The 114,112-nt window shown below is 68.6% G+C and carries 96 protein-coding genes, 3 pseudogenes and 1 riboswitch (2 of these 100 running past the window's edge); of the genes and pseudogenes, 47 read left to right on the top strand and 52 right to left on the bottom strand.

Annotated elements, in window-relative coordinates:
* A protein-coding gene (locus ACIUM1_RS09485) for a pentapeptide repeat-containing protein (RefSeq protein WP_406816920.1) crosses the window boundary here: on the top strand, positions 1–205 show its 3' portion. 353 nt of this gene lie to the left of the window's left edge; only the last 205 of its 558 coding nucleotides appear in the window; its start codon lies beyond the left edge, outside the window; the stop codon is at positions 203–205.
* Positions 206–209: 4 nt separating this feature from the next.
* On the opposite strand, the gene ACIUM1_RS09480 is transcribed toward ACIUM1_RS09485, so the two are convergent.
* Genes ACIUM1_RS09480 through ACIUM1_RS09470 form a run of 3 tightly spaced genes read right to left on the bottom strand, consistent with a single transcriptional unit; the run spans position 210 to position 6,699 of the window.
* On the bottom strand, positions 210–2,780 hold the full coding sequence (locus tag ACIUM1_RS09480; RefSeq protein WP_406816919.1) for an ATP-binding cassette domain-containing protein: 2,571 nt from the start codon (positions 2,778–2,780) through the stop codon (positions 210–212).
* Positions 2,781–2,817: 37 nt separating this feature from the next.
* Complete coding sequence (locus ACIUM1_RS09475; protein WP_406816918.1) at positions 2,818–5,463, bottom strand: FHA domain-containing protein; 2,646 nt, start codon at positions 5,461–5,463, stop codon at positions 2,818–2,820.
* A gap of 30 nt (positions 5,464–5,493) precedes the next feature.
* A complete protein-coding gene (locus ACIUM1_RS09470; protein WP_406816917.1) occupies positions 5,494–6,699 on the bottom strand; it encodes an NADH:flavin oxidoreductase in 1,206 nt (401 codons plus the stop codon).
* Between the two features lie 194 nt (positions 6,700–6,893).
* Here ACIUM1_RS09470 and ACIUM1_RS09465 point away from each other — a divergent pair, with 194 nt between their 5' ends.
* Both ACIUM1_RS09465 and ACIUM1_RS09460 read left to right on the top strand, forming a co-directional pair.
* Positions 6,894–7,739 (top strand): bifunctional methylenetetrahydrofolate dehydrogenase/methenyltetrahydrofolate cyclohydrolase, encoded by an 846-nt coding sequence (locus ACIUM1_RS09465; RefSeq protein WP_406816916.1) that lies wholly within the window; start codon positions 6,894–6,896, stop codon positions 7,737–7,739.
* A complete protein-coding gene (locus ACIUM1_RS09460; RefSeq protein ID WP_406816915.1) occupies positions 7,736–8,017 on the top strand; it encodes a DUF3017 domain-containing protein in 282 nt (93 codons plus the stop codon). Before ACIUM1_RS09465 ends, ACIUM1_RS09460 begins: the two co-directional genes overlap by 4 nt.
* 40 nt (positions 8,018–8,057) lie before the next feature.
* On the opposite strand, the gene ACIUM1_RS09455 is transcribed toward ACIUM1_RS09460, so the two are convergent.
* Entirely contained in the window at positions 8,058–8,570 is a 513-nt protein-coding gene (locus ACIUM1_RS09455; RefSeq protein ID WP_406816914.1) for a DUF732 domain-containing protein, read from the bottom strand.
* A gap of 260 nt (positions 8,571–8,830) precedes the next feature.
* Here ACIUM1_RS09455 and ACIUM1_RS09450 point away from each other — a divergent pair, with 260 nt between their 5' ends.
* Together ACIUM1_RS09450 and ACIUM1_RS09445 are read left to right on the top strand one after the other, a co-directional pair.
* Positions 8,831–10,279 (top strand): FAD-binding protein, encoded by a 1,449-nt coding sequence (locus ACIUM1_RS09450; protein ID WP_406816913.1) that lies wholly within the window; start codon positions 8,831–8,833, stop codon positions 10,277–10,279.
* Between the two features lie 78 nt (positions 10,280–10,357).
* Complete coding sequence (locus ACIUM1_RS09445; protein ID WP_406816912.1) at positions 10,358–11,719, top strand: HNH endonuclease signature motif containing protein; 1,362 nt, start codon at positions 10,358–10,360, stop codon at positions 11,717–11,719.
* A gap of 186 nt (positions 11,720–11,905) precedes the next feature.
* On the opposite strand, the gene ACIUM1_RS09440 is transcribed toward ACIUM1_RS09445, so the two are convergent.
* Positions 11,906–13,687 (bottom strand): NAD-binding protein, encoded by a 1,782-nt coding sequence (locus tag ACIUM1_RS09440; protein ID WP_406816911.1) that lies wholly within the window; start codon positions 13,685–13,687, stop codon positions 11,906–11,908.
* 721 nt (positions 13,688–14,408) lie between these two features.
* Here ACIUM1_RS09440 and ACIUM1_RS09435 point away from each other — a divergent pair.
* Positions 14,409–16,367, top strand: coding sequence for an APC family permease (locus tag ACIUM1_RS09435; RefSeq protein ID WP_406816910.1), 1,959 nt, complete (start codon positions 14,409–14,411; stop codon positions 16,365–16,367).
* 78 nt (positions 16,368–16,445) lie between these two features.
* On the top strand, positions 16,446–18,449 hold the full coding sequence (locus tag ACIUM1_RS09430) for an APC family permease (RefSeq protein ID WP_406816909.1): 2,004 nt from the start codon (positions 16,446–16,448) through the stop codon (positions 18,447–18,449).
* 12 nt (positions 18,450–18,461) lie between these two features.
* Here the strand turns inward: ACIUM1_RS09430 and ACIUM1_RS09425 are convergent, their stop codons facing one another.
* Genes ACIUM1_RS09425 through ACIUM1_RS09415 form a run of 3 tightly spaced genes read right to left on the bottom strand, consistent with a single transcriptional unit; the run spans position 18,462 to position 21,745 of the window.
* On the bottom strand, positions 18,462–19,196 hold the full coding sequence (locus ACIUM1_RS09425; RefSeq protein ID WP_406816908.1) for a class I SAM-dependent methyltransferase: 735 nt from the start codon (positions 19,194–19,196) through the stop codon (positions 18,462–18,464).
* A 3-nt stretch (positions 19,197–19,199) separates the two neighbouring features.
* Positions 19,200–20,351, bottom strand: a complete 1,152-nt coding sequence (locus tag ACIUM1_RS09420) for a homoserine O-acetyltransferase (RefSeq protein ID WP_406816907.1) — start codon at positions 20,349–20,351, stop codon at positions 19,200–19,202.
* A gap of 11 nt (positions 20,352–20,362) precedes the next feature.
* Positions 20,363–21,745: a bifunctional o-acetylhomoserine/o-acetylserine sulfhydrylase gene (locus ACIUM1_RS09415; protein WP_406816906.1), complete on the bottom strand. Its 1,383-nt coding sequence runs from the start codon at positions 21,743–21,745 to the stop codon at positions 20,363–20,365.
* 162 nt (positions 21,746–21,907) lie between these two features.
* Positions 21,908–22,030, bottom strand: a riboswitch (SAM riboswitch).
* A 152-nt stretch (positions 22,031–22,182) separates the two neighbouring features.
* Between ACIUM1_RS09415 and ACIUM1_RS09410 the strand changes: the two genes are divergently transcribed.
* Both ACIUM1_RS09410 and ACIUM1_RS09405 read left to right on the top strand, forming a co-directional pair.
* Complete coding sequence (locus ACIUM1_RS09410) at positions 22,183–24,417, top strand: NADP-dependent isocitrate dehydrogenase (RefSeq protein ID WP_406816905.1); 2,235 nt, start codon at positions 22,183–22,185, stop codon at positions 24,415–24,417.
* A 28-nt stretch (positions 24,418–24,445) separates the two neighbouring features.
* Positions 24,446–25,675, top strand: a complete 1,230-nt coding sequence (locus ACIUM1_RS09405) for an NADP-dependent isocitrate dehydrogenase (RefSeq protein WP_406816904.1) — start codon at positions 24,446–24,448, stop codon at positions 25,673–25,675.
* On the opposite strand, the gene ACIUM1_RS09400 is transcribed toward ACIUM1_RS09405, so the two are convergent.
* Positions 25,668–26,465, bottom strand: coding sequence for an alpha/beta fold hydrolase (locus tag ACIUM1_RS09400; protein ID WP_406817614.1), 798 nt, complete (start codon positions 26,463–26,465; stop codon positions 25,668–25,670). The genes ACIUM1_RS09405 and ACIUM1_RS09400 overlap by 8 nt on opposite strands.
* Before the next feature lie 211 nt (positions 26,466–26,676).
* Between ACIUM1_RS09400 and trpS the strand changes: the two genes are divergently transcribed.
* Together trpS and yhjD are read left to right on the top strand one after the other, a co-directional pair.
* Positions 26,677–27,708, top strand: coding sequence for a tryptophan--tRNA ligase (gene trpS / locus ACIUM1_RS09395; RefSeq protein WP_406816903.1), 1,032 nt, complete (start codon positions 26,677–26,679; stop codon positions 27,706–27,708).
* A 25-nt stretch (positions 27,709–27,733) separates the two neighbouring features.
* Positions 27,734–28,762, top strand: a complete 1,029-nt coding sequence (gene yhjD, locus ACIUM1_RS09390; RefSeq protein WP_406816902.1) for an inner membrane protein YhjD — start codon at positions 27,734–27,736, stop codon at positions 28,760–28,762.
* Here yhjD and nagA read toward each other — a convergent pair.
* The 3 genes from nagA to ACIUM1_RS09375 are packed head-to-tail and all read right to left on the bottom strand — an operon-like array spanning position 28,759 to position 32,389.
* Positions 28,759–29,871, bottom strand: coding sequence for an N-acetylglucosamine-6-phosphate deacetylase (gene nagA, locus ACIUM1_RS09385; RefSeq protein WP_406816901.1), 1,113 nt, complete (start codon positions 29,869–29,871; stop codon positions 28,759–28,761). The two genes, yhjD and nagA, sit on opposite strands and share 4 nt — an antisense overlap.
* Positions 29,862–31,214, bottom strand: a complete 1,353-nt coding sequence (locus tag ACIUM1_RS09380) for a sugar porter family MFS transporter (RefSeq protein WP_406816900.1) — start codon at positions 31,212–31,214, stop codon at positions 29,862–29,864. Before ACIUM1_RS09380 ends, nagA begins: the two co-directional genes overlap by 10 nt.
* Before the next feature lie 5 nt (positions 31,215–31,219).
* Complete coding sequence (locus tag ACIUM1_RS09375; RefSeq protein ID WP_406817613.1) at positions 31,220–32,389, bottom strand: D-alanyl-D-alanine carboxypeptidase family protein; 1,170 nt, start codon at positions 32,387–32,389, stop codon at positions 31,220–31,222.
* Between the two features lie 339 nt (positions 32,390–32,728).
* Here ACIUM1_RS09375 and ACIUM1_RS09370 point away from each other — a divergent pair, with 339 nt between their 5' ends.
* A complete protein-coding gene (locus tag ACIUM1_RS09370) occupies positions 32,729–32,953 on the top strand; it encodes a hypothetical protein (RefSeq protein ID WP_406817612.1) in 225 nt (74 codons plus the stop codon).
* On the opposite strand, the gene ACIUM1_RS09365 is transcribed toward ACIUM1_RS09370, so the two are convergent.
* The gene (locus ACIUM1_RS09365) at positions 32,950–34,281 is read right to left on the bottom strand and encodes an aspartate aminotransferase family protein (protein WP_406816899.1); all 1,332 of its coding nucleotides are present in this window, start codon (positions 34,279–34,281) and stop codon (positions 32,950–32,952) included. The genes ACIUM1_RS09370 and ACIUM1_RS09365 overlap by 4 nt on opposite strands.
* Positions 34,282–34,375: 94 nt before the next feature.
* Here ACIUM1_RS09365 and ACIUM1_RS09360 point away from each other — a divergent pair, with 94 nt between their 5' ends.
* Positions 34,376–35,287, top strand: coding sequence for a sigma-70 family RNA polymerase sigma factor (locus tag ACIUM1_RS09360; RefSeq protein ID WP_406816898.1), 912 nt, complete (start codon positions 34,376–34,378; stop codon positions 35,285–35,287).
* Between the two features lie 4 nt (positions 35,288–35,291).
* On the opposite strand, the pseudogene ACIUM1_RS09355 reads toward ACIUM1_RS09360, so the two are convergent.
* Positions 35,292–35,912, bottom strand: a pseudogene (locus tag ACIUM1_RS09355) (carboxymuconolactone decarboxylase family protein); the annotation flags it as partial.
* A gap of 143 nt (positions 35,913–36,055) precedes the next feature.
* On the opposite strand from ACIUM1_RS09355, the gene ACIUM1_RS09350 reads away from it, so the two are divergent.
* Complete coding sequence (locus ACIUM1_RS09350) at positions 36,056–36,421, top strand: hypothetical protein (RefSeq protein WP_406816897.1); 366 nt, start codon at positions 36,056–36,058, stop codon at positions 36,419–36,421.
* On the opposite strand, the gene ACIUM1_RS09345 is transcribed toward ACIUM1_RS09350, so the two are convergent.
* The 4 genes from ACIUM1_RS09345 to sdhC are packed head-to-tail and all read right to left on the bottom strand — an operon-like array spanning position 36,418 to position 39,793.
* Positions 36,418–37,230: a succinate dehydrogenase iron-sulfur subunit gene (locus ACIUM1_RS09345; protein ID WP_406816896.1), complete on the bottom strand. Its 813-nt coding sequence runs from the start codon at positions 37,228–37,230 to the stop codon at positions 36,418–36,420. The genes ACIUM1_RS09350 and ACIUM1_RS09345 overlap by 4 nt on opposite strands.
* The gene (sdhA, locus tag ACIUM1_RS09340; protein WP_406816895.1) at positions 37,230–38,984 is read right to left on the bottom strand and encodes a succinate dehydrogenase flavoprotein subunit; all 1,755 of its coding nucleotides are present in this window, start codon (positions 38,982–38,984) and stop codon (positions 37,230–37,232) included. The genes ACIUM1_RS09345 and sdhA overlap by 1 nt, the downstream gene beginning before the upstream one ends.
* A gap of 3 nt (positions 38,985–38,987) precedes the next feature.
* A complete protein-coding gene (locus ACIUM1_RS09335) occupies positions 38,988–39,458 on the bottom strand; it encodes a succinate dehydrogenase hydrophobic membrane anchor subunit (protein ID WP_406816894.1) in 471 nt (156 codons plus the stop codon).
* A complete protein-coding gene (gene sdhC, locus ACIUM1_RS09330) occupies positions 39,455–39,793 on the bottom strand; it encodes a succinate dehydrogenase, cytochrome b556 subunit (RefSeq protein ID WP_406817611.1) in 339 nt (112 codons plus the stop codon). The genes ACIUM1_RS09335 and sdhC overlap by 4 nt, the downstream gene beginning before the upstream one ends.
* A gap of 259 nt (positions 39,794–40,052) precedes the next feature.
* Here sdhC and ACIUM1_RS09325 point away from each other — a divergent pair, with 259 nt between their 5' ends.
* The 3 genes from ACIUM1_RS09325 to ACIUM1_RS09315 are packed head-to-tail and all read left to right on the top strand — an operon-like array spanning position 40,053 to position 42,822.
* A complete protein-coding gene (locus ACIUM1_RS09325; RefSeq protein WP_406816893.1) occupies positions 40,053–40,454 on the top strand; it encodes a cytidine deaminase in 402 nt (133 codons plus the stop codon).
* A complete protein-coding gene (locus ACIUM1_RS09320) occupies positions 40,454–41,737 on the top strand; it encodes a thymidine phosphorylase (protein WP_406816892.1) in 1,284 nt (427 codons plus the stop codon). Before ACIUM1_RS09325 ends, ACIUM1_RS09320 begins: the two co-directional genes overlap by 1 nt.
* A complete protein-coding gene (locus tag ACIUM1_RS09315; RefSeq protein ID WP_406816891.1) occupies positions 41,734–42,822 on the top strand; it encodes an adenosine deaminase in 1,089 nt (362 codons plus the stop codon). Before ACIUM1_RS09320 ends, ACIUM1_RS09315 begins: the two co-directional genes overlap by 4 nt.
* 67 nt (positions 42,823–42,889) lie before the next feature.
* Here ACIUM1_RS09315 and ACIUM1_RS09310 read toward each other — a convergent pair whose 3' ends face one another.
* Complete coding sequence (locus ACIUM1_RS09310) at positions 42,890–43,600, bottom strand: GntR family transcriptional regulator (RefSeq protein ID WP_406816890.1); 711 nt, start codon at positions 43,598–43,600, stop codon at positions 42,890–42,892.
* Between the two features lie 143 nt (positions 43,601–43,743).
* Between ACIUM1_RS09310 and ACIUM1_RS09305 the strand changes: the two genes are divergently transcribed.
* The gene (locus tag ACIUM1_RS09305; RefSeq protein WP_406816889.1) at positions 43,744–44,766 is read left to right on the top strand and encodes a cupin; all 1,023 of its coding nucleotides are present in this window, start codon (positions 43,744–43,746) and stop codon (positions 44,764–44,766) included.
* Between the two features lie 54 nt (positions 44,767–44,820).
* Positions 44,821–45,828: a VWA domain-containing protein gene (locus ACIUM1_RS09300; RefSeq protein ID WP_406816888.1), complete on the top strand. Its 1,008-nt coding sequence runs from the start codon at positions 44,821–44,823 to the stop codon at positions 45,826–45,828.
* A gap of 4 nt (positions 45,829–45,832) precedes the next feature.
* Here ACIUM1_RS09300 and ACIUM1_RS09295 read toward each other — a convergent pair whose 3' ends face one another.
* From ACIUM1_RS09295 to ACIUM1_RS09285, 3 genes are all read right to left on the bottom strand, one after another.
* Positions 45,833–46,816, bottom strand: a complete 984-nt coding sequence (locus tag ACIUM1_RS09295; protein ID WP_406816887.1) for a VWA domain-containing protein — start codon at positions 46,814–46,816, stop codon at positions 45,833–45,835.
* A gap of 44 nt (positions 46,817–46,860) precedes the next feature.
* A complete protein-coding gene (locus ACIUM1_RS09290; RefSeq protein WP_406816886.1) occupies positions 46,861–48,162 on the bottom strand; it encodes a primosomal protein in 1,302 nt (433 codons plus the stop codon).
* Positions 48,163–48,235: 73 nt separating this feature from the next.
* Positions 48,236–49,087 (bottom strand): alkaline phosphatase family protein, encoded by an 852-nt coding sequence (locus ACIUM1_RS09285; protein WP_406817610.1) that lies wholly within the window; start codon positions 49,085–49,087, stop codon positions 48,236–48,238.
* A gap of 143 nt (positions 49,088–49,230) precedes the next feature.
* Between ACIUM1_RS09285 and upp the strand changes: the two are divergent.
* Positions 49,231–49,848: pseudogene (gene upp / locus ACIUM1_RS09280) on the top strand (uracil phosphoribosyltransferase); the annotation flags it as partial.
* 7 nt (positions 49,849–49,855) lie between these two features.
* Here the strand turns inward: upp and ACIUM1_RS09275 are convergent.
* The gene (locus tag ACIUM1_RS09275; RefSeq protein ID WP_406816885.1) at positions 49,856–51,436 is read right to left on the bottom strand and encodes a phospho-sugar mutase; all 1,581 of its coding nucleotides are present in this window, start codon (positions 51,434–51,436) and stop codon (positions 49,856–49,858) included.
* A 2-nt stretch (positions 51,437–51,438) separates the two neighbouring features.
* Positions 51,439–52,254: a purine-nucleoside phosphorylase gene (locus ACIUM1_RS09270; RefSeq protein WP_406816884.1), complete on the bottom strand. Its 816-nt coding sequence runs from the start codon at positions 52,252–52,254 to the stop codon at positions 51,439–51,441.
* Positions 52,255–52,368: 114 nt separating this feature from the next.
* Here ACIUM1_RS09270 and ACIUM1_RS09265 point away from each other — a divergent pair, with 114 nt between their 5' ends.
* From ACIUM1_RS09265 to ACIUM1_RS09255, 3 genes are read left to right on the top strand one after another with little or no spacing between them, the layout of a single operon-like run.
* Complete coding sequence (locus ACIUM1_RS09265; protein ID WP_406817609.1) at positions 52,369–52,983, top strand: cutinase family protein; 615 nt, start codon at positions 52,369–52,371, stop codon at positions 52,981–52,983.
* Positions 52,984–53,030: 47 nt separating this feature from the next.
* Positions 53,031–54,233 (top strand): M20 family metallopeptidase, encoded by a 1,203-nt coding sequence (locus tag ACIUM1_RS09260; RefSeq protein ID WP_406816883.1) that lies wholly within the window; start codon positions 53,031–53,033, stop codon positions 54,231–54,233.
* The gene (locus ACIUM1_RS09255) at positions 54,230–55,408 is read left to right on the top strand and encodes a M20 family metallopeptidase (RefSeq protein ID WP_406816882.1); all 1,179 of its coding nucleotides are present in this window, start codon (positions 54,230–54,232) and stop codon (positions 55,406–55,408) included. The genes ACIUM1_RS09260 and ACIUM1_RS09255 overlap by 4 nt, the downstream gene beginning before the upstream one ends.
* On the opposite strand, the gene ACIUM1_RS09250 is transcribed toward ACIUM1_RS09255, so the two are convergent.
* Together ACIUM1_RS09250 and ACIUM1_RS09245 are read right to left on the bottom strand one after the other, a co-directional pair.
* Complete coding sequence (locus ACIUM1_RS09250; protein ID WP_406817608.1) at positions 55,395–56,222, bottom strand: alpha/beta hydrolase; 828 nt, start codon at positions 56,220–56,222, stop codon at positions 55,395–55,397. The two genes, ACIUM1_RS09255 and ACIUM1_RS09250, sit on opposite strands and share 14 nt — an antisense overlap.
* Before the next feature lie 115 nt (positions 56,223–56,337).
* The gene (locus ACIUM1_RS09245; protein ID WP_406816881.1) at positions 56,338–56,817 is read right to left on the bottom strand and encodes a gamma-glutamylcyclotransferase; all 480 of its coding nucleotides are present in this window, start codon (positions 56,815–56,817) and stop codon (positions 56,338–56,340) included.
* Positions 56,818–56,899: 82 nt separating this feature from the next.
* On the opposite strand from ACIUM1_RS09245, the gene ACIUM1_RS09240 reads away from it, so the two are divergent.
* The 3 genes from ACIUM1_RS09240 (at position 56,900) to ACIUM1_RS09230 (ending at position 60,995) form a co-directional block, all read left to right on the top strand.
* Positions 56,900–58,315 carry an NAD(P)H-quinone dehydrogenase gene (locus ACIUM1_RS09240; RefSeq protein ID WP_406816880.1) on the top strand — a complete coding sequence of 472 codons (1,416 nt, stop codon included), beginning with the start codon at positions 56,900–56,902 and terminating at the stop codon, positions 58,313–58,315.
* Positions 58,316–58,395: 80 nt separating this feature from the next.
* Positions 58,396–60,138, top strand: a complete 1,743-nt coding sequence (locus ACIUM1_RS09235; RefSeq protein ID WP_406816879.1) for a glycerol-3-phosphate dehydrogenase/oxidase — start codon at positions 58,396–58,398, stop codon at positions 60,136–60,138.
* Positions 60,135–60,995, top strand: coding sequence for a pseudouridine synthase (locus ACIUM1_RS09230; RefSeq protein ID WP_406816878.1), 861 nt, complete (start codon positions 60,135–60,137; stop codon positions 60,993–60,995). Before ACIUM1_RS09235 ends, ACIUM1_RS09230 begins: the two co-directional genes overlap by 4 nt.
* Positions 60,996–61,098: 103 nt before the next feature.
* Here ACIUM1_RS09230 and ACIUM1_RS09225 read toward each other — a convergent pair whose 3' ends face one another.
* Complete coding sequence (locus ACIUM1_RS09225) at positions 61,099–62,316, bottom strand: IS110 family transposase (protein ID WP_406816877.1); 1,218 nt, start codon at positions 62,314–62,316, stop codon at positions 61,099–61,101.
* A gap of 297 nt (positions 62,317–62,613) precedes the next feature.
* Here ACIUM1_RS09225 and ACIUM1_RS09220 point away from each other — a divergent pair, with 297 nt between their 5' ends.
* Both ACIUM1_RS09220 and ACIUM1_RS09215 read left to right on the top strand, forming a co-directional pair.
* Positions 62,614–64,179, top strand: a complete 1,566-nt coding sequence (locus ACIUM1_RS09220; protein ID WP_406817607.1) for an HNH endonuclease signature motif containing protein — start codon at positions 62,614–62,616, stop codon at positions 64,177–64,179.
* 36 nt (positions 64,180–64,215) lie between these two features.
* Positions 64,216–65,022, top strand: coding sequence for an MBL fold metallo-hydrolase (locus tag ACIUM1_RS09215; protein ID WP_406816876.1), 807 nt, complete (start codon positions 64,216–64,218; stop codon positions 65,020–65,022).
* A gap of 29 nt (positions 65,023–65,051) precedes the next feature.
* On the opposite strand, the gene ACIUM1_RS09210 is transcribed toward ACIUM1_RS09215, so the two are convergent.
* The 4 genes from ACIUM1_RS09210 to ACIUM1_RS09195 all read right to left on the bottom strand — a co-directional run bounded on the left by ACIUM1_RS09210 (position 65,052) and on the right by ACIUM1_RS09195 (position 69,139).
* Positions 65,052–65,387, bottom strand: a complete 336-nt coding sequence (locus ACIUM1_RS09210; protein WP_406816875.1) for a DUF732 domain-containing protein — start codon at positions 65,385–65,387, stop codon at positions 65,052–65,054.
* Positions 65,388–65,402: 15 nt separating this feature from the next.
* Positions 65,403–66,608 (bottom strand): PPE family protein, encoded by a 1,206-nt coding sequence (locus ACIUM1_RS09205; protein WP_406816874.1) that lies wholly within the window; start codon positions 66,606–66,608, stop codon positions 65,403–65,405.
* A gap of 20 nt (positions 66,609–66,628) precedes the next feature.
* Complete coding sequence (locus ACIUM1_RS09200) at positions 66,629–67,846, bottom strand: PPE family protein (RefSeq protein WP_406816873.1); 1,218 nt, start codon at positions 67,844–67,846, stop codon at positions 66,629–66,631.
* Positions 67,847–68,431: 585 nt separating this feature from the next.
* On the bottom strand, positions 68,432–69,139 hold the full coding sequence (locus ACIUM1_RS09195; RefSeq protein WP_406816872.1) for a DUF5994 family protein: 708 nt from the start codon (positions 69,137–69,139) through the stop codon (positions 68,432–68,434).
* A gap of 145 nt (positions 69,140–69,284) precedes the next feature.
* Between ACIUM1_RS09195 and ACIUM1_RS09190 the strand changes: the two genes are divergently transcribed.
* Positions 69,285–70,283, top strand: a complete 999-nt coding sequence (locus tag ACIUM1_RS09190; protein WP_406816871.1) for a magnesium transporter CorA family protein — start codon at positions 69,285–69,287, stop codon at positions 70,281–70,283.
* A gap of 159 nt (positions 70,284–70,442) precedes the next feature.
* The gene (locus ACIUM1_RS09185; protein WP_406816870.1) at positions 70,443–71,366 is read left to right on the top strand and encodes an alpha/beta hydrolase family esterase; all 924 of its coding nucleotides are present in this window, start codon (positions 70,443–70,445) and stop codon (positions 71,364–71,366) included.
* Positions 71,367–71,394: 28 nt separating this feature from the next.
* Here ACIUM1_RS09185 and nei2 read toward each other — a convergent pair whose 3' ends face one another.
* The 5 genes from nei2 to ACIUM1_RS09160 are packed head-to-tail and all read right to left on the bottom strand — an operon-like array spanning position 71,395 to position 80,316.
* Complete coding sequence (nei2, locus tag ACIUM1_RS09180) at positions 71,395–72,150, bottom strand: endonuclease VIII Nei2 (protein ID WP_406816869.1); 756 nt, start codon at positions 72,148–72,150, stop codon at positions 71,395–71,397.
* Position 72,151: 1 nt separating this feature from the next.
* Positions 72,152–76,780, bottom strand: coding sequence for an ATP-dependent helicase (locus ACIUM1_RS09175; protein ID WP_406816868.1), 4,629 nt, complete (start codon positions 76,778–76,780; stop codon positions 72,152–72,154).
* A gap of 38 nt (positions 76,781–76,818) precedes the next feature.
* Positions 76,819–77,490 carry a TetR/AcrR family transcriptional regulator gene (locus ACIUM1_RS09170; protein WP_406816867.1) on the bottom strand — a complete coding sequence of 224 codons (672 nt, stop codon included), beginning with the start codon at positions 77,488–77,490 and terminating at the stop codon, positions 76,819–76,821.
* 46 nt (positions 77,491–77,536) lie between these two features.
* Positions 77,537–79,066 (bottom strand): aldehyde dehydrogenase family protein, encoded by a 1,530-nt coding sequence (locus ACIUM1_RS09165; RefSeq protein WP_406816866.1) that lies wholly within the window; start codon positions 79,064–79,066, stop codon positions 77,537–77,539.
* Positions 79,063–80,316, bottom strand: coding sequence for a 2-oxoadipate dioxygenase/decarboxylase family protein (locus tag ACIUM1_RS09160; RefSeq protein ID WP_406816865.1), 1,254 nt, complete (start codon positions 80,314–80,316; stop codon positions 79,063–79,065). The genes ACIUM1_RS09165 and ACIUM1_RS09160 overlap by 4 nt, the downstream gene beginning before the upstream one ends.
* A gap of 30 nt (positions 80,317–80,346) precedes the next feature.
* Here ACIUM1_RS09160 and ACIUM1_RS09155 point away from each other — a divergent pair, with 30 nt between their 5' ends.
* The 6 genes from ACIUM1_RS09155 to ACIUM1_RS09130 all read left to right on the top strand — a co-directional run bounded on the left by ACIUM1_RS09155 (position 80,347) and on the right by ACIUM1_RS09130 (position 84,774).
* Positions 80,347–80,799: an Lrp/AsnC family transcriptional regulator gene (locus tag ACIUM1_RS09155; protein ID WP_406816864.1), complete on the top strand. Its 453-nt coding sequence runs from the start codon at positions 80,347–80,349 to the stop codon at positions 80,797–80,799.
* A 51-nt stretch (positions 80,800–80,850) separates the two neighbouring features.
* Positions 80,851–82,194, top strand: coding sequence for an L-lysine 6-transaminase (lat, locus tag ACIUM1_RS09150; RefSeq protein WP_406816863.1), 1,344 nt, complete (start codon positions 80,851–80,853; stop codon positions 82,192–82,194).
* 178 nt (positions 82,195–82,372) lie between these two features.
* On the top strand, positions 82,373–82,756 hold the full coding sequence (locus tag ACIUM1_RS09145; RefSeq protein WP_406816862.1) for a hypothetical protein: 384 nt from the start codon (positions 82,373–82,375) through the stop codon (positions 82,754–82,756).
* A gap of 48 nt (positions 82,757–82,804) precedes the next feature.
* The gene (usfY, locus tag ACIUM1_RS09140; protein WP_406816861.1) at positions 82,805–83,116 is read left to right on the top strand and encodes a protein UsfY; all 312 of its coding nucleotides are present in this window, start codon (positions 82,805–82,807) and stop codon (positions 83,114–83,116) included.
* 435 nt (positions 83,117–83,551) lie between these two features.
* Entirely contained in the window at positions 83,552–83,989 is a 438-nt protein-coding gene (locus ACIUM1_RS09135) for an ATP-binding protein (protein WP_406816860.1), read from the top strand.
* Entirely contained in the window at positions 83,986–84,774 is a 789-nt protein-coding gene (locus tag ACIUM1_RS09130) for an RNA polymerase sigma factor SigF (RefSeq protein ID WP_406816859.1), read from the top strand. Before ACIUM1_RS09135 ends, ACIUM1_RS09130 begins: the two co-directional genes overlap by 4 nt.
* Here the strand turns inward: ACIUM1_RS09130 and ACIUM1_RS09125 are convergent.
* The 7 genes from ACIUM1_RS09125 to ACIUM1_RS09095 all read right to left on the bottom strand — a co-directional run bounded on the left by ACIUM1_RS09125 (position 84,745) and on the right by ACIUM1_RS09095 (position 91,146).
* The gene (locus ACIUM1_RS09125) at positions 84,745–85,161 is read right to left on the bottom strand and encodes an STAS domain-containing protein (protein ID WP_406816858.1); all 417 of its coding nucleotides are present in this window, start codon (positions 85,159–85,161) and stop codon (positions 84,745–84,747) included. The two genes, ACIUM1_RS09130 and ACIUM1_RS09125, sit on opposite strands and share 30 nt — an antisense overlap.
* Positions 85,162–85,356: 195 nt before the next feature.
* Complete coding sequence (locus ACIUM1_RS09120; protein ID WP_406816857.1) at positions 85,357–87,153, bottom strand: acetyl/propionyl/methylcrotonyl-CoA carboxylase subunit alpha; 1,797 nt, start codon at positions 87,151–87,153, stop codon at positions 85,357–85,359.
* A 133-nt stretch (positions 87,154–87,286) separates the two neighbouring features.
* A complete protein-coding gene (locus tag ACIUM1_RS09115; protein ID WP_406816856.1) occupies positions 87,287–87,706 on the bottom strand; it encodes a SufE family protein in 420 nt (139 codons plus the stop codon).
* Positions 87,707–87,716: 10 nt separating this feature from the next.
* On the bottom strand, positions 87,717–88,607 hold the full coding sequence (locus ACIUM1_RS09110) for a sulfurtransferase (RefSeq protein WP_406816855.1): 891 nt from the start codon (positions 88,605–88,607) through the stop codon (positions 87,717–87,719).
* 21 nt (positions 88,608–88,628) lie between these two features.
* Positions 88,629–89,261 (bottom strand): Maf family protein, encoded by a 633-nt coding sequence (locus ACIUM1_RS09105; protein WP_406816854.1) that lies wholly within the window; start codon positions 89,259–89,261, stop codon positions 88,629–88,631.
* On the bottom strand, positions 89,258–89,509 hold the full coding sequence (locus ACIUM1_RS09100) for an acyl-CoA carboxylase subunit epsilon (protein ID WP_406816853.1): 252 nt from the start codon (positions 89,507–89,509) through the stop codon (positions 89,258–89,260). The genes ACIUM1_RS09105 and ACIUM1_RS09100 overlap by 4 nt, the downstream gene beginning before the upstream one ends.
* The gene (locus ACIUM1_RS09095) at positions 89,506–91,146 is read right to left on the bottom strand and encodes an acyl-CoA carboxylase subunit beta (RefSeq protein WP_406816852.1); all 1,641 of its coding nucleotides are present in this window, start codon (positions 91,144–91,146) and stop codon (positions 89,506–89,508) included. Before ACIUM1_RS09095 ends, ACIUM1_RS09100 begins: the two co-directional genes overlap by 4 nt.
* A 35-nt stretch (positions 91,147–91,181) precedes the next feature.
* Here ACIUM1_RS09095 and ACIUM1_RS09090 point away from each other — a divergent pair, with 35 nt between their 5' ends.
* From ACIUM1_RS09090 to ACIUM1_RS09080, 3 genes are read left to right on the top strand one after another with little or no spacing between them, the layout of a single operon-like run.
* The gene (locus ACIUM1_RS09090) at positions 91,182–92,750 is read left to right on the top strand and encodes an FAD-binding protein (protein ID WP_406816851.1); all 1,569 of its coding nucleotides are present in this window, start codon (positions 91,182–91,184) and stop codon (positions 92,748–92,750) included.
* A gap of 17 nt (positions 92,751–92,767) precedes the next feature.
* Positions 92,768–93,592: a biotin--[acetyl-CoA-carboxylase] ligase gene (locus ACIUM1_RS09085; protein ID WP_406816850.1), complete on the top strand. Its 825-nt coding sequence runs from the start codon at positions 92,768–92,770 to the stop codon at positions 93,590–93,592.
* Between the two features lie 33 nt (positions 93,593–93,625).
* On the top strand, positions 93,626–94,144 hold the full coding sequence (locus tag ACIUM1_RS09080; protein WP_406816849.1) for a PH domain-containing protein: 519 nt from the start codon (positions 93,626–93,628) through the stop codon (positions 94,142–94,144).
* Here the strand turns inward: ACIUM1_RS09080 and ACIUM1_RS09075 are convergent.
* Positions 94,099–94,770, bottom strand: coding sequence for a GtrA family protein (locus tag ACIUM1_RS09075; RefSeq protein ID WP_406816848.1), 672 nt, complete (start codon positions 94,768–94,770; stop codon positions 94,099–94,101). The two genes, ACIUM1_RS09080 and ACIUM1_RS09075, sit on opposite strands and share 46 nt — an antisense overlap.
* Before the next feature lie 110 nt (positions 94,771–94,880).
* Here ACIUM1_RS09075 and ACIUM1_RS09070 point away from each other — a divergent pair.
* The 6 genes and pseudogenes from ACIUM1_RS09070 to ACIUM1_RS09045 all read left to right on the top strand — a co-directional run bounded on the left by ACIUM1_RS09070 (position 94,881) and on the right by ACIUM1_RS09045 (position 101,430).
* A pseudogene (locus ACIUM1_RS09070) lies at positions 94,881–96,228 on the top strand (5-(carboxyamino)imidazole ribonucleotide synthase).
* Positions 96,164–96,733, top strand: a complete 570-nt coding sequence (gene purE, locus ACIUM1_RS09065) for a 5-(carboxyamino)imidazole ribonucleotide mutase (protein ID WP_406816847.1) — start codon at positions 96,164–96,166, stop codon at positions 96,731–96,733. Before ACIUM1_RS09070 ends, purE begins: the two are co-directional and overlap by 65 nt.
* A 73-nt stretch (positions 96,734–96,806) precedes the next feature.
* Positions 96,807–97,976 carry an acyl-CoA dehydrogenase gene (locus ACIUM1_RS09060; protein WP_406816846.1) on the top strand — a complete coding sequence of 390 codons (1,170 nt, stop codon included), beginning with the start codon at positions 96,807–96,809 and terminating at the stop codon, positions 97,974–97,976.
* A 219-nt stretch (positions 97,977–98,195) separates the two neighbouring features.
* Entirely contained in the window at positions 98,196–99,386 is a 1,191-nt protein-coding gene (locus ACIUM1_RS09055; protein ID WP_406816845.1) for a PP2C family protein-serine/threonine phosphatase, read from the top strand.
* A gap of 68 nt (positions 99,387–99,454) precedes the next feature.
* Complete coding sequence (locus ACIUM1_RS09050) at positions 99,455–100,984, top strand: CHASE3 domain-containing protein (protein WP_406817606.1); 1,530 nt, start codon at positions 99,455–99,457, stop codon at positions 100,982–100,984.
* Positions 100,981–101,430, top strand: coding sequence for a response regulator (locus ACIUM1_RS09045; RefSeq protein WP_406816844.1), 450 nt, complete (start codon positions 100,981–100,983; stop codon positions 101,428–101,430). Before ACIUM1_RS09050 ends, ACIUM1_RS09045 begins: the two co-directional genes overlap by 4 nt.
* Before the next feature lie 13 nt (positions 101,431–101,443).
* Here ACIUM1_RS09045 and pstA read toward each other — a convergent pair whose 3' ends face one another.
* From pstA to ACIUM1_RS09020, 5 genes are read right to left on the bottom strand one after another with little or no spacing between them, the layout of a single operon-like run.
* Positions 101,444–102,292 (bottom strand): phosphate ABC transporter permease PstA, encoded by an 849-nt coding sequence (gene pstA, locus ACIUM1_RS09040; protein ID WP_406816843.1) that lies wholly within the window; start codon positions 102,290–102,292, stop codon positions 101,444–101,446.
* A gap of 1 nt (position 102,293) precedes the next feature.
* A complete protein-coding gene (gene pstC, locus ACIUM1_RS09035; RefSeq protein WP_406817605.1) occupies positions 102,294–103,307 on the bottom strand; it encodes a phosphate ABC transporter permease subunit PstC in 1,014 nt (337 codons plus the stop codon).
* 33 nt (positions 103,308–103,340) lie between these two features.
* Positions 103,341–104,453, bottom strand: coding sequence for a phosphate ABC transporter substrate-binding protein PstS (gene pstS, locus ACIUM1_RS09030; protein ID WP_406817604.1), 1,113 nt, complete (start codon positions 104,451–104,453; stop codon positions 103,341–103,343).
* A gap of 58 nt (positions 104,454–104,511) precedes the next feature.
* Complete coding sequence (gene pstS / locus ACIUM1_RS09025; protein ID WP_406816842.1) at positions 104,512–105,636, bottom strand: phosphate ABC transporter substrate-binding protein PstS; 1,125 nt, start codon at positions 105,634–105,636, stop codon at positions 104,512–104,514.
* A gap of 36 nt (positions 105,637–105,672) precedes the next feature.
* On the bottom strand, positions 105,673–106,455 hold the full coding sequence (locus tag ACIUM1_RS09020; RefSeq protein ID WP_406816841.1) for an ATP-binding cassette domain-containing protein: 783 nt from the start codon (positions 106,453–106,455) through the stop codon (positions 105,673–105,675).
* Positions 106,456–106,642: 187 nt separating this feature from the next.
* On the opposite strand from ACIUM1_RS09020, the gene pstS (ACIUM1_RS09015) reads away from it, so the two are divergent.
* Positions 106,643–107,740 (top strand): phosphate ABC transporter substrate-binding protein PstS, encoded by a 1,098-nt coding sequence (gene pstS / locus ACIUM1_RS09015; protein ID WP_406816840.1) that lies wholly within the window; start codon positions 106,643–106,645, stop codon positions 107,738–107,740.
* A 32-nt stretch (positions 107,741–107,772) separates the two neighbouring features.
* On the top strand, positions 107,773–109,764 hold the full coding sequence (locus ACIUM1_RS09010) for a serine/threonine-protein kinase PknD (RefSeq protein ID WP_406816839.1): 1,992 nt from the start codon (positions 107,773–107,775) through the stop codon (positions 109,762–109,764).
* Positions 109,765–109,767: 3 nt separating this feature from the next.
* Here the strand turns inward: ACIUM1_RS09010 and ACIUM1_RS09005 are convergent, their stop codons facing one another.
* From ACIUM1_RS09005 to ctpC, 3 genes are all read right to left on the bottom strand, one after another.
* Positions 109,768–110,973: a CaiB/BaiF CoA transferase family protein gene (locus ACIUM1_RS09005; protein WP_406816838.1), complete on the bottom strand. Its 1,206-nt coding sequence runs from the start codon at positions 110,971–110,973 to the stop codon at positions 109,768–109,770.
* A 4-nt stretch (positions 110,974–110,977) separates the two neighbouring features.
* The gene (locus ACIUM1_RS09000; protein ID WP_406816837.1) at positions 110,978–111,901 is read right to left on the bottom strand and encodes a class I SAM-dependent methyltransferase; all 924 of its coding nucleotides are present in this window, start codon (positions 111,899–111,901) and stop codon (positions 110,978–110,980) included.
* A 158-nt stretch (positions 111,902–112,059) separates the two neighbouring features.
* On the bottom strand, positions 112,060–114,112 hold the 3' portion of the coding sequence (ctpC, locus tag ACIUM1_RS08995; RefSeq protein ID WP_406816836.1) for a manganese-exporting P-type ATPase CtpC. Its footprint extends 131 nt past the window's final position; the window shows 2,053 of its 2,184 coding nt (coding positions 132–2,184); the start codon falls outside the window, past its right edge; it ends in the stop codon at positions 112,060–112,062.

Below are 114,112 nucleotides of genomic sequence, written 5' to 3'. Positions count from 1 at the left end.
CGACCTGCGCAAGGCCGTGCTGCGCGGCGCGGACCTGCGGGGCGCGCGGACCGCCGGCACCCGGCTGGACGGGGCCGACCTGCGTGGCGCGGGCGTGGATCCGACGCTGTGGACGACGGCCTCGCTGGCCGGCGCCCGCGTCGACGTCGACCAGGCCGTCGCCTTCGCGCTCGCCCACGGGCTGCGGCTGGACGGCGAGCGCTGATCGCTCAGCGGGTGAGCCGGATGCGCCACCGCACCAGCGCCGCGTAGCCGACCGTCAGCGCCGCGAGCATGCCCATGTCGAACAGCCAGGCCGTCGCCGTGTGCTGGAAGTGGCTGTCCCGCGGGCTCTGCGGGCCGGGCGACACCGTCCACAGGTCGACCGTCGACCCCTGCGCCGCGTACCCCCATCGCGAGGGCACCAGCCAGGACAGCTGGTCGAGGAAGATCCGGTCGGTGACCGGCACCATGCCGCCGGACAGCACCATCTGCATCATCAGCGACACCACCAGCAGTGGCATGATCTGCTCGTTGGACCGCGCCAGCGCCGAGAGCAACAGGCCCAGCATCGCCGCGGCCACACACGTCGCCGCGACCCCGACGAACAGCTCCAGGGTGGAGTTACCGAGCAGCACCGCAGGCCGCGTCGGCGGCCCCTTGCCCAGCACCACGATGGCCGTGGCGATGGCCGCCTGAATGACGGCGAACGTGCAGAACACCGCGACCTTGGCCAGCAGGTAGGCCGTGCTGGACAGGCCGACGGCCTGTTCGCGCCGGAAGATCGGGCGCTCGCCGATCAGGTCGCGGATGGTCAGCGCGGTGCCCATGAACGCGGCGGCCATGGTCAGCAGGGTGAGGATCATCCCGGCCTCCCCGGCCGACTCGCTGCCCGGATCGGCATAGCCGAAACCGACCCGGCCCGGCACGGTCAGCGACAGCGCACCCATCACGAACGGCAGCACCGCCAGGAACAGGAAGTAGGCGCGGTCGGCGACCACCAACCGAACCTGGCGGCGGGCGATCGTGGAGAACTGGCGGCGCTTGCTGGTGCGGGCCGGGACGTCCAGCTCGGCCGGCGCCTGGGTCGGTGTCGGCGGCGGCGGCCGGTTCTGCGCCAGGAAGCGGCGATTGGCCTCTTGCGGGTCGGCGCCCACCTTGGCGAAGATGTGCGCCCAGTTGGTGGTCCCCATGGCCGCACCGATCTCGCCGGGCGGACCGAGGTACGCCGTCTTGCCGCCCGGCGCCATCAGCAGCACCTGGTCGCAGACGTCGAGGTAGGTCAGCGAGTGGGTGACCACCAGCACGACGCGGCCGGCGTCGGCGAGTTGCCGCAGCATGGTCATGACCTGCAGGTCCAGCGCCGGGTCCAGGCCGGAGGTGGGCTCGTCGAGGATCAGCAGCGACGGCCCGGTCAGCAGTTCCAAAGCCACCGACGCGCGTTTGCGCTGCCCCCCGGAAAGGTTGTCGACCCGGGTATGGGCGTGCTCGGTCAGGCCCAACTCGTCGAGCACCTGGGCGATCACCTGCTCGCGATCGGACTTGCTGGTGTCCGGCGGCAGGCGCAGCTCGGCCGCATATCCGAGCGCCTGGCTCACCGTGAGCTGGCGGTGCACGACGTCGTCCTGCGGGACCATGCCGATCCTGGTGCGCAGCGAGGCGTACTCGGTGTGGATGTCGTGACCCTCGAAGGTCACCGAGCCCGACGACGGGGTGGCATACCCGGCGATCAGCCGGGACAGCGTGGTCTTGCCCGCCCCCGACCCGCCGATCAGCGCGGTCAGCGTGCCGGGCCGGGCGACCAGGGAGATCCGTTCCAGCAGGTTTTTCCCATCGACGGCGAAGTTGACCTCCCGCACCTCCAGGCCGCCGGCCCGGGTCGCCGCCTCCTGGCGCCGGACCAGCATGCCGCCCGAGAACACCAGGTCGACGTTGCCGATCGTCACCACGTCGCCGTCTGCCAGCGCGGCGGACCCGACCCTGACACCGTTGACGAAGGTGCCGTTGCTGCTGTTCGCGTCGCGGATCTCGGTACCGGTCGGGGTCGGGTTCAGGAAGGCGTGATGGCGTGAGGCCAGCACGTCGTGCACGATGACGTCGTTGTTGAGCGCCCGCCCGATCCAGACGGCGCGGCCGGCCTGCGGCCGGCGCTCGGATTCGGTCCCCGGGACGCCGACCCATGTGGTCGGGAATTCCTCGGCGTCGCCGCCGCGGCCGGCCTGGGTGGGTGGGTTCAGCGCGGCGGGGTGCGGCCCGGACTGCGGTGCGGCGCGGGCCGGCGTATCGGGCGGGACGGTCGGGCCGGCCGACCTCCGCTTGGGGTCGGGCCAGGCGATGGGGCGCGGCGGAGCGGGCGGCCGGGGCTGACGCGCGAGCGGCCGGCGCGGGGCCGGCGCCGGGCGCGGGCCGCTGGGGGGCGCCGGCGGGCCGGGCCGCGGCGCGAGGATGGGAATCGACTTCGTGGTCGGTGGAAGCAGGCCGACGTTGCCCGTGTGCTGGCCCACCTCGAAGGTGATCCGCGGGCCGTCCGGCTTGCCGATGTTGATGGTCTGGCCGTCGTGGATGTCGACGACCGGCACCCGCTTGCCGTCCAGATAGACACCGTTCAGCGAGTTGTTGTCGACCGCCAGCCAGCGCCCCTGATCGAAGCGCAGCAACACGTGCGCGCGGGCGATCAGTGGGTGCGCCACCCGCAGATCGGCACGCAGGTCGCTGCCCACCACCACGTCGCGGCCGGCGGCGAAGCTGCCTTCGGAGCGGTCAGACCGAGCCGTCAGTACGGGCTGCTCAGGTCGAGTCATCACATCCAGGTCAGGGGTCGCGGGCGGGGGCGCCGGCCTAGCGTTTCAGCCGGATATGCCAGCGGACGAAGCCGGTGTAGCCGATCGACAGCGCGGCGAGCATGAACATGTCGAACACGAAAATGTGCTTCGAGTGCTGCCAGATCGGGTCGTTGGTGGGGATCTGCTTCACCTTGACCAGCGACGGGAAGTCGATCGAGGACGCGCCCGCCGCGTAGCCCCACCGGGCGGGCGTCAGCCAGGCCATCTCTTCGAGGCCGAACCGCTGGTACACCGGGATCATGCCGCTGGAGAACACCAGCTGGGACATGATCGAGACCACCAGCAACGGCATGATCTGCTCGTTGGACTGCGCCAGGGCCGACAGCAGCAGGCCCAGCATGGCCGAGGCCACACAGGTGCCCGCCACGGTGACGAACAGCGAGAAGGTGGAGTTGCCGAAGAACTGCGGATGCGCCGTCGGCGCGCCCTTGCCCAGCCGCACGATAATCGTCGCGATCGCCGCCTGGCCGGTGGCGAACACGCAGAACACCGCAATCTTGGCCAGCAGGTAGGCAGTGGTGGACAGGCCGACGGCCTGCTCTCGCCGGAAGATAGGGCGCTCGCCGATCAGGTCGCGGATGGTCAGCGCGGTGCCCATGAAGACGGCACCGATGTTCAGCAGCACCATGATGTACTGCGGCTGCGTCGGCGCGGGGCCCATCGGGTCGGCCGGGCCGAGGCCCGGGTGTGGGCCCTTCACCGTGAGCGACAGCGCGCCGATCAGGAACGGCAGCACCGCCAGGAAGATGGTGTAGCCGCGGTCGGACACGACGAGCCGAACCTGGCGCCGGGCGATCGTGGACAGCTGCCGGAGCAGGTCGGTTTGGGGTGGTTCGCCCAGATCGGCCGGACTCTGCGGGGTCGGTGGCTGCGACGACTGCTGGTTGCGCTCCTTGAAGCGGCGGTTGGCCTCGTCCGGGTCGGCGCCCACCTTGGCGAAGATGTCGGCCCAGTTGCGCGTCCCCATGGCGGCCTCGACCTGGTCGGGCGGCCCGCAGAACGCGGTCTTGCCGCCGGGCGCGACCAGCAGGATCTGATCGCACACGTCCAGGTAGGACACGGAGTGGGTCACCACCAGGACCGTGCGGCCGGCGTCGGCGAGCTGGCGCAGCATCAGCATCACCTGACGGTCCAGCGCCGGGTCCAGACCCGACGTCGGCTCGTCCAGCAACAGCAGCGACGGCTGGGTGAGCAGCTCGAGCGCGACCGAGGCGCGCTTGCGCTGGCCGCCCGAGAGCTTGTCGACCCTCGTGTCGGCGTGCTGGGTCATGTCGAGTTCCTCGAGCACCTGCGCGACGACGCGGGCCCGCTCCTCTTTGCTGGTGTCCGGCGGCAGCCGCAGCTCGGCGGCGTAGTTCAGCGCCTGGTTGACCGTCAGCTGGCGGTGCACCACGTCGTCCTGCGGGACCATGCCGATCCTGCTGCGCATCGAGGCGTACTCGGTGTGAATGTTGTGGCCCTCGAAGGTGACCGTGCCCGAGGTTGGGCTGGTGTAACCGACGATCAGCCGCGACAGCGTGGTCTTGCCGGCGCCGGACCCACCGATGATGGCGGTCAGCGTCCCGGGCCGCGCGGTCAGCGAGATGTGGTCCAGCAACTGCTTGCCGTGGTCGACGGTATAGCAGACCGAGTTGACCTCCAGCCCGCCGGTGCGCGTGGCCGCCTCGGTGCGCCGGACCAGGCTGTCGCCGGTGAAGACCAGGTCGACGTTGCCGATGGTGACCACGTCGCCCTCGGTCAGCACCGCGGAGCCGACCCGGACGCCATTGACGAAGGTCCCGTTCACGCTGTGCGCGTCGCGGATCTCGGTGCCCAGCGGCGTCTGGAGCAGGAAGGCGTGGTGGCGCGAGGCCAGAACGTCCTGGATGACGATGTCGTTGTCGGTGGCCCGGCCGATGGTCTGCGACCCGGCCGGCTTTTGAATCGCGCCGGACCGCGACGGCATCAGCGCCTGGAACATCTTGGTGGCCAGGTTCGCCACCTCGGGCGGCTTGGCTGCGACCGGGGCCATCTGGGTGTGCGGACTCCCCGAGGCGGCCGGCATCGGCCCGTGGGCCGGGGCGCTGTGCGGTGGGGGCGGCGCGGCGGGCGGGAAGGCGGGTGGGCGTCCGCCGCCGCCGTACATGGTGTGACCCGGCGGGGCTTGCCGCTGCACGGGCGCGGGCTGCGGTCGCCGCGGCGGCGCGGCCCAGTTGGGCGTGCGCCCGGGTGGTGGCGGCGGGGCGGCGACGGGCGGGCCCGGCTGCGCCGACCACGCCGCGGCCTGCGGCGGAGCTGCCGCCACCGGGATGCCCATCGATTCGGTCCGGGGCGGACGCCCGGCCATGCCCTGGTGCCGGCCGACGTCGAAGGTCAGCAACGGTCCGTCCGGGTTTCCGATGTTGATGGTCTGCCCGTCGTGGATCTCGACCACCGGCACCCGCCGGCCGTTGACGAAAGTTCCGTTGAGCGAGCCGTTGTCGATCGCCAGCCACTTGCCCTGATCGAAACGCAGCAGCAGGTGGGCACGCGAAATCAGCGGGTGGGTGATACGCATGTCCGCTCGCAGATCGCGCCCGACTACTACATCGTGGCCCGCTGCGAAGGTGCGTTCCGATCCTTCGTGATGGACGGTTAGCGCTGGCGGGGCTGGTGCTGACATCGCCACAACTGTAGCTTGCGGCGCTGTGGTTTAACTTGCGACATCAGGCGCGCCGGTGACCACGCAGTGTGTTCGGGTGTAGATCGTGGGCATGCACTGGTTGCAGTGGGTGCATGCCGAATGCACCTGGTGCCGGGCGCCATCAGCGGCGATTCGGTTGATCAGATCCGGTTCGGCCAGCAGCGCGCGGGCCATCGCGACGAAATCGAATCCCTCCGCCATCGCCAGGTCCATCGTCTCCCGGTTGGTGATGCCGCCGAGCAGGATCAACGGCATCTTCAACTCGTTGCGGAACAGCTTGGCGTCGCGCAATAGGTAGGCCTCGCGGTAGGGGTACTCGCGCAGGAATTTCTTGCCCGTCATGCGCATGCCCCAGCGCAGCGGCGGCTTGAACGCCCCGGCGAACTCCTTGAGCGGCGCATCGCCACGGAACAGGTACATCGGGTTGACCAGCGAGCTGCCCGCGGTGAGTTCGATCGCGTCCAGGCCGCCGTCTTCCTCCAGCCACTTGGCGGTGGTCAGCGATTCCTCCGTGCTGATGCCGCCGCGAACCCCGTCGGCCATGTTCAGCTTGGCGGTCACCGCGATGGGCGTGCCTTCCTTCTCCACCGCGCGCCGGACGGCCATCACCATGCCCCGGGCGACCTTGGCCCGGTTCTGCAGCGATCCGCCGAACTCGTCGTCGCGCCGGTTGATCAGCGGGGACAGGAATGAACTCGCCAAGTAGTTGTGGCCCAGGTGGATTTCGACGGCGTCGAAGCCCGCTTCGATGGCCAGGCGGGCGGCGTTGGCGTGCCCGGCGATGACCTCGTCGATGTCCTCGCGGGTCGCCTTCTTGGCGAACCGCATCCCGATCGGGTTGAAGAACCGGACCGGCGCCAGGGCCTTCGCCTTGTTGGACTTGGCGTTGGCCACCGGGCCGGCGTGGCCGATCTGCGCGCTGACCGCGGCGCCCTCGGCGTGGATCGCGTCGGTGAGCCGCCGGAACCCGGGCACCGCCTCCGGCCGCATCCAGATCCCGTTGCCCTCGGTGCGCCCGCCGGGGGAGACGGCGCAGTAGGCGACGGTGGTCATGCCGACCCCGCCGGCGGCCGGCAGGCGGTGGTATTCGATGAGGTCGTCGGTCACCAGGGCCTCGGGCGTGCGGGCCTCGAAGGTGGCGGACTTGATGGTGCGGTTACGCAGCGTTATCGGACCGAGCTTCGCGGGGCTGAACACGTCCGGAGGGGTAGACATACCGGGAGCCTAATGGCGATCGCAAGCGCGGCGAAGCCGGGCGCGGCGGGTCGCCATCATTGGGTGCCGCGGCGATCGCAAGCGCGGCGAAGCCGGGCGCGGCGGGTCGCCATCATTGGGTGCCGCGGCGATCGCAAGCGCGGCGAAGCCGGGCGCGGCGGGTCGCCACCGTCGATGTCTGCCAGACTGTCAGCGTGGGAGCAATCACGCTGGACGGCAAGGCCACCCGCGACGAGATCTTCGTCGACCTCAAACAGCGGGTGTCCGCGTTGACCGCCTCCGGGCGCACCCCGGGCCTGGGCACCATCCTGGTGGGCGACGACCCCGGCTCCCAGGCGTATGTGCGGGGCAAGCACGCCGACTGCGCCAAGGTCGGCATCACCTCGATCCGCCGCGACCTGCCCGCCGACACCGACACCGACACGCTTAACGCGACGATCGACGAGCTCAACGCCAATCCCGAATGCACGGGCTACATCGTGCAATTGCCGCTGCCCAAACATCTCGACGAGAACGCGGCGCTGGAGCGGGTCGATCCCGACAAGGACGCCGACGGGTTGCACCCGACCAACCTGGGCCGGCTGGTGCTGATGGACCCGGCCCCGCTGCCGTGCACGCCGCGCGGCATCGTGCATCTGTTGCGGCGCTACGACGTCGAGATTGCCGGCGCGCATGTCGTCGTCATCGGCCGCGGTGTCACCGTCGGCCGCCCGCTGGGCCTGTTGCTGACCCGACGCTCCGAAAACGCTACGGTAACGTTGTGCCACACCGGAACTCGTGATCTGCCGGCGCTGACCAGACAGGCGGACATCATTGTGGCCGGCGTGGGCGTGCCGCATCTGCTGACCGCCGACATGGTGCGCCCCGGCGCCGCGGTCGTCGACGTCGGTGTCAGCCGGGTGGACGGCCAGCTCACCGGCGACGTGCACCCCGGCGTGTGGGATGTGGCCGGCCACGTGTCGCCCAACCCCGGTGGGGTGGGCCCGTTGACCCGTGCGTTCCTGCTGACCAACGTGGTCGAGCGGGCCGAGCGTCAATGACCGCGCGCACCATGCTGCGGGCCCAGTGGCCAATTGTGTTGGTGGGCTTGATCTTTGCGACGGCGCTGGCCCTGGTGGGAGCCAACTTCTGGCGTCGCGGTTCGCTGCTGATCGGCATCGGTGTCGGGGTGGCGGCGCTGCTGCGGCTGGTGCTCTCAGAGGACCGGGCCGGGCTGCTGGTGGTGCGCGGCAAGGGAATCGACTTCATCACCACCGCGACGGTCGGCGCGGCGATGTTCTATATCGCGTGGACCATCGACCCGCTGGGCACCCGCTGAAGCGTCAGACTTCCACTAGCGCCGCAACCTGCCCGGGAAGTTACCCGGGCATGCCCGGGAACTGTCCGGCCATTCCCGGGATTTGCCCCGGCATGCCGGGAATCTGTCCGGCCATGCCGGGAATCTGCCCCGTCATGCCCGGCAGCTGCCCGGCCATTCCCGGCGGCATGGCGCCGGACAAGTTGCCGCTGGCGATGTTCGCCATCTCTTCGGGGCAGTACGTTTGAATCGCGATCGTGGTGAACATCCGCGCCATCATCGGTGACATGCCCCGGCCGGCGACGCTGGATGCGGCCGCGGCGAAATTGCCGCCCGGCTGCGACAGCATCGGGCAGATCGACTCGCCGACCGACATCGCGTTTCCGGGCTCGCCGAAGTCGATGCCGGCGTGGTTGAGCGCGTCGATGAAGTCGTCGCCGTGGTCCGCCTCGGCCGGCGCGGCGAACGCGGACGCGATGGTCAGCAGGCCGGCGGCCGCGGCCAGCAGGCGAATGGTGAAGGGCTGATGACGGAAACCCCAGATCCATTGATGAGTTCGTGCAAGTGCCTTCACGCCAGCCTCCCCGTCCGCCATGGAGTGCGTCTGAGGCACTCGAATCACGCCTACGAACTCTGATCCATCACTGTCACGTTTGCAACACGGTGGGGTAAAGGTTCGCACAATAAGCGTTTCGGGAGGCCGCCGCTTCCGCGGCGTCGGTTATTACCCGGCCCGATTGCGCAAGACCGGGCGGCGGATCGACGCCACACTGTGATGTCAACACGGGCGCCGGCACCGCAGATCGGGGCGGGAGATGAACCAGAATCCGGCCCATGACGAGACGTCCGCCCAACCATGAGATCTCGCGTCAGACGTTTCTTCGCGGCGCCGTAACCTTGGCCACCGGGGCGGTGTTCGGCGCCGCGCCCGCGGCCGCGGATCCCGCCGCCGGCTGGGGCGGCCTGGCCTCGTCGATCGGTGGCAGCGTGCTGTTGCCGGCCAACGGCGCCCAATTCGCCACTGGCAAACAGGTTTTCAACTCCTTCTACAACAATTCGAATCCCGCTGCGGTGGTGCGGGTTTCGTCACAAGCCGACGTGCAGAAGGCGGTCGCGTTCGCCAAGGCCAATAACCTCAAGATCGCACCGCGCGGCGGTGGACATTCGTATGTCGGCGCGTCCAGCTCCAACGGCACCATGGTGCTCGACCTGCGCGGCCTGCCCGGCGGGGCGAACTTCGACGGCAACAACGTCACGGTGACCCCTGCGACCAATCTGTATGCGGTGCACCAGGCCCTGGCCGGCGCCGGCCGCGCGGTTCCTGTCGGTACCTGCCCGACGGTCGGCATGGCGGGACTCGCACTGGGCGGCGGCGTGGGGCCCGACGCCCGACGCGGCGGGCTCACCTGCGATGCGCTGCAGTCCGCGACCGTGGTGCTGCCCAGCGGCGATGTGGTCACCGCGTCGGCCAACGACAACCCGGATCTGTTCTGGGCGTTGCGCGGTGGCGGGGGAGGCAATTTCGGGGTGACAACGTCGATGACGTTCGCGACCTTCGCCACCGCCGACAGCGACCTGGTGCGGCTGGATTTCCCGCCGGCCTCGGCCGTGCAGGTGCTCACCGGCTGGCAGTCGTGGCTGGCGGGCGCCGACCGGAACACGTGGGGGATGGTCGATCTGTCGGTCGGCTCGGCGCAGGCGAATTGCCATGTGCTGGCGATCTCCCCGGCCGGTACCGGATCTGGGGTGGCCGACGCCCTCAAGTCGGCGGTCGGGCTGGCGCCCAGCACCGTGACCAACAAGACGCTGCACCACATGGATCTGGTCAATTATCTGGCCGGGGGCGGCTCGACCAGCCCGGCGCGTGGTTTTGTGGCCGGCTCCGATGTGATTGGGCCGATGACTTCGGCTGCGGCCCATGCCATTGCGACCGCGGCCGGGCAGTGGCCGGCTTCCGGTGCCGGGCAGGCCTCGGTGCTGATCGATCCGCTGGGTGGCGCGGTGGCCGACGTGGCCCCGGGCGACACCGCGTTTCCGTGGCGCAATCAGTCGGCGGTGGTGCAGTGGTATGTCGAGCCCGCCGCCGGCCAGGTGGCCGCGGCCGGCACCTGGCTGGGCGCCGCACACCAGGCGGTGCAACAGTTCTCGGTCGGCGGCTACGTCAATTACCTGGAGGCCAACACGGCGCCCGCGCGCTACTACGGCTCGAACCTGTCGCGGTTGACCACCATCCGGCAGAAGTACGACCCCAACCGGACCATGTTCTCGGGGCTGAATTTTTAGCGAAATCAATTGCGCGAGTGTGAATCTATGGCGGTTCGTACGCCGATATTTGTCGGCTGGTGCGGCTAGTTTCGGGGTGTGAGTTCACGTGATCAGCAAGATGTCGATGCGGTGTTCGACGCGCTCGATGCCGCGTGGGATCGAGCCTGCGCGCTGAACTTCGACGCGCTCAACCCGCAGCAACAGCTGGCGGTGTTGCGGCGCTGCGAAAGGCAGCGCCGGCGCATCCCGGCCGTCGAACATCCGCTGATCAATTCCCTTGCCCGCCAAGCTCCCTCCCTAGAACTGGGCGGTTCACTGGTCCATGCCATCACCGAGGCCACACTGATCAGCCGCACCGAAGCCGCCCGGCGCATCAACGAGGCACGCGACCTGGGCCCGCGCCACGGCCTGACCGGCGAACCGCTGCCACCGCTGCTGACCGCCACCGCCGCCGCCCAACGCGACGGCGCACTGGGGCCTGGCCAGGTGGCGGTGATCCGCAAGTTCTACCACCAGCTGCCCGGTTGGGTCGACGCCGCGAGCCGCGAGCAGGCCGAAGCCCGGTTAGTCAAGGAGGGCAGCCGGTTTCGGCCCGAGCAACTCGACAAGCTGGCCGCCACCCTGGCCGACTGCCTCAACCCCGACGGCACCTACCGCGACGAGGACCGGGCCCGCCGTCGCGGCCTGACGCTGGGCAACCAACAGGCCGACGGCATGTCGGCGCTGCGCGGCTGGCTGACGCCCGAAGCACGTGCCACGCTGGAAGCCGTCTTGGCCAAACTCGCCGCCCCCGGCATGTGCAACCCTCTCGACGACACCCCGTGCGTGGACGGTGCACCCACCCAGGACGCCATCGAGCACGACCCGAGGTCGGCCAGCCAACGCAACCACGACGGACTCAACGCTGCTCTGCGCGCGATGTTGGCCTCCGGAAAGCTGGGTCAGCACAACGGGTTACCGGCCTCCATCGTCGTCACCACGCTGGCCGAGCTGGAAGCGGCCGCCGGGCGCGGGCTAACCGGTGGCGGCACCCTCCTGCCGATGAGCGACGTGATCCGCCTGGCCCGCCACGCCCGTCACTACCTGGCCATCTTCGACCAAGGCAAAGCGCTGGCGCTATACCACACCAAGCGCCTGGCCTCACCAGGGCAGCGAATCGTGTTGTACGGCAAGGACCGTGGTTGTAGCGCCCCTGGCTGCACCGTGCCCGGCTACTACTGCGAAGTCCATCATGTCACCGACTACGCCACCTGCCACACCACCGACGTCAACGACCTCACCTTCGCCTGCGGCCCGCATCATCGCCTGCTGCGACCCGGCGGCTGGACCACCCGCAAAAACACCCGAGCCGACACCGAATGGCAACCGCCCCAACACCTCGACCGTGGCCAACCCCGCACCAACACCTTCCACCACCCGGAAAAACTGCTGAACGACGGGGATGACGATGAGTGGTAACTCGCCGCTATAGCCCAAGCAGACGGTTGCGCTGTTCGATGTATTGCTCGTCGGATATCAACCCCTCGTCACGCAGCCTGGCGAACTCGCGGATCTCGGCGGCAATCCCCGTCACCCCGGTAACCCCCGGTTTCCGAATCACGTTGTGGTGCAGCGGATCGTCCCTTGGGTCTCAGGCACGCTGCTTCATGCCGACTTTACCGTCCGGCCTCCGCCGAGGCGCTCGTCAGCGGGAGGCGCCTCATCGGCCACCGGCTCCCCGGACGGCCGCCCCTTGCGCAGGGTGGCCAGCAGTTCTCGGTATGGACCTACGAGATAGACGGTGTCGCCGGCGCAGAGCCGGGCGTCGCGGCGTGGGTGCAGCTGGACGGGCGCGTCCTCCCGCGTTATTGCGATGACACGGGTTTGTGTCGACACCTCGAACATCTGCATGCCGTCGAGTTCACTGCCCGGCTGCACATGCATTCCGCCGACCAAAAAATATCGGTTGCCGACCGAAAACGTACCCAGCACCTGCAGGCCCAGCGCGGCTCCGACGAACCACGGCGCGGCCAGCGCCACGGTGGACCGGACATTTTCAAATCCGAAACGGTGGGCAACCGCGGATCCCAAGTCGTGGTCGTACACCCGCATCACCAGCGGGACCTCGCTCCAGCGGCTGTTGCCGACGGCTTCGACGGCTTGCGAACCCAACATTTCGCGAAGCACGATCCCGGTTTCGATGTTGATCATGTCGTCGCTGGTCAGCACGGCTACCGCGCGGGCTTTGTCCACCCGGGCCGCTTCCAGCGTCGGGCGCAACGTCGCGTCCCCGAAGATCACCGGTACGTCGAGCTCAGCCGTGGTCGAGAGGAAGGGGTTGCCCTGGTCGCGTTCGATCACCGCGACGTCATATCCGGCTTTGGCCAGGTCGGTGACGACCCGCACGCCGAGCGCGCTCAACCCGACGACGATGATGTGGTTGCGCAGGTGACGAGCCCGCGGTCGCGCGGACAAAAGCAGGAACCGCCGCGACAGCAGCACGTCGGCGATGAAGGCGACCAGCAGGGCGGTGGTGGTGACGCCACCCACCATCAGGACCGCGGCATACAGCCGCAACCACGTCGGCTGCTTGGCAAAGCTGAAGTCGCCGTAGCCGGTCGTCGTGATGGTCTCCATGGTGAAGTAGAACGCGTCGGTCCAAGACATCCCCGGGTGCGTGTACGCGAGGTGCAGCAACATTGTCGAGGCGACGATCAGGCAAGCCAGGGCGGTGAGCAATGGATAGAACGCAGGACTGACTTCCCTCGGCAGGGCGCGCACGGCGTAGGAGATGCGGCGCAATCGGGACTGCCGCGCGCGCATTCTGTCCAGACGCGGCAGGCTGACGCCGTGGGTAGCCGATTCCTCGGTGGTGCCGATCATCGTGGTCCAGTCCCCGGCGCTCACCCACACATCGCGTCCTGGACATGCCACTACCTCGTCGGGATTGCGGGTGTTCCCACCCTTGACCATCGCTACCGGCGCAAGGTCGCCATAAACCTCGCGTAACGTGCCGTCGAACGGCGCCTCGGCGCCGAACACCACGAACTCGATGCCGGCCGCCTCGAAAGGGTGGGTGGTGCGGGCCAAACACGCCTCGACGATCGACGGCGCTGCAAGCTCGGCGACGCCGAGGACCGTACTGGGTCCGTCATCGTCGGCAACCGCCTCCCGCAGCACGTCATTGGCAATCCGGGCCACGATGCGGATATCGGGGTTGGACTTACGCGCGATCAGAGCGATTTCGAGGTTGACCGCGTCGTCAACGCCGGCGCAGACGACGGCCGCGGCGCGGGCGAGCCCGGCCTTGGCCAGTTCGGTCTTGAGGCGGGTGCCGGCGAGGTCAGAATCGAAGAGTCTGGCGACGTTGGCGCCCGCTTGTTTCAACTCGTCGACGATCGTCGTCGCCAGCGCGTCATCACCACTGACGATGATGCACTGGCTCATCGAAGCTACTCCTCATCTGGAAAATGCAGTGATTGCTGGTGGAGAGCTCTGCGCTCGAGTCGGTACCTTCCGACCCCTGGGCGCCGCGAAATCGCCTCTGGCATAACCACACACCTTGCCGACACTGCCGTCACTCGAATACCGCTCGCTACTTCATGGGAAATGAGATGGCGACGGTCTTTACGGAATACTAACAGCAGATTCGCCGCTATCGCCAAGGCTCGAGGTGTGTCCTACCGCTTTAGCTGCGGTTTCGTCGACGGCAGCCATGCTGGAACCTCTTGGGGCAAAGCATAACTCGAATATTTACAACCTCTATTTGTGTTAAATATCAGCGGCGCTGAATTCGTCGTGGTCCAGGCTGTTGTGGGCAAGCGGGCGTTGGGAACGACTAAAGATATTGCGCCGCAGTAAACTAGGACACCTTGAATTATTGCTAGGCCGCTTAGGCCCGTTCATGGCGCCGCTGAGGGCATATGCCCAGCATAGCGACCAGATAAGAGGTGCTAAGTGGCTTCTGTCACAACAACATTGGAGTGCTCTGGCCGTTGCGGGCACTGCACATTGTTACGAACAAATCAACTAACCTGGGAATGTCCTGCCAATATTGCTGGCAGTTTGCTGTTTCTGGTAACTCGTGGCGGCATGGGGAAGTTAGCAGCCGCTAGGCTTTCGGCGGACTTCATTCATTGATCTTTTGTACATCCCCAGGGTAAGGAATATGGGCGTGTCTTCTTTGACTGACGCAAAGGCCCACGAGCACAGGGCATGGTCGTCTTTTTCTGACGTATGCAAACGCGGCTTCCTCGGAAAGCCATTGATCTCTTCCCAGCTCGAGCACGAGAAATTGTCGAACCCCGTCGCGCTCGGGGTGCTGTCACCGGACGCGATCTCGTCGACCGCCTACGGCTCCGAGCAGATCATGATCGAACTACTGCCGGCCGCGGGGATGGCAGCGTTCGCATTGTTGCTTCCGATCACCGGGGTCATCCTGCTGATTCTGGTGCTGGTGGCGGCGTCGTATCGCCAGGTCGTCATGGTCTATACGCGCTCCGGTGGATCGTACGTGGTGGCACGGGAGAACTTCGGCCCGCGGGTGGCGCAGGTCGCCGCCGCGGCGCTGCTGATCGACTACGTGGTGACGGTCGCGGTGCAATGTGCGGCCGGAACGGTCGCGGTGGCTTCGGCGGTACCCGTCCTGGGTCCCTACAGCCTGGAGATCACCGTCGGAATGGTGCTGCTGATGTGCTTCGCGAACCTGCGCGGACTGCGGGAAGCCGGGGCGCGTTTCGCGCTGCCCACCTACGCCTTCGTGGTCATGGTTTCGCTGACGATCGTCGTCGGGGTTGTCCGTGAATTGTGCGGCAACCTGCCGAAATACGATCCCGAGCACATCGCCGGAGCGGTTCCTGTCCATCACGGCGGCGGCCTGATCATGGGCGCGACGGTGCTGATTGTGCTGCGCGCCTTCGCCAACGGTGGGTCGTCACTGACCGGCGTGGAGGCTATCTCCAACACGGTCACCGCATTCCGCAAGCCCGAAGGCCTCAACGCGCGCCGGGTCATGACCGTGATGGCCTGCATCCTCGGATTCCTGCTGGCGGGCGTGGCCTGGCTGACTCACGTCACCCACGCCGTACCGTATGCCGACGGATACCCGTCGATGTTGTCCGAGATCGCCCGGGCAGTGTTCGGCCACGGGGTGATCGGCAACATCCTGTACATCCTCGTTCAGGTGTCGACCGCCGCCATCCTCTACACCGGCGGAAACACCAGCTTCAACGGCTTTCCCGCGTTGGCGAGTTTCGTTGCCGGGGACCGCTTTCTGCCGCGCCCACTGATGAAACGGGGCCATCGCCTGGTGTTCTCCAATGGCATCCTCGCCCTGACCGCGTTGTCGGTGGCGCTGCTGGTCATCACCGGGGGCTCGGTCGACGCGCTGGTGCCGTTCTACGCGATTGGTGTGTTCACCGGATTCTCGATGGCCGGCTACGGCATGACCAAGCATTATCTGACCAAACGCGGCCCAGGCTGGCGGCGCAGCGTTGTGATCAACATGTCGGCGGGGATTTTGTCGACGATCGTGGTGGGCATCTTTGCGGTCGCGAAGTTCACCGAAGGTGCCTGGCTGATCGTCGTCGTCTTTCCGCTGCTGGTGCTGGCACTGATGCGGCTCAACCGCCAATACCGCGCCGAGGCTTCGGTTCTGGAGATGTCGCGGACAGAACTTCCCGTTCTGGGCCGCTACACCCAGCACCGGGTCTTTGTCCTGGTTGATTCCATCGACCTCGCCGAGGTCGAGGCGTTGCGGTACGCACACGGGTTACACGCCGACGAACTCACCGTTGTGCATTTCGTGATCGACGCCGACCACGCTGCCCGGTTGCAACAGCGCTGGGACGTCTTCGAACACGACACCCCGCTGCGGCTGGTCGACTGCCCGGATCGTCACCTGAGCAGAGCCGCACACGAGTTGGTGTTGCGGGTGCTCGCCGACCATCCGGATACCAAGGTGACGGTGCTTCTGCCACGCCGAACGTATTCGCCGCTCATCGGCCGGCTGTTGCACGACCGGACGGCGGACAAGATCGCCCGCGCGGTCAGCCGGATTCCGGGTGCGGCCGCGCAGATCGTGCCTTATGACATCGAGTCCCGTATCTCAGAGGTCATGCGCGCCTGACGGCGCGCTCGCGGCCCGAACCGAGATGGGCCGGCCCCTGCAGTCAAATCGATTGAGAGTCTTCGAGGAAGGGCTACTGTGACGCAACCGAACGGGGGAATACCGCTTTCCTTCACGGACAAGTGCAAGCGGCTCTTTCTGGGAAAGCCGCTGACCACCGATCAGCTGGATGCCGAGAAGCTGTCGAATCCTGTTGCGCTCGGGGCACTTGCACCCGACGCGATCTCGTCGACCGCCTACGGTCCCGAGCAGATCATGGTCGAACTGCTGCCGGCGGCGGGGATGGCCGCGTTCGCGTTGTTGCTCCCGATCACCGGAGTGATCCTGGTGGTTCTGGCACTGGTGTCCGTGTCGTACCGGCAGGTGGTGATGGCCTACATGCGGACCGGCGGGTCGTACATGGTGGCGCGGGAGAACTTCGGCCCGCGGATCGCGCAGGTCGCCGCCGCGGCGCTGCTGATCGACTACGTGGTCACTGTGGCGGTGCAGCCCGCCGCCGCGACGGTGGCGGTGGTCTCGGCGATCCCGTCCCTTCGCCCTTATCACCTGGAAATCACGATAGCCGCCGTGTTGTTGATCTGCCTGATGAACCTGCGCGGGCTGCGGCGGTCCGGCCGGATGTTCGCGGTCACGACCTACGCCTTCGTCGGCATGATCACGGCGACGATTCTGACCGGCTTTGTACGTGAAATGTTTTGGGGCCTACCGAAATACGATCCGCAACACATCGTCGGAGCGGTGCCCGTCCATCAAGGCGGCGGACTGGTGATGGGCGCGACCGTCCTGATTGTGTTGCGCGCCTTCGCCAACGGGGGAACCTCGCTGACCGGCATCGAAGCGGTGTCCAACACCATCAGCGTCTTTCAGAAGCCCGAGGGCGTGAACGCCCGCCGAGTGCTCACGGTGATGGCTTGCATGCTCGGGTTCTTACTGGCCGGTGTCGCCTGGCTGGCGCACGTCACCCATGCGGTCCCCTACCTCGATGAATATCCGTCCATGTTGTCGGAGATCACCCGCGCCGTTTTCGGCGACGGGGTGCTCGGCAAAATTCTGTACTTCATGGTGCAGGCTTCGACGGCGGCGATCCTGTTCACCGGTTGCAACACCAGCTTCAATGGTTTTCCCGCGTTGGCCAGTTTCGTTGCGGAGGATCGTTTCCTGCCGCGGCCCCTGACCAAGCGTGGCCACCGTCTGGTGTTCTCCAATGGCATCCTGACTCTCACCGCGCTCGCGGTGACACTGCTGCTCATCACCGAGGCAAAGGTGAGCGCGCTGGTGCCGTTCTTCGCGATCGGTGTGTTCACCGCCTTCGCGATGGCCGGCTACGGCATGGCCAAGCACCATGGGACCCGCCGCGGCCCGGGCTGGCGGCTCAAGGTGGCGGTGAACTTGGCCGCCGGAATCATGTCGACGATCGTGGTCGGCATCTTCGTGGTGGCCAAGTTCACCGAAGGTGCCTGGCTCATCGTCATCATCTTCCCGGTGCTGGTGTTCGCGCTGATGCGACTCAACAAGAAGTACCGGGACGAGGCCTCCGTGCTCGAGCTGTCGCGCACCGAAAAGGTTGACCTGGCCCGGCACCCGCGGCTTCAGGTGCTGGTATTCGTGGACACGATCGACCTCGCAGAGATCGAGGCCGTGCGTCTGGGAAACGGGCTGCATGCCGACGAGCTCACCGCGGTGCACTTTGTGATCGACGCCGACCACGCGATGGAGCTGCGGGAACGCTGGGATCGCTTCGAACACGACACCCCGCTATGGCTGATCAACTGCCCGGATCGTCATCTGAGCCGGGCGGCGCACGAGTTGGTGGTGCGGGTACTCAAAGACCATCCGGACACCAGGGTGACGGTGCTGTTGCCCCGCCGGACGTATTCGCCGTTATTGGGTCGGCTGCTGCACGACCGCACCGCCGACAGGATGTCCCGCGCGGTGAGCCGGATCCGCAACGCCACCGCGATCATCGTGCCCTACGACATCGAATCGCGGATCGCGCGGGTTGCGCCCGACGGGTTTGAGCTCGGGACGGCCCGGGACGTCGAAGAGGTCGAGACGCCTATATCGAGCTTCGTGGGCGACTGACCCGTCAAACCGCTACCCGGTCAGCGTCGCCCTGGTGCACACGGTGACATAGGGCAGCGCCAGGCCCGTCGAATTCGCCAGCGCCGGATGGGTGGCCAGCAATTGGCGCACCTGGTCGAGGGTCTGGGTGAGGACCTCGGCCGGCGAGGTGATGCAGTAGCTGCGCGACGCGACGAGGTCGATCAATGCTTGCGGCGTAAGGTAACTCGTCCACTCGACCCGATGGTGCGCCAGGTCGGTGAACGGCTCGGGCAGCGTCACCTGGGTGCGGCGGCCGTCACCGTCGCTGCCGATGATCTGGCCCAATTCACGCACCCAGCCGAGCCGTTCGTCGCGGGTGTTCCACACCAGGCCCAGCCGCCCACCGGGCCGCAGCACCCGGGCCACTTCCGGCAGGGCGCGCTGCGGGTCGAACCAATGCCAGGCCTGCGCAACCAGCACCACGTCGACACTGTTGTCCTGCAACGGAATCTCTTCCGCGGTGCCCAGCAGCGCCCGGGTCTCCGGCAGCGACGTGCGCAACACCTCCAGCATGTCCTGAATCGGGTCGACGGCCACCACGTCCAGGCCGCGCTCCACCAGCCGGGTGGTCAGCTTGCCGGTGCCGGCACCCAGGTCGAGCACCTGGCGGGCGCCGACGGGCAACAGCCAGTCGATCGCTTCCGGGGGATAGGAGGGGCGCCCACGCTCGTAGGCCGCGGCCGCCGAGCCGAACGAGAGGGAGCGGTCGCGCCGCGAGCGGGTCATGCGTTAAGACGCGCCTTCCCTGGTGTCCGATTCGGCCAGCGCCAGTGTCTTACGGATCATTTCGCCGACGGCGTCGGTCTCCACCAGGAATCCGTCGTGCCCGCACAGGGAGTCCACCACCTGCAGGTCGGTGCAGCCAGGCAGCTGCTCGGCCAGCTCCTGCTGCAGGCGCAGCGGATAAAGCCGGTCGGAGGTGATGCCGCCGACCACCACCGGAACCGGGCAGTCGCCCAACGCTTTACGCACCCCGCCGCGGGCCCGGCCGACGTCGTGACTGTTCAGCGCCTCGGTCAGCACCACGTAGCTGCCCGCGTCGAAACGCTCCAGCAGCTTGTTGCCCTGGTACTCCAGATAGCTCTGCACCGCGTAGCGGCCGCCTCCAAATGGGGGGATCGGATCCTCGCCGGTTTGCCCGTCGTTGCCGAACCGGGTGTCGAGCTCGACCTCACCGCGATAGGTCAGATGCGCGAAGCGGCGGGCGATCGCCAGCCCGGTATCCGGCGCCAGCCCGGTGTCGTGATAGTCGCCGCCCTGCCAGTTCGGGTCGGCCTTGATCGCCGCGATCTGGGTGGACTGCGTGCCGATCTGATCGGCGGTGGCGCGCGCGCCCACCGCGAGCAGCAGCCCGGCCCGGACCCGGTCCGGGTGACCGACGATCCACTCCAAAGCCCTTGCGCCACCCATGGATCCGCCGACCACCGCGGCGACCCGTTCGATCCCCAGCGCGGTCAGCGCGGCGATGTCGGCCTCCACCTGGTCGCGAATCGTAATGCGGGGAAACCTTGAGCCCCAAGGCTTTCCGTCCCGGGTCCGCGAGCTGGGCCCGGTGGAGCCGCGGCAACCGCCCAGCACATTGGTGGCCAGCGCGCACCAGCGGTCGGTGTCGATCGGCGCGCCCGGCCCGACCATCCCGTCCCACCAGCCACCGGTGGGATGCCCGGGCCCGGCGGGCCCGGTGATGTGCGAGTCGCCGGTCAGCGCGTGCAGCACCACCACCACGTTGTCGCGCGTCGGCGACAGCTCGCCCCAGCGCTGGATGGCGATGTGCACGTCGTCGATGACCGCGCCGCTCTCGGTGGTCAGCGAGCCGATGTGGACGAAGCCGATTTCGCCTTCGTCGGGCAGCGTCTGGGTCGGGACGTCGGAGATCGTCATCGCCGGGCTCCTTAGAACGCCGCCACGGCCTGCGGATCGGTGCCGGACGCCCCCGCGGTCGCACCGAATTTGCTGGCCGCCGCGAAGCCGAGCTCCAGGTCGGCCAGGATGTCGTCGATGCCCTCGATGCCCACGGCCAGGCGCACCAGCCCCGGGCTGACCCCGGTGCTCAGCTGTTCCTGCTCGGACAGCTGGGCGTGCGTGGTGGACGCCGGGTGGATCACCAGGGAGCGCACGTCGCCGATGTTGGCGACGTGGCTGTGCAGCTGCAGCGCGTTCACGAACGCCTTGCCGGCCTCCACGCCGCCGGCCAGCTCGAACGCCAGCACAGCCCCGGTTCCCTTGGGCGCCAGCTTCTTTGCCCGCTCATGCCATGGCGAGCCGGGCAGGCCCGCGTAGTTCACCGACAGCACGCCGTCATGGTCGGCCAGGTACTCGGCTACCCGCTGCGCGTTGGCGACGTGGCGCTCCATGCGCAGGCTCAGGGTCTCGATGCCCTGCGCGACCAGGAACGCGTTGAACGGGGACGCGGCCGAACCGAGGTCGCGCAGCAGTTGCACGCGCGCCTTGAGCGCATAGGCCGGCGGGCCGAGCTCGGCGAACACCACGCCGTGGTAGCTCGGGTCGGGGGTGGTGAATCCGGGGAAGCGGCCCTGCGTCCAGTCGAAGGTGCCGCCGTCGACGATGACCCCGGCGATCGCCGAGCCGTGGCCGCCGAGGTACTTGGTGGCCGAGTGCACCACGATGTCGGCGCCGTGGGAGAACGGCTGAATCAGATAGGGCGTGGCGATGGTGTTGTCGACGATCAGCGGGACGCCGTTGGCGTGCGCAACCCCGGCGACCCCGGGGATGTCGAGGATGTCGATCTGCGGGTTGGAGATGGTCTCGCCGAAGAAGGCCTTGGTGTTCGGCCGCACCGCGGCCTGCCACGAATCGAGGTCGTCGGGGTCCGCCACGAAGGTGACGTCGATGCCGAGCTTGGCCAGCGAATAGTGGAACAGGTTGTACGTCCCGCCGTAGAGCCGCGGGCTGGAGACGATGTGATCTCCAGCACATGCCAGGTTCAATATGGCGAAGGTCTCAGCCGCCTGTCCCGAGCTCAGGAACAGCGCGGCCACCCCGCCCTCGAGCGCGGCAACGCGCTGCTCGACCACATCGGTGGTCGGATTGCCGATCCGGGTGTAGATGTTGCCCGGCACTTCCAGCCCGAACAGGGCCGCGGCGTGGGTGGTGTCGTCGAAGGTGTACGACGTGGTCTGGTAGATCGGCAGGGCGCGGGCGTTGGTGGCCGGGTCCGGGCGCTGACCTGCGTGCACCTGCTTGGTCTCGAACGACCAATGTGCGGTCGGATCGGCTTCGTGATCGGTTTCGTGATCGGAATTGGCGGGGCTCACGGGGTTGCTTTCTGCTGGTAGGGGAAGTCTGCCTGGGACGGCCGGGACGCACGACGGGGCGTCAACCGGCGCGGCCGACTAGCAGCGAAACACGATGAGGCGCGGATGGGCGACAAGATGGCACATCACGTTTCCCTGTCTACTCAGGGGCCCGTCATGGCGGACCCGCGCTTGCCGGATAGCCGGTTCGTGTGGCTACTCAACCTGGTCATCACCCGGGGCACCCCACCGCGGTTGGAGGGTTGCCGGCCAGCAAGCCGGGGCTTGATGCTGGCGCTCATGACCAATACAAAGACTATCTTACTGTGCCGAGTCGGTGCCAACTATCGCGGTGCACGTGCAGGTCGACGGCTGTCCAAACTCCCTTGCTACCGTGGCAGTCATAACGCTGAGCCCCCCAAAACTTTCCACCCATCATTGACGCCGGGAGAGGGACCGTGAGCGCCGAACAGCCGACCGTCATCTACACACTGACCGACGAAGCGCCGCTGCTGGCGACTTACGCGTTCCTGCCTATCGTGCGCGCCTTCGCCGAACCGGCGGGCATCGAGATCAAGACCAGTGACATCTCCGTGGCCGCCCGGATTCTGGCCGAGTTCCCCGATGATCTGACCGAAGAGCAGCGGGTTCCGGACAACTTGGGCGAGCTTGGGCGGCTGACCGAGCTGCCCGACACCAACATCATCAAGCTGCCGAACATCAGCGCCTCGGTCCCGCAGCTGATCGCCGCCGTCAAGGAGCTGCAGGGCAAGGGATACAAGATTCCGGACTATCCGCAGAGTCCAAAGACGGACGAGGACAAGCAGATCCGTGCGCGTTACGCCAAATGCCTTGGCAGCGCAGTCAATCCGGTGCTGCGACAGGGCAACTCGGACAGGCGTGCACCCCAGGCCGTCAAGGAGTACGCCCGCAGGCACCCGCACAGCATGGCGGACTGGTCGCCGGCCTCGCGCACACACGTCGCGACCATGCGGCACGGCGACTTCTACCACGGCGAGAAGTCGATGACGCTGGACCACGCCCGCAACGTGAAGATGGTGCTGGAGACCAAGAGCGGCGAGACCCTCGAGCTGAAGCCCAAGGTCGAGCTGCGCGACGGCGACGTCATCGATTCCATGTTCATGAGCAAGAAGGCCCTCGTCGAGTTCTACGAGGAGCAGATGCAGGACGCCTACGAGACCGGCGTGATGTTCTCACTGCACGTCAAGGCGACGATGATGAAGGTGTCGCACCCCATCGTCTTCGGCCACGCGGTCAAGGTCTTCTACAAGGACGCCTTCGCCAAGCACCAGGAGCTCTTCGACGAGCTCGGCGTCGACGTCAACAACGGACTGGTCGATCTGTACAACAAGATCGAGTCGCTGCCCGCGTCCCAGCACGAAGAGATCATCCGCGACCTGCACGCCTGCCACGAGCACCGCCCCGAGCTGGCCATGGTCGATTCGGCCAAGGGCATCACCAACTTTCATTCGCCCAGCGACGTGATCGTGGATGCGTCGATGCCGGCGATGATCCGCGCGGGCGGCAAGATGTGGGGCGCCGACGGGCGGCAGAAGGACACCAAGGCCGTCAACCCGGAGTCCACGTTCTCCCGCATTTATCAAGAGATCATCAACTTCTGCAAGACCCACGGTCAGTTCGACCCGAGGACGATGGGCACTGTGCCCAACGTCGGCCTGATGGCGCAGCAGGCCGAGGAATACGGCTCGCACGACAAGACTTTCGAGATCCCCGAGGGCGGTGTCGCCAACATCGTCGACCTCGACACCGGGGAGGTCCTGCTGACCCAGAACGTGGAGGAGGGCGACATCTGGCGGATGCCCATCGTCACGGACGCGGCGATCCGCGATTGGGTCAAGCTGGCCGTCACCCGCGCGCGAAACTCCGGCATGACCGTGGTGTTCTGGCTGGACACCGAACGCCCGCACGAGGTCGAGCTGCGCAAGAAGGTCAAGGCGTACCTGAAGGAACACGACACCGAGGGCCTGGAGATCCAGATCATGCCGCAGGTGTGGGCCATGCGGTACACGATCGAGCGCGCGATGCGCGGGCAGGACACCATCGCCGCGACCGGAAACATCCTGCGCGACTACCTCACCGACCTGTTCCCCATCCTGGAGCTGGGTACCAGCGCCAAGATGCTGTCCATCGTGCCGCTGATGGCCGGCGGCGGGATGTACGAAACGGGGGCGGGCGGTTCGGCGCCCAAGCATGTGCATCAGCTGGTCGAGGAGAACCATCTGCGCTGGGATTCCCTGGGTGAATTCCTGGCTCTCGGAGCGTGTTTCGAAGACATCGGCATCAAGACGGACAACAAGCGCGCCAAGCTGCTGGGCAAGACGCTGGACGCCGCGATCGGCAAGCTGCTGGAGAACAACAAGAGCCCGTCGCGCAAGACCGGTGAGCTCGACAACCGCGGCAGCCAGTTCTATCTGGCGCTGTACTGGGCGCAGGAACTCGCGCAATCCGACGACGACGAGCTGCGCAAGCACTTCGCGGCGCTGGCCGACGCGTTGGGCGAGAACGAAGAGACCATCGTGTCCGAATTGGCCGAGGCGCAGGGCGAGCCGGTCGACATCGGCGGCTACTACCAGCCGGACACCGAGAAGACCACGGCGATCATGCGGCCGAGCAAGACATTCAATGAGGCGCTAGCGGCTTCGACAGGCTAGGGCCGCAAGCGGGAAAGCCGGACTCGAGATGGCAGGCGAAACCAAGATCAAGGTCAAGGGCCGGGTCGTTGAGCTCGACGGCGACGAAATGACCCGCGTGATCTGGAGGTTTATCAAGGAACTGCTGATCTTGCCGCACCTCGATATCGATCTGGACTACTACGACCTGGGCATCGAGCACCGCGACCGCACCGACGACCAGGTGACCATCGAAGCGGCCTATGCCATCAAGAAACACGGTGTCGGCGTCAAGTGCGCGACCATCACCCCCGACGAGGCGCGCGTCCAGGAGTTCAATCTCAAGAAGATGTGGCTCTCGCCGAACGGGACGATCCGAAACATCTTGGGCGGCACCATCTTCCGCGAGCCCATCGTGATCTCGAACGTGCCGCGGCTGGTGCCGGGCTGGACCAAGCCGATCGTCATCGGCCGCCACGCCTTCGGTGATCAGTACCGGTCGACCAACTTCAAGGTCGACAAACCCGGAACGGTGGCGATCACTTTCACCCCCACCGACGGCAGCGAGCCGATGGTGCACGAGGTGGTGTCCATCCCCGAAGACGGCGGCGTCGTGATGGGGATGTACAACTTCAAGGACTCCATCCGGGACTTCGCCCGCGCATCGCTGAAGTACGGGCTGAACGCCAAATGGCCGGTGTACCTGTCCACCAAGAACACCATCCTCAAGGCCTACGACGGCATGTTCAAAGACGAATTCCAGCGCGTCTACGACGAGGAGTTCGCCGATCAGTTCGAGGCCGAGGGGCTGACCTACGAGCACCGGTTGATCGACGACATGGTCGCGGCCTGCCTGAAGTGGGAGGGCGGCTACGTGTGGGCCTGCAAGAATTACGACGGCGACGTCCAGTCAGACCTTGTCGCGCAGGGCTACGGCTCACTGGGGCTGATGACGTCCGTGCTGATGACCGCCGACGGCAAGACGGTCGAGGCCGAAGCTGCGCACGGCACCGTCACCCGGCACTTCCGTCAGTATCAGGCCGGCAAGCCGACCTCGACCAACCCGATCGCCTCGATCTTCGCCTGGACGCGCGGACTGGCTCACCGCGGCAAGCTGGACAACACCCCCGAGGTGACCGGGTTCGCGCAGACGTTGGAGAACGTGGTGGTGTCCACGGTCGAGAGCGGCAAGATGACCAAGGATCTGGCCATCCTGATCGGGCCCGACCAGAAGTGGCAGCAGAGCGAGGATTTCCTCAACTCGATCGCGGAGAACCTGGAGAAACGGCTGGCTAACTAGCCGGTGGCCGTTGCCGGTCGGCGCCGCCCGCGCACTCGTCGATGAAGTCGGCGATGGCCGCGGTGACCCGCTCGGGCGCCTCGAACATCGGCACGTGCCCGACGCCGTCGAGCTCGGTGATCCTCGTCCCGGGCGGCAGGTAGTCGGTGAAATGCCGGCTGAACCGCCGCGGCGGCACCACCCGGTCCTTCTCGCACAGCACCAGCTGGACCGGCACCGCGGTCTGCGCCAGCTCCAGCAGCCCGGGCTGCAGCAGCGACTTGACCAGCAGCTGGAAGTAGGCCGGGCAGTGCGCGGCGTCGTCGACCACGCCGCACAGCTGTTGCTCGCTGACCCCATCCGGCCTCGCGCTCAGCGGCAGGGTGGCCAGCCGCCGGCTCAGCGGCAGCCGCAGCGTGCGCTGGCCGAACAGCCGGGCCAGCAACAGCACGGGCATGCCGGCGATGAATTTGCTGATGACCTCGAACTTCACCGGGCTCCACCGCGTCCAGCCGCCCGCGGCGCCGATGCCGGTCACACTGCGTGCGCGCCCGCGCCGCTCCAGCTCGAAGGCGACCCAGCCGCCCAGCGAGTTGCCCACCATGTGGGCGGTTTCCCAGCCGAGCTGGTCGAGCTGACGCTCGACGTGGTCGGCCAGCACCGATGAGCTCAGCAGCCAGGTGCCCGCGTACGGCCCGCCGTTGTGGCCGGCCATAGTGGGCGCGAAGACCTCGAAGCGGCCGGTTTCGGCCAGCCGCGGCGCCACCGGCTCCCACACCGTCTGCGACATCAGGAAGCCGTGCAGCATCAAGACCGGCTCTGCCGAGCCATCTGTGGGGCCGAGGTGGATCGGCGAACGAGTCGACGGCGCCGAGTGGGCGGGGCTCACGAGGAAGGAGCCGAGCAGACGAGCTTGCGCATAACCCGACATTAAATGCGGTACCGGCGGTACCGCAACATCGGGTGGCGCGGGCGCCGGTGCGTGCGGGCCCGGCGGCCGCGCGTGAAAAGATCGGTGCATCATGAGCACCGCTACCGGATCCAGCCGGATTTTCTCCGGCGTGCAGCCCACCTCCGATTCGCTTCACCTGGGTAACGCGCTGGGCGCCGTCATGCAGTGGGTCGCGCTGCAGGACGACTGGGGGGACGACTGGGACGCGTTCTTCTGCGTGGTCGACCTGCACGCCATCACCCTCGCGCAGGATCCCGAGGCGCTGCGCCGCCGCACCTTGATCACCGCCGCCCAGTATCTGGCGCTGGGCATCGACCCGGCCCGCAGCACCGTGTTCGTGCAGAGCCACGTACCCGCCCACACCCAGCTGGCCTGGGTGCTGGGCTGCTTCACCGGCTTCGGGCAGGCGTCGCGGATGACGCAGTTCAAGGACAAGTCGCTGCGCCAGGGCTCGGATTCGACCACCGTGGGGCTCTTCACCTACCCGGTGCTGCAGGCCGCCGACGTGCTGGCCTACGACGCCGATCTGGTGCCGGTGGGTGAGGACCAGCGTCAGCACCTCGAGCTGGCGCGCGACATCGCCGAGCGGTTCAACGGCCGCTTTCCGGGGACGTTCGTGGTGCCGGACATGTTCATTCCCAAGGCCACCGCGAAGATTTACGACCTCCAGGATCCGACGTCGAAGATGAGTAAGTCGGCGGGCACCGATGCCGGGTTGATCAACCTGCTCGACGAACCGGCGGTGTCGGCCAAGAAGATTCGCTCCGCGGTCACCGACAGCGAGCGGGAGATCCGCTTCGACACCGAGGCCAAGCCGGGCGTGTCCAACCTGCTGAGCATCCAGTCGGCGGTCACCGGTGTCGGGATCGATGAGCTCGTGGCCGGTTATGCGGGAAGGGGTTACGGCGATTTGAAGAAGGATACCGCCGAGGCGGTCGTCGAGTTCGTCGCTCCGATCAAGGCCCGAGTCGACGAACTCACCGCTGATCTCACCGAATTGGAGGCCGTGCTCGCGGCCGGAGCGGAAAAGGCCAACGATGTGGCCGGGAAAACGGTCCAGCGGGTCTACGATCGGCTTGGGTTTCTTCCGCAACGGAATTAGTACCGTTTCTCCTTGGAGTCGTGCGATGAGCGAGCCGGCCAAGCCGGGCATTGTTGACCGGCTGCGCGCCCGGTATGGGTGGCTCGATCACGTCATCCGGGCCTACCAGCATTTCGACGAGCGCAACGGCGGGTTCTTCGCGGCCGGCCTCACCTACTACACGATCTTCGCGTTGTTCCCTTTGCTCATGGTCGGTTTCGCGATCTTCGGCTTTGTGCTGGCCCGCCGGCCGCAGCTGTTGAGCACCATCGATGACCACATCCGCGCCCAGGTGAGCGGCACGCTGGGCAATCAGCTGCAGGAGTTGATGAACTCGGCCATCGACGCACGTACCTCGGTGGGGGTGATCGGTTTGGCCACCGCGGTGTGGGCGGGACTGGGCTGGATATCGCACCTGCGCCAGGCGCTGACGGAGTTGTGGTGGGACGAACCAATCGACTCTCCGGGCTTCGTGCGCAACAAGTTTTCCGATCTGCTGGCCATGGTGGGAACCTTCGCGGTGATTGTGGCCACCGTCGCGCTGTCCACCTTCGGCCATGCCGCGCCCATGGGCGCGCTGCTGAAATGGCTTGGCATACCGCGGTTTGTGGTGTTCGACTGGCTCTTCTGGCTGTTCTCGATCCTGATCGCGATGTTGGTGTCGTGGCTGCTGTTCACCTGGATGATCGCCCGGCTGCCACGCGCAAAGGTCAGCCTGGCCGATTCGGCGCGGGCCGGGCTGATCGCGGCGATCGGCTTCGAGGTGTTCAAACAGGTGGGGTCCATCTATCTGAGAACGGTGTTGCGCAGCCCGGCCGGCGCGGCCTTCGGCCCGGTGCTGGGGTTGATGGTATTCGCTTACATCACCGCCTATCTCGTGCTGTTCTGCACCGCGTGGGCGGCCACGGCATCCAACGATCCGCGCAGCCAACCGGTCGCCCCGCCGGCGCCGGCGATCATCGCGCCGCGCATTCAGATGGACGAGGGGCTCAACACCCGCCAGACGCTGACCGCGATGGCCCTGGGTGCGGTTGGGGCGCTGGCGGTTTCCCGCTTCACCCGCTGGCTGCGCTAGTGCCAGCCGCCCCGCACCATGACGGCGGTGACCCGAAGATCTGTATCCAGCACAACGAGATTGGCGTCACACCCGGCCCGTAGTGCGCCCACCCGCTGCAGACCGAGTGCCCGCGCCGGCGTCGCGGCGGTCAGCTGCGTCGCGGCGAGCAGGCCGGCATCGGCGTGCGCGGCGCGGAAGAGCCGGTCCATGGTGGCGGTGCTGCCCGCGATCGTCGACGTGCCGTGCACCCGCGCGACACCGGCGACGACGTCGACGCGCACCGCGCCGAGGCGGAACGCGCCGTCGGGGCGGCCGGCCGCGGCGATCGCGTCGGTGATCATCGCCACCCGGCTCGCCCCGGCCGCCGCGATCACCGCCGACACCACGTCGGGGTGCAGGTGCACCCCGTCGGCGATCAACTCGACGATCACCCGCGGATCGCGCAGCAGGGCAAGCGCGGGGCCGGGCTCGCGATGATGCAGCGGCGGCATCGCGTTGAACAGATGCGTGCCCACCGTGGCGCCCAGCGAGATGGCGTGCCGGGTCTGCTGATAGGTGGCATCGGTATGTCCCAGCGCCACAACGACTCCCGCGTCCACGAAACGCCGAATCGCCGCGTCGGCCCCGGGCAGCTCGGGTGCCAGCGTCACCATCCGGATGGTGCCCGCGCCCGCGGCCAGCACCGCGTCGATCTCCGTCGTGTCCGGCTCGCGCATCCGGGTGCGGTCGTGGGCCCCGCAGTGCGTCCGGCTCAGCCACGGTCCCTCCAGGTGGATGCCCGCGACGGTGCCCCGCCGGGTGGCTTCGGCGAGCGCGCGCACCCCGGCCAGCAGCTCGGGCGGCGAGGCGGTCACCAGGCTGGCCAGCGTGGTGGTGGTGCCGTGCCGGCGGTGAAACGCGGCGGCGTCGACGATGCCGTCGGCGTCGGTGTAGGACGCGCCGCCGCCGCCGTGCGCATGCATGTCGATAAAGCCCGGTACCACAGTGCAATCCGGGAAGTCCCGGTCGGGCGGGCGGGGCGGCGGCCCGCCCGCGCAGGCCGCGATCAGCTCACCGGAGGTCTGCAGCCAGCCCGGGCGGCAGACCTGATCCTCGAGCACCAGGGTGCCCGCAGCGATCAGGACCATCGGCCGCCGTTCTCCCAGAAGTGGCGGATGTCCTCGAGCTGGCGGCCCTTGGTCTCCGGCGCGTACCGGTATACGAAGACGAACGCGACCGCGGCCAGCGCCGCGAACAGCGCGAAAGTCCCTGCGCCACCCAGTGAATGGAGCAGGCTCAGGAAGACGGCGGCGATGATGGCGTTAGCCACCAGATTGGAGGTCAACATGGTGCTCGACCCGATCGAGCGTAGCCGGGACGGGAAACTCTCGCTGGCGTACACCCAGCCCAGGGAGCCGAACCCCATGGTGTAGCCGACGATGAACAGCAGGATGCCGGCGAACCCGGCGATCGCGCCGCCGAGACCCTGGCCGAATACGGCCATCAGCCCCACGTCGGCAACGATCATCATGGCGGTGCCGCACAACAGGATCGGCCGCCTGCCCACCCGGTCGACCAGCAGCAGCGCCGCGCCGACGGCCGCCAACCCGGCGACCTGAAGCAGCGCCGGCAGCCCCAGCAACGCGAAATTGCCGGTGAAGCCCATGGCCTGAAAGATCCGCGGACTGTAATAGATGATCGCGTTGATGCCGGTGATCTGGATCAGGAAGCCGAGCACCACCACGAAGGCGGTGGCCCGCAGGTACGGCGGCCGCAGCATCTCGGACAATCCGCCCCTGGCCCCGGGCGCGGCTTCGCTCAACGCGCGGTCGATCTCGGCAAGCTCGTCATCGACCTGCGCGGTCGGTTCCACCAGCAGCAGCGCCCGCCGGGCGTCGTCCATCCGGCCCTTCAACACGTACCAGCGGGCGGTGTCGGGCATCCGGATCACCAAGGGCAGCAACAGCAATGCCGGCACGCAGGCCAGCCCCAGCATCCACCGCCAGCTGTGGGTGTCGGCCAGCAGGTAACCGGTCAGGTAGCCGACGATCAGGCCGCTGACGATCGCCAGCTGGTAGGCCGTCAGCAGCGAGCCGCGCACCGCCGTCGGGGCCGTTTCGGCCACGTAGACCGGGACGACCACCACGGTCACGCCGATGGTCAGGCCCAGCAGCAGCCGCGCCGTCAGCAACATGGGCAGCGACACCGAGAACGCGGCAAGCAGCGCGAAAACGGCGTAGGCCAACAGGATCAGCACCACCGACCGTTTCCGCCCGATCACGTTGGCCAGCACGCCGGCGCCCAGCGCCCCGGCGATCTGGCCGATCACCACCATCGTGGTCAGCAGTTCCTGCTGGCGGGTGGACAGCCCGAAGTCCTCGGTGACGAACAACTGCGCCCCGGCGATGATGGACAGGTCGTAGCCGTAGATGACGCCCACGCTGGCGGCGGTCAGCCCGACCAGCGGCCCCCGCCGCGATCCGCGTGCCACGACGCTCAGCGGTGCAGGGGTCGGCGGTTCATCGAGCGGGCCATCATGATCAGCGCGAACACCACGATGGTGCCGATCACCGCCACACCCACCCGGATCGGCATGGCGTCCGCGGACGGCATGATGCCCCCGGCCGCGGCGTTGTTCGCCAGCGGGTCCGCGGCGGCATCGTGCTTGGCCGGCGCCAGCGACGGGTCGGGCGCGATCAGCGAGCCGACCTGGGTGCCCTGCGGGGTGGAGAAGCCGTAGTCCAGCAGGTGCGCGGCTTGTTCCCACGGCGCGATCGGCACCCGCGTGCCGTGCAGCAGCACCGCCACCAGCCGCCGGCCGTCGTGATTGGCCGCGCCCACGAACGTCTGCCCCGCGTCGTCGGTGTACCCGGTCTTGCCGCCCAGGGCGCCGGGGTACTTGTAGAGCAGCTGGTTGTCGTTCTCCAGCTCATAGCCCGGGTGGTCGCCGTGGCCGGGGAAGTCGAAGGTGCGCGTCGCGACGATGTCGGCGAACGTCGGGTTCTGCCACGCATAGCGGTAGAACAGCCCGATGTCGTAGGCCGAGGTGCTCATGCCGGGCGCGTCCAGCCCCGACGGGGATGCCACCCGGGTGTCCTGGCCGCCCAGCTTGGCGGCCAGCACGTTGATCTTCTCCAGCGCCTGCTGCATCCCGCCCAGCTGCATGGACAGCGCGTGGGCGGCGTCGTTGCCGGAGTGCATCAGCAGCCCGTGCAGCAGCTGGTTGACGGTGAAGACGCCACCCTCCTCGACGCCGACCTTGGTGCCCTCGGCGGCGGCGTCGTCGGCGGTCCCGGGCACCGACTTGTTCAGGTTGAGCGCGTTGATGGAGGCCATCGCGACCAGCACCTTGATGATGCTGGCCGGGCGGTGCCGCCCGTGTGGGTCCTTGGCCGCGATGATCGCGCCGCTGTCCAGGTCCGCCACCAGCCAGGCGTCGGCCGAGACGTCGTTCGGTAGCGGCGGCGTGTTCGGCGAGGCGACGATGCCGCAGCTGCCCAGCGCGTCACCGCCCACCGGCTTGGCCGGCACCGCCAGTGGGATCGGCGGGTCGCCGGCGGTGGGGGCCTCCGACGAATCCACGGCCTTCGGGGTGTTCACCCTGTACGGGCAGTCCGGGGGCGCGGCATTGGGTTCGGCGCCGGGTTCGGCCTTCGCCGGCGGCATCCCCAACGGCAATGTCGCGGGTGCCGCCAACGTGACCGGCGCGGCCATCAGGAAAAGCGCCGCTGCCAGGCAGGATGCGGAACGTAACAGGGTCATCGTCTGTGCACAGTAAGCGATCGGCGGCCCGAATCCGGGGAGCCGCGCTGTGACTGGTGGTACGGAAGTTACTGAGCGATATCGACGGGGCCGCGATACGCTGGGCAGGCGGTCAGCCCGAAAGCCACCCAACCCACCGGATTCGGAGGGTTTGCCATTTCACCCGATCGGTTTTGGTCCGCCTGGCGGAATCGTGGCGGCGCAGGCGGCGCGCCCGGTGCCGGCCCGCGAGCGCTCGACGATCTGCTCCGACAGGTCGAGAAGGCAACGCAGGTGCGGCGTTCCGGGCTCGACCGGGTGCTGGCCGAGCTGAAGCTGCACCGTGACGTCGCATCGGACGCCGAGCTGCGGTCGGCGCTGGCCTGGCTGTGCAATGCCGTGACGCGGTTCGGCCACAACCCGACCGGCACCCACGCCCGCGAGGTGATGATGGCCGCCGACGCGGTCCGGCGGACGCCCGCCGGCTAGAGCCGTTCCGACTCGCGCGTCAGCACCTCGCGCAGCACGGCTTCGATGGTGTCGAATTCGGTCTGGCCGCAGATCAGCGGCGGCGCGAGCTGGATGACGGAGTCGCCACGGTCGTCGGTGCGGCAATACAGCCCGGCCTCGAACAGCGCCGCCCCGACGCGGGCGAGCAGCGGGCGGCGTTCGTCGTCGCTGAAGGTCTGCCTGGTGGCCTGGTCCTTGACCAGTTCCACGCCGTAGAAGAAACCCTCGCCGCGCACGTCGCCGACGATGGGCAGGTCGTAGAGCTTGTCCAGGGTGCCGCGCAGCGCTGGCGCGTGGGCTCTGACGTGGTCGTTGAGGCCCTCGCGCTCGAAGATGTCCAGGTTGGCCAGCGCGACGGCGGCCGAAACCGGGTGTCCGCCAAAGGTATAGCCGTGCGGGAACATGGTCGCGCCGTCGTTGAACGGCTCGAACAGCCGCTCGCTGGCGATCATCGCGCCGATCGGTGAGTAACCCGACGTCATGCCCTTGGCGCAGGTGATCATGTCGGGCACGTAACCGAAGTCGTCGCAGGCGAACATCGACCCGATCCGGCCGAACGCGCAGATCACCTCGTCGGAGACCAGCAACACGTCGTATTCGTCGCAGATCTGGCGCACCCGTTCGAAATAGCCTGGGGGAGGCGGGATGCTGCCACCCGCGTTCTGCACCGGCTCCAGGAACACCGCCGCCACGGTATCCGGGCCCTCGAACTCGATGGCCTCGGCGATTCGGTCGGCGGCCCACCGCCCGAAGGCTTTCGGGTCGGTTTCGAACGGCTCGGGCGCCCGGTAGAAGTTGGTGTTGGGCACCCGGAAGCCGCCGGGCGTCACGGGCTCGAACGGCGCCTTGAAGCGGGGTAGCCCGGTGATCGCCAGGGCGCCCTGGGTGGTGCCGTGGTAGGCGACCGCGCGCGAAATGACCTTGTGCTTACCGGGTTTGCCGGTGAGCTTGAAGTATTGCTTGGCCAGTTTCCACGCCGTCTCGACGGCCTCCGTGCCGCCGGTGGTGAAGAACACCCGGTTCAGGTCGCCCGGGGTGTAGCCGGCAAGGCGTTCGGCGAGCTCGATCGCCGGGGGAGTCGCATATCCCCACAGCGGGAAGAACGCCAGCGTGCCGGCCTGCCGCGCGGCGACCTCGGCGAGTTCGAGGCGGCCGTGGCCGACCTGCACGGTGAACAGTCCGGACAGGCCGTCGAGATAGCTCTTGCCGCGGTCGTCGAAGATGGTGACGCCCTCGCCGCGGGTGATGATCGGCGGCGTGATGTCCGGGCCGTGCCGGGCGAAGTGCAGCCAAAGGTGATCTGTCATGTCGTGTGGAGCCTAACGCCCAGGCTCGGCTCGATGGCGCGGCTCCTTCCTCGCGCCGTTCGGCGCTCGGCGTCGCCGCGCTAGGCTTCTCGGCATGGCCTCGGCGCAGCAGGTCAGCGAGTTCGAGTCGCTACGGCCCCATCTCATGTCGGTCGCCTACCGGCTCACCGGCACGGTGGCCGATGCCGAGGACATCGTCCAGGAGGCCTGGCTGCGCTGGCACCGGCAAGACCCCGGGAGCGGAACGGAGATCATCGACCTGCGGGCCTGGCTGACCACGGTGGTGAGCAGGCTGGGCCTGGACAGGTTGCGCTCGGCCGCGCATCGGCGCGAGACCTACACCGGCAATTGGCTGCCCGAGCCGGTGGTCACCGGCTTCGACGGGGCCGATCCGCTGTCCGCGGTGGTGGCCGGCGAGGACGCGCGGTTCGCGGCGATGGTGGTGCTGGAGCGGTTGTCACCGGATCAGCGCGTCGCCTTCGTGCTGCACGACGGGTTCGCCGTGCCGTTCGCGGAGGTGGCGCAGGTGCTGGGGACCAGCGAGGCCGCCGCCCGGCAACTGGCCTCCCGGGCCCGCAAGGCCGTCGCCGCCCAGCCTGCGCCCAAACCCGATCCATCGCACAACGAGGTGGTCGGAAAGTTGCTGGCCGCCATGGCATCCGGCGATCTGGACGCGGTGGTGGCGCTGCTGCACCCCGACGTGATCCTGACCGGCGACGCGAACGGCAAGGCGCCCACCGCCATCAACGTCATCCACGGCGCGGACAAGGTGGCCCGATTCTTCTTCGGCCTCGCCCGCCGTTACGGCCCGGCGATGTTCACCTCGTATCAGCTGGGGCTGGTCAACGGCGAGCTGGGCGGTTACACACCCGGCTGCCCCGGCGGCGATGGTTATCGCGAGCTGATGCCGCGGATCATGGCGGCGACCGTGCGCGACGGAAAGGTCTGCGCCCTATGGGATGTCGCCAACCCCGACAAGTTCACCGGCTCCCCGCTGCGAAGCTGACCGCTTAGCGCTGTGCCGCGGTGTTGCCCTCGCGCTCGGTCGCCCAGGGAACCCGGCACGCGTCACCGGAATTGAAGCCCTGCTCGGTGATGCCCAGCGCGGTGTTCATCCGCGCGCGCATGTTCTCCACCCCGATCTGGTAGGTCAGCTCGATCACCCCGGCGTCGCCGAAGCGGTTTCGCAGATCGGCGACCTGCTCGTCGGTGACGGTGTGCGGATCGGTGGTCATCGCGTCGGCGTAGGCGATGGCGGCGCGTTCGTCGTCGCTGAATGCCGCCCCGGTGGCGTAGTTGTCGATCTCCTTCAGGCGTGCGATGTCCAGACCGTCGAGGCGCTGCAGCATGGACCCGAAGTCGACGCACCACGAGCAGCCGACCGTGCGAGCGGTCCAGAACACCGCCAGCTCACGCACGCTGACCGGCAGCGTCTTCGACGCCCGGTCCAGCATGGTCTCGTGCAGGGCGCCTGCGATCATCAGCCCGCGATGATGCGCGGCGACGGTGAAGGGTTCGGGAACTTGGCCGTAGCGCCGCCTGGCGATCCGGTACATGGTCCGGGTCAGCAATCCGGCGCGCTTGGGTGCCACGGGCTCGATGCGGGTTTTCTGTGTCATACCGGTCAGACGAGACAGGCCCGCATTGCGTGACGGGCCGTCCGCCAGCCCGCTCTGATCAGGTGTTTCCCCGTGCAGCGTCCGGGTACCCATGTCCTCACCTTCGCCGCGCCAGCCGGCGCGCCAAGGTAACCGAGAGGGTGAGGAGACAGGTTATGACCTCTCAAAAAGATCAACAGTCGGACGATCCGAGACTGGAACATTTCGCCGATCCCAAGCTGGGTAGCGGTGCGCGCGACACCGGCACGGATACTCCCGAGGAAGGCCGCGCCGACCGGCCGGTCGGCACTGTGGACGAGGACGCGAATCCGCCGATGAGCGATCCGACCGCGTCGGACACCTACGGCGGTACGGGTGAATTGCCTCCACAAGACACCGGAAGCGCAATCCCGCCATACGACGGGCGCCGACAGAGTGCGGTGAGTGAGACGGAAGGCGCAGGCGGCGCCACGAGACCGGCGGCGGCCGACCGCGACGATGACCGGGTCGGGCCTGACGACACGCCGCCGCGAAACACCTAGCGCGAGAACATGATCGCGCGCTTGACCTCCTGGATCGCCTTGGTGACCTGGATGCCGCGCGGACAGGCCTCGGTGCAGTTGAAGGTGGTGCGGCAGCGCCACACACCGTCCACCTCGTTGAGGATGTCCAGGCGCTCGGCGGCGGCTTCGTCGCGGCTGTCGAAGATGAACCGGTGCGCGTTGACGATCGCCGCCGGGCCGTAATAGCTGCCCTCGTGCCAGAAGATCGGGCAGCTGGTGGTGCACGCCGCGCACAGGATGCACTTGGTGGTGTCGTCGTAACGGGCGCGGTCGATCGGGCTCTGAATGCGTTCGCGGGTAGGCGGGTTGCCGGTCGTGATCAAATACGGCTTCACCGCCCGGTAGGCGTCGAAGAAGGGCTCCATGTCGACCACCAGGTCCTTTTCCACCGGCAGCCCACGGATCGGCTCGACAGTAATGGTGAGCGCCTTGCCCGGCTTCTTGGGCAGCAGGTCGCGCATCAGCACCTTGCACGCCAGCCGGTTGACACCGTTGATCCGCATCGCGTCCGAGCCGCACACCCCGTGCGCACACGAGCGCCGGAAGGTCAGCGTCCCGTCCAGGTAGCTCTTGATGTAGATCAGCAGGTTGAGCATCCGGTCGCTGGGCAGGCACGGCACCCGAAAGCTTTGCCAGCCACCGGTTTCCGCGTAGGCATCGGGTTGGTCGGGGTTGAACCGGGCGATCTTGACGGTCACCATCACCGCACCGTCGGGGATCGCCGGCAGCGGCGGCTCCAGGCTGGTGTCGACCTCGGTTGCCTCTTCGGTTCCGGCGCTGTCGGCCATCAGTACTTCCGTTCCTTGGGTTCATACCGCGTCTGCACCACGGGCTTGAAGTCCAACGCGATGTCGCTGAGCAGGTCGGTGCCCTGCTTGTATGCCATGGTGTGGCGCATGAAGTTGACGTCGTCGCGGTTGGGGTAGTCCTCGCGGGCGTGGCCGCCGCGAGACTCCTTGCGATTCAGCGCGCCGACCACGGTGACCTCGGCGAGCTCTAGCAGGAAGCCGAGCTCGATGGCCTCCAGCAGATCGCTGTTGAATCGTTTCCCCTTGTCGTGCACGCTGATTCGGGCGTACCGCTCCTTGAGCGCGTGGATGTCGGTGAGGGCCTGTTTGAGCGTCTCCTCGGTGCGGAACACCGCGGCGTTGTTGTCCATCGTCTGCTGCAACGCGTTGCGGATGTCGGCGACGCGCTCGTTGCCGTGCTCGCTCAGGATATCGCCGACCCAGCCGATCACCATCGCCGCGGGCTCCGGCGGCATGTCCACGAAGTCGTGTCCCCGTGCGTAATTGGCCGCGGCGATGCCGGCCCGGCGGCCGAACACGTTGATGTCGAGCAGCGAGTTGGTGCCCAACCGGTTGGCCCCGTGCACCGACACGCACGCGCACTCGCCGGCCGCGTACAGCCCCGGGACCGTGGAAGTGTTGTCCCGCAACACTTGCCCGGTGACGGTGGTGGGGATGCCGCCCATCACGTAGTGACACGTCGGGTAGACCGGCACCAGCTCGTGCACCGGGTCCACCCCCAGATAGGTGCGGGCGAACTCGGTGATGTCGGGCAGCTTGGCCTCCAGCACGTCCTCGCCGAGGTGGCGGACGTCGATGTACACGTAGTCCTTGTGCGGGCCGGCGCCGCGGCCCTCCAGCACCTCCAAAACCATGGAGCGGGCGACGATGTCGCGCGGCGCCAGGTCGACGATCGTCGGGGCGTAGCGCTCCATGAAGCGTTCGCCCTCGCCGTTGAGCAGCCGGCCGCCCTCACCGCGCACCGCCTCGGAGATCAGGATGCCCAGGCCGGCCAGGCCGGTCGGGTGGAACTGGTGAAACTCCATGTCCTCCAACGGAAGTCCCTTGCGGAACACGATGCCGATGCCGTCCCCGGTCAGCGTGTGCGCGTTGGAGGTGGTCTTGTACATCCGGCCCGAACCGCCGGTGGCCAGCACCACCGCCTTGGCGTGGAAGACGTGGATGTCACCGGTGGCCAGCTCGTAGGCGACCACGCCGGTGGCCACCGGCCCACTCGGGGTCTGGGTGAGCACCAGGTCCAGCGCATAGAACTCGTTGAAGAACTGCACGTCGTGCCGGACGCAGTTCTGGTACAGCGTCTGCAGGATCATGTGGCCGGTCCGGTCGGCCGCGTAGCAGGCCCGGCGCACCGGCGCCTTGCCGTGGTCGCGGGTGTGCCCGCCGAAGCGGCGCTGGTCGATGCGGCCCTCGGGGGTGCGGTTGAACGGCATCCCCATCTTTTCCAGGTCGAGGACCGCGTCGATGGCTTCCTTGCACATGATCTCCACGGCGTCCTGGTCGGCGAGGTAGTCCCCGCCCTTGACGGTGTCGAAGGTGTGCCATTCCCAGTTGTCCTCTTCGACGTTGGCCAGCGCCGCGCACATCCCGCCCTGGGCGGCTCCGGTGTGGCTGCGCGTCGGGTAGAGCTTGGTCAGCACCGCGGTGCGCACCCGCGGGCCCGCTTCCACCGCGGCCCGCATGCCGGCACCACCCGCGCCGACGATCACGACGTCGTACCGGTGTTGCTGGATCATCGATCAGCCTCCGATGTTCGAGTCGAATGTCAGCAGCACGTAGGTGCCGAGCACCAGGGTGAACCCCATGGACAACAGCAGCAGGCTGTTCAGCCAGAACCGGGTGCTGTCCTTGCGGCTGTAGTCGTCGATGATGGTGCGCAGCCCGTTGCCGCCGTGCAGTTGCGCCAGCCACAGCAGCGCCAGGTCCCAGAACTGCCAGAACGGCGACGCCCAGCGCTGCGCCACGTAGTTGAAGTCGATGCGGTAAACGCCGTTATCCCACATCAGCATGATGAACAGGTGGCCGATCGCCAGGACGAACAGCGCGATCCCGGAGAACCGCATGAACAGCCAGGCGAACTTCTCGAAGTTGGGGATGCCGGCCCGCCGCCGCGGCGAGCGGGGGTTGTCCAGGCTGGCGGGGCGGTCGTGGCTGCGCTGCCGGACCGGGGCGATCTCGCCGCGGCCCAGCTGAAGGTCGGGGCTGCTCATCGGAAGTGCTCCATCATGTGGATGACGGTCACCACGCCGGCCGGGACCATCAGCAGCAGGAACACGATGCCGACGATCCAGAACATCAGCCGCTGGTAGCGCGGGCCTTCGGACCAGAAGTCGATCAGGATCACCCGGATCCCGTTCAGGCCGTGGAAGAGGACCGCTGCGACCAGGCCGTATTCCATCAGGCCGACGATGGGCATCTGATAGTCGTGGATCACCGCGTTATACGTCTGCGGGCTCACCCGCAGCATCGCCGCGTCCAGGACGTGCACGAACAGGAAAAAGAAGATCGTCGCGCCGCTGATCCGGTGCAGCACCCACGACCACATGCCCGGGTCGCCCCGGTACAGCGTCCGTGGTGGCCTGCGCCTGCGCGACGGAGCCGATACCGGTGCCGCCGGATTCGCGGTTGTCGGTTGCGTAGTCACCCCAGTCCTCACCGCCTTCTTCCGACTTCAACGTCAGCCCCTTCGGGCACTTGAGCTTAGCTCGGACACGGTGTGACTTGGGCCAATGTCCGCCAAGCGAAATGCCGTTTTGCCGCTAGGGTGACTGTCGGAATCGGCGATCGGTGAGCGGGGTTTCGTTATGCCTGAGATCGAATGGGAAACGTTGCGGGACAAGGCAATCGATGCGTCCGCGGGCGCCTATGCACCGTACTCCCGATTCCGGGTCGGGGCGGCCGCGCTGGTCGATGACGGCCGGGTGATCGCCGGGTGCAATGTGGAGAACATCTCATATGGCCTTGGTCTCTGTGCCGAATGCGCCGTGGTATGCGCCCTGCATTCCACCGGCGGCGGCCGGCTGCTGGCGCTGGCGTGCGTGGACGGGCTGGGCGCGGTGCTGATGCCGTGCGGGCGCTGCCGCCAGGTACTGCTGGAACATGGCGGGCCCGAGCTGCTGATCGACCATCCGGGCGGCCCGCGCCGGCTCGGCGACCTGCTGCCCGACGCCTTCGGCCCCGACGACCTGGCCGCGGGGCGCCGCTGATGTGTCCCGCGTTCGACGCGCCCACGGTGATCCGGACCAAGCGCGACGGGGGCCGGCTGTCCGACGCCGCCATCGACTGGGTCGTCGGCGCCTACACCGACGGCCGGGTGGCCGAAGAGCAGATGGCGGCGCTGCTGATGGCGATCCTGCTGCGCGGCATGGACCGCGGCGAGACCGCCCGCTGGACGGCCGCGATGCTGGCATCGGGCGAGCTGCTGGACTTCGGCGAGCTGGGCCTGCGGACGGTCGACAAGCACTCCACCGGCGGGGTGGGGGACAAGATCACCCTGCCCCTGGTGCCCGTCGTCGCCGCCTGCGGGGCCGCGGTGCCGCAGGCGTCCGGTCGCGGGCTCGGCCACACCGGCGGCACCCTGGACAAGCTGGAATCCATCGCCGGATTCACCGCCGGACTGTCTCCCGGGCGGGTGCGTGACCAGCTGCGCGAGGTGGGCGCGGCCATCTTCGCCGCCGGTGACCTGGCCCCGGCCGACGCCAAGCTGTACGCGCTGCGCGACATCACCGCCACGGTCGAGTCGCTGCCGCTGATCGCCAGCTCGGTGATGAGCAAGAAGCTGGCCGAGGGCGCCGGCGCGCTGGTACTGGACGTGAAAGTCGGTTCCGGGGCGCTGCTGGACTCCGAGCGGCAGTGCCGCGAACTGGCGCACACCATGGTCGAACTCGGTGCGGCGCACGGGGTGCCCACCCACGCGCTGCTGACCGACATGAACCGTCCGCTGGGCGCGACCGTCGGCAACGCCCTCGAGGTCGCCGAGGCGCTCGAGGTGCTGGCCGGCGGCGGCCCGCCCGACGTCGTCGAGCTGACCCTGCGGCTGGCCGAAGAGATGCTCGAGCTGGCCGGGATCGATGACCGCGACCCCGCCGACACGCTGCGCGACGGCACCGCGATGGACCGCTTCCGCCGGCTCGTCGCGGCCCAGGGCGGTGATTTATCGGCGCCGCTGCCCATCGGTGGGCATGCCGAGACCGTGACCGCCCCCCGGGGCGGCACAATGGGCGATATCGACGCGATGGCAGTGGGGCTGGGGGCATGGCGACTCGGTGCGGGCAGGTCCCGTCCGGGTGAACGGGTGCAATTGGGCGCGGGCATCCGCATCCATCGCCGCCCCGGCGAGCCGGTCGCGGCCGGTGAGCCGCTGTTCACCCTCTACACCGACACCCCGGAGCGCTTCGGGGCCGCGCTCACCGAGCTGGACGGGGGGTGGAGCGTCGATGCCACACCCCCGGCTTCCCGACCGCTGATCATCGATCGGATCGTCACATGACCACACCACTGGGGTTGGAGCAGATCAGGAAGGCTCCCAAGGCCCTGCTGCACGATCACCTCGACGGCGGGCTGCGCCCGTCGACCGTGCTGGAGATCGCCGGGCAGGTCGGCTACGACGGGCTGCCCGCCACCGACGTCGACGAGCTGGCGACGTGGTTTCGCACCCGTTCACACAGCGGCTCGCTGGAGCGCTACCTGGAGCCGTTCTCGCACACGGTGGCGGTCATGCAGACACCGGAGGCGCTGCATCGGGTCGCCTACGAGTGCGTGGAGGATCTGGCCGCGGACTCGGTGGTCTATGCCGAGATCCGGTTCGCCCCCGAGCTGCACATCGACCGTGGGCTGTCCTTCGATGCGATTGTCGACGCCGTGCTGGCCGGCTTCGCCGACGGCGAAAAGGCCTGCGCCGCCGCGAACCGCCCGATCGTGGTGCGCCTGTTGGTCACCGCGATGCGGCACGCCGCGGTGTCCCGCGAGATCGCCGAGCTGGCAATCCGCTTCCGGGACAAGGGAGTTGTCGGGTTCGACATCGCCGGCGCCGAGGCAGGCAATCCGCCGACCCGGCACCTGGATGCATTCGAGTACATGCGGGATCACAACGCCCGCTTCACCATTCATGCCGGTGAGGCGTTCGGGCTGCCGTCCATCCATGAGGCGATCGCCTTTTGCGGCGCGGACCGGCTGGGTCATGGGGTGCGGATCGTCGACGACATCGAGGTACTGGCCGACGGGACGGTCCGGCTGGGGCAACAGGCAGCCATCTTGCGGGACAAGCGAATTCCGCTGGAATTGTGTCCCAGTTCCAACGTGCAGACCGGTGCGGTCGCGAGCATCGCCGAGCACCCGTTCGATCTGCTGGCCCGCGCCCGCTTCCGGGTGACCGTCAACACCGATAACCGGCTGATGAGTGACACCTTCATGAGCCGTGAAATGCACCGGCTGGTCGAGGCTTTCGGCTATGGGTGGAGTGACCTCGAGCGCTTCACCATCAACGCGATGAAGTCAGCGTTCATCCCGTTCGACGAGCGGCTGGCGATCATCGACGACGTGATCAAGCCCCGCTATGCGGTGCTGATCGGTTGAACCAGCCGGTCGCTAGATGTGGCCGGGCATCCCCGGACCCGGCACGGCTTTCTCCCGAGGTTACCGATCAGTCTGCGCTACGAGCACCAAATCCGGTAGCCCATAACGGGTCCGGTTGGACCGACAGGCCCATGGCGCGCACCGTGCTGGCCAGATGGGTCTGCACCGCCTGCAGTGCGCGCGGTAAGTCGCCGTCGCGCAAGGCTTCCGCGATGTCCAGGTGCTCGGTCATGATCGTGGCCACCCGGTCCGGTTCGCGCAGCGCCGATTCCCCGATCATCCGCATCTGGCGGTCGCGCAGCGTCGAGTAGAAATTCGACAGGATGGCATTGCCCGACTCTTCCAGGGTGATGGCGTGGAAGGCGCGGTCGGATTCCAGGAATTCCCGCCAGTCGGCCGCCGCAGCGGCCTCGCGCTGGCGCCGCAGTTCACCCGACTGCCGTTCGAAGACCGCGGCGCACACCGCCGCACCGCGCCCGATCACCTTGCCGGCGGCGAACTGCTCCAGCACCCGCCGAGCCTCCATGACCGCTTGCACCTCGTCGGGGGAGACCGGAACCACCAGGGCGCCGCGCTGGGGATACAGCCGCAACAGCCCCTCGGCCTCCAGTCGCAGGAACGCCTCGCGCACGGGGGTGCGCGACATCCCCAGTGCGGCGGCGACGTCGCCCTCGCTGATCAGTTCGCCGCCGGGGAATTCCCCGGTGAGGACCTGAGTCTTGACGTAGTCCAGCGCGCGGTCCTTGGCGGTGCCGGGACGGGGATCCTTCGCTGCCACGTGCGCCCTTTTCTGGTAGCTAAGTCGTATCTCACAGCTGTCATGACGCTACACCGGCGCGTCCCAGCCGCCGGGATTGACGCTGAGATACAAGATAGATACTATTCAAATACGAGAACAATCCAAGCAGAGGAGGCTGGCAGATGCCCCAGCAGTTGGTGACGCCGAACCTGGACCCGACGGTTCCCGCGCCGATGATCAACGTGGCCGAATACGGGTTCGAGGGCCGCTTCGAAGAGTGGGCGCAGCAGGCCGAGTACTTCGAGTACTCCAAGGCGGCCAACCCGATCGGGTCCGGCCACGTCCCGGCTGTTCCCATGCAGCGGTTCGATCCCGAGATCTACCTCGACGCGCCGACCGGCGTGATCCCGCTGGACCTGTCCAAGGAGCTGGGTATCGAGACCGGCGCGGCGACCAGCCCGGCGCTGTTGGCCAACTTCATCAGCATCCGCGCCGCCGAGCAGGTCGACACCAGCCCCAACGCCACCTCGCAGCTGTACTACGTGCTCTACGGGCGGGGCTTCGCCGCGGTCAACGGCCGGCTGATCGAGTGGGAGAAGGGCGACTTCGTGACGCTGCCGGCCGGCAGCCACTCGGTGTTCTACGCCGCCACCGACACGGTCATGTACTGGGTGCACGACGAGCCGCTGATGCGCTACCTGGGCGCCGAGGCCACCCAGCCGCGCTTCGCGGCGACCAAGTTTCGCCGCGCCGACGCGGTGGCCAAGCTGGAGGAGATCGCCTCCCGTCCCGGCGCCAACGACAAGAGCCGGGTCAGCGTGCTGCTGGCCAACGCCAATCAGGAGCAGACGTTGACCATCACCCACGTGCTGTGGGCCATGTTCGGCGTGCTGCCGCCCAACCAGGTCCAGCGCCCGCACCGGCACCAGTCGGTCGCGCTCGATCTGATCCTCGACGCGCCGGAGTCCGGCTGCTACACGCTGCTGGGCACCCGGCTCGACGAGCACGGCGACATCGTCAATCCCACCCGGATGGACTGGCGGGCCGGTTGTGCGTTCACCACCCCGCCGGGCATGTGGCACGCCCACTACAACGAGACCGACGAGCCGGCCCACCTGATCCCCATTCAGGACGCCGGACTGCAGACCCACCTGCGCAGCCTGGACATCAAGTTCACCCAACGCCGCGATCTCGTCGCCGGCTGATCCGCGGGCGGCGGCCCATGCACCGCCCACGTTCGACGCATAGTGTGGCTGGACATGAAGGTGCCCCTACTGGGACCGGTGTCGCTGACCGGCTTCCAGAACGCCTGGTTCTTCCTGGTCCTGCTGATCGTGCTGTTGGTGATCGGCCTCTACGTCGTGCAGCAATTCGCTCGTCGGCGCCGGGTGCTGCGCTTCGCGAACATGGAGGTGCTGGAGCGCGTCGCGCCGCCGCGGCCCAGCAAGTGGCGGCACGTGCCGACCATCCTGCTGGCCGCGTCGCTGGTGTTGCTGACCACCGCGATGGCCGGGCCGACGTCGGATGTCCGGATCCCGCTGAACCGCGCCGTCGTGATGCTGGTGATCGACGTCTCGGAATCGATGGCCTCCACCGATGTGCCGCCCAACCGCCTGGACGCGGCCAAGGAGGCCGGTAAGCAATTCGCCGACCAGCTGACCCCGGCGATCAACCTGGGGCTGGTGGAGTTCGCGGCCAACGCCACGCTGCTGGTGCCGCCCACGACCAACCGCGCCGCGGTGAAGGCGGGCATCGACAGCCTGAAGCCGATGCCCAAAACCGCCACGGGGGAAGGCATTTTCACCGCCCTGCAGGCGATCGCGACGGTGGGTTCGGTGATGGGCGGCGGCGACGGTCCGCCGCCGGCGCGGATCGTGCTGGAGTCCGACGGTGCCGAGAACGTGCCGCTGGATCCCAACGCGCCGCAGGGGGCGTTCACCGCGGCCCGGGCCGCCAAGGCCGAGGGCGTGCAGATCTCGACGATCTCGTTCGGCACCCCGTACGGCACCGTCGACTACGAGGGCGCCACCATCCCGGTTCCGGTGGATGACCAGACCCTGCAGAAGATCTGTGAGATCACCGACGGCCAGTCATTCCACGCCGACAGCCTGGAGTCGCTGAAGAACGTGTACTCGACGCTGCAGCGCCAGATCGGCTACGAGACCGTGAAGGGCGACGCCAGCCTGGCCTGGATGCTGCTCGGCGCCTTCGTCATGGCCGGGGCCATCCTGGCCGGCCTGCTGCTGAACCGCAGGCTGCCGGCCTGAGTCCTCAGCTGGGCAGGCGCCGGTTGATCAGTAGCGCGAGCGCCGTCGCGATAAGGGCGGCCAGCACCCCGAGGCGCAGCCAGCCGGCGCTGCCCGGCCCCGGCACCGTGCGGTAGCCGATCTCGTTCTCGATGGCGTTGTAGCTCTTTTGCAGCTCGCCGAGGTTGCCGGCGGTGTAGGACTGCCCGCCGGACAGCTTGGCGACCGTCTTCATCTGGTCGGTCGAGACCGGCACGGCGATGCGACGCCCGTCCATCTCGATCTCGCCGCCCTTGGTGCCGAACGTGATCGTCGAGATGGGCACGCCCTCGTCCTTGGCCAGCCGCGCCGCCGTGTAGACGCCGTCGTGCGGATCGCTGGGATTGGAGGGCTTGTTCTCGGCACCGTCGGAGAGCAGCACGATGCGGGCCGGCGGTGGGGTGTCGCCTCCGGCGACCGCGGTGGCGCTGATCGCGTGCAGGGCGGTGAAGATGGCCTCGCCGGTGGCGGTGCTGTCGGCGAAGTCGAGCTTCTTCAGCGCGTCCATGGTGGCCTGGTGCTGCGGGGTCGGCGGCACCAGCAAGTAGGGCGTGCCGGCGAATCCGACCAGCCCGAGGTTGACGCCGGGCGTGAGCTGTGCGGCGAACTGGGTGGCGGCCTGCTCGGCGGCCTTGAGCCGGTTGGGTTCGACGTCGGTGGCCCGCATGGACTGGGACATGTCGATCACCAGCATGATGACGGCGCGGTTGCGCGGGATGCGCATGTCGTGGGTGGGGGTGGCCAGCGCGATGGTCAACAGCACCAGGGACAGCAGCGACACGGCGATCGGGAGATGCCGCAGCGGCGACTGCGGCACGGGCGTCTCGGTATAGCGGTGCAGCCGTTGTCGGCGCCGCGCCTGGACCAAGACGTAGACGGCCAGCAGTGCCAGCGGCACCACACCGAACAACAACAGGCCGGGACGCTGGAAGCCGTAGAGCGGCAGCGGGCCGATACCGGGAAGCGACACGTCACCCAACCTTCCCGTCTAGGCCCGACTCGTCAAACGGCGCACTATTCGCGGCGGAGCCGCCCGTCGACGAATTGCTCCAATTTCTCCCACTCGCGGACCGCCGCCGCGTACGGCGGCGACGGCTTGGTGACCGAGTCGGGATCGAGCACGGCGGCCACCAACTTACCCAGCGGCCTGCTGGTCTCGAGCGCCTTGTCGACGGTGCTCTCCTCGGAGTAGTCGCCGATGTCGCGCAGCACCTCGACGGCCAGTTCCAACTGTTCGCGATCGACGGCATCCGGCCCGTCGGCCAGGTCGTCGGCCAGCCCGCTGAGCACGTAGATGTTGTCGTCGGTGATCTCGACGGACAGCGAGCCGTCGGTCGCGGCGGTGCGGATGTCGTCGTAGGTGCTCAGGTCGGCCAGGTCGTGGTCGTGCTCGTCGGCCAGGTAGCGGGCCAGCGCGCGCTCGGACGTGAAGACGCTGATGCGTCCGTTGCGGCCCAAGAAGATCGGCTGATCGTCCAGGTAGCAGCGCAGCGTGTAGAAGGTGCCAGAACTCGTCATGATCCGGATCGGATCGATGCCCACCTGCAGCCAGAAGTCCTTGTCGCTGCCCAGCACCACGGCGTCGCCGGTCGCCCGGTCTGCCGCGGCCTCGGCGGTGTCCTCGTCGTCGGCCTCGGCTTCCTCGTCCTCGGAGTCCTCGGCGGTCTCTTCGACGGTGTCCTCGGCGCCGATGTCCTCGTCCGGCTCGCCCTCCTCGCGCTCTTCGGCCAGCTCCTCTTCGGCCTTGGCCGACAGCTTGGCGTCCACCTCGGGGGTGGTGACGATGTCGTCGATCGCGGCGAGCACGTCGTCCCAGCTGCGCCCGATCGCCTCGGCGATCGCGTTCCAGCGTTTGGCGCCGGCCTTGCCGGTGAAGTTTTCGATTCCGCCGGACACGGTGCCAAGGCTGGGGTTGCCGTTGAAGAACTTCGACACCGCCGCCAGCTCGCACACCGATCCGATGGACGACACGATGGCCAGCGTGCCGGCCAGCGCGGACACCGACTCCTCGGTGGGCTTCTCGGCCACCAGCTCCTCGACCGCGACCAGGTCGAACTGCTTGTCCGCGGCGGGCTCGAACGTGTGCGCGTGCGCCGAACGCAGCTCCTTCCACGCCGGGTGGTCGGTCAGGTCGTTGTCGTCGTCCGAACGCACGAACGCGACCAGGTCGGCGACGCTGGCGAACCCGAACAGGTCCTCGTCCTTGCCCAGGAACGCCTCCCACTCGTCGCCGGAGTCCCGCCAGCGGGGTGCCCACACGGTGTAACGGTCACCATCGGACAGGCTCAGGCGGATGGGCACGAGGTCAGCAACCATGCGGCACAGAATAGCGACGGCGGCCCAACGCGCTGTTTGGGCGGGTGGTGATCGCGAGGGCGGCGGAGCCGGACTAGCCCCAGATATCGGTGATGGGCGCGGCGCCGGCGGCGTAGCCCGTCTTGGGCAACCCATACATCTGCTCCACCGTGGAAAGCACGTTGTAGTGGTTGATCTGTTCGCCGTAGTTACCGGGCCGGATGTGGGCGCCGTAGAACACCGTGGGGATCTGGTTGCGGCCGCCTCCCCGGCCAGAACCGTCGTCTTCGTCGAAGGTCACGATCAGCAGGCTGTTGTTGGCCACCGCCCAGTTCGCGTACCCGGACAGCTGGCGGTTCAGCCAGGAGTCGGCCTGCGCGATCGAACCGTCGTGCATGTTGTCGTCGTTGTCGGGGATGACGAACGAGACGGTCGGTAGGCTGCCGTAGTTGCCCATCGGGAACGCCGAGAACGGCAGCGAGTTGGCCGCCGGCACGTTGGTGAAGTCGGCCCAGGGCACATGCTTGCGCGCGTACTTGCCCGCGCTGCAGACCGGCGAGCCGGCCGCGGGCAGGCCCTCGGCGAAGCCGACGAATGTGTAGCCCGCCGCGAGCAATTCGGACCCGAGGTTCGGTGCGGCACCCCCGTTGACCGGGCACTGGTCCTTGGTCAGCCCGAATGTGTTGCCGGCGAACAGCGCCAGGTAATTCGGTTCGCTGGGATGTGTTTCGGCGAACGACTGGGTCATGTTGGCGCCGCCTGAGGCTAGCGCGGTGATGAAGGGCGACGACTTGTTGCCGATGATGCCGTTCTCGGAGCGGTTCTCCTCGACCACGATCACGATGTGCGCGGGTTGCGGAATGGCCGCTGCCGCAAGGCCTATGCGCGGGGTCAATGGGCTGGCCGCCAGTGCCACCAATGCGCACGCGCCCAGTGGCCGAAAAATCCGGTATGCCTTGCCGATCAGCCTTCTCGTACTTGGAATTTCGCGCAGCACGCCAGGAGTATAGGAACGGGGGTAGGCGTTTACCGGGACGGATGCAAGCGTGTCAGAAGGGCTTTGCCCGATCGTTATATACCCTCGACACCATGGAAATCCGCGTCGTCGACCACCCGCTGGCCGCCGCCCGGCTGACGGTGCTGCGAGACGAACGCACCGACACCGCCGGATTTCGCGCCGCGCTGCGCGAGCTGACACTGATGCTGGTCTACGAGGCTAGCCGGAACGCGCCGCGAAAGCCGGTGAAAATCCGCACCCCGGTGGGCCCGGCGGTCGGGACGCGCTTGGTCAAACCGCCGCTGCTGGTGCCGGTGCTGCGGGCCGGGCTGGGCATGGTCGACGCGGCGCACGCCGCCATCCCGGACGCGGAGGTGGGATTCGTCGGCGTCGCGCGCAACGAGGAAACCCACCTGCCGGTGCCGTATCTGGAGGCGCTGCCCGGCAAGCTCGCGGGCAGGCCGGTGATCGTTCTCGATCCCATGCTGGCCACCGGCGGGTCGATGGCGCACGCCATCGGGCTGTTGGCGCGCCGCGGCGCAACGGAGATCACCGTGCTCTGTGTGGTGGCGGCCCCGGAAGGTCTTGCGGCGGTAGAGAAAGCGGCACCGGACGCGCGAGTGTTCACCGCTGCGGTCGACAAGGGCCTGAACAAGGCGGCCTATATCGTGCCGGGCCTCGGCGATGCCGGTGACCGCCAATTCGGGCCCAACGCGTTCACCAGCTCCGCACCGCAGCGGCCAGCTCCTCGCGCAGGACAGCGGCGCGCCGCCGCGCAGAGCCCAGGTCGTCGTGCGCCGCGCAGCGAATCTCCAAGTAGCACTTCATCTTCGGCTCGGTCCCGGAAGGCCGGACCACCAGCCTGATCGATGTGTCGTCGTCCCCGCCGGTGAAGATCAGCGCGTCGGTGATGTCGGTGAGGTGCACGGCGTAGCCGGCCAGGGTTTCCGGTGGCGCCGCCCGCCACCGCTGCATCAGGCCGGCCGCCTCGCCCGGGTCGGTGACCCGGCGCGACACCGCGGCCACGTCGTGCGCCCCGTACCGGCGGGCCAGCTCGTCGAGCAGGTTCCGGACCGAACGGCCGCCCTGTTTGGCCGCGGCCACCAGATCGCACACCAGCACCGCGGCGCTGATGCCGTCCTTGTCCCGGACGGCCGCGGGGTCGACGCAGTGCCCGATCGCTTCCTCGTAGGCGTAGATCAGTTCGCCGCCGGGCACTTTCGTGTCGGCGCGGGCCAGCCATTTGAAGCCGGTGAGGGTTTCCACGTGGACCGCGCCGTGGCGTGCCGCGATGGCCGACAGCATCCGCGACGACACCACCGTGCTGGCCACCACCGGCTTGTCGGTCTGAGTCGTGGACAGCAGGTAATCGCCCAGCAGCCAACCGGTTTCGTCGCCGGACAACATCCGCCATCGCCCTTCATCGGGAATGCCGACGGCGCATCGGTCAGCGTCGGGATCCAGCGCGATCGCCACGTCGGCGCCGACATCGGGGGCCAGGGCCAGCAGCGCGTCGGTGGCGCCGGGCTCCTCGGGGTTGGGGAACGCGACCGTGGGAAAGTCGGGGTCCGGTGCGAATTGGCTTCCGACGGAGTGCACTTCGCCGAATCCCGCGCGGTGCAGCGTCTCCACGGCCACCGCGCCGCCCACCCCGTGCAGCGACGTCATCACCACCCGCACCGAACCGGTACCCCGCCGCAACCCGGCGGCCCGGTCGATGTAGCGCTCGACCAGATCGGTCCTCGCGGGTTCGACGCGGGCCCTGTCGATCCGGTCGGCCGGCGGGGCGGCGGCCATAGCGGCCTCGATCTCGCGGTCGGTGGGGGAGACGATCTGGATGCCGCCGTCGAGGTACACCTTGTAACCGTTGTCGCCGGGCGGGTTGTGCGATGCGGTGATCTGGATCCCGGCCGCAGCGCCGGTGTGCCGCACCGCGAACGCCACCACCGGGGTGGGTACCGGACCGGGCAGCATTATCACGGAAAACCCTTGGGCGGCAAATACTTCGGCGGCCACGGTGGCGAATACCGCCGAGCCGTGCCGGGCGTCGCGTCCCACGATCACCGACGAGCCGCGCAAGTCACGCTCGATCAGCACCTGTGCGACGGCCCAGGTGGCCCGCGTCACCACCGCGACATTCATGGCGTCCGGCCCGCCGCGCACCGGGCCGCGCAGGCCGGCAGTGCCGAATTTCAGCGGGCGGGCGAACCGCGCGGCGAGTTCGCCCGGGTCGCACGAGGCGAGCTCGGCCGCGGTCGCCGGGTCGGGATCGTGGGCGATCCACTCCTCGGGCGTCATCTTCAGAACCGCGGGAGCTCAGAAAGGATCAAGGCCAGCAGCGCCCCCATCCGGGTTGCCGCCGCGGCACCGGCGGCGAGCACCTCGGTATGGCTCAGCGGTTCGCCGCTGATGCCGGCGGCCAGGTTGGTCACCAGCGACACCCCCAGCACCTCGGCGCCGGCCGCCCGCGCCGCGATGGTCTCGTGCACGGTCGACATGCCGACCAGGTCGGCGCCCATGGTGCGCAGCATCCGGATTTCGGCTGGCGTCTCGTAATGCGGGCCGGGCAGCCCGGCGTAGACGCCTTCGGCCAGTGTGGGGTCGGCCTGGCGGGCCAGCGCACGCAGCCGCGGGGAGTAGGCGTCGGTCAGGTCCACGAAATGCGGGCCTACCAACGGGGACCGCGCGGTCAGGTTCAGGTGGTCGCTGATCAGCACCGGTTCGCCGACGGCCATGTCCGGGCGCAGCCCGCCCGCAGCGTTGGTGAGCACGACGGCGCGCACGCCGGCTGCGCAGGCGGACCGCACCGAGTGCACGACGTGACACAGGTCGTGGCCCTCGTAGGCGTGGACGCGCCCGACCAGCACCAGCACCCGGTGGGCACCGATGCGCATCGACAGCAGCTCGCCGGTGTGCCCGATCGCGGTGGGCGGCCGGAAACCGGGCAACTCGGCCTGCGGCAGCACGGTGGTCGGGGTGCCGAGCGCCGCGACCGCCGGCGACCACCCCGACCCCAGCACGATGGCGACGTCATGCTCGGCGATTCCGGTGCGCTCGGCGATGACCTCGGCCGCCCGGCGCGCGAGCTCGCCTGGGTTGGACGGGGTTTCGGTCACAGTGGGGAGACTAGCCGTGCGGTGGTGTCGCCGGTATGTGTCAGGATCTGCCGTATGAATCTTCGTAGGTGGCCGGTGGTTGGCCCGGTCATGGGCGTCGCGGTCGCCGTTGTGCTGTCGGTGGTTTCGATCACAGTGGGCCCGGCGCCGTCGGCCAAAGCGGACTGTCCGGACGTGCAGCTCATCTTCGCCCGCGGCACCGCCGAGCCGCCCGGCCTGGGGGCCGTCGGCGACGCCCTGTTCGCCGCGCTGCAACCCGCGCTGGGATCGCGCACGGTCGACTCCTACGCGGTGAACTACCCGGCCAGCTACAACTTTCTGACCACCGCCGACGGCGCCAACGACGCGCGCGACCACATCGCGCAGATGGTCGACCAGTGTCCGTCGACGCGGCTGGTGCTCGGCGGCTTCTCCCAGGGCGCCTCCGCAGTCTCGATGCTCGCGGGGGTGCCGCCGGTCGGCGAACGCATCGGCAACTTCGGATCGGCGCCACCCCTGGATCCCGGACTGGCCGCCAAGATCAGGGCCGTCGCGGTGTTCGGCAATCCCGGCAACCGGTTCAACACGCCGCTGTCGTCGACGGGTGCGTTCGCCGGTCGCGCCATCGACTTGTGCAGCGACGGCGACCCCGTCTGCGTCGTCGGCGGTCGGGACCGGGACGCGCACCACGTCTACGAGGACCCGCCCTACCCCGGCCAGGCGGCGGGATTCATCGCCGGGCTGGTGTAGCCCAGCGGGCCGCGGTGACGTACCCGCCGCGGTGACATACTGCGAGTGTGCCCACCCGCCCATCAGACAACCCGCTCGGTCGCGTCGAGGATGTCGTGCGGCGGCGTGGTGCCGACCTTGTCGAGTTGTCCCACGACATCCATGCTGAGCCGGAGCTGGCCTTCGCCGAGCATCGCAGCTGCGCCAAGGCGCAGGCCCTAGTCGCCGAGCGCGGCTTCGAGATCGCCGCGGCCGCCGGCGGGCTGGACACCGCCTTTCGCGCCGACTTCGGCGGCGGGCCGCTGACCATCGGGATCTGCGCCGAATACGACGCGCTGCCCGAAATCGGCCATGCCTGCGGCCACAACATCATCGCGGCCTCGGCGGTGGGCACCGCGCTGGCGCTGGCCGAGGTGGCCGACGACCTGGGCCTGCGGGTGTCGCTGCTGGGGACCCCGGCCGAGGAGGCGGGCGGCGGTAAGGCGCTGCTACTGAAGGCGGGGGTGTTCGACGACATCGCCGCGGCGGTCATGCTCCATCCCGGGCCGGCCGACATCGCCGGGGCCCGCTCGCTGGCACTGTCCGAGGCGGTCGTGCGCTACCGCGGAAAGGAATCCCACGCGGCCGTCGCGCCGCACCTGGGGATCAATGCCGTCGACGCGGTCACCGTCGCGCAGGTGGCCATCGGGCTGCTGCGCCAGCAGCTGGCGCCGGGGCAACTGGTGCACGGGATCATCACCGACGGCGGACAAGCGGTCAACGTCATCCCCGGGCACGCGGCGCTTCAGTACGCGATGCGCGCCGTCGAATCGGATTCGCTGCGCGAGCTGGAGGGCAGGGTGTACGCCTGCTTCAGCGCGGGCGCACTGGCCACCGGCTGCGAATACGAGATCGACAATCCCGCACCGCCGTACGACGAACTCAAGCCCGACCAATGGCTGGCCGACACGTTCCGCGACGAGATGTGCCGGCTCGGCCGCGAGCCGGTGGCCCGCGAGTACGAGGCGGCGCTGCCCATGGGCAGCACCGACATGGGCAACGTCACGCACGTGCTGCCCGGCATCCACCCGGTGGTCGGGGTCGACGCCGGGGGCGCCATGGTTCACCAGCGCGCCTTCGCCGACGCCGCCGTCGGCCCCAGCGGCGACCGCGCGGTCGTCGAGGGCGCGATCATGCTTGCGCGCACGGTGGTCCAGCTGGCCCAGACGCCCGCCCAGCGCGACCGGGTGATGGACGCGCAGCAGCGCAGGCGCGGCGGGGGGCGGTCATGAGCCTGGCCGACGCCGCCAATTCCTGGCTGGCCACCCATCAGCAAGACCTGGTCGAATGGCGCCGGCACATTCACCGCTATCCCGAGTTGGGCCGCCAGGAGTACGCCACCACCCAGTTCGTCGCCGAGCGGCTGGCCGAAGCCGGGCTCAACCCGAAGGTGCTGCCGGGCGGGACAGGGCTGGTCTGTGACATCGGTCCCGAGCACGAGCCCAGGATCGCGCTGCGCGCCGACATGGACGCCCTGCCGATGGCCGAGCTCACCGGCGTCCCGTACGCGTCGACCATGCCGAACGTCGCGCACGCCTGCGGCCACGACGCCCACACCGCGATCCTGCTGGGCACCGCCCTGGTGCTGGCTTCGGTGCCCGAACTGCCGGTCGGGGTGCGGCTGATCTTTCAGGCCGCCGAGGAGCTGATGCCGGGCGGGGCGATCGACGCCATCGCGGCCGGCGCCATCATCGGCGTGTCGCGGATCTTCGCCCTGCACTGCGACCCCCGGCTGGAGGTCGGCAAGATCGCGGTCCGGCACGGCCCCATCACCTCGGCGGCCGACCAGATCGAGATCACGCTGTATTCACCCGGCGGGCACACGTCGCGCCCGCACCTGACCGCCGACCTGGTGTTCGGCCTGGGCACGCTGATCACCGGGCTGCCCGGGGTGTTGTCCCGGCGCATCGACCCGCGCAACGGCACCGTGCTGGTCTGGGGCGCGGTCAACGCCGGCGTGGCCGCCAACGCCATTCCGCAGACCGGCGTGCTGGCCGGCACCGTGCGCACCGCGAGCCGGCAGACCTGGGTGGGGATGGAGGAGATCATCCGCGAGACGGTGTCCGGGCTGCTGGCGCCGCTGGCCATCGAGCACACGCTGCTTTACCGCCGCGGCGTCCCGCCGGTGGTCAACGAGGACATCTCGACGCGCATCCTCACCCACGCGATCGAAGCGATCGGGCCGGACGCGCTGGCCGACACCCGCCAGTCCGGCGGCGGCGAGGACTTCTCCTGGTACCTGGAGGAGGTTCCGGGTGCGATGGCGCGGTTGGGGGTGTGGCCGGGGGTGGGACCGCAGCTGGACCTGCACCAGCCGACGTTCAACCTCGACGAGCGGGCCCTGCCGATCGGGGTGCGGGTGATGACCAACATCGTCGAGCAGGCGGCCGCGTTCAAGCAGTGCTAGGGCCGCCGGTCGCGCGGGCGACGTGTTCGGCGATATGAGCGTACGCGCGCCGCGTGACGTCGCCGGCGTTGCTCATGATGTTGTAGCCGTGGTCGACGCCGGCCACCTCGTAGTACTCGGCCAACGCCCCGGCGGCCCGGAGTTTCTCCGCGTACCGGCGGGCTTCGTCGCGCAGCCGATCGTGCTCTGCCGTCACCACCAGCGCGGGCGCGATGCCGGCGATGTCGTCGGCGTTGCCGCCCCAGGCGGGCGAGGCCAGCCGGTCGGTTCGCTGCGCCCGGTCGGGTATGTACGCGGTGTCGAAGACCTCGCTCATCCAAGGCTTCATGATCGCCCGGCGGCCCAGGGTGGACGGCTTGTCGCGGCTGGGCGTGACCAGATCCAGCGGCGGATAGTGCAACACCTGCAGCGCGATGTCGGGGCCGCCGTCCTCCAGCGCGAGCCGGGCCGCCGCGGCGCTGAGGTTGCCGCCCGCGCTCTGACCGCCGACGCACAGCCGCGTGCCGTCCCAGTCGCGGTCCGGGCCGGCCGCCCAGCACACGACGTCGTAAATCTGATGCACCGCAGCGGGGAACCGATGACCCGGTGCCAGGGCATAGTCGGGGTTGATCACCAGTACGCCCGCGCTGGCGGCCAGGTAGCGGCACCACGGATCGTCCTGTTCGGGGTGTCCGACCACGAACCCGCCGCCGTGCACGTTGACGTAGACGGGCGGGTTCGTCGCCGCCGGGTGGTAGACGGTCGCGGACGCCGGGCCGTGGCGGGTTCCGATGGCGACCTCAGAAGTCCGGCCGGCAAATTCCGGGAAACGCACCGCGGGTTTGGGGGCGGGATTGATCGCGGCCGCGAACGCGCGCGCCACCGCGTCGGCGATCAGCGGTGTGGACAGGATTGACAGCCGATTTCCCTTCCCCGCGGGAGCGCCCGGATCAGGCGCTGGTGCCCGGGCCGATGTTTCGGGCCGGGCGCGTCCGCAGCCAATGCACGTAATCGCTTGGCGCCCCAGCGATTTCGGCGGCGTCGGCCATGACGCCCAGATACCGGGCGGACGGCATCCCGCCTTCCCACGCGTCCAGAACATACAGCCAGGCCAGGACCGGGTCGGTGTCGGTGTCCGACGAGATGCGCTCCACCCGGCAGCGGATCTTCTTGTGCACGCCGAACTCCGAGCCCTCCCAACGGTCCAGGTTGTTCTCGTCCGCCGGTGTCATGTCGTAGAGGACGACGAACACCTTCGAATCCGGTTCTTCGACGACGCTGGCCAGCGCGCCCTCCCAGCCGATGTCCTCGCCGCCGAAGGTCAGTCGCCAACCGTGCAGCCAGCCGGTTCCGGCCACCGGCGAATGGGGCGCGCGTTTCTGCATCTGCTCGGGATCCATGTTCGATCCGTACGCGGCGTAGAGCGGCACGGGGAAATCTTAGACGTCCGGTGCTGGTCGGTCTTCCCCCGAGCATTCGCAGGCTTCCCGCCGCTTCGTTAGGTTGGGGACTGTGGTGACCCGCATCGTGATCCTCGGTGGAGGCCCGGCCGGTTACGAAGCCGCGCTGGTGGCCGCGGCCTCGCACCCCGACACGACCCGCGTCACGGTGATCGACTCCGAGGGCATCGGCGGGGCGGCCGTGCTGGACGACTGCGTGCCGTCCAAGACGTTCATCGCGTCGACCTGGCTGCGCACCGAATTGCGCCGGGCGCCGCGGCTGGGATTCGAGATCGACATCGACGACGCCAAGATCTCGCTGCCGCAGATCCATGCCCGGGTCAAGCAACTGGCCACCGAGCAGTCCGCCGACATCACCGATCAGCTGCTCAGCATGGGGGTGCACGTGGTGGCCGGCCGCGGCGAGCTGATCGACCCCGCGCCCGGGCTGGCCTGCCACCGCATCAAAGCAACCGCCGCCGATGGAACCACCAGCGAGTACGAGGCCGACGTCGTGCTGATCGCCACGGGCGCCAGCCCCCGGGTGCTGCCGTCGGCGCCGCCCGACGGCGAGCGGATCCTGACGTGGCGCCAGCTCTATGACCTCAAGGCCCTGCCCGAACACCTGATCGTGGTCGGGTCCGGTGTCACCGGCGCCGAATTCGTGCACGCCTACACCGAATTGGGTGTGCCGGTGACCGTGGTCGCCAGCCGCGACCGGGTGCTGCCCTACGAGGACGTCGACGCCGCCTTGGTGCTGGAGGAGGCGTTCTCCGAACGCGGTGTCCAGCTGGTCAAGAACGCCCGCGCGCAATCGGTCACCCGCACGGCAGACGGTGCGCTGGTCACCCTGGCCGACGGGCGCACGGTCGAGGGCAGCCACGCGCTGATGACCATCGGATCCGTTCCCAACACCAGCGGCCTGGGCTTGGATCGGGTCGGCATCGAGCTGGGCCGGGGCGGTTACCTGACCGTGGACCGGGTGTCGCGGACTTCGGTGGCCGGCATTTACGCCGCCGGTGACTGCACGGGGCTGCTGCCGCTGGCCTCGGTCGCCGCCATGCAGGGCCGGATCGCGATGTATCACGCGCTGGGCGAGGGGGTCAGCCCGATCCGGCTGCGCACGGTGGCGGCGACGGTGTTCACCAGGCCCGAGATCGCCGCCGTCGGGGTCCCGCAGAGCATGATCGACAACGGTTCGATACCGGCCCGGGCGGTCATGCTGCCGCTGCGGACCAATGCGCGGGCCAAGATGTCGGGGCTGCGCCAGGGCTTCGTGAAGCTGTTCTGCCGGCAGGCCACCGGCGTGGTCATCGGCGGCGTGGTGGTGGCCCCGATCGCCTCCGAGCTGATCCTGCCGATCGCCGTGGCCGTGACGAACCGGATCACCGTCAACGAATTGGCGCAGACGCTGGCGGTTTACCCGTCGTTGTCCGGCTCGATCACCGAGGCCGCGCGACGACTGATGGCGCACGACGATCTGGACTAACGGTTAGCCTTGGTGCAACACGTCCTACTGACGAGTAACCAGGAGGAGTTTTCCAGTGCGGAGCCCAGTGAGAAGTGGTCGTGACTGATCCCATCCTGCGCAGCTCACCGGTTTCCGTGCTGGGTCCGCGGCAGCGCGAGGCGGCCTGGGAACAATTGGGCGCCGAGCAGTTCGACGTGGTGGTGATCGGCGGCGGCGTGGTGGGCTCGGGCTGCGCCCTGGACGCCGCGACCCGCGGGCTCAAGGTGGCGCTGGTGGAAGCGCGCGACTTCGCCTCGGGCACCTCGAGCCGATCGTCGAAGATGTTCCACGGCGGCCTGCGCTACCTCGAACAGCTGGAGTTCGGGCTGGTGCGCGAGGCGCTCTACGAGCGCGAGCTGTCGCTGACCACGCTGGCGCCGCACCTGGTCAAGCCGATGCCGTTCCTGTTCCCGTTGACCAATCGCATTTGGGAACGTCCCTACATCGCCGCCGGAATCTTTCTCTACGACCGGTTGGGCGGCGCGAAATCCGTTCCGGCACAAAAACATTTGACCCGTGCCGGCGCATTGCGATTGAGCCCCGGCCTAAAGCGCAGCTCGCTGATCGGTGGAATCCGTTACTACGACACGGTTGTCGACGACGCCCGGCACACCATGACCGTCGCGCGCACGGCCGCGCACTACGGCGCGGTGGTGCGCAGCTCCACCCAGGTTGTCGCCATGCTGCGCGAAGGCGATCGGGTGACCGGCGTGCGCGTCCGCGACTCCGAGGACGGCTCGATCACTCAAGTCCGCGGACACGTGGTGGTCAACGCGACCGGCGTGTGGACCGACGAGATCCAGGCACTATCCAAGCAGCGCGGGCGATTTCAGGTCCGGGCGTCCAAGGGCGTGCACGTGGTGGTGCCACGTGACCGCATCGTCAGCGACGTCGCCATCATCCTGCGCACCGAAAAGTCGGTGATGTTCGTCATCCCGTGGGGCAGCCACTGGATCATCGGAACCACGGACACTGACTGGAATCTCGACCTGGCACACCCCGCGGCCACCAAGGCCGACATCGACTACATCTTGCACACCGTCAACACGGTGCTGGCGATCCCGCTGACGCACGCCGATATCGACGGCGTGTATGCGGGGTTGCGCCCGCTACTCGCCGGCGAGAGTGAGGAAACCTCCAAGTTGTCCCGCGAGCACGCCGTGGCGGTGCCCGCGCCGGGCCTGGTGTCCATCGCCGGTGGCAAGTACACCACCTATCGGGTGATGGGCGCCGACGCGATTGATGCTGCGGCCCAATTCATTCCGGCCCGGGTGGCGCCGTCGATTACCGAGAAGGTCAGCCTGCTGGGCGCCGACGGTTACTTCGCACTGGTCAATCAGGCCGAACACGTCGCCGAGCTGCAGGGCCTGCATCCCTACCGGGTGCGTCATCTGCTGGACCGCTACGGCTCGCTGATCGGTGACGTGCTGGCGCTGGCGGGACAAAGCCCAGATCTGCTCGACCCGATCCAGGAGGCGCCGGGCTATCTGCGGGTGGAGGCGCTGTATGCGGTAACCGCTGAGGGGGCTTTGCATTTGGAGGACATTCTGGCCCGCCGAATGCGCATCTCGATCGAATACCCGCACCGCGGCGTCGACTGCGCGCGCGAGGTCGCCGACGTGGTCGCGCCGGTGCTGGGCTGGTCGGCCGAGGACATCGAGCGCGAGGTCGCGAACTACACCGCCCGGGTGGAGGCCGAGATCTTGTCCCAGGCCCAGCCGGACGACGTGTCCGCCGACGAGCTGCGTGCCAGCGCGCCCGAGGCGCGCGCCGAGATTCTCGAGCCGGTCCCGCTCAGTTGAGGCCCGCGCCGCTTCCGGTTCGCGATGGCTTGGGGCCTGCGCGGGTGCGGCTGCGCGGCGGCCCGGTGCTAACCGAACTCACCGCCCGGTTCGGCGCGCCGGCCCGCGCCAAGGTGCTGGCCGGTGAGGTCGTCGGCGCCGACGGCACGGTAATCGACAGCGCCACAGTGCTTCCCGCCGGCGCGAGCGTCTATCTCTATCGCGAGCTGCCTGACGAGGTGCCCGTCCCGTTCGACCTCCCGGTGCTGCATCGCGACGCCGATATCGTCGTCGTCGACAAACCGCACTTCCTGGCCACCATGCCGCGCGGACGCCACGTCGCGCAGACCGCGCTGGTGCGGCTGCGCCGGGAACTGGGATTGCCCGAGCTGAGCCCGGCGCACCGGCTCGACCGGCTGACCGCCGGGGTGCTGCTGTTCACCGCGCGGCGCGCGGTGCGGGGCGCCTACCAGACGCTGTTCGCCCGCGGATCGGTGAGTAAGACGTATCTGGCCAGGGCCGCCGTCGACCCTGAACTCGTCTTGCCGCGCGTGGTGAAGGATCGAATCGTCAAGCGCCGCGGCCACTTACAGGCCGTGTGCGAACCCGGCCCGCCAAATTCCGAGACGCTCGTGGAGTTGATCTCACCGGACGGGCTGTACCGGCTCACGCCACGCACCGGACGCACCCACCAATTGCGCCTGCATATGGCCTCGCTGGGGATACCGATCGAAGGTGATCCGCTGTATCCCAACATCGTTGACATTGCGGCCGACGACTTCAGCACGCCGCTGCGACTGCTGGCGCAGCGCATCGAGTTCACCGATCCGCTGACCGGCGTGCGGCGCGAGTTCGTCAGCCGCCGAATCGAGCCATAGCCGTTCGGGAACTGTGCCCGGGTGAGGCCGCGGTCGCCGTACGGGCACCATGGGCGACCAGACGCTGCGCTGACGACTTGATGCTCCTATCTGTGTTACGACGTCAAGCGGCGTCGATGTGGTGGGTGTTGAGCCAGTGGCGGTAGTTGGCGGCGAGGGTGTCGTGGCGTTGGACTCCTCGTTCGAGTCGTGAGATGACGGTGGGCCAGACGCCGAGGTGGTGTGCGGCGCTGGTCAGGGTGATGTTGCGGGCTTGCCGTGCTGGTCTGAGATCGCTGTAGTCATCGATGGGGCAGGGTGCGGTGAGGTGTTTGAACATCTCGCGGGCGATGGCGCGTTTGAGTAGTCGCAGGACGTCTTTTTTGGATCGTCCGGCGGCGAGTTGGCGGGCGGCGTAGTTGCGGGTGCGTTCGTCGTGAGACCAGCGGACCAGTGCGATGCGGTGCAGGGCGTTGTTGGCGGCGCGGTCCCCACCGCGCGAGAGCCGATGGCGGGTGATTTTTCCTGAGGAAGCCGGGATCGGTGCGACACCGGCCAGGCGGGCGAAGGCGGCTTCTGAGCGCAGGCGGTCGGTGTTGGTTCCGGCCGTGATGAGCAGCTGTGTGGCGGTGTCGGGGCCGACGCCAAAGGCGGCTCGCAGCGCAGGGTTCAATGCGCGGGTCAAGGTGTCGAGTTGGGTGGTCAGCTCACCGATTTGGTGGTCGAGGAACTCGATGCGCTGGGCCAGGGCTTTGCAGGCGGTCAGCACCGCCCCGGCGGTGGGGTCGTCGTGGGTGCACGGCTGGGACCGGGCCAAGGCCTCGACTAGGCGCAGGGTGGTGGCGTAGCGGCGGTAGCGCTCCCGCAGCTCTGCTGGCGCGGTGACGAGGAGGTCTTTGATCTGCTGAATGGCCGCGGTGCGGGCCTTAACTGCGCCGCGGCGGGCGATCAGCAGGGCTTTGAGTGCGCCGGTGTTGGGGTCTTTGGGCACGGCCAGGCCGTGGCCGGCCAGCACGGCGCGAGCGGCGCTGTAGGCGTCCAGTGGGTCGGATTTACCCTGGCGACGCCGGGTAGAGCGGTCGGGTCGGTTGACCTCGACAACGTGAATCCCGTTGACCTGCAATGCTTGGGTGAACCCAGCCCCATAGCTGCTCGTGCCCTCGACGCCGGCGATGAACACCTCTCCAAAGCTTTGCGCCCAGCGCCGGGCGACGTAGTAACCGGTCGGGTTGGTGCGAAACTCGGCATCGCCAAGCAGTTGACCGGTGTCGGTGATGGCCGCGAGGTGAATGGTGTCGAGATGAGTATCGACGCCGATGACGACCCGGCGTGGGGATGTCACGATGGTTGGTGTCCTCTCTGTGCAATGAACCGTGCGGTGGGTGACACCCCGGTGGGGCGGGCAGACAAGACATTGACGAGGGAACTGCCAGGCTCCTGATTAGGTCATGCCCGCCGCACTGGGGCTCTCGTGGTGGTGCTTGCCCGCACGGCGCTGGTGAGACAAATCAATTGGAAGACAACCCAGCAGGGCATCAGTCGGTGCGAGGGTCATCACCAGCAGCGAGCGGGCAAGACCATCCTCACCCGAACCGGCTTAACAGAATCAATGTCAGGGGCTTTTGGCATACTCGAACTCATGTTCGAAAAAGAGTCGGGTTATCGGTCACCGCCGGAGGTGATCGCGTACTTCGACGAGTTGTTCGAGCGGCATTATCCGTCGCGAACGCCGGTGTCGGCGGAACTGCTGGAACGGATCGGAGCGGGCGCGCGGGCGGAGAACCGGGCGGCGGCCGCGCAGCTCGCGGCCATCGGCGAGTTATTCGGCTATCGGTTGTCACGCTGCGCGGAGACTGAAAGCTGGGCCGTCGACACCGAGGCGGCGGTCAGTGCCGAGATCGCCGCCGAGCTGAGGATCAGTCAGGGCCTGGCCGGCAGCAAGGTCCGCTACGCCCGGGCGATGCGGGAGCGGTTGCCGAAGGTCGGCGCGGTGTTCGCGGCCGGGGACATCGACTTTCGCCTGTTCGCCACGGTGGTGTACCGCACGGACCTGATCACCGACCCGCAGGTGCTGGCGGCGGTCGATGCCCGGTTGGCGGCCAATGTGGCGCGCTGGCCGTCGATGACGCCGGGACGGCTGGCCGCCCAGGTGGACAAGATCGTCGCGCTGGCCGACGCGGACGCGGTGCGACGCCGCAAGGAGCGGGTGACCGACCGCGAGATCTGGATCGCCGATGCGGGCGATGGCATCTCGCATATTGAAGGCAGCCTGTTGAGCCCGGACGCACATGCGTTGGATAAGCGGCTGAATGCCTTGGCGGCCACGGTGTGTGAGCATGATCCACGCACCCGGGAGCAGCGCCGCGCCGACGCGTTGGGAGCGTTGGCGAGTGGGGCGGACCGGTTGGGATGTCGCTGCGGACGCCGCGATTGCGCGGCCGGTAAACGGGCCGCGGGGCCGGTGGTGATCCACGTGATCGCCGAGCGCGGCAGTCTGGACGGCACCGGCTCGGCGCCGGGCTACGAGCTGGGCGCCGAGGGCTTGATCCCGCCTGAGTTGATCGCCGAGCTGGCCGCGTCGGCCACGCTGGCGCCGCTGATTCACCCGGGTGATGCGCCACCCGAACCGGGTTACGCGCCGTCCAAGGCGCTGGCCGATTTCGTCCGCTGCCGCGACTTGACGTGCCGGTGGCCCGGCTGCGACCGGCCCGCCGTCGACTGCGACGTCGACCATACGATCCCGTACGCCGACGGCGGCCCGACGCACCCGTCCAATCTCAAATGTTATTGCCGCACACACCATTTGGTGAAAACTTTCTGGGGCTGGCAGGAGAAGCAGCTGCCGGACGGGACGCTGATCCTGACGTCACCGGCAGGACGCACCTATGTCACCACGCCGGGCAGTGCACTGCTGTTCCCCAGTGTGTGCCAGGGCGGCGGCGCGATCCCGGCCGCCGAGGTCGATGCGGTGCCCGACTACTGCGGTGAGCGCACGGCGATGATGCCCACCCGGCGCCGCACCCGCGCCCAGAGCCGCGCCGAGCGGATCGCGGCCGAACGCCGGCGCAACCGGGACACCCGCATCGGCCGGCGGGCCGGGAGCCCGGGGGCGGCCGAAAGCTCGGGGACGGCCGGAAACCCCGGCCCGGCCAACAACCTCACCGGACCCGCCCCACCCGGCGCCGACGATCCGCCACCCTTCTAGCGGCATGGACGCCGCTGGACCGGGTAGCCCGCGGCTATGGACATCACCGTCACATTCGTCGGCAACGCCACCACCCTCATCTCCGCGGGCGGACTGACGTTGCTGACCGACCCCAATTTCCTGCACCGGGGGCAACGCGCCTACCTCGGCTATGGATTGGTGTCCAAGCGGCTCAAAGAGCCGGCGATCAGCCCCAGTGAACTTCCGCCGGTCGACGCCATCGTGCTGTCACACATGCACGGCGATCACTGGGACAGGGTGTCGCAGAAGGGCCTCGACCACGAACTGCCGGTCGTGACCACCCCGCACGCCGCCAAACGGCTGCACAGGCGTGGCTTCGCGCAGGCGCGTGGCCTGCGGACGTGGCAGCAGCACACGTTGCGCCGGGGTGGCACCACGCTCACCCTCACGTCACTGCCCGGGCGCCACGCGCCGGGGTGGAGCCAGCGGCTACTCCCGCCGGTGATGGGCACCATGCTGGAGGTCGCCGCCGACGATGGCTCGCCCCCGCGCCGGCTCTACATCTCCGGTGACACCCTACTCATCGAGGAGCTCAAGGAGATTCCCGCGCGGTTCGACCCGATCGACGCGGGCATGCTGCACCTCGGCGGCACCCGACTGCCGGCCGGCGGGCGGCTTCCGTTCGGGCTGACCGTGACGATGGATGGCCGCCAGGGCGCCGAACTGGTCGCGATGCTGGCCCTCCCGAAGGCCATCCCGGTGCACTTCGATGACTACGCGGTCTTCGCGTCGCCGCTGGCGGACTTCACCCGGGAAATGCAGCGCCGGGGCTTGGGAGACCGGGTCATCACGGTGAACCGTGGCGCCTCGGTGACCGTTTGACGGACGCCGGGCGTCACATAAATGGCCGTTCAGTGACTGCTTTGGGGGTTTGTTCCGCCGTCATCGGTGGATAGGCGGTCGGGGCAGTAGATGCTGGCGGCGGCTTGGACGAATCGGGCGGCTTTCGCTATGGTGAATGCGGGGTTGAGTTCGTGGACATCTTTGATGATGTCGAGTTCTGTGGTGCCTGAGTTGGCCAGGTCGCAGACCTTTTGGCCGGCTTTGATGGCGCGGTCGGGGTTTTGGTAGGTGATGCCGGCCTTGGTGAGGGCGGCCAGAAACGCGTCGTCATCGGAGTCGGCGTGCGCGGGTAGCGCCGTGGCGAGGAGGGCAACGGCGCTGGCCAGAACCGGTAGAAACCTCATGGGGTGTGCGCTGTCCTATCCGGCCGCCGGTGGGCGGCCCATGATGCGTGGGCGAAAGCCATACATCGGTTCGGAGAACTCCTCTTCGTGGCCGCCGGGGATGCCGGCCAGCGGCACACCGGGCATGCCCAGGGTGCCGGCTTCTTCCATCACCATCGGGGTGGCCGAGCCAAAGCCGTGGTAGGCGCTCAGGCCGACCTGGGTGGTGGTGGCCAGCGGGGTGATGGCGGCTCCGGTGGCTCCCCAGGCCGGTGGCACTGACAGCGCCCCGACCAGGCTGGCCTGGCCCATTCCGGCCGCCGCGGCGGCTGGGGTGCTCACCGAGGCCAGGTTGGCCGTGCCGCCCAGCCCGGCGGCCAACACCCCCAGTCCGGAGGTCGAGGAGTCCACGGCGTTGAGGGAGTTGATGGAGTTCATCGCGACTTGGGAATCGACGAAGGTGGTCGGGTTCAAGATGCCGTTGGTGGTGAATCCGTTGGACAGCCCCGAGACGGTGTTGTTGTTGAGGAAGGCGCCCAGCAGGTTTTCGTGGGAGTTGCTCAACGTGTTCAACCAGCCGGCCAGTCCGGTGGTCGAATCCCCCGAGCCGGGGGCAAAGATGCTGTTGGGGTCGGCACTGAGCGCATTGGTCCCGGCGGTATCCAGGGACTGGGCGACCGCGGTGGCTTGCTGGGCGGTCCCATCGCTGGTGGTGTCGGCTTGGGGTGGGGTAAACGGGCTCAGTTGCTGGATCGCGGCGTTCGAGGTGGCGCTGTAGCTGGTCATCGCGTGGGTGTTTTGTGCCCACATCTGCGCGTAGTGGGCCTCGGTGGCCGCGATCGCGGCACTGTTTTGCCCCAACAGGTTGCTGGCCACCAGCTGTGCGAGCTGGGCGCGGTTGGCCGCCACCACCGCCGGGGGCACCGTGGCCGCAAAAGCCGCCTCAAACGCCGCCGCGGCCGCGTTGGCCTGCACCCCCGCCAATTCAGCCTGGGCGGCGGTGGCCTCGAGCCACTGCAGATACGGTTGCACCGCGGCCAGCATTTTCTGCGCCGAGGGCCCCGACCAGCTTTGGCTGCCCAGCGCGCTCACCACCGCACCGTAGTGGGTGGCCGCCGAGCGTAACTCCGCTGACACCGCGTTCCACGCCGCGCCCGCAGCCAGCAACGACCCCGACCCAGGACCGGCATACATCCGGGCCGAGGTGATCTCGGGGGCCAACCCCACCTCAACTATCGACATGACATCTACTCCCAGCGTTGTTAGCCCGCAGCCGGCGGACGGGGCATGACCACGGGCCGAAACCCATACTTGGGGATGGCGCGGCGCAACCGCCGACCACTGCCACCCAGCGGCCCGGCCACCCCACCCGGGCCCCCCGCCCCCGAGCCGGTCCCGGGATCGGTCAACCCGCTCACCCCGGTGGCCGGCACCGCGGTGTGCCCCGGGGCGATGTTGGCCGCCGCCGCCCAACCCTGCGGCACCGACACCGACCCCACCAACTGCGCATTGCCCACCCCCGCCGACACACCACCCACACCCGAGCCCAGCGCGGTGCGGGAAGCCAGATCCGCGCTGGCCGCCTCGGCACCGGCCAGCCCATCGGCGTCGGCCGCGAAGTCGCCCAACCCCCCCAACGTGGTGGCATGCTGGGCGGCCAACACCCCTTGCATCGTCCCGATAATGGTCTGCGGATTGAACGGACCACCCGCGATCGACCCGTTGACGATCGAGTTGCTGAAGAAGTTGCTGTTCAAAAAATTGCCCAGCGCGGTGTTGTTGTTCCCGTCCAAAAACTGGGTCCAATACTCATACAACGACCCCGCACCGGTGGCGTTACTGGTCACGTCCGTCGTCGACCCCGAGCCCCCCGACACCAGCGACTGCACATTGCCCGCCGCGGTGTTCGACGCCACGCTGACCGCGTTCGTCTGCTGCACCACCCCATCCGGTGTGGTCGTCGACTGCGGCGAGGCAAACGGCGTCAACTGCGCCGCCGTACTCGACCCCACCGCATAACCATTCATCGCCGCCGCATCCTGGGCCCACATCTCGGCATACTGCGCCTCGGTCGCCGCGATCGCCGGAGTGTTCTGCCCAAACACATTCGTCGCCACCAACAACGCCAACTGCGCACGATTAGCCGCAATCACCGGCGGCGGCACCATGGCCGCAAACGCGGCCTCAAACGCCGTCGCCGCCGCGTGGGCCTGCATAGCGGTCTGCTCGGCCTGCGTGGCCGTGGTGTCCAGCCATGTCACATAGGGTTTGGCCGCGGCCAGCATCGACGCCGACGACGGGCCATACCAGCCTCCGCTGCTCAGCTGCGTCAACACCGAATCGTAATCGGTTGCTGCGGAGCGCATTTCGGTGGCCAGCGTATTCCACGAAGCAGCGGCGGCCAGCATCGGACCCGATCCCGGGCCGGAATAGATCCTCGCCGAGTTGACTTCCGGCGGTAACGCCGCAAAGTCCAGCATGGTCCCCCCTCGCGCCTAACGGGCCGTAGTTACGTTTGCTGCCTCGGCGGCAAGCAAGTTAATACGAGTTTCTAAGTTTGCGACAGATACCTCATCCACCGCGGCGGCCTCGGACTGCTGCGACGCACAAGGTCATCGGGGTTCTCCTCTTGAATCGAGAGCCCGAATCGCAACCCCAGCCCGCGACCAGTCAGAAGCCTCTCGGGCGCACCCGTTAAGCCGAAGAGCGCTCTTCTGACCTGGCCGCTTTCGTGGGACACGATCCGCGCCAGTTGCCATAGCCTCACCTAAGAAAATACGGTCGGCCAATCGTGGCATTTCGATGCAAGGGGAGTCAAGCAGCCCGACCGCCGGGAGCCAGCTAGCTGCGTGGAGTTTGCAGCGGATTCACTCCGCCGCCATTTTGGAGCCAGCGGCCGTGCTACTGCCTCATTAGCTGATTTCTCCATCAGACGTGGGGTCCGCCCGGCTGGCCTACCTTGTTTGTGCGGCCTACGGGCTTGGGTATGGTTCGGTGGCCGTGTCGCAGCGCCGCTCGCGCGCCTCACCAACCGGTCCTGTACGACGTTGATTCGGCATGCCATGTCATCGCGGACAGATTTTCCCGTCAACCCGCTCAGCTATCTCGCCCGGCGACCATGCCGCCCGCGACGGCGCGGAGTTGCCGGCCACCGTGATGCACAGGCCGCCGTCGGCGGGATAACGCTGCGGGCGCGACTCCATCATGCGGTTGCGGACGATGTGTTCGACGAGGATGGGGACGAAGGTCTGCACCGGCGCGTCGATGAATCGCTGCGCCGTCTCCTCGCACCAGCGCCTGATCTGCGCTGTGCGCCGCTCGTCATCGAGCCCCTCGTGCCGGGCCAGCTTGTCGGCCACATCCGCCACCGATCGGCCGACCGTGACCCGGACGGCGGGCGAGACCACCGCGTCGGCGCGCGCCCGCACCGCGTCGAGTGCCCGACGGGCAACGTCCTCGTCGGTGTCCGGCCGGATGACATGCAGGGTGATGTGGCGGCCGTTCTCGCCCATCACGATGACGCTGGACTCCTCGTCGTTGATAAAGCCCAGTAACTCGATTGTGTGTCCGTCGATTTCAATCAGCGTCGGCGTGTCATGCCAGGCGTTGCGCCGGTAGCCCACCATGACGATCTGCCCAAGCCGGTCGGACAACGACGCCACCAGGCCCGGCAGCTCGTCGGCCAGGTTCGTCGACCGCGGCCACCAAGCGCCATCGATGTGCTCGGACACAGTCCGATATTGCTTGAGCTGCAACCGGTTTGATTGCTCCATGTCACCCACCTGCTCGCCGATTCTTCCGGATTGGCCTGACCACCCCGACGTAACGTCAAGACCATCACGGGCAGTCGGCGACCGCTGCGCCAGCGAGTGGCTGGCGGGTTTACCGATCGTGAACAACGGTTGAGAGGATGTCGTGGTGCAGATCGCTTCGAATGTGCAGGGCCAGGTGTGGCGCGGCGGGAAGGCGCAGGACGACTTCGAGTTCGACAAGATCTCGGACTACCTCGCCGAGCCCGGCACCCTGGTGTGGGCCGACCTGTGCCAACCCGACCACGACACGCTGTGCGGGCTGGCCGACGAGCTGGGCCTGAACCGTTGGGCGGTCGAAGACGCCGTGGCGGCCGCCGAGCGGGTCAAGGTCACCGCCTACGAAAGCCACACTTTCTTCACCGTCTATGCCGTCGACGTCGCGACGGATGCCGCCGATGCCTCCCAGCGGATGCTGTCGATGCAACGCATTTCGGGATTCGTGCTGCCGCAGGGGCTGATCACCGTGCGTCTGACGCCCGACTTCGACATGGCGCAGGTGGCCCGCCGCTGGCAGGAGATCGGCGGCCAGCGCTATGGGGTCGGCGCACTGGTGCACGGCCTGCTCGACGTGGTGGTCGACAGCCATTTCACCGCCGTCGAGGCCCTCGACGACTGCATCGAAGCCATCGAGGACGAGCTGTTCGACGGCACGCCCCGCAAGGGCGTCTTTCAGCGCCGCACCTTCCGCTTGCGCAGGGATCTGGTCAACCTGCGCCGGATCGCCCTACCCATGCGCGAGGTCGTCAACGGCATTGCGCATCATCGTGTTTCGGATGGCTCAGATCGGCGGCTGGACCCGCTGTACGCCGACCTGTACGACCACGTGCTACGGGTTTCCGAATGGACGGAATCGTTACGCGACATGATCACAACCATTTTCGAGACCAATCTGTCGCTGCAGGACGCCCGGCTGAACACCGTGATGAAGAAGCTGACGGGATGGGCCGCCGTGATCGCCGTGCCGACGGCGATCACGGGCTTCTACGGACAGAACGTGCCCTACCCAGGCTTCGGTACCCACGCCGGATTCCTGGCCAGTACCGGCGTGATCCTGGTCATGATGGTGGTGCTGTACGTGATGTTCAAGCGTCGCGATTGGCTGTGAGCCGCATGAAGGCGGGGCCGGTTCGAATGCGTGCATGTCGTGGTGTCACTCGGCGCCGGATCACCGATAATGCGTTCTGTGCCACACGTGATTTTGCTCGGCCGTCGGATGCGCGTTACCGGCGATCCCTCATCGACGTGCCGTCGGTGATCTGACGACATGGCAAATGCGCGGTGGCTGTGGCTCGCTGTGGTGGCGATATGCGTGGTCGGCTGCGGTGTGCGGCAGGTGTCGGCGGCCAGCGCCCGAGAGATCTCCGGCACCTTTCGATCCGGCGGGATCGACCGAACCTACCTGTTGCACGTGCCGGCGGGCGCACCCGTCGGGTTGGTGCTCAGCTTGCACGGCGGCGGCGGCACCGGGATCTCCCAGCGCGGCCTGACAGGCTTCGACACCGTTGCCGACGCTCACAACCTGCTGGTGGCCTACCCCGACGGCTACGACAGGAGCTGGGCCGACGGGCGTGGCGCGTCGCCCGCCGATCGCCGCCACATCGACGATGTGGCCTTCCTGGTCGGACTGGTGACCAAGCTGCAGAACGACTACGGCATCGCGGCCGGGCACGTCTTCGTCACCGGAATGTCCAACGGCGGCTTCATGACCAACCGGCTGGCGTGTGAGCGCGCCGACGTTTTCGCCGCGGTCGCGCCGGTGGCCGGCACGCTGGGCGTGGGGGTGGCCTGCAATCCGTCGCAGCCGGTGTCGGTCTGGGAAGCCCACGGGACCGCCGACCCGCTGGTGCCCTTCAAGGGTGGGACGGTGCGCGGACGCGGTGGGGTCAGCCACGCCATACCGGTGGACAGCATGGTGACCAAGTGGCGCTCGGCCGATGGCTGCCGCGGCGAGCCGGCGATGGAGGCCCTGCCCGACGTCCGGGACGGCACCGCCGTGCGCCGCTACGAGTCCACCGGCTGCGCGGCGAACACCGAGGTGGTGTTCTACAAGATCGACAGCGGCGGGCACACCTGGCCGGGCGGCAAGCAATATCTGCCCGCCGCCGTCATCGGCGCCACCACGCGAGCGCTGGACGGGTCCGAGGCCATTGCCCAGTTCTTCCTCGCGCACGCCCGCGACCAGCGGTGATCGCAGACGCACAGTCCAAGTCGGGCGCTCAGCGCTGGCAGGATGGGCACCAGTACGTCACGCGTTCCCCGGTGTCGTCGAAGTTGATCCGGGTGCCGCAGCGGCGGCACGGCTGCCCGGATCGACCGTAGACCCACAGCTGCCGCCCGGTCCGAGTGTCACCGGTGGTGCATCGGTTCCAGCGGAACCGGTTGAGCCACAACATGTTCCGCGCACGCGACACCAGCCGGTGGGCGTCGGCGAGGTCGCGCACCGGCGCGGTGGGCAGATGCCCGGCCAGGAAGCACAATTCGTTGCTGTACACGTTGCCGACCCCGGCCAGCACCCGCTGGTCCAACAGCGCCTCGGCGATCGGCCGGTCCGGGTCGGCCGTCAAGTTGGCGGCGGCGAGCGCGGGGTCCCAGTCCTCGCCCAGCAGATCGGGTCCCAGGTGCGCGACGGCGTCGCCGTCGCGTTCGCGGTCCAGGACCTCCAGCACGCCCAGGTCGACTCCGACGGCCGTGGCGCTGTCGGTCTGCAAGACGATGCGCGCGCGGTGGTCGACCCGCACCGGGCGGTTGCCGACCCGCCAGCTGCCCTCCATTTTCAGGTGCGAGTGAATGCTGGCGGGCCCCACCCGGATGAACAAGTGCTTCCCGCGGCTGAACACCTCGTCGATTACCTGCCCGGTGAGATCGACGGTGGCGAATCGCGGCACCCTTATGTCGCAGCGGGTCAGGGTGCCGCCGAGCAGGTGCTCGCGCAGCGCGGCCGCGGTGTGCCAGACGGTGTCACCTTCGGGCATGTCAGCGCAGCCGCATTCCGCGGGGGGTGCGGGCGAAGCCGGCGTCGGCGAGCGCGTCGGCCGGACCCGGCCCGTCCGCGCGGGGCTGCAGGGCCGGGACCCCGTCGATGCGCTCGACCAGGATCGACGCGACGCGACGGGACGAGACCAGGTCGGCCAGCGCCGTCGCGGCGGCGTGGTGGGCGGCGGGGTCGTCGGTGAAGGTCAGCAGCGACCGCCCGCCGCGCTCGAGGAACCAGGCCAGTGCGCCGTCCACCAGCACCACCAGCGCACCGGCCTTGCGGCCCGGGCGGGCCCCCGGACCCCCCGAGCCCTCGCCGCGGGCGCCGGGCCAGGGCAGCGCCGCGCCGTAGGGGTTGGCCGGATCCGCGGCGGCCAGCACGATCGCCCGGTACTCGGGCCGTTCCGGGTCCACCCCGTCGGAGTAGGCGCGCAGTCGGTCGACGGTCGAGGCGACCGCGAACTGCGCGCCGCCCAGCGACTCGATGAAGTAGCCGCGCTGGCACCGGCCGGCGTCCTCGAAGGTGCTCAACACCTTGTACAGCGTGGCGAACCCGCCGGGCACCCCCTCGGCGGCCACCGCGCCCCTGGTCAGCACGCCGTGACGGCCCAGCAGGAGCTCCGCCTGGTAGTGGGCGCGCAGGGTCGAGTCCGGCTCCGGGGCCGGCAGGATCGACCACCGGCCGGCCACCGTCGGGTCGGCGGGCCGGGACTGCGGGTGCGCGATGCTGTATCGGCTCAGCCGCGGCGGGCGATGCGACCGGTGGGCGGGCGCGGAGCGTCTGCGGGTGCCGGTGCCGCCGAGCAGGGCGCGCACCGGGGCGAACGTGTCGCCGGTGACCCAGCCGGCCCAGATCAGTTCCCACAGCGCGGCTTTGAGCTCGGACTCACTGAACCCGTCCTGCGTCAGCTGGCGGAAGAAGTAGGCGCCCCCGGGTGCGAGCGTGTCCAGGACGGCGCGGTGCGCGTCGCCCAGCTCGATGTCGGCGGGCCCGGGCAGCGTCAGCGTCGCGGATTCGCTGGGGTGCAAGGCGATCCAGCCGTCGCTTGCCGAGATCGAGCCGGCCCCCGACCAGGTGACCTCGCCGGTGGCGAGCAGCTCGTCGAGCAGCGCGGGGGAGTAGTCGCGAACCCGGGGGGCCAGCACCAGCGGCTCGATCGCCGACGCGGGCATCCGTACCCCGGCCAGCTGATCGATCACCGACATCAGCCCGTCCAACCCGGAATGGCTTGGGAAGCCCGACGGTTCGGCCGCCCCCACCCGGTGCCAGGCCGGCAGAAACCGGCCGTAGGCGGCCGTGCTGACCGGCTCGACCTGGGCCCGCAGCGCCGCCAGCGACCGCCGCCGCAGGATGCGCAGCACGTCGGCGTCGCACCACTGCTCACCGCCGGCCGCGGGCGCCCCGGGGACCTCGGCCGCGGCGACGAAGTCGCCGCGCACCAGCCGACCGTCAGCGGCCAGCCGGCCCAGGATGTCGGCGGTCACCCGCAGCCCCAGCCCGAACCTGGCCGCCGCCTCGGCGGTGGTGAACGGGGTGTGGGTGCGCGCGTAGCGGCCCAGCAATTCGCCCAGCGGGTCGGCCACCTCCTCGGTGAAGGCGGCCGGCACGCCGAGCGGGACCGCGATGCCGATGCCGTCGCGGAGCCGGCCGATGTCCTCGATGGCCACCCACCAGCTGCGGCCGGCGAACGACACCGTCAGCGCGCGCCGCGACGCGCGCAACCCTTCCAGCCAGCCGGCAACATTTCTGCCGTCGGTGACGACAGTGCGGGCGGCCACCTCGTCCTCGGTCAGCGGGCCCAGCAGCCGCAGCAGGTCCGCGACGCCCTCGGCGTCACGGGCGGCCCGGTCGGGCGCGAGGTGCTGAAGCTGGCGGCCGGTGGCGGCGATGATCTCCGGATCGAGCAGGTCGCGCAGCTCCACCCGGCCCAGCAGCTCGGCCAGCAGCGTGCTGTCCAGCGACAACGCCGCGGCCCGCCGCTCGGCCAGCGGGCTGTCGCCTTCGTACATGAACGCGCCGACGTAGCCGAACAGCAGCGACGCCGCGAACGGCGACGGCCGCTGCGTCTCGACCTCGAGCACCCGGACCCGCCGCTGGGCGATACCGGTCATCAGCTGGGTCAGGGCCGGGACGTCGTAAACGTCCTGCAGGCATTCGCGGACGGTCTCCAGCACCACCGGGAAGTCCGGGTACTTGCGCGCCACTTCCAGCAATTGGGCCGCGCGCTGGCGTTGCTGCCACAGCGGCGAGCGGCGGCCGGGGTGCCGGCGCGGCAACAGCAGGGCGCGGGCCGCGCACTCCCGGAACCGCGAGGCGAACAGCGCCGAGCCGCCCACCTCGGCGGTGACGATCGGGTCGATCTCCTCGGCGTCGAAGACGAACAGGTCGGCGCCGGGCGGGGCGTCGGTTCCGGCGCCCGGCGCGAAATCGGAAATCGTGTCGGGCAGACGCACCACGACGCCGTCGTCGGAGGCGGTGGGCTTCTCGTCGATGCCGTAGCGCTCGCGCAGCCGGCGGGACACCGCCAGCGCCAGCGGTCCGTTCACACCAAGCCCGTACGGCGAGTGCAGGATCACCCGCCAGTCGCCCAGCTCGTCGCGGAAACGCTCGACCAGCAACGTGGTGTCGGTGGGCACCACACCCGCGGCGCTGCGCTGCTCGTCGAGCAGACCCCACAAGTTGTCGGTGGCGTACGCGTCGAATCCCAGGCCCGCGCAGCGCTTGTCGAAGGCCTCGCGTTTGAGGCCGGCCAGCTCGCCGGTGAACGCGCCCAGCGCGGCGCCCAGCTCGGCCGGGCGGCCCAGGCCGTCGCCGCGCCAGAATGGCAACCGGGCCGGCTGGCCGGGCGCGGGGATCACCAGTACCCGGTCGTGGGTGATCTCGGTGATCCGCCAGCTGGTGGCGCCCAGCGAGATGACGTCGCCGGGGCGCGACTCGTAGACCATCTCCTCTTCGAGTTCGCCTACCCGCGAAGGCTTTTCGGCTTCGGAAGCGAGGTAGACGGTGAACAGGCCGCGATCGGGGATGGCGCCGCCGGAGGTCACGGCCAGTCGCTGCGCGCCGGGGCGCGCGGTCAGCGTGCCGGTGTCGCGGTCGTAGATCAATCGCGGGCGCAGCTCGGCGAATTCGGTGGACGGGTACTTGCCGCTCAACAGGTCCAGGGTGGCCTCGTACACGCTGCGCGGCAGCGTCGCGAACGGGGCGGCCCGGCGGACCGTGTCGAACCAGCGGTCGGCGTCCAGCGGTTCCAGCGCGGCCGCCGCCACGGTCTGCTGTGCCAGGATGTCGAGCGGGTTCGCGGGCACCCGCATGGTTTCGATCTGGCCGGTGAGCATGCGCTGCACGCTGACCGCGCAACCGATCAGGTCGGTGCGGTGCTTGGGGAACAGCACGCCGCGCGAGACCTCGCCGACCTGGTGGCCGGCCCGGCCGATGCGCTGCAGGCCGCTGGCCACCGACGGCGGCGCCTCCACCTGGATCACCAGGTCGACGGCGCCCATGTCGATGCCCAGCTCCAGGCTGGAGGTGGCCACCACCGCCTTGAGCACCCCGCGTTTGAGGTCCTCCTCGACCAGCGCGCGCTGCTCCTTGCTGACCGAACCGTGGTGGGCGCGGGCCAATACCGGTTCGGCGCCGTAGGTCTGGCCGCTGCCCATGAGCTGCGCCGGGGCGCCGCCGGCCACCTTCGGGTTGGCGTCCGAGGAAAGCTCGACTCCGCTGCGTTCGTCGTGAATCTCGTTGAGCCGGGCGGTAAGTCGCTCGGCCAGCCGCCGTGAGTTGGCGAAGACGATGGTGGAACTGTGTGATTCGATCAGGTCGACCAGACGGTTCTCGACGTCGGGCCAGATGGTGTTGTTGGCCAGGTTGGCCATGTCGGGCACCGGCACCTGCACGCTGAGCTCGACCGTCTTGGCCGACGGCGGGGCCACGATGGTGGTGGGCGCCTGGCCGGACAGGAACCGGGCGAGTTCCTCGGGCGGGCGCACCGTCGCGGACAACCCGATACGCTGCGCCGGCTTGTCCTCCCGTAGCGCGTCGAGGCGCTCCAGCGACACCGCCAGGTGCGCGCCGCGCTTGCTGGCGGCGATGGCGTGGATCTCGTCGACGATCACCGTCTGCACACCGGCCAGGGTCTCGCGGGCGGCCGAGGTGAGCATCAGGAACAGCGACTCGGGGGTGGTGATCAGCACGTCGGGTGGGCGGCTGATCAGTTGGCGACGGGCGGCGGGCGGGGTGTCACCGGAACGGACCCCGACGCTGATGTCCGGCGCGGGCAGGCCGCGGCGTTCGGCGATGCGGGTGAGCCCGGCCAGCGGGGTGCGCAGGTTGCGCTCGACGTCGACGGCCAGCGCCTTGAGCGGGGAGACGTAGAGCACGCGGGTGCCGGGCGGGCGTTCCGTCGAGCCCGCGAGGCTGTCCAGCGCCCACAGGAACGCGGCCAGCGTCTTGCCCGATCCGGTGGGCGCTATCACCAGGGTGTTGTGGCCGTCGGCGATGGCGTTCCAGGCGTCGGCCTGGGCGGTGGTCGGGGCGTCGAAGGTGCTGGTGAACCACTCGCGGGTGATCGCGCTGAACCGGCCCAACGGGTCGCGGCGGCCGGACGGCCCGGGATCAGTGCGAGTGCTCACCCCTCCATGGTGCCAACGGCCACCGACAGGTGCGTCGGCTAGCGCGGCTCGATACGCGCGGTCGCCATCGCGTGGGAGAGTTCCTCGGGGATCTCGGGCACCCGGGCGATGGCGTCGAACAGCGAGTGCGCGCAGGCATCGGCGAGGCGATCGGCGCTGGTTGTGGGGTCGATGATGCGCTGCCGGCACAGCTCGAAGGTGAACGCCAGCCAGCCGTGGCAGATCACCCGAAGGTCCCGTTCGACGTCGGGCTCCAGCTTCCGCGCGGGGGTCTTGGCCACCAGGTCGGAGATGCGGCTCATGATGTGTTCGAGCTGACGGTTCTTGGCTTCGTCGTCGACGCCCAGCAGGACCGGGTCGGAACGGCCCAGGCCGACGTAGGCGGCCCACGCGGCTTCCGGGTTCTGCTCGTGGTAGGCCATGTAGGCCATCACCCCGGTCCGGACCTCCTCGTACATGGTCAGGCCGGTGGCGTCGTCCATGTTGGTGTTCTCGTACAGGCGGTCGGCCTCGTCTTTGACCACCGCCGCGAAGAATGCTCGCTTGTCCGGGAAGTAGTGGTACATCAGGGCCCGCGATACCCCGGCGCGTTCTGCGATCTCGTCGATGCGAACTTCGTCGTAGGGCCGCTTCCCAAAGACCTCTGCCCCTAAAGCGAGCAGCTCAGCGCGTCGATCCTCGGGGGATAAGCGCCTGCGGGCTGTCGGCATGTGTCAGATAGTACTCATCGGACATGAGACGTCAGCCAGTTTGGATTCATCCGAACTTCACGCCCTGAGCCAGCGGTAACTCACCGGAATAATTGACGGTATTGGTACTTTGGCGCATGTAGGCCTTCCACGAGTCGGTGCCGGATTCGCGTCCGCCGCCGGTTTCCTTCTCTCCACCGAACGCGCCGCCGATCTCCGCGCCGGACGTGCCGATGTTGACATTGGCGATTCCGCAGTCGGATTCGGCCAGGAACCGCTCGGCCTCCCTCAGATCGAGGGTGAAGATGGCGGACGAAAGACCTTGCGGCACGCGATTGTTGAGTGCAATCGCGTCATCCAATGTGTCGTAGGTCAGCACGTAGAGGATGGGCGCGAACGTCTCGGTGGCCACGATGGCGGTCTGCGCGGGCATCCGCACCAGGGCCGGCGCGACGTAGTAGGAACTCGGGTGTTCGGGACATCCCGGGTGGGCGCGCTCGCCACCGATGACCTCACCGCCGTCGGCGCGGGCCTGTTCCAGCGCCCCCACCATGTCGCGGTAGGCGGTCTCGTGGATCAGCGGCCCGACCAGCGTGCCCGGTGCGGACGGGTCACCGATGCGCAGCTGGGCGAAAGCGGACGCGACGCGCGCGACGACCTCGTCGGCCACCGAGCGGTGCACGATCAGCCGGCGCAGGCTGGTGCAGCGCTGGCCGGCGGTGCCGGCCGCCGCGAACACCACCGCCCGCACCGCGAGGTCCAGGTCGGCCGACGGCGTCACGATGGCGGCGTTGTTGCCGCCCAACTCCAGCAGCACCCGGCCGAACCGGGCGGCGACACGGGGACCGACGGCCCGGCCCATCCGGACCGAACCGGTCGCCGACACCAGCGCCACGCGGGGGTCGTCGACCAGCAGCTCCCCGAGCTCGCGGTCGCCCAGCACCACCGAACTCACCGCGGCCGGGGCGCCGACGTCGGCCGCGGCCCGGGCGATCAGGGACTGGGTGGCCAGCGCCGTCAACGGCGTCAGCTCCGAGGGCTTCCACACCACCGGGTCCCCGCACACCAGGGCCAGCGCGGCGTTCCACGCCCAGACCGCGACCGGAAAGTTGAACGCGGTGATCACCCCGACGACACCGAGCGGGTGCCACGTCTCCAGTAACCGATGGCCGGGGCGTTCCGATGCGATGGTGCGGCCGTAGAGCTGACGCGACAGGCCGACGGCGAACTGGCAGATGTCGATCATCTCCTGCACCTCGCCGGCGGCCTCGGCGGTGATCTTGCCGACCTCCAGCGTCACCAGGGTGGCCAGCTCGTCGCGGTGCGCGGTCAGCAGCTCGCCGAGGCGCGCCACCAGCGCGCCGCGCACCGGGGCGGGGGTGTTGCGCCACACCGAAAACGCCTGGGCGGCTTCGCTGATCGCCCGCTCGGCCTGCTCGGGTGTGCTGGGTGCGACGGTGAACAGCACCTCGCCGGTGATCGGTGTGCTGGCCGGCATCCCGTGGGCGTCGGGCTCGCCGAGTGCGACGTCGGCCCCCATCGTGCGCAGGGCGTCGCGCGCCCGGGCGCGCAGGTCACCGGCGGTGGGCAGATTCATCGAGGTGCCTCCTGGGACAGCGCTTGGTAAAGCGGGTAGGGGTCGTAGATCTCGCGGCCGATGGCCCCGGCCAGCCACGGCGCGTCATAGCCGGAATCGTCGGCGGTGTCGGCGTTTTCGAAACGGGTCGGGGTATCCAGGTTCGACCGGAAGATGCCGGCGGCCGACGCCGGCAGGAAGTCCTCGTAGACGATCGGCGCCGACGGGTCGCCGCCGCGGTAGTAGGCCAGGCCCGCGGCGGCCATCTGGGCGTCGGTACCCGGAAAGTAATCCGCCCAGACCGCGGCCGGGTCGGCCGCGGCCATCGCGGCGTCGTAGCGTTGCCGGCCCTTCGGGGTAAGCGCCACCCCGCGCGCCTCCACCTCGCCGAAGCGCACCCGCAGCGTCCCTTCGGTGATGCGGCCGTCGTCGCCGCGAAAACGGCGGGGCTCGGCCAGGGCCCGAAAAGAGGTCTGGCGCAACAGCACCGCGGGCCCGTCGGTGCGGGGCGGCCCCTGGATGGCGTCGATCATGGTGATGCCGTGCCTGGTCATCCGCCGGTAGAGGTCGTCGATGTCGAGCACCCGCGGCGTCAGGTGGTTGATGTGGGTGCGGCCGACGCCGGCGATGTCGGCGGCCACCGCGGAGACCCGTGCCAATTCTTCGTACCAGGAGCGCTCGATCGGCTCGGCGGACAACGCGAACGCCGCCACCGCCGCCGCGACGAATCCACGCGCCTCGTCGGCGTCGCAGCCGCCGTCGGCGGCGATGATCCGCGCCCGGGCCACCATAGCGGGGTCGAACAGTTGGCGCCGCGCCAGGAAGCTCTCGACGCGGCGGCGCAGGTCGCGGTCGAAGTAGCGCGGATCCCGGGTGGCCAGCATCGAGGTGAACACCCGAAACGGGTTGCGCGCCAACTCGTCTGCGTCGATGGGCCGGAAGGCGGTCGACACCACCGGGACGGGTGCCGCGGCGCAACGCAGGTCGTAGTAGCCCACCGGCAGCATGCCGAAGGCGGCGAAAAGGTCGGCGACGGCGGCCAGTTCGGCCGGGCTGCCCACCCGGATGGCGCCGTGCCGCTCCGCGGTGACCCGCCGCAGTGAGCCGAGACGTTCGGGATCGCGGTGGCGCGCCGCGTAATCGGCGTTGACCCGCTCGCTGACCTCGACCAGCGTGGCGTACGCGGGCACCTCGGCCGCGTACATCGCCGACAGGCCCGTGGCGAACTGCGCCCGCAGCTGCCAGGTTTCCAGCCATTTCGGGCGGGTCACCGCGGGCCGTTCCTGCGATAGTCTCCGGCCATGGGTGAGACGCTCGACGAGGTCGACCGGATTCTGGTGCGCGAGCTGGTCGCCGACGGGCGCGCGACGCTGGCCGAACTGGCCGCCAGCGCCCGGCTGTCGGTCTCGGCGGTGCAGTCGCGGGTGCGCAGGCTCGAGGCGCGCGGCGTGATCTCGGGGTACTCGGCGCGCGTCGACCCGGAGGCGGTCGGGCACCTGCTGTCCGCGTTCGTGGCCATCACTCCCTTGGATCCCTCTCAACCCGATGATGCGCCCGCCCGTCTTGAGCACATCGAGGAGATCGAATCGTGTCACTCGGTGGCCGGCGAGGAGAGCTACGTGCTGTTGGTGCGCGTCCAGTCCGCCCGGGCGCTGGAGGACCTGCTGCAGCGGATCCGGACCACGGCGAACGTCAGCACGCGAAGCACCATCATCTTGAATACTTTTTACGCTGATAGGCAACGAATACCATAAAATATACGGTATAGGCCTCATGATTCCGTAAATTTCGGCTACCATGTCCGGATGACCGCCATCGTGGAACGCTGCACCGGCCCCGACGCCGCGCCCGACCGCGTCCACGAGGTGCTGGCGCGCAGCATCCAGGTCGACGGCTTCGATCTGGTGCTCGACCTGGCCCGCTCGCGGGGTTCCTACCTGTACGACGCCCGCGACGGCCGGCGCTACCTGGACATGTTCACCTTCTTCGCGTCGTCGGCGCTGGGCATGAACCACCCGGCGCTCGCCGAAGACGAGGCGTTTCGCGCCGAGCTGGCGCAGGCCGCGCTGAACAAGCCGAGCAACTCCGACGTGTACTCGGTGCCGATGGCCAGGTTCGTGGCGACGTTCTCCCGGGTCCTGGGGGACCCGGCCCTGCCGCATCTGTTCTTCGTCGACGGCGGCGCGCTCGCGGTGGAGAACGCGCTCAAGGTGGCGTTCGACTGGAAGAGCCGGCTCAACGAGGCCCGCGGGATCGACCCCGCGCTGGGCGCCCGGGTGCTGCACCTGCGCGGCGCGTTCCACGGCCGCAGCGGATACACGTTGTCGCTGACCAACACCAAGCCGGCCGCAGTGGCCCGCTTCCCCAAGTTCGACTGGCCCCGCATCGACGCCCCGTTCATCCGGCCCGGCCTGGACGGGGCGGCCATGGCGGCCCTGGAGGCCGAGTCGCTGCGCCAGGCCCGGGCGGCCTTCGACTCGCACCCGCACGACATCGCCTGCTTCGTGGCCGAACCGATCCAGGGCGAGGGCGGCGACCGGCACTTCCGGCCCGAGTTCTTCGCGGCCATGCGTGAGCTGTGCGACCAGCACGACGCTTTGCTGATCTTCGACGAGGTGCAGACCGGCTGCGGCCTGACCGGAACGCCGTGGGCCTACCAGCAATTGGGCGTCCAGCCGGACGTGGTGGCGTTCGGCAAGAAGACCCAGGTGTGCGGCGTCATGGCGGGCCGCCGGGTCGACGAGGTCACCGACAACGTCTTCGCGGTGTCGTCGCGGATGAACTCGACGTGGGGCGGCAACCTGGCCGACATGGTTCGCGCGCGCCGCATCCTGGAAGTGATCGAGGCCGACGGGCTGTTCGGCCGGGCCGCCGAACAGGGTGCCCACCTACATGACTGCCTGGACGACCTCGCCGGCGAATTCCCCGGCCTGGTGCTCGACCCCCGGGGCCGCGGCCTGATGTGTGCGTTCAGCCTGCCGACCACCGCCGACCGCGATGAGCTGATCCGCCTGCTGTGGCAGCGCGCGGTCATCGTGCTGCCCTCCGGTCACGACGGGGTCCGGTTCCGTCCGGCGCTGACCGTCTCGGGTGCGGAGATCGACGCCGCGGTGCGGGCAGTCCGCGCCGCGCTGCGGGCGCTGCGCTAGGGCCTGACCGCCCCTCCATCCATCCGGTTTACCGCCGTTTGCCGGGGGGTATCTGACCCCGTGCGCCTTCCGCTGTTGCCAGCGCGTGTCTGGTCGGGCCAGATGCCGTAGCGCGGTAACCAATGCGACGTGGCGAGCGATAAAACTGAGCGCGGCACCCGAAAGGGAGGTGACAACGATGCAGAAAGCGGACGCGAGGTCAGGCGGTGACCGCCTGGGCCAGGAGGACCGCGAGGTACACGCCGCGGTTCGGTTTGCGGTGTTATCCACGCTGGCGGCCGTCGGCTTCGTGTTGATCGCCGCGGTGTGGGTGAGCACCTGCCCGGGTGTGGGCGTGGACACGGTGGCGTGCGGTCCGCCGCAGCGCACCCTGTTGGCGGTCGGGGGACCGCTGATCGCGCTGGGCGCCGGGATCTGGGCGTTCGTGCGCACCTATCTGGTGTGGAAGGCCGGAGGAACCTGGTGGGGATGGCACGGCGCGGGCTGGTTCCTCCTGACCGCGATGGCGCTGATGGTCGCCATGGGTGTAGCTCCCATCGCCGGTCCGGTACTGGCCCTTTAGCTTTGCCCGCCCGCGATCTAACGTTGATGGTGCGGGTGAGGAGCAGCTATGGGAGACACCTACCACGACCCCGTCGACCATTTGCGGACGACGCGGCCGCTCGCCGGGGAGTCGCTGATCGACGTCTTGCACTGGCCCGGCTACCTCTTGGTTGTCGCTGGGGTGATCGGAGCCTGCGGCAGCCTGGCGGCCTTCGGCAGCGGACATCACCACGAGGGGATGACGGCGGGTATCGTCGCGATCATCGCCGCGGTGCTGGGGCTGGCCTGGCTGGCCGTGGAGCATCGCAGGATCCGCAGGATCGCGGATCGGTGGTACACCGAACATCCCGAGGTGCGGCGGCAGTGGCCGGCCAGTTAGCGCCGGCCGCCGATTAGTCGAAAGGCCGCACCCCGAGCGCGGCTTTTCCGGCGGTGACCTGCCCCGACGCGGCGCTGTGTGAAATTCCGCAGGAAAGGCCATTGCGCGGTTACGGCCGCGTGCTTGTGGGTATCAGGTTGGCACCATGATGAGTGCCGGAACGGTTGCGTTAGCGTGGTTACCCCATCATGGGGGACGAAATCACGAACACACTGATGTATATGCCTATTGCGACGAGTACCGATATGACCAGCGTGACCCCGGCGATCACCGCGACGGGGCCGTGTCGGCGCGTCCGGATTTTGTCGGTCGTGTCAAGCCCGCTCACGGCGGGACGAAAACCCGGCGGCGACCATGACTAACCGGCTCGAGCGCGAGGTCCACGGCGGACTGCGAAGCAGTAGTAGTGTCAGTCGAACATTGCCGGGAGACCATATGAACGATGCTGGATTGCACGCTAACAAGCGTCCGCGCGGCCACCGCGCCGTCGAACTTCGCGTTGCTGCGCGACTGGAGAACCTCGCGATGCTGCGCACCCTGGTCGGTGCCATCGGCACGTTCGAGGACCTGGATTTCGATGCGGTGGCGGACCTGCGGCTCGCGGTCGACGAAGTGTGCACCCGGTTGATTCGTTCGGCCACTCCCGACGCGACCCTGATCGTCGTGGTCGACCCGCAGGATGACCAGTTGGTGGTGGAAGCCTCCGCGGCGTGCGACACCCACGACGTGGTGGCGCCCGGCAGCTTCAGCTGGCATGTGCTGACGTCGCTGGCCGACGACGTGCAGACTTTCCATGACGGTCGCGAACCCAATGAAACCGGCAGTGTTTTCGGCATCACACTGACGGCGCGACGGGCGGCCTCCAGCAGGTGACAGCGCGAGCTGCCGGCGGTTCGGTGTCGCGTCCGAACGAATACGCCGATGTTCCGGACATGTTCCGCGAGTTGGCGACCGCCCCGCCCGACTCGATGGAATTCCAACGTCAACGGGACAAGATCGTCGAGCGTTGCCTGCCGCTCGCCGACCACATCGCGCGCCGCTTCGAGGGCCGCGGCGAACCGCGCGACGACCTGGTTCAGGTGGCACGCGTCGGGTTGGTCAACGCGGTGGTGCGGTTCGACGTCGACGCCGGCTCGGACTTCGTTTCCTTCGCGGTGCCCACCATCATGGGCGAGGTCCGCCGCCACTTCCGCGACAACAGCTGGTCGGTCAAGGTCCCACGGCGCCTGAAGGAACTCCACCTGCGGCTGGGCACCGCCACCGCCGATCTGTCGCAGCGGCTGGGCCGGGCGCCGACGGCGACCGAACTCGCCGCAGAGCTCGAGATGGACCGGGAAGAGGTCGTCGAGGGGCTGGTGGCGGGCAGCTCGTACAACACCTTGTCCATCGACAGCGGCGGTGGGAGCGAGGAAGAGGAAGCCCGCGCGATCGCGGACACCCTCGGCGATGTCGACACCGGCCTGGACCGGATCGAGGACCAGGAATCGCTGCGTCCGCTGCTCGAGGCGCTGCCCGAGCGGGAACGGACGGTGTTGGTGTTGCGATTCTTCGAGTCGATGACCCAGACGCAGATCGCCGAGCGGGTCGGCATCTCCCAGATGCACGTGTCCCGGTTGCTGGCGAAGTCGCTAACGCGGCTCCGTGATCAGTTGCAGTAGCGGCCGGGGCTCTTCTTCGACCCACAGCGGTTCCAGCAGCGGTTCGGCCTGCTGCGTCGTCACCGGCAGGGTCGCGTCGGGGTCGCAGACCCGCAGCAACCTGGCCACCGCCGGGCTCGGCGCCATGGCCCAGGACACCTGGGCGCCCGAGCACGCCACATTGATCCGGTGCAGGGCCGAAAAACCGGCAGTACCAATGAATTTGAGGCCGCGCAGGTCGAGGATCACCCGCCGAGAGCGTTTGGTGCTCTGCTGCACGTAGGCGAGCAGTTGATCGGCGTTGGCCGCGTCCAGCTCACCGTCCACCGTGATCAGGGTGCCGGTTGGGCCCCATCGGGCGGTGAATTGTGCTGTGCGGCTTTGTTGCCAAGATTGGGCCACAGACATCGCTTACTCCATCCCGTTGCGGGAATTGGTGTTGTGGATGCGTCAGCCACGTGCAAAGAGCTTGGAGAAGGAGGGAATTGCGCCTACCCCCACGTCACCGACGTATCCCGGGCGGCTGTGAACTCAACCTTGTCCGTGACCCTACTCGCGATGGCCGGGCCCGACAACGCTGTCTGGGAAACTCTCAGACAACCGCTACTTGATCTCGGCGAGCACGGTGCCCTGAGTGATGGCGGCGCCGGGCTCGACCGCGAGTCCGGTGATGACACCGTCCTTGTGCGCGGTCACCGGGTTCTCCATCTTCATCGCCTCGAGCACCACCACCAGGTCGCCCGCGGCAACCTCCTGGCCCTCCTCGACCGCGACCTTGACGACGGTGCCCTGCATGGGGGCGGTCACCGCGTCACCGGACGCAGCCGCGCCCGCGTGCGACCCGCGCTTGCGCGGCTTGGGCTTCTTGCGGATGACGCCGGCCGGGTCGGCGGTCCCACCGCCGGACAGCGCCAGGTCGCCGGGCAGTGACACCTCGAGCCGGCGGCCGCCGACCTCCACGACCACCTTCTGGCGCGGCCGGGCGTCCTCTTCGTCCAGCGGCTCGCCGCCGGTGAACGGTTCGATGGTGTTGTCCCACTCGGTCTCGATCCAGCGGGTGTGCACCGAGAAGCCGTCGCCGTCACCGATGAACGCCGGGTCTCTTACCACGGCGCGGTGGAACGGGATGACCGTGGCCAGGCCTTCCACGTGGAATTCGTCCAGGGCCCGGCGGGAGCGGGCGAGCGCCTCTTCTCGGGTGGCGCCGTACACGATCAGCTTGGACAGCATCGAGTCGAACTGGCCGCCGATGACCGAACCGGCCTCGACACCCGAGTCCAGCCGGACACCGGGCCCGGTGGGGATGTCGTAGCGGGTGACCGGGCCGGGCGCGGGCAAAAAGCCCCGTCCGGGGTCCTCGCCGTTGATCCGGAACTCGATGGCGTGCCCGCGCGGCGTGGGGTCCTCGGTGAGGTCCAGCCTCTCGCCGTTGGCGATCTTGAACTGCTGCAGCACCAGGTCGATGCCGGCGGTCTCCTCGGTGACCGGGTGCTCGACCTGCAGACGGGTGTTGACCTCCAGGAAGGAGATCAGGCCGTCCTGGCCGACCAGGTACTCGACCGTCCCGGCGCCGTAGTAGTGCGCCTCCTTGCAGATCCGCTTGGCCGACTCGTGGATCTCCTTGCGCTGCGCGTCGGTGAGGAACGGCGCGGGGGCCTCCTCCACCAGCTTCTGGAACCGGCGCTGCAGCGAGCAGTCGCGGGTGCCGGCGACGATCACGTTGCCGTGCTGGTCGGCGATCACCTGGGCCTCGACGTGGCGCGGCTTGTCCAGGTAGCGCTCGACGAAGCACTCGCCGCGGCCGAACGCCGCCGTCGCCTCGCGGACAGCCGACTCGTATAGCTCGGGAATCTCCTCGATGGTGCGGGCCACCTTCATGCCCTTACCGCCGCCGCCGAAGGCGGCCTTGATGGCGACCGGCACGCCGTATTCCTTGGCGAAGGCCACCACCTCGTCGGCGTCCTTCACCGGGTCGGGGGTGCCGGGCACCAGCGGGGCCTGCGCCCGGGCGGCGATGTGGCGGGCGGTGACCTTGTCGCCGAGGTCGCGGATGGACTGCGGGCTGGGCCCGATCCAGATCAGGTTCGCGTCCAGCACCGCCTGGGCGAAATCGGCGTTCTCCGAAAGGAAGCCGTAGCCGGGGTGGATGGCGTTGGCGCCGGACTTGGCCGCCGCGTCGAGGATTTTGCCGAAGTCCAGGTAGGACTCCGCCGACGTCTGACCGCCCAACGCGAACGCCTCGTCGGCCAGACGCACGTGCGGCGCGTCGGCATCGGGCTCGGCGTACACCGCCACGCTGGACAGGCCCGCGTCGCGGGCCGCGCGGATCACCCGGACAGCGATTTCGCCGCGGTTGGCGACGAGCACTTTGGAGATCCTCGAGCTGGCGTGACTAGCCACTGCGCCTCCTGTTTGGCATATCCGCAGACGTATTTCTGCGGGCTTCTCTAAGAGAATTTCTTACAACGAGTTCTCGGGAAGTCTAAGCGCCGCGCCGTTCGGCCCGACGAGGCGGTCCGGATTTTGGGTTTTTCTAGGCACTCTCGCGCAGCCTGCGCTTGATGCGGGCGAGCATCGCCGACAAGCCGCGCAACCGCAGCGGGCTGATCAGCGCGGCAAGCCCGAGGTCGGCGTAGAAATCCTCGGGCACCGCCAGAATGGCGGCGGCCGGCTGTTCGTCGAGGCCGGCGGCCAGAATCGACGCGAACCCCCGCGTGGTGGGTGATTCGGCGGGCGCGCTGAAGTGCAGCCGCACCCGGTCCGGGTTGCTGGCGTCGACATGCAAGAACAGCGGGGTCTGGCACTCGGGCACCGGCTCCATGGCCGCCTCTTGGAGGTCGGACGGCAGCGCGGGCAGGTCGTTGGCGAACTCCAGCAGCAGCGCCAGCTTGTCCTGGCCCTCGACCTCGGCGAAGTCGGACACCACCTCTGCTAGGGGAGCGGGCATGCTCATCGTGGCGCCATCAGACCGCAACGGTGCCCGGCTCTTCACCCGCCACGATCGGCGTGCGCACGGTGTTGCCCCACTCGGTCCACGATCCGTCGTAGTTGCGCACCCCGGGCTTGCCCAGCAGGTGCGTCAGCACGAACCAGGTGTGGCTGGAGCGCTCGCCGATGCGGCAGTACACCACGGTCTGGTCGTCCGGCTGCAGGAAGCCGTACAGCTCCTCGAGCTCCTCGCGGCTACGGAACCGCCCGCTCTCGTCGACCGCCTTGGCCCACGGAATCGATCGGGCGGTGGGGATGTGGCCGCCGCGCAGCACGCCTTCCTCGGGGTACTCGGGCATGTGGGTGCGCTTGCCGGTGTACTCGTCCGGCGAGCGCACGTCGATCAGCGGCTGGCTGCCCAGAATGCCCAGCACGTCGTCCTTGAAGGCGCGGATGGGTGCGTCGTTGCGGGTGACCACGGGGTAGCCGCTGGACGTCTTGGTGGGCACGTCCAGCGTGGTCTCCCGGCGTTCGGCCAGCCACAGGTCACGGCCGCCGTTCAGCAGCCGCACATCGGGGTGGCCGAACAGCGTGAACACCCACAGCGCATAGGCCGCCCACCAGTTGCTCTTGTCGCCGTAGATCACCACGGTGTCGTCGCGGGCGATGCCCTTGCGGTCCATCAGTTCCGCGAACTGCGCCCCGTCGATGTAGTCGCGGACGTGGGGGTCGTTGAGGTCGGTGTGCCAGTCGACCTTGACCGCGCCGGGGATATGACCGACGTCGTAGAGCAGCACGTCCTCGTCGGATTCGACGATCGCCAGGCCTGGGGTGCCTTGGTTGGCGGACAGCCAGTCGGCGGTGACCAGTCGCTCGGGGTGGGCGTACGCCGACAGCGTCGGGCTTGGATCGGGTGGTAATGCCACGCTGCCGAGCCTACCGCCAGGTCAGTTGGCGGCCCACAGCGCGGACACCGACAGCCCGACCCGCTCCAGCAGCGACCGCAGCAGCGGCAGGCTGACGCCGATCACGTTCGACGGGTCGCCGGCGATGCCGTCGACGAACCAGCCGCCCAGGCCGTCCAGGGTGAAGCCGCCGGCCACCTGCGACGGCTCGCCGTGCGCGACATACGCCCGCAGGTCCGCATCCGTCGGATTGGAGAAATGCACTGTGGTGCTTAGTGATTCGACTTCTCGATGGGTGATGGCGCCATTGCTGAGCCGCAGCAGGCAGTGCCCGGTGTGCAGCTCGCCGGAGCGGCCGCCCATCAGGCGCCACTGACTCGCGGCGGCGTCGGCCGACCCGGGTTTCCCGCACAACCGGCCCTCGATGAACAGCATCGAATCACAGCCGATGACAACACAATTGGCCGCTACGTCGCCGTCGAGTTCGCCGGCCACCCGGTCGGCCTTGGCGCGGGCCAGGGCGCACACCACGTCGGCCGGGGAGGCGTCCGGGCCCAGCGCGGCGGCGACGGCATCCTCGTCGACGCCGGAGACCACGACCAGCGGGTCGACGCCGGCCTGGCGCAGCACCTTGAGCCGGCCGGTAGAGGCCGACGCCAGCACCAGCCGGGTCAATGCCTCATGTGGGTCATTTGCTGGAACGTCAGCCGCTGATAGTTGGTCATCGCGAAACGCAGCCGGTCGACCGGCAGACCCCAGCGGGTCCGCTCGGGCTGCTCGGGCTCCGGCACACCACCGGCGCAGCCCAGCACCGCGACCAGCGCGGCCACCTCCTCGGCGGTGGGTTCACCCTTGAGGATCTGGATGTGCGGCTCGTGCGGCTGCGCAGCGTCCTCGGCCGCGGTGTCGGTCTGCTCGGTCATAGGGGGATGTTCCCGTGCTTCTTGGGGGGCAGGTGGGAGATCTTGCGTTCCAGCAGGCGCAGCGCCGTGGCGATGTACCCGCGGGTGTGCGACGGCGGGATCACCGCGTCGACGTAGCCGCGTTCGGCGGCGACGTAGGGGTTGACCAGGGTGTCCTCGTACTCCTGCTGCAGCTGCAGCCGCAGCGCGTCGACGTCCTTGCCCTCCTTGGCCGCCTCGCTCAGCTGCTTGCGGTAGACGAACCCGACGGCACCGGAGGCGCCCATCACCGCGATCTGCGCCGACGGCCACGCCAGGTTGACGTCACAGCCCATGTCCTTGGACCCCATCACGCAGTAGGCGCCGCCGTAGGCCTTGCGGGTGATCACGGTGATCTTCGGGACGGTGGCCTCGCCGTAGGCGAACAGCAGCTTGGCGCCGCGGCGGATGATGCCGTTGTACTCCTGGCCCGTCCCCGGCAGGAAGCCCGGGACGTCCACCAGCATGATGATCGGGATGTTGAAGCAGTCGCAGGTCCGCACGAACCGCGCCGCCTTCTCCGAGGCGTTGATGTCCAGGCAGCCGGCGAACTGGGTCGGCTGGTTGGCCACGATCCCCACCGGCCGGCCCTCGATGCGGCCGAACCCGACGACGATGTTCTGCGCGTAGCCGCCCTGAATCTCCAGGAACTCGTCGTCGTCGAGGATCCGGGTGATCACCTCGTGCATGTCGTAGGGCTGGTTGGGCGAGTCCGGGATCAGCGTGTCCAGCTCGAGGTCCTCGTCGGTGAGGTTGTCCTCGATGGCGCCCGGGGGATGCGGCTCGGCGTAGCGCGGCGGGTCGGTGGCGTTGTTGGGCGGCAGGTAGCTCAGCAGGTCACGGACCCAGTCGAAGGCGTCCTGCTCGCCGGAGGCGACATAGTGCAGGGTGCCCGACTTGGCCATGTGGGTGTGCGCGCCGCCCAGCTCCTCCATGGTGACGTCCTCACCGGTGACGGTCTTGATGACGTCGGGTCCGGTGATGAACATCTGGCTGGTCTGGTCGACCATCACCACGAAGTCGGTCAGGGCGGGGGAGTAAACGTGCCCACCGGCGGCGGCACCCATGATCAGCGAGATCTGCGGGATGACCCCGGAGGCCAGGATGTTGTTGCGGAAGATCTTGCTGTACAGGCCCAGCGAGACGACGCCCTCCTGGATCCGGGCGCCGGCGCCGTCGTTGATGCCGATCAGCGGGCGGCCCGTCTTGATGGCCAGGTCCTGGATCTTGACGATCTTCTCGCCGTACACCTCGCCCAGGCTGCCGCCGAACACCGTGGCGTCCTGGCTGAAGATGCACACGTCGCGGCCGTCGATGGTGCCGTAGCCGGTGATCACGCCGTCGCCCAGCGGGCGGTTGTTCTCCAGCCCGAAGTTCTTGCTGCGGTGCCTGGCCAGCGCGTCGAGCTCCACGAACGAGTCCTCGTCGAGCAGGGCGAGGATGCGCTCGCGCGCGGTCAGCTTGCCCTTGGCGTGCACCTTCTCGACGGCCTCTTCGCCCACCGGGTGCAGCGACTCTTCGCGGCGCTTGTGCAGCTCGGCCAGCTTGCCCGCGGTGGTGTGGATGTCGATGGTGTGCTCGGCGGCCGGTTCCGCAGTGTGGTCGGTAACGCTCGTCATGGGAGTCGAGCTTAGCGGCGCGGTAGTCTCCGCTGATGGACGCCCGCCCGTTGGGGACCGCGGACTGGACGGCCGAATGCGACGTGCTGGTGGCGGGGTCCGGCGGTGGCGGTATGACCGGCGCCTACACCGCGGCGCGCGAAGGCCTCGAGGTGCTGCTGGTCGAAGCGACCGACAAGTTCGGCGGCACCACCGCGTACTCCGGCGGGGGCGGGGTGTGGTTCCCGTGCAATCCGGTGCTGCTGCGCGCCGGCACCGACGACACCATCGACGACGCGCTCACCTACTACTGCGCCGTGGTCGGTGACCGCACCCCGCGCGAACTGCAGGAAACCTTCGTGCGCGGCGGCGCCGGTCTGATCGAGTACCTGGAGGCCGACGCCAACCTGAAGTTCGTGCCGTTGCCCTGGCCTGACTACTACGGCACCGCGCCGAAGGCGCGCGCCGACGGCCAGCGCCACATCGCGGCCAAGCCGCTGGCGGTGGCCGCCGCACCCGAGTTCCGCGAGGTCATCCGGGGGCCGCTGGACACCGACCGGCTCGGCGCCGAACCCCCGTCGGACTACTACCTGGGTGGCCGCGCCCTGATCGCGCGGTTCCTCAAGGCCATCGGGCAGTACCCGGCGGCCTCGCTGCGCCGCGACACCGCCCTGGTCGAGCTGGTGGTCGACGAGGGCGGGGTGACGGGCGCGATCGTCGAGACCGCCGGCGAGCGCCGCGCCATCCGCGCCCGGCTCGGAGTACTGCTGGCCGCCGGGGGTTTTGAAGCCAACGAGGAGTTGCGCCGGCGCTACGGCGTGCCGGGAACGTCGCGAGACACCATGGGCGGCCCGGGAAGTCGCGGCCTGGCGCTGCTGGCCGGCATCGGCGCGGGCGCCGACACCGACCTGCTGGATCAGGCCTGGTGGTCGCCCGGCCTGACCCATCCCGACGGCCGGTCGGCGTTCGCGCTGTGGTTCACCGGCGGCATCTTCGTGAACCAGGACGGCAACCGGTTCGTCAACGAGTCCCGGGCCTACGACCGGGCCGGCCGCGAGATCATCGCGCAGTTGGCCGACGGGTCGATCACGTTGCCGTACTGGATGATCTACGACGACTCCGAGGGCGAGGTGCCGCCGGTGAAGGCGCCCAACGTCACCATCGTGGAGACCGAGAAGTACGTCGCCGCGGGCCTGTGGCACACCGGTGACACCCTCGAGGAGCTTGCCGCCAAGATCGGCGTGCCGGCCCGCAACCTGGTGGCGACGGTGGCACGGTTCAACGCATTCGCCGCCGCCGGCGTCGACGAGGACTTCGGCCGCGGCGACGAGGCGTTCGACCGGGCCTTCTCGGCGGGCGCGTCACCGCTGGTGCCCATCGACCGGCCGCCGTTTCACGCCGCCGCGTTCGGCATCTCCGACCTGGGCACCAAGGGCGGGCTGCGCACCGACGCCGCGGCCCGGGTGCTGGACCGGTCCGGCCGGCCCATCGCCGGGCTGTACGCGGCGGGCAACACCATGGCCGCGCCCAGCGGCACCGCCTATCCCGGCGGCGGCAATCCGATCGGAACCAGCATGTTGTTCAGCCATCTGGCGGTGCTGGACATGCGCGACCGTCGGCCCTGAGTTCTAGGCTGGGTGCGGTGAGCCAACGAGATCAACTTCGAACACCGTTGGACGAGAGCGCGTTACGCGCCGAGTTGATCGGCACCGGGCTGGGCTGGCGCAAGCTCGACGTCGTGCAGCAGACCGGCTCCACCAACGCCGACCTGCTGGCGCGCGCGGCCTCGGGGGATGACGTCGCCGGTGCGGTGTTGATCGCCGAGCACCAGACCGCCGGGCGGGGCCGGCACGGCCGCGGCTGGTCGGCCACGCCGCGGGCCCAGATCACCATGAGTGTCGGGGTCAGCGTGGTCGACGTCCCGACCACCGGGTGGGGCTGGCTGCCGCTGGCCGCCGGGGTGGCGGTGGTCGACACGGTGGCGCCGTTGCTGGCGGGCACGGACGCGCGGGTGGGTCTGAAATGGCCCAACGACGTGCTGGCCGGCCCGCCGGATTCGCCGGGCAAGCTGGCCGGGATCCTCGCCGAGGTGACCAAGCCCGTCGTGGTTATCGGCCTGGGGCTCAACGTGACTCAGTCCGCCGACGAGATCGACGGGCCGGGCGCGACGTCGCTGCTCGACCTGGGGGTCGCCGCGCCGGACCGCACCGGGCTGGTGTCCGCCTTGCTGCGCGAGCTGGGCCGGCGGATCGTCGCCTGGCGCGCCGCGCGGGGTGCCGACTGGGCGCTGGCCGCCGACTACCGGGCGCGCAGCCTGACCATCGGCACCCGGGTGCGTGCGCACCTGCCCGGCGGCAAGCAGGTCGACGGCACCGCGAGCGCCGTCGACGACCAGGGCAGGCTGTGCTTGGAAAGCGGCGGGCAGACCGTCGTGGTGGCGGCCGGCGACGTGGTGCATTTGCGCTAGTGGCGATCGCAAGCGCGGCTAATGTCGGCTGGCATGGGCTACCCGGATAACGTTCTGGCCGCCGGCGAACACGTCATCGTGCACCGCCATCCGCACTGGAAGCGGTTGATCTGGCCGGTGCTGGTTCTCATCCTGGTGACCGGGCTGGCCGCGTTCGGTTCGGGATATCTCAACTCGACGCACTGGGAGCAGCTCGCCAAGAACATCATCTACGGCGTCATCTGGGGCATCTGGCTGGTGATCGTGGGCTGGCTGACGCTGTGGCCGTTCGGAAGCTGGCTGACCACCCACTTCGTGGTGACCAACCGGCGGGTGATGTTCCGGCACGGGGTGCTGACCCGCACCGGGATCGACATCCCGCTGGCCCGGATCAACAGCGTCGAATTCCGCGACCGGATCACCGAGCGGATGTTCCGCACCGGGACGCTGATCATCGAATCGGCGTCACAAGATCCGTTGGAGTTCTACGACATTCCGCGGCTGCGCGAGGTGCACGCGCTGCTGTATCACGAAGTCTTCGACACCCTGGGTTCCGACGAATCGCCCAGCTGACCCAGTCGGCCGGCGCGGTTGCGCCAGGCGCGCAGCAGCGTGACGTTGTCGTCTTGCAGGCCGCCCTCCATCGCGTCCTCGAAGATTTCGGCGATACCGCCGGCGGTGAGCGCCGATTCCAGCGCCTTCTCGGGGTCGCGCGCGAACTGGTCGGGGAACACCCAGCGGCGGAACGCCCAGAACCGGAACGCCATCTGCAGCAGGTTGCCGATGATGTAGGCCGAGATGAAGTCGGCGACGTTTTCCGCCGCCAGCGACACCGTCGGCTGGCGCAGCTGCAGCACATAACTGGAGAACCACAACGGTGCCATGGAGAGCAGCACCCCGACGCCGCTGAACGCGAAGAACAGCAGCGCCTCGTGGTGGCGTTCGCGCCCGCCGCGATTGCGGAAGCTCCATTCCCGGTTCAGCACGTAGGACGCGATGACCGCGACGATGCCCGCGATCACCTTTGCGGTCACCGGTTTGGATTCAAGAATTGTCAGCTTCAGCGTGTAGAAAATCGCCGAGTCGATGACGAATGTGGTTCCGCCGACGATGGCGAATTTGATCAGTTCGTGGTGGCGCAGCAAATAGGGCTGCATAACCCGAGGCAGACGCGCGATCGTGGCTTCGGCGAAGGACACAACACGTCAGTGTACGGACGGACACAAATTCGACGCAAAATACTACATAACAATTCGGTGTCGGCCCCGGTCAACACGCCTTTAGCGCCGCTTTGTTTCGCCGTGACACCATGATGGCCGTGCCCAGTACACGCCCGCCTGGCGCCGCCCCCGCCGCGGCCCCCCGAGCGGTCCCCCGCGTCGTCCCCGTCGTCGCCATGGTCGGCGGCGGTCAGCTCGCCCGGATGACCCACCAGGCGGCCATCGCGCTGGGGCAGTCGTTGCGGGTGCTCGCCACCGCCGCCGACGAACCGGCCGCGCTGGTGGCGCCCGAGGTCGTCATCGGCACCCACACCGATCTCGACGACCTGCGCCGGGTGGCCGGGGGCGCCGACGTGCTGACCTTCGACCACGAACACGTGCCGAACGAGCTGCTGGAGAAGCTGGTGGCCGAGGGCGTCAACGTGGCGCCGCCGCCGCAGGCCCTGGTGCACGCGCAGGACAAGCTCGTCATGCGCCGCCGGCTGGAGGCGCTCGGCGTCCCGGTGCCCCGCTACGCCGGGATCGGCAGCCTCGACGAACTCGACGACTTCGCGCGGCGCATCGACGGCCCGGTGGTGGTGAAAGCGGTTCGCGGCGGTTACGACGGGCGGGGGGTGCGGATGGCGCGCGACCCGTCGCACGCCCGCGAGATCGCGGCCGCCTTCCTGGCCGACGGCGTGCCGGTGATGGCCGAGGAGCAGGTGAACCTGCGCCGCGAACTGTCGGCCCTGGTGGCGCGGTCGCCGTTCGGGCAGGGCGCGGCGTGGCCGGTCGTCGAGACGGTGCAACGAGACGGCATCTGCGTGCAGGTGATCGCGCCCGCGCCGGAGCTGCCCGACCACCTCGCCGCCGCCGCGCAGCAGCTGGCGTTGCGGTTGGCGGCCGACCTCGGCGTGGTCGGGGTGCTCGCGGTCGAGCTCTTCGAGGCGGAGGGACCGTCCGGCAGCCAGCTGCTGGTCAACGAGCTGGCGATGCGGCCGCACAACTCCGGGCACTGGACCATGGACGGCTCGCGCACCAGCCAGTTCGAGCAGCACCTGCGCGCGGTGCTGGACTACCCGCTCGGCGACACCGACGCCATCGCGCCGGTGACGGTGATGGCCAACGTGCTGGGCGCCCCGGAAGTCCCGCGGATGAGCGTCGACGAGCGGCTGCACCACCTGTTCGCGCGGATGCCCGACGCCCGCGTCCACCTCTACGGCAAACAAGAACGGCCCGGCCGCAAGGTGGGGCACATCAACTTCGTCGGCGCCCGGCCGGCGGACCGGGAAAACGTGGCGAGGCTGCGGGAACGCGCCGAGTTGGCGGCACACTGGTTGTCACACGGTCAGTGGACGGACGGATGGGATCCGCATGGGTAGCGCCGGCGACGATGCAGAGCGAAGCGGTGTGGGGGCACCTCCCGCTTGCGGGGGAGAGGAGCGGCGCCATGAATAATGCTCCCCGCGTCGGGGTGATCATGGGCAGCGACAGCGACTGGTCGGTGATGGCCGACGCCGCGGCGGCGCTGGCCGAGTTCGACGTGCCGGCCGAGGTTCGGGTGGTCTCCGCGCACCGCACGCCGCAGCTGATGTTCGACTATGCGCGGGACGCGGCCGGGCGCGGCATCGAGGTGATCATCGCCGGGGCCGGGGGAGCCGCGCACCTGCCCGGGATGGTGGCGTCCGCGACGCCGCTGCCGGTGATCGGCGTGCCGGTGCCACTGGCGCGCCTGGACGGCCTGGACTCGTTGTTGTCGATCGTGCAGATGCCCGCCGGTGTCCCGGTGGCCACGGTCTCCATCGGCGGAGCCCGCAACGCCGGCCTGCTCGCGGTGCGCATCCTCGGGTCGTCGGATCCGGCGCTGCGCGCGCGGATCATTGAGTTCCAGGAGCAGCTGGCGCGCAGCGTGCGGGCCAAGGATGAGGCCCTGCAGCAACGTCAGGGTAAAGTTACCGGCTAGTAGCCTGGCGACGAGGCGGGGCCGCGCCCGCCGAGGAGCCGGGCATGTCGGCATAGCGCAAGAGGAGGCCGAGATGGCTGGATGGGCCGGAAACCCCGACTTCGATCTGTTCCAACTGCCCGAGGAACACCAGGAGTTGCGCGCGGCGATCCGGGCGCTGGCGGAGAAGGAGATCGCTCCGTACGCCGCCGACGTGGACGAGAACTCCCGTTTCCCCGAGGAGGCGCTGGAGGCGCTGAACTCCTCCGGGTTCAACGCCGTGCACGTGCCCGAGGAGTACGGCGGGCAGGGCGCGGACTCGGTGGCGGCGTGCATCGTGATCGAGGAGGTGGCCCGCGTCGACACGTCGGCGTCGCTGATTCCCGCGGTGAACAAGCTGGGCACCATGGGGCTGATCCTGCGCGGCTCCGACGAGCTGAAGAAGCAGGTGCTGCCGTCGATCGCGGACGGCTCGGCGATGGCGTCCTACGCGCTGAGCGAACGCGAGGCCGGCAGCGACGCGGCGTCGATGCGGACCCGGGCCAAGGCCGACGGCGACGACTGGATTCTGAACGGCGCCAAGTGCTGGATCACCAACGGCGGCAAGTCGAGCTGGTACACCGTGATGGCCGTGACCGATCCGGACAACGGCGCCAACGGCATCTCGTCGTTCATGGTGCACAAGGACGACGAGGGCTTCACTGTCGGGCCCAAGGAGAAAAAACTCGGCATCAAGGGCTCACCGACCACCGAGCTCTATTTCGAGAACTGCCGCATCCCGGGTGACCGGATCATCGGCGAGCCCGGCACCGGCTTCAAGACCGCGCTGGCGACGCTGGACCACACCCGGCCCACCATCGGCGCCCAGGCGGTCGGCATCGCCCAGGGCGCGTTGGACGCCGCGATCGCCTACACCAAGGACCGCAAGCAGTTCGGCCGTCCGGTCAGCGACAACCAGGGTGTGCAGTTCATGCTCGCCGACATGGCCATGAAGGTCGAGTCCGCCCGGCTGATGGTGTACCACGCCGCCGCGCGCGCCGAGCGCGGCGAATCCCACCTGGGCTTCATCTCCGCGGCGTCCAAGTGCCTGGCGTCCGACGTCGCGATGGAAGTCACCACCGACGCGGTGCAGCTCTTCGGCGGCGCCGGCTACACCGTCGACTTCCCGGTCGAGCGGATGATGCGTGACGCCAAGATCACTCAGATCTACGAGGGCACCAATCAGATTCAGCGCGTGGTGATGTCGCGGGCACTACTGCGCTGACCGTTTTCCGGCGGTTCGTTCGCCGAAAGCGCAACGGCAACGAATAAGATGTCCCACGGCAACCATTCGGTGTCCTAACGCCACACGTAGAGTCGGCGTTGGCGCGCCGGAGCTAACCGAGTTGGAACATCGTCACGCCATCAGGGTCTCACCGACGGCCAGGGGGGTCACAGTGCAGAACGCGGCTTCCCCTGCGGGGCACCGGGCGACCGGGATTTGATGCCCGTGCAAGCTCCGGTCACCCCGACGGCGAGTTGGCAGTCGTTGTCGTTGCTGCTGGTCGAGGACGACCGCGCCGACGCGGTACTGGTGGAAGATCTGATCACCGACGCGGTCACCGACATCCGGGTGGTCTGGGCGAAGTCGATGGCACACGCCGAACGCGAGCTGGAGTCCGCCCGGCCCGACTGCGTGCTGCTGGACCTGCACCTGCCCGACGCCAGCGGCATCGACGCGTTGAACCGCATCGCCAACCTCGATGCCACCGTGCCGATCGTGGTGCTGACCGGACTGAACGACGAGTACTTCGGCGCCTCCGCGGTGGCCGCGGGCGCCCAGGACTATCTGGTCAAAGGCCGGGTCGAGCCGGAAATGCTGCGCCGCGCGCTGCTGTACGCCATCGAGCGCAAGCGCGCCGAACTCATCGCCGCCGATCTGCACGCGACGCAACTGCGGGCCCGGGAGAACGCGTTGCTGGAACGCGGCCTGCTGCCCTCGCCGCTGCTGCTGGACAACCCGGGTGTCGACATCGTCGCCAGATACCGGCCCAGCCGCGAAGACGCATTGCTGTGCGGGGACTTCTACGACGTCGTGCAGACGCCCGACCGGGTGGTGCACGTACTGATCGGTGACGTGGCCGGGCACGGTCCGCACGAGGCCGCGCTGGGCGCGGCGCTGCGGATCGCGTTTCGCGCACTCACCTTCGCCGGTGTGCACGGCGTCGAACTGATGCGCCAGCTCGAGCGCGTCCTGTATTCGGAACGCACCGACACCGGAATCTTCGCCACCGTGCTCAGCCTGGAGATCTGGCCCGACAGCCCGCGGGTCAGCGTCACCCGCGCCGGCCACCCGCCGATGCTGGTGCAGGCCGGTGGGACCGTGGAGTGGTTCGAGCCGGCGGGCGGCCCGGCACTGGGCCTGCTCGCCGGCGACTGGCCGTCCGAGGAGCTGGAGCTGCCGGCCGGGCACGCCCTGCTGTTGCTGACCGACGGGCTCTTCGAGGGCTATTCCGGCGAGGGCGCCCAACGCCTCGGCGAGGACGGCCTGCTCGCCCTGGCCCGTGCGCACGCGAATCGGCCCGGCCCCGCGTTCGTCGACGCACTCATCAACGGTGCCCAGGAGCTCGCCCAGCCACGCGGCGGTCTGACCGATGACATCGCCGTCCTGCGCATCGAGAGGACTGCCACGTGATCCCATTCCGTTCGCTTCGGCTCACCGAGCTCACCGTGCGGGGATGGCTGGCGTTGCTGCTGTGGATCATGGGCGCGACGGTGCTCGTCGGAGCGTTGGTCGGCGCCGCGCTGCTGCATCGCACCGACGAGGTGTCGCGCCAGATGGCCCAGGATATTCAGCCGGCCCGGGTCGCGGCGGCGCGCTTGCAGGCGGCGTTGCGCGACCAGGAGACGGGCCTGCGCGGCTACCTGATCTCCGCAGACCGGCAGTTCCTCGCGCCGTATTACGACGGGCAGCACACCGAACAGGCTGCGGCAGAAGAGATTCGGCGTTTGGTGGGCGGGCGCGCGGAGCTGATGGTCGATCTGGACGCGGTGGAAACCGCCGCCGCCGACTGGCGGGCGAACTACGCCGAGCCGCTCATCGCCAACGTGACTCCCAAGACGCCGAGCTACATCAGCCCCCGCACGGCCGACATGGGCAAACTGAAGTTCGACCGTCTCCGTGGGCTTTTCGACACGCAGAACACGGACCTGGCGGCGGCCAAGGCGGCGGCCGCCGACGAGCTCGACGAGATCAACGGCTGGCGCGACTGGGTGCTCGGCGCCACGGTGCTGATCGTGATCGGGACGGCCTTGGTGCTGGGGCTGCTGAGTCGCTCCGCGATCACCCGGCCGATCGCGGCGCTGGCCGCGGCCTGCCGCAGCATCACCGAAGGCAACTTCGAGGCGACGATCTCACCGCCGCGGCGGCCCAAAGACATCCGGAATATGGCGATCGACGTGGAGAACATGCGCAAGCGCATCGTCGACGAGCTCGAGGTGTCGCGGTCGGCGCAGGCGCAGCTGGACGAACAGGCCGCCGAGTTACGCCGCTCCAACACCGAACTCGAGCAGTTCGCCTACGTCGCCTCGCACGATCTGCAGGAACCGCTGCGCAAGGTGGCGTCCTTCTGTCAGCTGCTGGAGAAGCGCTACGGCGACAAGCTCGACGAGCGCGGCATCGAATACATCGGCTTCGCGGTCGACGGCGCCAAGCGGATGCAGGCGCTGATCAACGACCTGCTCACCTTCTCCCGGGTCGGCCGGCTGGGCACCACGGAAACCGAGGTGCAGCTCGACGCGACGCTCGACGCCGGCCTGTCGAATCTGGCCGCGGCGATCGAGGAAACCGACGCCGAGGTCGTCCGCCCCGCGCAGCCACTGCCGCAGATCGTCGGAGATCCGATGCTTTTGACGATGTTGTGGCAGAACCTGATCGGCAACGCGATCAAGTTCCGCCATAAGGATCGCCGGCCCCGTGTCGTCATCGAATGCGCGCCCGGCACCGGCAGCCATGACGGCGAATGGGTGCTGAGCGTGGCGGACAACGGCATCGGCATCCCGGAGGAATTCTCCGACAAGGTGTTCGTGATCTTCCAGCGGCTGCACGGCCGGGATGTGTACGCCGGAACCGGGGTCGGCCTGGCGCTGGTCAAGAAGATCATCGAGCACCACGGCGGCACCGTCCGGATCGACACGTCCTACACCGATGGGACCCGATTCGAATTCACCCTGCCCATCCCCGAACCCGTCGACGAAGCAGACTCGGTCGCTTTGGAAGGAGCGCAGCAATGACGACATTAGAAGGCAGGGCGATCGACATCCTGCTCGTCGAGGACGACCCTGGCGACGAGCTCATCACCCGAGAAGCGTTCGAGCACAACAAGCTCAAGAACAGGCTGCACGTCGCGCACGACGGAGAGGAGGGGCTCAATTACCTCTACCGGCGCGGTGAGTTCGCCGACGCGCCGCGGCCCGACCTGATCCTGCTCGACCTGAATCTGCCCAAATACGACGGCCGTCAGCTGCTGGAGAAGATCAAGTCCGACCCCGACCTGGCCCGCATCCCGGTCGTGGTGCTGACCACCTCCTCGGCGGAGGAAGACATTCTCAAGAGCTACCGGCTGCACGCGAACGCCTATGTCACCAAACCCGTTGACCTGGACCAGTTCATGAAGGCCGTCCGGCAGATCGACGAGTTCTTCGTTCAGGTGGTACGGCTCCCCGGCAACGGGGCCTGAGCGCGGAAAGCGGCTACGCCGATTCCGAGTGCCGCCGGGCGAACCAGGTGATCAGCCGCCCGATGATGATCAGCAGGAACACGAAAACGATCAGCAGAAACGCGGCGTCGTAGGACAGGTCCCGAGCCGTCTTCGACGGCAAGTTATAGAACGTCCAGATCGGGTACGTCAGGTAGCCGACCGGTGAGTCGATGAGCTTTCCGCTCGGGGCCGAATTCGACCAGCCCGCCGTATACAACATCGGCGCCGTCTCGCCGACCGCCAGCGCGAGTGCCACCAGCAGACCGGTGACGATGCCGGGCGTCGCCGACTTGAGCACGATCTTGCGCAGGGTCCAGCCGAGCGGCAACCCGAGCGCCTCCGCCCCCTCCCGGTAGGACGTCGGCACCTGGGAAAGCGCGGACTCGGTGGCCTTGGCGATGTACGGAATGCTCATCGCCGAGAGGGTCAGCACCCCGGCCGCCAGGGAGAACCCCCAGTGAAACTTCACCACCAGCGCCAGATAGCCGACATAGCCGAGCACGATCGACGGGATGCCGGACAGGATTTCGTAGGCGCCGCGCAGCATGGAACGGGTTCTGCCACCGGCGAATTCGGAGAGATAAATCCCGGTCAAGACGCTGACGGTGCCCCCGACCAGCATGACGCCGGCGCCGACGACCACGGTCCCGATGATCGCGTTGCGCAGGCCGCCGCCGTTGCCGCGGGTGTTTTCGGTCAGCACACGCCACGTGAATACCGGTAACGCCCGGCCCACGACCTCGATCAGCATCCACAGCGTCGGCACCACCACCGCCGCCAGGCAGCACACGCACGCAACCCAGAACACAGCGTTGACGACCTTGCGTCGGGTGGCGGTCACGTCAGACACCTCGTCCCACCGGCAGTGCCGTGCCCGACACCCGGCGCACCATCGCGCGGGCCGCGACGTTCGTCAGCAACGTGATCACCATCAACACCAGGGAGACCTCGGCGAGAGTCTTCACCGCGAAGTCGGTGAAGTCAGTCATCGCCGAATCCAATTGCGACACAACAGTGGCGGCGATGGTGGTCATCGTCGAGTAGATGTTGGTCGGCATCGCCCCCAACACAGCACCCGACACCATGGCGACGGCCATCGTCTCTCCCAACGCGCGTCCGAGGCCGAGCACCACGGCACCCACGATGCCACTCGACACCCACGGCAGGGTGACCCTGCGCGCACACTCCCAGTCGGTCATCCCCAGCGCGACGGCGCCCTCGCGCGGCAGCATCGGCACCTGGCGGAGCAGGTCGCGGGTGGTGCTGGCGATGATGGGGATGACCATCACCGCCAGCACCAGGCCGGACACCAACAGCCCCTCGCCGTTACCGGTGTTGCCGCGAAAGTAGTCGAGCACCGGCACGTCGGGAGCGTTGCGGGCGATCACCGGAGCCACGTAGTGGGCGATGAACGGGCCGAATGTCATTGCGCCCCAAAGGCCGACGATGACGCTGGGGATGCCGGCGAGCAGTTCGAGCACCATCCCGATGGCCGACGCAAGCCGCTTCGGGAGCCGCTCCACGATCACCAGCGCCGCCCCGATCGACACCGGCACCCCGATGACGAGGGCGATCGCCGAGGTCGCCAGGGTTCCGACGATCAGCGGCAACGCCCCGTAGTAGGCGCCGACCGGATGTTGGACACCCCGGGTGACGACGGCGTCGCCATAGGTGTTGCCGGGATTCCACTCGGTGGCGGTGAAAAAGTGCAGCCCGTTGAGCCTGATCGCGGGCAGCGCCTCGAGAAGCAGGGTCGCGAGCACGAACACGAGCGCGAGCAGCGGAACGATCGCACCCACCGCACCCAGGGAACGGATGGCCAGGCCGGGTCGGCGCGCGCCGCGGATCCGTTGCAGCGCACGCCGAGTCGTCAGGTCGGTCACCAATCCCTACTGGCCGCTGATCTTGGCGATTTGGGCATCCGACGACTTCGCCACCTCGGCGGGCAGCGGCTGGAAGTGAACCTTGTCCAAGAACGAGGCGTTGTTGCCGTCGGTGATCGCCCAGTGCAAAAAGGCCTGCAGGCTCTGGGCGGTGGCGGCGTCCTTCTGGCCGCCGTTGACGATGGCGTACTCGTAGTTGATGATCGGGTACCCGTCCGCGGCCGGCCCGTTGATCAGCGAGACCGCCTGATTCGCGGGGGTCTTCGAAGCGAAGCCGGCGGCCGCGGCCTGGATGCTCTGGGCATCGGGCAGCAGGTACTTATCCGAGGCGTTGGCCAACTGGGCCTCGCCGAGCCCCTTCTGCTGGGCCTGGTCGAGGAAGCTGATGCCGATGTAGGCCACGCAGCCCGGGGTGTCCGCGCAGCCGGTCACCATGCCGCCGTTGCCGTTCTCGCCCAGCGCGCCGGGCACCGTCGGGAAGGCGACGGTGGTGCCGAAGCCGGGGGAGCGGCCCCAGCCGTCCGGGTCCTGCTTGGACAGGTATTGGGTGAACAGGAAGGTGTCACCGGACCCGTCGGACCGGTGCAGCGGAACCACCGGCGTGGCAGGCAGATTCACGCCGGGGTTCAGCCCGCTGATCTGCGGGTCGTTCCAGGTTTTCACGGTGCCGTTATACATTCCGGCCAGCACCTTGCCGTTCAGCTTGATGTGTTCGGTGACCCCGGGCAGGTTGTAGTTGACCTGTTGCGCCGAGATGGCCAGCGCGATGTTCATCAGCCCTTTGTGCGCGGCCATGTCGCCCTCGGAGAGGTAGGCGTCGGAGGCGCCGATGTTGACCGCGCCGGCCGCCGCCTGGGAGATCCCGGTCCCGGAGCCGGTGCCCTGGGCGGTGATCGTGACATTCGGGTACTTGTCGTGATACGCGGGGCCCCACAGGTTGAACAGCGGATACAGCAGTGTGCTGCCGGTCTCCGACAGGGTCACGGCCGAGGACGCCGGCGTCGTCGCGACCGGGCCGCCGCCACCCTGATTCGGCGCACCGCTCTGCGAGTTCGAACCACACGCAGCCGCCGCCACAATCAATGGTGCGGTCGCGGCCATCGCCAGCAACCTGCTCATACCAACCTTCACGATCTCCTCCGTTTCCTTTTCCCTTGTGTCCCTTGCGTTATCGTGCTCATCCGTTGATCTTGGCGATCTGCGCGTCCGACAGCTGCGCCACCTGGGCCGGCAGCGGCCGGAAGTGAACCTTGTCCAGAAACGACGCTCCGTTGCCCTCGGTGATCGCCCAGTGCAGGAACGCCTGCAGCGTCTGGGCGGTGGCGCCGTCGCGTTGGTGTGCGTTGACGATCGCGTACTCGTAGTTGACGATCGGGTACCCGTCCATGGCCGGGCCGTTGATCAGCGAGACGGCCTGATTCGCCGGGGTTTTCGAGGCGAAGCCGGCGACCGCGGCATCAATGCTCTTGGCCTTGGGCAGCAAATATTTTCCGGAGGCGTTGCCCAGCTTGGCCTCACCGAGCCCGTGCTGGTCGGCCTCGTCCAGCAAGCCGATGCTGGTGTAGGCCACACAGCCGGGATTCGCTGCGCAGCCCGTCACCATGGCACCGTTGCCGTTTTCGCCCAGCGCGCCCGGCACGGCAGGGAAGGCAACGGTGGTGCCGATACCGGGGGAGCGGCCCCAGCCGTCGGGGTCCTGCCTGGCCAGGTACTCGGTGAACTGAAACGTGCTGCCGGACCCGTCGGACCGGTGCAGCGGAACCACCGGGGTATCGGGCAGCGGCAGGCCCGGGTTGATGCCGGCGATCTGCGGGTCGTTCCAGGTTTTGATGGTGCCCCGGTACATGGCGGCCAGCACCTTGCCGTTGAGCTTGAGGTGCTGATGGACGCCCGGCAGGTTGTAGTTGACCTGCCCCGCCGAGACGGCCAGCGCGACGTTCATCAGCCCCTTGTGCGCGGCCATGTCGCCCTCGGACAGGAAGGCGTCGGAGCCGCCGATGATGACCGCCCCGGCCGCGACCTGGGAGATTCCCGCACCCGAGCCGCTGCCCTGGGTGGTGATCGTGACGTTCGGGTACTTCGCGCGATAGGCGGCGCCCCACTCACTGAACAGCGGATAGAGCAGTGTGCTGCCGGTCTCCGAGAGCTCCGTCGCGGACGTCGCCGGCGCGGTGGCGACGCTGCCGGCGGTCGGCCCCGCACTGCGCGCACCACCGGTCGCGTTGGAACCGCAAGCGGCGATCCCCAGGGCCGGTGGCGCGACGGCCATCAGACCCAGCAGCGTACCCAGACGACTCTTCACGTCCTCGCTTCCTCTTCCCGCCGAGACCCTTTCCCGCTATTGGCTTTCGGCGACCCCAGCGGTGTGCGAGGAGCCCTCGACCGGCCGGAACGGCGCGAAATAGCGGACGGTCTCCTCGTGCTTCGGTGACAGGAACAACTGCTTGGTCGGCCCCTCCTCGACCAGCCGGCCCTCGAAGAAGAAGGCGGTCCGATCACCGGTGCGGGCAGCCTGCGCGAGATCGTGGGTGACCATGATCACGGTCAGCCGATTGGCGAGTGACCGGATGAGACCCTCGATCTTTTCGGTCGTGGTCGGGTCCAGCGAGGAGGTGGGCTCGTCGAGCAACAGCACCCCCGGGTTGACTGCGAGCGCGCGGGCCAGGCACAACAACTGCTGCTGGCCACCCGAGAGCCGGAACGGTGAATCCCCGAGCCGATCCTTGACCGCATGCCAGAGGCCGACCTCGCTGAGCCGGGCCTCGGCCACGTTTTTGAATTCCTTGCGCGGCGCCATCTTGTGAGCGCGGACGCCGGCCACCACGTTGTCGATGATCGACATCGGGAACGGATTGGGACGCTGGAACAGCATGCCGACGCTGCGGCGAAATGCCATCAGGTCCCGGTCGCCGAAGATGGTGCGACCGCCCAACAGCACATCACCGCTGTGCCGGAATCCGGAAACCCGGTCGTTCATCCGGTTCAGGGTGCGCAGGAAGGTCGTCTTGCCCGAGCCGGTCGGACCCAGCAAGGTGGTGACGGAGCGGGCCGGGAATTCGAGGCTGACCTGCTCGAGGACCGTTTTGGCGCCGAATCCCAGGGTCAGGTCGACCGCGCACATAGACTGGCCACCATCATCGGCGGCAGAAGCCGCACCTGCGGCCGGTAGCTGTTGTTCGCGACGCATTGACAACCGATGCTACGTGTTCGCTCCCGGTACGCGGTCACCGCTCATTAACCTCTTATTCTTTGTCAAGGGTTTGTATATTCGCGATCGGTTAACTTTGGTTGACAGTCGAAGGAGTTTCGTGAGGTTCGCTCGATCTGGCGTGGCACTGAGCGTGGTGCTCGCAGCCGCGCTCGCGCTGGCGGGATGCGGCCACTCGAGCTCATCGGCCCCCAGGCAGTCGCCGGTGGACTGCGGTGGCAAGAAGGTGCTGAAAGACAGCGGCTCGACTGCGCAGCAGAACGCAATCGAGCAGTTCGTCTACGCCTACGTTCGGGCCTGTCCGGGCTACACGCTGGATTACAACGCCAACGGGTCCGGCGCCGGCGTGACCGAGTTCGTCAACAACCAGACCGACCTCGCCGGTTCCGATGTCCCCCTGGACCCGTCCACGGGTCAGAACGACCGGGCGGCGCAGCGGTGCGGTTCGCCGGCCTGGGATCTGCCCACCGTGTTCGGGCCGATCGCCGTCACGTACCACCTCACCGGGGTTAACGGGCTGAAGTTGGACGGGCCCACGGCCGCAAGGATTTTCAACGGCACCATCACCAAGTGGGACGACCCGGCACTGAAGGCCGTCAACCCGGGCCTCAACCTGCCGTCGACACCCATCGCGGTCATCTTCCGCAGTGACAAGTCCGGTACCACCGCGAACTTCCAGAAGTACCTCGACGGCGCGTCGGACGGCGCGTGGGGCAAGGGCAGCAGCGAAACGTTCAACGGCGGCGTCGGACAGGGCGCCAGCGGGAACAACGGCACGTCGGCGCTGCTGCAGAACACCGAGGGGTCGATCACCTACAACGAGTGGTCCTTTGCGGTGGGCAAGCAGCTGACCATGGCGTCGATCATCACCTCGGCGGGCCCGGACGCGGTGCCGATCACCAAAGACTCCGTCGGCAAGACGATCGCCGGGGCGACCTTCAGCGGGCAGGGCAACGACCTGGTGCTGGACACCTCGTCGTTCTACAAGCCCACCCAGTCCGGCGCATACCCGATCGTGCTCGCGACCTACGAAATCGTTTGTTCGAAATACCCGGACACGGCGACCGGTGCGGCGGTGAAGGCGTTCATGCAGGCGGCGATCGGTCCGGGCCAGGACGGCTTGGACCAGTACGGTTCCATTCCGCTGCCCAGCTCGTTCACGGCAAAGCTCTCGAGCGCGGTCAATGCGATTTCCTGACGACGTGAAGGACGAGCGAAGGGGGCGCCAGGGTGAGCGATAGCGGGCCGGCCTCGCGGGTCGGGTCCTGGTTCGGCCCGTACCGGCTGGTGCGACTGCTGCGCCAGGGCGGCATGGGTGAGGTCTACGAGGCCGAGGACACCCGCAAGCGCCGCATGGTGGCCCTGAAACTGATCTCGCCGCAGTTCTCCGGCAACTCGGAGTTTCGCGCGCGCCTGCAGCGCGAGGCAGACATCGCCGGCCGGTTGACCGAACCGCACGTGGTGCCCATCCACGACTACGGCGAGATCGACGGGCGCTTCTACGTCGACATGCGCCTGGTCGACGGCGTGGATCTGGCCACGCTGCTGCGCCGGGACGGGCCGCTTGCCCCGCCGCGCGCGATCGCCATCATCAGCCAGGTCGCCGCCGCGCTGGACGCGGCGCACGCCGCCGGGGTGACGCACCGCGACGTCACACCGGGCAACATTCTGGTCACCCCCAGCGACTTCGCCTATCTGGCGGATTTCGGCATCGCGCGGGCCGCGACCGATCCGGGACTGACCCAGGTCGGGACCGCGATCGGAACCTATTACTACATGGCCCCGGAACGATTCACCGACGACGATGTCACCCACCGCGTCGACATTTATTCGCTCGCATGCGTTTTGAGTGAGTGCCTGACCGGCTCGCCGCCGTACCGGGCGGACACCGTCGAACGGCTGGTCGCCGCCCACCTGACGAAAACGGCCACGCCACCCAGCCAATTACGCCCCGGCGCGTTTCCGCCCGCCCTGGATCAGGTGATCGCCAAGGGTATGGCCAAGCGTCCCGAAGAGCGCTATCGCACCGCAGGCGAATTCGCCGCCGCAGCCCATGACGCGCTGACCACGTCCGAGCAGCGCAAGGCCGCCACTATTCTGCGCGACGGGGAAAACGCGGCCCTGGGCTCGGGTGCGAACGAGCGCCGCCCGGCGCGCGAGCCCGATTCCTTCGCCTCGGCACCGAGCGCCGACACCGTGGCGGGGCCGTGGCCTTCGGCGGTCAGCGGCGCGAACAGGAGCGTCCGGTCGAGTCCTGGGCCGTCGCTGATCCGTGCCGCCCCAACGACTTCCGGCCACGGGTACGGATCCGGCACGGACTTCAGGCGTCCCGCCGTGCCGAACGACAAACGCAGACAGTGGATCATCGTCGGCGCCATCGCGCTGGTCGCGCTGGTCGCGTTCGTCGTGGCGGTCGTCGGCTACCTGTCCACCGAATCCTCGGGGCCGTCGAAGCAGGCGAGCGGTCAAAGTGTGTTGCCGTTCAACGGCATTGACTTTCGTTTGTCGCCGGGCGGGGTGACGCTGGACAGCGCCGGCAACGTCTACGTCACCAGCGAGGGGATGTATGGCCGGGTGGTGAAGCTGACGACCGGTTCGGACGCCACGACGGTGCTGCCGTTCAACGGGCTCTACCAGCCGCAGGGCCTGGCCGTCGACGGCGCCGGCACGGTGTACGTCGCCGATTTCAACAACCGGGTGCTGAGCATGGCGGCCGGCTCCAACAGTCAGAAGGAGTTGCCGTTCACCGGCCTGAACTACCCGGAGGGCGTCGCGGTCGACGGCCAGGGCGCCGTGTATGTCGCCGACCGCGGCAACAGCCGGGTGGTGAAGCTGGCGGCCGGATCCAGCACCCAGACCGTGCTGCCGTTCGACGGGCTCAAAAACCCGGACGGGGTGGCGGTGGATCCCGCGGGCAACGTCTACGTCGCCGACACCGACAACAACAGGATCATGAAACTCGATGCCGCGTCGAATACCGCGTCGGAGTTGCCATTTCATGACCTGTCCGTGCCCTGGGGCATTGCCGTGGACAACAGCGGCACCGTGTACGTCACCGAACACGACAAGAGCGACGTGGTGAAGTACGCACAGGGCGCGACGACCGGGACCGTCCTGCCGTTCACCGGACTCAATACCCCGTTGGCGGTGACGGTCGATAGGGATCAGAACGTCTACGTCGCCGACCGGGGGAACGACCGGGTGGTCAAGCTGACGCCGTGAGCCCTACGGCGCGGGCTGCGGTGTGCCCAGATATTCCTCGGTGTGCTGGCCGAGGGCGGGGGGCGGTTCGGCGACCCAGCCGGCCGATGCGGCGTCGAAGCTGGAATAGCGTGCCGGAGTGCGGATCACGGTCACCTGGTCCGCGCCCTCGCCGACCGGCAGGGCGAGCTCGTTCTCGGCGAACAGCGCGGTGCCGACCACCTGCTTCCAGGTGTAGGCGTGGCAGGCCATCAGGCCGCCCTGCTGGAGCAGCCGGACCCAATCGTCTGCGGTCTTGGTGGCCAGGGCCTTCTCGAGTTCCTCGGTCAGCTCGGGATAGTTGAGCGCCCGCGCGCGCTGATCGACGAACCGCTCGTCGTCGCGCATGTCGGGCCGGCCGATGATCTCGCACAGCTTGTCCCAATGCTTGGGCACGTAAGCGCTGATCACCAGGTAGCCGTCGGCGGCCTTGAAGGCGTCCGACGGTTGGGTTGCGAACCCAACACCCTTGCGCCGCTTAGGCTTTGGCGCCGAATCCGGTTGGGGCGCCTCGGTGGGCTTGTTCAGGTGGATGGTCAGTTGAGAAGCCTGCAGGCTGACGGCGACGTCATACATCGCGACGCGCACGACGTCGGCCACGCCGTGGCGCTCGCGGTTGAGCAGCGCGGCCAGCACCGCCTGGGCCAGCACATGTCCGCTGGCGGCGTCGACGAGTTGGAACGGGATGATCTGGGGTTTGCCGGTGGGAGTGGGCATTCCGGTGGTCATGCCCGATTCGGCGGCGACCATCAGGTCCACGCCCGGGCGGTTGCCCTCCGGGCCGTTGCCGCCGTAGGCGGACAGGCGCGCGTAGATGAGCCGGGGATTGCGCGATTGCAGCTCGTCGGGGCCCAGCCCCATGCGTTCCATCACCCCGGGCCGAAACCCTTCCAGCACAACGTCGGCGGTATCGGCCAGCCGCAGGATCTGTTCCTTGGCCTCGTCGCTGCGCAGGTCGGCCATCACCGACTTCTTGCCCCGGTTGTGCGGGAGGAACAGGGTGGCCAGCGGCGGGCGCCCGGGCAGGACCGCGGTGATGTGCCGGGCCGCCTCACCGACGGGCGCCTCGATCTTGATCACCTCTGCACCCAGGTCGGCCAGCACCTGTCCGGCCATCGGTCCGGCGATGTTCTGGGTGAAGTCGAGCACCCGGTAGCCGTCAAGTGGCTTGGCGGGCTTGCTGTTCGGCATCGTTTCAGCCTGCCTTGTTCAGCACCGCGGTGCAGTAGTAGTTCTGCGCGAAGGGTGCGTCGGGCTCGGTCGACTGCAGCGGCAGGCCGTTGTTGGCCAGCATCTGGTTCAGCGGGGTGCGGACCGGCTGCCAGCCCCGCTGTTGCAGATAGGTCGCCACGTCGTTGCGCTCGCCGGGGAAACCCAGTTCGCCCAGGGCGATGTCCAGGCCGTTGCGCCGCCACTTCTCGCTGGCGGCATTCAGCGCGTCGCCGTTGACCCCGGTGTTCGCGAAGACCTCGGCCACCAGCTGGCTGCCGTCGGCGGACAGGGCGGTGATGTTGTCCAGCAACCGATCCTGCGCCTCAGGCGGCAGGAAGCCGATCAGTCCCTCGGCCGCCCAGGCGGCGGGCCGGCCGGTGTCGAAGCCGGCCTGGCGCAGCGCGGACGGCCAGTCGTGGCGCAGGTCGATCGCAACGGCGCGCACCTCGGCGGTGGGCTGGGCGCCGAGTTCGGCGATGGTGGCGGCCTTGAACTCCAGTACCTGCGGCTGGTCGATCTCGAACACCATGGTGCCCGGCGCCCAGGGCAGTCGGTAGGCGCGCGCGTCCAGGCCGGAGGCCAGGATGACCACCTGGCGAATGGCTGGATCTTTCTGGGCGCCGGCCTCGGTGAAGAACGCGTCGATGTAGCGGGTGCGGGCGCCCATCATGTCGGTCATGCGCTGCATGCCCCACGGGGCGCCGGGCTCGTCGACGTCGGCGGAGTCGAGCTCGCCTGCGGCCCACCGGGTCATGAAGTCGACGCCGACCGCGCGTACCAGCGGCTCGGCGAACGGATCGTCGATCAGCCCGTCCCGGGTGGCCCGGGCCCGCCCGGCGGCCACCATGGTGGCGGTGGCTCCCACGCTGGTCGCCAGGTCCCAGGTGTCGTCGTCGGTGCGCGCCATCGCGAATCCCTTCGGGTCTACTGGTTAGCCACAATAACGACCGGCCCGGCGGGCCGAGCCGTGAGGTGGCTGGTCTTGTCGGCGAGATTGCCGCTACGGCCGTTGTTGGGGCTGGATCCACAGCCGTCACGGCAATCTCGGTGACGGGGTGGGATTCTTCAGGACAGCCGGTAGCGGATCAGCCGTGAGCTGTTGGCCACCACCGCCACCGACGACGCGTTGTGCAGGATGGCGGCCAGCACCGGGGACAGGGCGCCGCCGGCGCCGATGATCAGGCCGGCGGCGTTGACCGCGATGGACATGCCGTAGTTCTGCTGGATGACGTCGACCGCGCGGGCGCCCAGGTCCCGCACGTCGAGCAGGCGATGCAGGTCGTCGTTGGCCAGCGCCACGTCGGCCGTCTCGACGGCGACGTCGGTTCCGGCCAGCCCCATCGCGATCCCGATGTCGGCGGCGGCCAGGGCGGGCGCGTCGTTGATGCCGTCGCCGACCATGCCGACGGTGTAGCCCTCGTCCTGCAGGTCGCGCACCGCCGCGAGCTTGTCCTCCGGCATCACCTCGGCGCGCCACTCGTCGATGCCGAGCTCGCCGGCCACCACCTCGGCGATGTCGGGGTGATCACCGGTGAGCATGACGATCCGGCGAATACCGTTGGCGCGCAACTTCGTCAGCACGTCGCAGGCCTCGGGGCGCACCTCGTCGCGCAGGCTGATCAATCCCACCAGTGTGCCGTCGACGGCGAGCAGCAGCGGGGTCTCGGCCTGGCGGCGCAGCCGGTCCACCCACTCGGACGCCTTCTTGGACACCCGCACCTTTTCGGCGCGCAACAGGCCGGGGCTGCCCAGCAGCAGGGTTCGGCCGTCGGCCCAGGTCCGCATGCCCAGCCCCACCAGGACCTCGCATTCCTCGTGCGGCGGGATGGTGATCTGGCGTTCCTCGGTGGACCGGATCACCGCCTCGGCCAGCGGATGCCGGGAGTGGATCTCCGAGCTGGCCGCATACGCCAGTACCTGCTCGGGTTGCCAATCTTTGTGCAGCGCAATGATATTGGTGACGACCGGGCGTCCGACGGTGAGCGTGCCGGTCTTGTCGAACACGATCGCGTCCACCCGGCCGGCCTGCTCGAGATGCGAACCGCCCTTAATCAGGATGCCGCGTCGGGCGCCGTTACCGATCGCCGCGCTGATCGCCGTCGGGGTGGCCAGGCCGACCGCGCACGGGCAGGCGATCAGCAACATGGTCATCGCCCGGCGGACGTCGCCGGTGAGTGCCAGCGTGATGGCCGAGACGATGAACGAGGTGGGAACGAAACGGCGAGAGAAGTTTTCGCCGACCGTCTGGATCGGCGCCCGGTCGTGCTGGGCCTCCTCGACCCGGGTGATGATGCGGCCGATGGTGGTCTGGTTGCCGACGGCGCGGGCGCGCACCACCAGGCGGCCGCGCACCACCACCGAACCGGCGTGCACGTGCGCGCCGATCACCACCGCCACCGGCAGGTTCTCCCCGGTGATCGCCGACTGATTGACGATCGCCTCGCCGTCGATGACCTCGCCGTCGACCGGGATGGCGACGTGGTCGTGGATCACCACCTCGTCGCCGATCTGCACGGTGTCGATCGGGACTTGGACTTCGTTGCCGTCGTCGAGGCGGATCCAGGCCGTGTCCTGGCTGCCGCGCAGCAGTTCGGAGATGGCGCGCCGGGTCCGGCGCAGCGTCAGATCCTGAAGGTATTCACCGATGTTGAGCAACCACAGCACGGTGAGCGCGACGACGTTCTCCCGCAGCACCAGGCTGGCCACCGTCGCCGCCGAGACCAGCGCGTCGGTGCCGGCCCTGCCGGAGCGCAACGAGCGCAGCGCGCCGCGCAGGAACGGATAACCGGTGAAGACGGTGACGCCGGTGGCGAACAACCGGCCGCTGGGACCCAACAGCGGCGGCCGCCCGAAGACGTAGCGGCGCACCCCGAGCAGGGCCAGCGCCGCACCGCCGATGACCATGCGCAGCACGTCGGCGTTGCGGATCTCCGAGGAGTGCGGCGCGCGGGCCGGGATCAACTCCGCGGCGACGTGTGCCGCCTCGCTGATGGCGGCCAGCACCACCGACCGGTCGGCGCGCCGGGGCGAATACCAGACCACCACCGACCCGGTGCGTGGGTAGGCGTGTACCACCCGCACGCCCTCACACTTGGCGACCGCCTCTTCGACCGCCACC

The organism is Mycobacterium sp. M23085, assembly GCF_045343915.1.
GTDB lineage: Bacteria > Actinomycetota > Actinomycetes > Mycobacteriales > Mycobacteriaceae > Mycobacterium.
This window is presented reverse-complemented; position numbering and strand designations above follow the sequence as displayed.

What these genes read in the sequence shown, in the direction of transcription:
- ACIUM1_RS09480 (WP_406816919.1), bottom strand. Translation starts at nt 2,780, where the DNA reads ATGACTCGACCTGAGCAGCCCGTACTGACGGCTCGGTCTGACCGCTCC.
- ACIUM1_RS09475 (WP_406816918.1), bottom strand. Translation starts at nt 5,463, where the DNA reads ATGTCAGCACCAGCCCCGCCAGCGCTAACCGTCCATCACGAAGGATCG.
- ACIUM1_RS09470 (WP_406816917.1), bottom strand. Translation starts at nt 6,699, where the DNA reads ATGTCTACCCCTCCGGACGTGTTCAGCCCCGCGAAGCTCGGTCCGATA.
- ACIUM1_RS09460 (WP_406816915.1), top strand. Translation starts at nt 7,736, where the DNA reads ATGACCGCGCGCACCATGCTGCGGGCCCAGTGGCCAATTGTGTTGGTG.
- ACIUM1_RS09450 (WP_406816913.1), top strand. Translation starts at nt 8,831, where the DNA reads ATGACGAGACGTCCGCCCAACCATGAGATCTCGCGTCAGACGTTTCTT.
- ACIUM1_RS09440 (WP_406816911.1), bottom strand. Translation starts at nt 13,687, where the DNA reads ATGAGCCAGTGCATCATCGTCAGTGGTGATGACGCGCTGGCGACGACG.
- ACIUM1_RS09435 (WP_406816910.1), top strand. Translation starts at nt 14,409, where the DNA reads ATGGGCGTGTCTTCTTTGACTGACGCAAAGGCCCACGAGCACAGGGCA.
- ACIUM1_RS09425 (WP_406816908.1), bottom strand. Translation starts at nt 19,196, where the DNA reads ATGACCCGCTCGCGGCGCGACCGCTCCCTCTCGTTCGGCTCGGCGGCC.
- ACIUM1_RS09420 (WP_406816907.1), bottom strand. Translation starts at nt 20,351, where the DNA reads ATGACGATCTCCGACGTCCCGACCCAGACGCTGCCCGACGAAGGCGAA.
- ACIUM1_RS09405 (WP_406816904.1), top strand. Translation starts at nt 24,446, where the DNA reads ATGGCAGGCGAAACCAAGATCAAGGTCAAGGGCCGGGTCGTTGAGCTC.
- trpS (WP_406816903.1), top strand. Translation starts at nt 26,677, where the DNA reads ATGAGCACCGCTACCGGATCCAGCCGGATTTTCTCCGGCGTGCAGCCC.
- yhjD (WP_406816902.1), top strand. Translation starts at nt 27,734, where the DNA reads ATGAGCGAGCCGGCCAAGCCGGGCATTGTTGACCGGCTGCGCGCCCGG.
- nagA (WP_406816901.1), bottom strand. Translation starts at nt 29,871, where the DNA reads ATGGTCCTGATCGCTGCGGGCACCCTGGTGCTCGAGGATCAGGTCTGC.
- ACIUM1_RS09375 (WP_406817613.1), bottom strand. Translation starts at nt 32,389, where the DNA reads ATGCCGCCGGCGAAGGCCGAACCCGGCGCCGAACCCAATGCCGCGCCC.
- ACIUM1_RS09365 (WP_406816899.1), bottom strand. Translation starts at nt 34,281, where the DNA reads ATGACAGATCACCTTTGGCTGCACTTCGCCCGGCACGGCCCGGACATC.
- ACIUM1_RS09360 (WP_406816898.1), top strand. Translation starts at nt 34,376, where the DNA reads ATGGCCTCGGCGCAGCAGGTCAGCGAGTTCGAGTCGCTACGGCCCCAT.
- ACIUM1_RS09350 (WP_406816897.1), top strand. Translation starts at nt 36,056, where the DNA reads ATGACCTCTCAAAAAGATCAACAGTCGGACGATCCGAGACTGGAACAT.
- ACIUM1_RS09345 (WP_406816896.1), bottom strand. Translation starts at nt 37,230, where the DNA reads ATGGCCGACAGCGCCGGAACCGAAGAGGCAACCGAGGTCGACACCAGC.
- sdhA (WP_406816895.1), bottom strand. Translation starts at nt 38,984, where the DNA reads ATGATCCAGCAACACCGGTACGACGTCGTGATCGTCGGCGCGGGTGGT.
- ACIUM1_RS09335 (WP_406816894.1), bottom strand. Translation starts at nt 39,458, where the DNA reads ATGAGCAGCCCCGACCTTCAGCTGGGCCGCGGCGAGATCGCCCCGGTC.
- sdhC (WP_406817611.1), bottom strand. Translation starts at nt 39,793, where the DNA reads ATGTGGTCGTGGGTGCTGCACCGGATCAGCGGCGCGACGATCTTCTTT.
- ACIUM1_RS09325 (WP_406816893.1), top strand. Translation starts at nt 40,053, where the DNA reads ATGCCTGAGATCGAATGGGAAACGTTGCGGGACAAGGCAATCGATGCG.
- ACIUM1_RS09320 (WP_406816892.1), top strand. Translation starts at nt 40,454, where the DNA reads ATGTGTCCCGCGTTCGACGCGCCCACGGTGATCCGGACCAAGCGCGAC.
- ACIUM1_RS09315 (WP_406816891.1), top strand. Translation starts at nt 41,734, where the DNA reads ATGACCACACCACTGGGGTTGGAGCAGATCAGGAAGGCTCCCAAGGCC.
- ACIUM1_RS09305 (WP_406816889.1), top strand. Translation starts at nt 43,744, where the DNA reads ATGCCCCAGCAGTTGGTGACGCCGAACCTGGACCCGACGGTTCCCGCG.
- ACIUM1_RS09300 (WP_406816888.1), top strand. Translation starts at nt 44,821, where the DNA reads ATGAAGGTGCCCCTACTGGGACCGGTGTCGCTGACCGGCTTCCAGAAC.
- ACIUM1_RS09290 (WP_406816886.1), bottom strand. Translation starts at nt 48,162, where the DNA reads ATGGTTGCTGACCTCGTGCCCATCCGCCTGAGCCTGTCCGATGGTGAC.
- ACIUM1_RS09275 (WP_406816885.1), bottom strand. Translation starts at nt 51,436, where the DNA reads ATGACGCCCGAGGAGTGGATCGCCCACGATCCCGACCCGGCGACCGCG.
- ACIUM1_RS09255 (WP_406816882.1), top strand. Translation starts at nt 54,230, where the DNA reads ATGAGCCTGGCCGACGCCGCCAATTCCTGGCTGGCCACCCATCAGCAA.
- ACIUM1_RS09220 (WP_406817607.1), top strand. Translation starts at nt 62,614, where the DNA reads ATGTTCGAAAAAGAGTCGGGTTATCGGTCACCGCCGGAGGTGATCGCG.
- ACIUM1_RS09215 (WP_406816876.1), top strand. Translation starts at nt 64,216, where the DNA reads ATGGACATCACCGTCACATTCGTCGGCAACGCCACCACCCTCATCTCC.
- ACIUM1_RS09210 (WP_406816875.1), bottom strand. Translation starts at nt 65,387, where the DNA reads ATGAGGTTTCTACCGGTTCTGGCCAGCGCCGTTGCCCTCCTCGCCACG.
- ACIUM1_RS09205 (WP_406816874.1), bottom strand. Translation starts at nt 66,608, where the DNA reads ATGTCGATAGTTGAGGTGGGGTTGGCCCCCGAGATCACCTCGGCCCGG.
- ACIUM1_RS09200 (WP_406816873.1), bottom strand. Translation starts at nt 67,846, where the DNA reads ATGCTGGACTTTGCGGCGTTACCGCCGGAAGTCAACTCGGCGAGGATC.
- ACIUM1_RS09195 (WP_406816872.1), bottom strand. Translation starts at nt 69,139, where the DNA reads ATGGAGCAATCAAACCGGTTGCAGCTCAAGCAATATCGGACTGTGTCC.
- ACIUM1_RS09185 (WP_406816870.1), top strand. Translation starts at nt 70,443, where the DNA reads ATGGCAAATGCGCGGTGGCTGTGGCTCGCTGTGGTGGCGATATGCGTG.
- nei2 (WP_406816869.1), bottom strand. Translation starts at nt 72,150, where the DNA reads ATGCCCGAAGGTGACACCGTCTGGCACACCGCGGCCGCGCTGCGCGAG.
- ACIUM1_RS09170 (WP_406816867.1), bottom strand. Translation starts at nt 77,490, where the DNA reads ATGCCGACAGCCCGCAGGCGCTTATCCCCCGAGGATCGACGCGCTGAG.
- ACIUM1_RS09165 (WP_406816866.1), bottom strand. Translation starts at nt 79,066, where the DNA reads ATGAATCTGCCCACCGCCGGTGACCTGCGCGCCCGGGCGCGCGACGCC.
- ACIUM1_RS09155 (WP_406816864.1), top strand. Translation starts at nt 80,347, where the DNA reads ATGGGTGAGACGCTCGACGAGGTCGACCGGATTCTGGTGCGCGAGCTG.
- lat (WP_406816863.1), top strand. Translation starts at nt 80,851, where the DNA reads ATGACCGCCATCGTGGAACGCTGCACCGGCCCCGACGCCGCGCCCGAC.
- ACIUM1_RS09145 (WP_406816862.1), top strand. Translation starts at nt 82,373, where the DNA reads ATGCAGAAAGCGGACGCGAGGTCAGGCGGTGACCGCCTGGGCCAGGAG.
- usfY (WP_406816861.1), top strand. Translation starts at nt 82,805, where the DNA reads ATGGGAGACACCTACCACGACCCCGTCGACCATTTGCGGACGACGCGG.
- ACIUM1_RS09135 (WP_406816860.1), top strand. Translation starts at nt 83,552, where the DNA reads ATGAACGATGCTGGATTGCACGCTAACAAGCGTCCGCGCGGCCACCGC.
- ACIUM1_RS09125 (WP_406816858.1), bottom strand. Translation starts at nt 85,161, where the DNA reads ATGTCTGTGGCCCAATCTTGGCAACAAAGCCGCACAGCACAATTCACC.
- ACIUM1_RS09115 (WP_406816856.1), bottom strand. Translation starts at nt 87,706, where the DNA reads ATGAGCATGCCCGCTCCCCTAGCAGAGGTGGTGTCCGACTTCGCCGAG.
- ACIUM1_RS09100 (WP_406816853.1), bottom strand. Translation starts at nt 89,509, where the DNA reads ATGACCGAGCAGACCGACACCGCGGCCGAGGACGCTGCGCAGCCGCAC.
- ACIUM1_RS09095 (WP_406816852.1), bottom strand. Translation starts at nt 91,146, where the DNA reads ATGACGAGCGTTACCGACCACACTGCGGAACCGGCCGCCGAGCACACC.
- ACIUM1_RS09090 (WP_406816851.1), top strand. Translation starts at nt 91,182, where the DNA reads ATGGACGCCCGCCCGTTGGGGACCGCGGACTGGACGGCCGAATGCGAC.
- ACIUM1_RS09080 (WP_406816849.1), top strand. Translation starts at nt 93,626, where the DNA reads ATGGGCTACCCGGATAACGTTCTGGCCGCCGGCGAACACGTCATCGTG.
- purE (WP_406816847.1), top strand. Translation starts at nt 96,164, where the DNA reads ATGCAGAGCGAAGCGGTGTGGGGGCACCTCCCGCTTGCGGGGGAGAGG.
- ACIUM1_RS09060 (WP_406816846.1), top strand. Translation starts at nt 96,807, where the DNA reads ATGGCTGGATGGGCCGGAAACCCCGACTTCGATCTGTTCCAACTGCCC.
- ACIUM1_RS09055 (WP_406816845.1), top strand. Translation starts at nt 98,196, where the DNA reads ATGCCCGTGCAAGCTCCGGTCACCCCGACGGCGAGTTGGCAGTCGTTG.
- ACIUM1_RS09050 (WP_406817606.1), top strand. Translation starts at nt 99,455, where the DNA reads ATGGGCGCGACGGTGCTCGTCGGAGCGTTGGTCGGCGCCGCGCTGCTG.
- ACIUM1_RS09045 (WP_406816844.1), top strand. Translation starts at nt 100,981, where the DNA reads ATGACGACATTAGAAGGCAGGGCGATCGACATCCTGCTCGTCGAGGAC.
- pstS (WP_406817604.1), bottom strand. Translation starts at nt 104,453, where the DNA reads ATGAGCAGGTTGCTGGCGATGGCCGCGACCGCACCATTGATTGTGGCG.
- ACIUM1_RS09020 (WP_406816841.1), bottom strand. Translation starts at nt 106,455, where the DNA reads ATGTGCGCGGTCGACCTGACCCTGGGATTCGGCGCCAAAACGGTCCTC.
- ACIUM1_RS09005 (WP_406816838.1), bottom strand. Translation starts at nt 110,973, where the DNA reads ATGCCGAACAGCAAGCCCGCCAAGCCACTTGACGGCTACCGGGTGCTC.
- ACIUM1_RS09000 (WP_406816837.1), bottom strand. Translation starts at nt 111,901, where the DNA reads ATGGCGCGCACCGACGACGACACCTGGGACCTGGCGACCAGCGTGGGA.